Here is a 115,343-nt window from a genome sequence, read left to right as displayed (position 1 = left end):
CATTTGCAATAACCCGCTAAGTGTTGACATCCAATTAAGGTGTTCGTGCCGTAAAGTCCGTAAACTCTCTATATATTGACGAACTTGGGTCAACTGAGAGTTTAACGATTCAATATCATTTTGGCTACGAAAGCTAATAACCGCCCCCACAAGATGTTCTTCATCACGAATTGCCACACGGCTTGCAATCACATTTAGGCCATTAAACTCACAAATTACATCATGCTTGGTCGTTTCAATATCAGTAATAAAAAAATCAACTGGCGAAATATGCTCCGACACAAAAGAGCCCGTTAACTGGCCTAATGGCTTGCTTAGAGATAACATTTTCCGAGCATTAGAGTTAATATTAATTATTTGCCCTTGAATATTTACTGCGATAATACCTTCAAAAACAGCATCAAATATCCCTTTTTGCACTAAGACTAGTTGCGTTATTTCTTCAGGCTCCATACCCAGCATTTGTTTTTGAATTAAACGTGAAAATGCCCACGATAAGAAGAGCAATATAATCAGTATCCCTAAAAAGGTAGCACCTGTTTGTACGAACAATTCACTACGTGATGTGTCTATTTTGTTGGATAGGTAACCAATGGACACAACGCCAATCACTTTGCCTTGTTCATCAAAAATAGGCGTCTTTGCTCTAACCGCATTTCCCATCGAGCCTTCACCATTAATGAAATAGCTTTCCCCTTTCTCTAAGGCTCCTGGCTTGTTCCACTGCATTTGAAAACCAATTTTTTGGCTATTTGGATGATATAAGCGAATTGATTTTTCATCACCAATAACCACATAATCGTAGTTAGAATCTTGGTTTAGTTTGTCAGCAATAACCTTCAGCCTCGGAATATCTCTATTCTTTACTGATTGCACAACACCATCAATAGAAGCAATCAGCTTTGCTTGGCTCATCGCCAATGATTGAATGTTCGCAATCAATCGATTTTCAGCTGTATCCGTAAAATATTTACCCAACCCGAGAGTTAAAAAAACAGAAACTATCAATAACAGAAAAAATACTCGTACTGAAAATGAAACTGAATTTACTTTTTTCAATGAAGAGAGCGCATATTCTTTTTTCATGTTATATCTCGTTACTGGCTGAAAAGTAAAAATTTTGTTAACTCAATAATGATAGGATAACCGATAAATCAGATTCAAGCCAAAGGTATAATACACATATTAATAATTAAACACATTAAAACCAAGCAATAAAAAACTTATCAAGTAATTAAAAACTTTAAAACCATTAAACAAATACAATCTCATTTGAGAAACATGAAATAGGTCAAATATATTAAATACAGTACCTTTAATATAAATATCAAAGAGGGTAATTAAATAAGAAAATCTATTTATTATTATAAGAAAAGCAAAAGAGAATTTATTTAATTAACTTTAACATTAGCAACATTTTAAAAACATCTCTAAATGAGATGCAGGATACTATTATGTTCGAAAACATAACGTTTAACCAAGTAAAACGTCATGAGAACAGGAAACTTGCTGAAATAACTCAGTTTTTAAAGGAAAACGATTTAGAGCTTGATTCAAGCATTGACGTTTTCATTACTATTTCTCGCAATGAAAAATTAATTGCGTGTGGAGGATTAGCCAAAAATGTTATTAAGTGCGTTGCTATTAGTGATGAAGCTCGAGGTGAAGGCCTTGCATTAAAATTAGCAACAGAACTGGTTAATCTTGCTTACGAAAATAATACAACTCATTTATTTATTTATACCAAATTTCAAAATGAAAACCTATTTCAACAATGTGGTTTTCATACCATTGCCACTGTTCCTGATATTATGGTGTTGATGGAAAACAGTTGTTGTTATCTAAAGCGTTATATCGAAAGTTTAAAAGCACAACGTAAAGAAGGAAAAAAGATTGGTGCAATCGTCATGAATGCCAATCCCTTCACACTAGGCCACCGCTATTTAATAGAGCAAGCTGCGAGAGCCTGTGATTGGCTACACCTATTTGTTGTCAAAGAAGACACATCGCGTTTTCCTTATAAAGTAAGATTAAATTTAATCGAAGCAGGAACCAAAGGAATAGAAAACCTCACGATTCATAAAGGCTCCGAATATATTATTTCTCGGGCGACTTTTCCTTGCTACTTTATTAAAGACAAAACGGTTGCTAATAACTGTTATACCGAAATAGACATTAAGATATTTCGCCAATATATCGCCCCTGCTCTGGGGATAACCCATCGATTCGTAGGCTCGGAACCTTTTTGCCAAGTCACCAACCAATATAACCAAGACATGCGCTTTTGGTTAAAAACCGATGCTATGAATTTTCCACCTATAGAACTCGTTGAATTTCCGCGAACAATCATCAATGGAACGGCAGTTTCTGCCTCACAAGTGAGACGATTGCTCGCTAAAAAAGATCTTGCGGCAATTAAGCCGATTGTGCCTGAGGCAACCTATCAATATTTGCAAGAGATGGTTGCCAACCAAATCGAATCAGCTCAAAGCCACACCGAAAGTTCTGAATTAGCCATAGGTGAAATATGAAGATAAAGCACGCAGCAGTAGCTGGCACACTTGAATCAAGTGATGTCATGGTTCGCATAGAACCGCTAGAAGACACTCAAGAGGTCTCAATACAAATTACCAGTAGCGTTGAAAAACAGTTTGGAGATGCTATCGCAAAAATCGTACAAGACGTTATCCAACAACATGATATTCAAGGAGCACAAATCATTGTAGATGATAAAGGTGCTCTGGAATGTGTACTTAAAGCCCGTTTAGAAGCTTTACTGGCTCGCGCCTGTGATATCGACTACCTGCCTTGGGAGGATAAATAATGACTCCAGAACAAAAATTACGTACACGCAGAAGTATGCTATTTGTTCCCGGTTCCAATGCAGCGATGTTGAGCAATTCCTTTATTTATAAAGCCGACGCTTTGATGTTCGACCTTGAGGACTCAGTCACTTTACGCGAAAAAGATACCGCTCGTCGCTTAGTTTACCATGCATTGCAACATCCACTTTATCAAGATATTGAAACCATTGTACGGGTCAATGCATTAGATTCCGCTTTTGGTGTTGCTGACCTTGAAGCGGTTGTTCGCGGTGGTGCGAAAGTCGTCCGTCTTCCTAAAACAGATACTGCGCAAGATGTGATTGATATTGAAAGTGAAATCTTACGTATAGAAAAAAGTTGTGACCGTGAAGAAGGTAGTACAGGTTTGTTAGCGGCTATCGAATCACCAATGGGCATCACTCAAGCAGTGAATATTGCTCATTCATCACCAAGACTTATAGGCATCGCATTAGGTGCCGAGGACTATGTCCGCAATTTGCGCACCGAGCGGTCTCCAGACGGCGTAGAACTCCTCTATGCTCGGTGCGCCATTTTACAAGCCGCTCGCTCAGCAGGTATTCAAGCATTTGATACCGTTTATTCTGATGCGAATAATGAAGAAGGTTTCCTACGCGAAGCCGCTCACATTAAACAACTCGGCTTTGATGGCAAATCATTAATTAACCCAAGACAAATTGAGTTACTTCATAATTTATATGCACCAACTCAAAAAGAAGTCGACCATGCACAGCGTGTTGTTGAAGCCGCTGATGCTGCAGCCCTTGAAGGTAAAGGCGTAGTTTCATTGAACGGAAAAATGGTCGATGGCCCAGTTATTGACAGAGCTCGCCTCGTGTTATCACGAGCAGCATTATCAGGAATTAGGGAAGAGTGAGGCAATAAAAATGACAAATAATACTCAGCGCCAGGCTCGCGTATCAGCCTACTTACAACCCAATATTGACGATGTTCTACGTGAATTTAAAGATATCGGTAAAGTACAGCAGCAGGTGCAAAAACCGAGAAATCGCAAATTGTGTGATGATTTGCAAGTCGCTATTCGTCGTTCTGGCCTTAAAGACGGTATGACAATTTCTTTCCATCACGCCTTCCGTGGTGGAGATCTTACCGTCAACATGGTGATGCAAGTTATTGCAGAGATGGGCTTTCGCAACTTAACACTTGCATCCAGTTCATTAAGTGCTTGCCATTCACCACTTGTTGAACATATTCGTCATGGCGTTATTCGTAAGATTTATACCTCTGGTATCCGAGGCCCACTCGCTGAAGCCATTTCACGCGGCGAATTAGAAGAACCTGTACAAATTCATTCACATGGTGGAAGAGCTAATTTGATTCATAGCGGTGAACTCGTTATTGATGTGGCATTTATTGGCGTACCATCATGTGATGAATACGGTAATGCAAACGGATATACCGGAACGGCTTGCTGTGGTTCTTTAGGTTACGCCAAAATTGATGCAGAAACTGCAAAAAAAGTGGTGATGTTAACGGAAGAAATACTCGATTACCCCCACAACCCATCCAGTATTAAACAGGATGAAGTCGATTATATCGTCAAAGTTAAACGTGTGGGTGATGCGGATAAAATCGGGGCAGATGCGACTCGTATGACGTCAAACCCTCGTGAGCTTCTGATTGCTCGTACTGCTGCTGATGTTATCGAAAAGTCGGGCTACTTCAAAGAGGGTTTTTCACTACAAACCGGTACGGGTGGTGCTTCTCTTGCCGTTACTCGTTTCCTTGAAGATAAAATGAGACGCCATAATATTACTGCAGGATTTGCCTTAGGTGGCATCACATCAACCATTGTCGACTTGCATGAAAAAGGCTTAATTCGCAAATTATTAGACGTTCAAAGCTTCGATAAAGCAGCGGCTGAGTCGCTCGCTCGCAACCCAAATCACATTGAAATCAGTGCAAATCAATACGCTTGTTTTGATTCAAAAGGTGCATCTGTTGATATGCTTGATGTCGTTGTGTTGAGTGCGTTAGAAATCGATACACGCTTTAATGTCAATGTATTAACGGGTTCTGATGGTGTTATTCGTGGTGCATCTGGTGGCCATAGCGATACTGCCGTTGCCTCTAAACTGTCTATTATTGTTGCCCCTCTAGTGCGTGGACGCATTCCAACTTTAGTGGACGAGGTGCTCACTTGCGTAACGCCGGGATCAAGTGTGGATATTTTGGTCACTGACCATGGGATCACCGTTAACCCTGCTCGCCCTGAATTAAAACAGCAACTTGAAAACCAAGGCATCAAAACCGTTTCAATGAGCTGGTTAAGAGAGCGTGCACAATTACTCACTGGAACGCCTAACCCAATTGAATTTACAGATAAAGTCGTTGCTGTTGTGCGTTATCGTGATGGCTCAGTCATTGATGTTGTTCATCAAGTGAAGGAGTAAACTATGTTTTGCCCACTGCCTGATACTCAAGAGCAATTTGAAATTTCTTTACCTGAACTGTTGGATAGCCGAGATGCCCGTCTGGCTCGTCAACAAGCATGGATTGGTCTCCATCAGGTAACCTTGATTTCATTTACTGTCGTTTTTCCAGGAGCTGTCAAAGACAACTCTCTTGTTAGACATGTGTTTAATCAGGGCCTAAATGCGCTTAAACAAATTGCTTCATGCGGGCAGTGGGTGTTTTTATCACAACAATCGTGGGCGCTAAAAACTGGGCCGGAATGTTTGGTCGCTGTTGATGGCGATGCTATCGAGATTAAAAAAGCGTTAATTCACCTAGAAGAGTCGTCCCCCGTTGGTCGATTATGGGATTTTGATGTATTTGATGCGAATGGGCAGCAATATTCGCGCTCCCAGTTAAATTTACCACCAAGGCAATGCTTAGTTTGTGAAAATGAAGCGAAAATTTGTGCTCGTCAACGGACACATTCATTGGTAGAGATACTTAATCGTATTGAGGAGCTAGCGAATGCAACCTATTAAACAGCTCAGCCATATAAATGAGAAATTAACTCGCTATTACAGCCAATTAGCATGGCAAGCGATGTTAGCCGAAGTGAATTTGACACCTAAACCTGGGTTAGTTGATAAACACAATACCGGCGCTCATAAAGATATGGCACTCACTGACTTTCATTTAAGTGCCAATGCCATCGCGGTACATTTTCCTCGATTTTTACAGGCAGGTGCTCAATATAAAAATTGTCTTATCGATCAACTATTACCCCTCATTCGTCCTATCGGCATAGATTGCGAGAAGTCGATGTTCCGCGCGACTAAAGGGGTTAACACCCATAAAGGCAGTATTTTTTCCTTGGGTTTAGTTTTAACCGCAATAGGCCGTTTGATTGCACAACAACAATTTGTTTCACCTGAAAGTGTAAGCTTATTGGTTGCCAGTATGTGTAAGGGAATTACCAATGAACTTAAACAAAAAACCGAAAACCCTACCGCAGGCCGCCGCTTATATCAGGAACATGGGTTAACAGGCGCAAGAGGTGAAGCGGAAGGCGGTTATTCGTTAGTAATCAAACATTCACTTCCTTATTATTTGCAACAACTTGCTAAAGGTAAACTAGCCGATATCGCCCTACTCGATACCTTAATTCTACTCATGAGCCTGAATGATGATACAAATATTGTTAATCGTGGTGGCGTCAACGGATTAACATGGGTAAAGCAACGCGCAGAACAGCTATTAGTCACTGGTATTAATACCCATGATGACTTAGTTAAGGTTAAACAATTCGACAGTGAATGTATTCAACTAAACATGAGTCCAGGAGGAAGTGCGGATTTATTAATTTTGACTTGGTTTTTTGCCCGATTACCCAGCCAGTCTTTAATTAATATGAAGTAATTATTTTAATATCAATTAACACAGGAATAATTTAAAAAATAAAAACAAATTAACCAAATAAAAACCAATTAATTATTTAAATAAATTATATACCTTAGAATGAATGAGTAATGAAAATAAGATTCATTATATTCATTCAAGATACAGCCATATTAAAAACATTGTCATTTTAACAAATTCCTAATATTAAAGTTCATTCAATTTAATATTAAATAAATTTAATATTGATTTAATCAAGGAAATTGGCTTATGCAAAAAGAAAAAATATGGAAGCTATTAGTCTTAATAGCCATTCCAATTATTATTGCTTTAATACCAACACCTGCGGGGCTACCACATATTGCATGGTTGCTATTTGGTCTTTACCTTGCCGCTATTGTTGGATTGGTACTTAAACCCTATTCAGAGCCTGTTATTTTATTAGCCACTATTGCTGCCAGTGCGGTAATTATTGGGGTAACAGGGACTAAAGATGTCAAAGCAAGTGAAGTTTTAAGCGGATATGCATCCGGTACGACATGGCTTGTATTTGCTGCATTTACTCTGAGTGCTGCCTTTGTTATTACTGGTTTAGGTAAACGTCTTTCTTATATTTTGATTGGCAAGTTAGGCGGTACAACATTAGGGCTCGGTTATGTAACCGCAATCCTTGATTTAATTATCGCGCCTGCGACGCCATCTAATACCGCACGTGCTGGAGGGATTGTTTTCCCAATCATCAATAGTGTGGCCGTTGCTTTAGGGTCTGATCCAGAGAAAAGCCCACGAAAAGCGGGTCACTACCTCCTCGTCAACGTCTATATGGTGACCAAAACCACCAGCTATATGTTCTTAACCGCAATGGCACCGAATGCACTCGCCCTTGCCATGATGAGTGACATTATGGGCATCCATTTAAGTTGGGGCGGATGGGCGCTTGCAGCCTCTGTACCTGGTTTAATTATGCTGATTTTGACGCCATTAATGATCTACAAACTGTATCCACCTGAGTTGAAAAAGGTGAACAATAAAGAGATCGCAGCCAAAGGCCTTGAAGATTTAGGCCCAATGACTATGCGTGAAAAATTGCTAGGTATTGTCTTCATTATCGCGCTGTGCGGCTGGATTTTCTCTGATCTTATCGGGGTCAGCGCTTCTAGCGTCGCGATTGCGGTTATGGCATTAACTCTGATCCTCGGTGTTGTAACTTGGGATGACGTGCTGAAGAATAAAGGCGGCTGGAATACCCTGATTTGGTACGGTGGTATTATCAGTATGTCAGGCGTACTCACAAAAGCAGGTTTCTTCAAGTGGCTCGCAGATACCATGAGCCAATACCTTTCTTTCGGTGACCAAGCAATGCTAGCGTTCTTTGTCATCATGTTCATCAGTGTTGCCATTCGCTACTTATTCGCCTCTGGTGGTGCCTACGTTGCAGCCATGGTTCCGGTATTTGCCACTGTGGGTATGGTTGCTGGGGCTCCTCCGATGTTGCTCGCACTGGGATTATTGTTCTCAAATGCCTACGGCGGAAGCGTTACTCACTATGGCGGCGCGGCAGCACCTATCGTATTCGGTGCAGGTTATAACGATATCCGTTCCTGGTGGATCATCGGTGGGTTAGTTGCCTTCATTAGTTTATTCGTTCACATGACTATCGGTTTAGGTTGGTGGGAAATTTTAATCAGTACTGGATTAATTTAATTCTTAGTCAATAAATCGACACGACGGGCACCATCATGATTGTGCCCTATTTAACAACAAAATGATTAATTTCTCGCTGTTCCAGAGTTATTTGCAGTCTTGGCGCTATAACGTGAATTTTATTGGAGCAAGCTTAATTCTTTCTTAGGTTTACCTAATAATATTAGCCCAGCTTACCCTAAATAGTTCACGTTGTAGCAAGGCGGCAAAACAAAGACATCCCAAGGAGCATACATCAGTATGTGACTTGGGTGGCTGAGTGTAGCCAACACAGCTACAGCGCGAAATATGACGGGTAAACAGATGAAAAAAATCCCTTGCACACTAATGCGTGGCGGAACTTCAAAAGGCGTATTTCTATTAGCCGATGACCTTCCCACTGATATTCAACAACGTGATGAACTGATCCTCGCTATTATGGGTTCTGGCCATGCTTTGCAAATTGATGGCATTGGTGGAGGCAGCCCACAGACCAGTAAAGTCGCTATTATTAGCCCTTCCTTCCACCCTGATGCCGATATTGATTACCTATTTGCTCAGGTTTCTATTACTGAGCATCTTGTTGATACAGCACCGAATTGCGGCAATATTCTTTGTGCAGTGGGTTCTTTTGCTATTGAAAAAGGATTGGTGCCCATCACGGGTGAAACAACCACGGTTAGGATCCGCAATGTAAATACGAATACTTTCATCAACTCTAGGGTACAAACCCCTGATGGCCATGTAACTTATGATGGTAATACCGAAATTGCTAGCGTACCCGGCCATGCAGCGCCTGTTGCACTGACATTTTTAAATGCTTGTGGAACAAAAACGGGGAAATTGCTCCCTACAGGCCATGCGATTGATACTATTGAAGGTATTGATGTCAGCTGCATTGATATGGCGACGCCAGTGGTATTAATTGATGCCCCTCAGCTTAACAAAACAGGTTATGAAACCGCGGAACAACTTGAAGCAGATACCGAGTTTATGCAAAAGCTAGAGGCTATTCGTATAAAAGCGGGTGCAATGATGGGGCTTGGTGATGTAAGTAAAAAAGTCATTCCTAAACCCATATTGATTTCACCTGCCATTCACGGTGGAACAATTAATGTCCGCTATTTTATGCCACATAAATGCCATGGTGCGCTTGCCGTAACGGGTGCTATTGCCATTGCCACAAGCACTATGATCCCGGACAGTATTACTCAGCAATACATTCAGCCTGTTGATATGAGCAACATTTCCATTGAGCATTTAAGTGGTAAATTTGAGGTATCATTAAGCCAGCAAGGCAACTCACCGGAAGGGCTTCAAGCATCAATTGTTCGTACGGCAAGAAAACTGTTTGAAGGCAACGTATACGTTCCTTAAAACTAATAATAGCCTGCCTCTTATCTAGAGGCAGGTGATGAATTTTATTTTTCTGCAAGTAACGGTTCAAAATTGCCATCAATGTAATAGGAAACTTGATGAGCTTCATCTGGCGTCGGCAATTCCAACTTCCCGGCCATTTTTTCCATCACTTGCTCCGGTACCGCATATTGACGCTGTTGATTTTGTTGCCGCCACTGTTTAAATGGTACTTCCAAGTAAACTAAATGGATTTTTGCTTGATAGCGTTCAAATAAACTGATCATTGTTCCCCGTAATGAGGCACTCAGTGACGTCGCATTCCAAATAAAATGGGTTTTCGTGCGTAATAACTGTTTCGCTTGTTCTTTCGCTTGCTGAGCGACCCACCCTTGTGCATTTTTATCTGCTGGGTTGATTTTATGTTCTCGGCGAATATCATCTAAACAAACTACTGCCGTTTGTGGGTAAAACCGTTTGATGAAATGGTCTTTTCCCATCCCCGGTAAACCACATAACATAATCACTTCGCTTCCATCCTCTTCAAAAGGCTGGTAATCCGTGGTGCCTTTTTGATGATGAAAATACTGGAAGCGCCCAGCCGCTGACGCAAATAATTTAGGTTGGTTCCAGCAGCCCTGCTCACGGCAGAACAACTCAAATAGCTCGATTCTGACCAATAATTCTGCTTTATCTTCACACGTACGCCCTATCGCATCAGCTTTCGCTAACATGCACAATAAAGACATTTCAACCCGTAAAGATGCGGCAAATAACGTGCGTTCAGGATCTGGCTTTTCCATTAACCAAAGCGGTAAACCATGGAATCGAACTAAAGCCGCAATTTGTTCGCGAATAGCAAAAGGAGTTTCTATTTGTCGAAATAATATATTTCGTACAGATAACTCACCTTTTTTGGCATGTCCAGGTGAATGGATCCGCCCCTCTTCATCTTCTTTTGTCGTACTGCGTTTTTCGATGTCATGCAGCAAGGCTGCAGCCCAAACGATTTGTTGTTTAAGCTCAGGAAGCTGTTGATATTCAGACAAACCTTCTAAAGCAGCTAACACCATTTGGGTGTGAATAGCCACGTTACCTTCCGCATGGTGCAAGCGGTCTTGCGGCACATACTGCATATCACGCACAAAATCGAACTGTTTTTCAAGCTGTGTCCAATCACGACATTGGGTTAATTGCCAACTCATGGTTGTTCTCCTTGTAATTCAAAGGCCAGCTTGGCTCTCTGCCAATGCCGCTTCCAGTGGATATCCGTTTTAACATGGTTTTTACGCACATATTTGAAAACATGCGCCATAAAATCATCCACATGAAAGCCTTGGCTATCGCGGCTCACAATACCTTCCATGCTACAAGATTTACCCGTGTGAGTATCACGCGCAATAAATTGGCTATCTAATGATGCTGCAGTAATTAATGAACTTGCATATTCTTGCTTGCTCATGTGTTTACTGAGTGATAAATCTAATTGAGGGACGGTTGGAAAATCAAATAGAGCCGCATAGAATTGCACCTCTTCCCAACTGAGCCAATACTCCCCCTGCCTCACCGCAAATACATAGAAGTAATCTTCAATATATTGATATTCAATGGAATGTATTGCGTAAAGGTTCTCACCGAATAGTTCAATATCCCCTAAATCATCTTTAATCAGCTGCCAACGTTGGCGAATTTGCTGGCTCCATGCTGATTGGGTTGGCGCTCCATGAGAGCGTGCAAAAACCCCGTGACGGTTTAAACAATTATTTTCACCATCCAGTTTTTCTGTATGAACCAGTTTGTCTATATTTTGGATGTGCGACCACCAATCGCTATTGATGCGATCATCACTCGTCGTACCTGGGGAGAACGGATAGTGATACGTTCTACCATACTTTCTTGATTGCATATTCATCATGCTTTCTCTAAAGAAATAGAAATAACCACAAATCTTTTTGCTAGATTTGCGTCTTTAATTGTTGAGAAATCAAGTGTAGGTATTACATATCTATTCCGAGTGACGGCCTCATTTTTACTTGGCTAATGGTTAAAATTAGCGAAATTGCAGGAAAACAATTGAATTTTAGTCTATTTGTCAAGAAAAAGGCTATCAATTTATTCCTAATCTTATTATCAACACTGTCATTCAACCACTATATGACGTTCATCTAGGGAATATTTCACTACTACTTTATTCCGATACAAACAATTATCCTGCAGAGTGATAGGTTCCTGTCCTTTTGTTGTCACTTTTTGCCAAATTTCGTTATGGCGGTATATGACCCCATTTTCTCGAGTAAACTTATGGTTTCTCTCATAAATATGGTACTTGTGCTCACGAGGAGTGCAGCTCAATAACTCCCCTTCGAGTTGATGTTCTGCAATATTAAATACCAATTGAAAAGCACTTTGCGTCGGATTATAAAAAACCAAATCGATATAATTATAAAAAATTGCTGCTCCAGAACCAAAAGGCAATACCCGCCCTTCATCTGGAAATGGGTCAAAACTATGATTAGCACGCTCAATTACTTGCAATGGAGAATGTAAAACCATCCAATGAATTAAATTACTCAGTTGGCAAATTCCCCCGCCAATCCCTGAGCGTGCTTCACCGAATGATAATTCCATCCCTTCGAGAAAACCTCTGCGTGCTGTGGGTTTACCTACTAATCGACAAAAAGAAAAATATTCACCGGGATATATAGTAATGCCATTCATCGCTTCTGCAGCAATACGTAAGTTTGTCACTTTGTTATATTGTAAACGTAGGTCTGACTCACCTAATTTTCGGATCAGCTTCGACGTGTGCTTGTTGTAGCGATATTCAAGGCGTTCACTGGATTTTGATTTCGCATAATACTTGGCGGAAAATGCCCAATGCAATCGTCGAGCTAAACGTTTTTGAGTGACACGCAGCCAATAGAGAATAGGATGATAAGAAGAAAGCGGCCTACGCATAACAAACCTTATTGATATAATTAACCAATAAATCATGTCATAGGCATTCGCTTTTCGACATAGTAACTGTCTGATAAACCCAATAATTGATAAAAGAAAATAACCCTCTGGCTTGTAGAATAAAAAAGACTTGTCTTTCGAATAGACAATTTGCTCTAAGGATTTCATGTCACAGCTAGGCGGCAAAAAAGTAAATCCCTAGGAGCATACACAAGTATGTGACTAGGGTTTACTTTTGAAGCCAACAACGCTGTGGCGTTAAAGCCGACGAGCAAATTAATACAAGCCGAGTACCGCCCCAACCGCTAATAAAAAGAAACTAAACAACCAAATCCAACCGAACGAATAACGTAAGTGGCGCCCCATATCAATTCCAGCTAATCCCATTGCTAACCATGCTGCTGGAGAGAACGGGCTCACGAAGGTTCCTGCATTGTTACCTATCGCCATGGCATAAACAACGGAAGATGGGTCAACACCAACTGTGCCTGCAATTTGTTGAATTATTGGTAATAGTGCAAAATAGTAAGCATCGGTACTGGTAAAAATATCCATTGGCACACCTAAAATACCAACAAAAATATGAACTTTAGAAACCCATTCTGTTGGTAAAATAGCGGTTAAGTCTGTTGCGATTGACTCAAGCATGCCACCTTCAGATAAAATACCTAAAAATGCTCCCGCCGCTAAGATAATGGCAACCATTCCCAATGCTTGCGGAGCATGGGCTGCCAAAACTTTCATTTGGTCTCTAGGGTTAGGGAAGTTAACCATCAAGGCAATGGAAAGGGCAATCATAAAAACATAAGGTGCAGATAATAAACCAAATGCTAAACACACAACGGAAGCAACAATTAACCCACCATTAATGAGTGGTTTTTTAGGCTTATGAACCGTTTCCGCTATATCTGCAGTGTCGTCACTGACAGGTAACAAAGAATCCATTTCATATGGCGTTGTTCCTTTCAAACTTGCCGCGGCAATACGTCTTTTCTCACGTAATCCCATCAAGATAGCAAATACCACTGCTCCACCCATACCAATGAGTTGTACTGGGATCAAATGCTGCCATAAGGTAGAAGCATCAATTCCAGTAACAGCCGAAGCACGGCCTAATGGCCCGCCCCAAGGTACCATATTCATAACCCCCATGCTGGCACACATCAGCAGCAACATAAGGTATGGACTCATCCCCAATTGACGGTATAAAGGTAATAGTGCAGGAATGATAATTAAGAATGTCGCTGCGCCTGAACCATCTAAATGGACAACTCCTGCAATTAACGTTGTCATAATACAAACAACAATAATATTCCCACGCGTCATTTTAACCATTAAACGGATCAACGGATCAAAAATATGCAGGTCTTTCATTAAGCTAAAAAATAAAATCGCAAATAAAAACATAGCTGCGACTTTTGAAACTTTATTAATTCCGCTTTCAAAGAATACTGAAATTTCAGCAACAGAGTAACCAGCAAATAAAGCACCAATAAAGGGAATACAAGACATTGCGATAATTGGGCTAACTTTCCCCATCATCAATAATGTTACTATCGATATAATGATTAAAATACCAATAATTGTCAGCACATCAACTTCCTTCTTAGAATTATATTTTTCAGGTGAACACAAAATTCAGCTTGGCTCGCATTAGCTTAATAAGCATGTTTCTTATATAAACCATTTAATATAACCGCAAGGAATATTTTATAATTTTGCTTCACAAACAATGCATTAATTCTTATTTAAATTATCATTTAAAATAAAAAAATAGCTTTATTCTCTATTAGAACCATTAAAACCATAAGAGGACATTAACGCCACTCCACAATGGTGAATATTAATTTTATTTATAAGTTACAGAATTATAACAATCAAAAATTAATAACTATTATAATATTTTATTTTTTATCTTATTTTTTTATATTTTTTCCCTCTTTTTTCATCATGTTGCTAGGGAAATATACTTTTTATGCTTTTGGCCAAATATGCAAAAATTTACTTGATTTTCTATCACCGATCCGCTGTAAAAACAAAATTTAGCCCGTAATACCACACCATCTCACAAAAAAAATTTGGAGAACTAAGTATAATATTAAAGTAATTTAAGTTTGCTAATAAGGAATGTTCCAATGAGCCGCCTTTTTTCACCTGCATCAATAGGCCAAGTTTCGCTGAAAAATAGAATTATTGTTCCCCCGATGTGTCAATATTCTGCAGAAAATGGCATGCCAACGGCGTGGCATAACGCCCACTATATGAACCTTGCCTTGTCAGGGGCCTCCTTAGTGATTGTAGAAGCCAGTGCCGTTGTTCCTGAAGGACGTATTACCCACAAAGACTTAGGCTTATGGAATGACGAACAAATGGTAGCCATGCAGAAAATGCTCAGCGATATCAGACATTTTTCAGATGCGCGTTTAGGGGTACAAATCGCCCACGCAGGTAGAAAAGCATCAACCGAGTTACCTTGGTTAGGGGGTAAAAGTATCCATCCTACACAACCAAATGGTTGGCAAACCGTTGCACCATCAGCAATCGCTTTTGGTGAGAATGCAATCCCACATGCATTATCTATTGATGAAATTCTACAGGTCAAACAGCAATTTATTGACGCTGCAATTCGTGCAGAAAAAGCCGGTTTTGACGTTATTGAGATCCATGCTGCTCACGGATATTTACTGCATGAATTCTTATCACCGGCATCAAACTTACGACAAGATGAATATGGAGGGTGCTTTAAAGGGCGTACCCGCTTACTTACTAATATTTTTCATGAGATGAGAGAAATAATTAACCCTAATGTTGCAATTGGCGTGCGGATCTCCGCAACAGATTGGCTTGAATCGGGTTGGAATGTACCAGAATCAATTGAGCTAACAGAATTATTAGAGGATTTGGGTTGTGATTATGTCCACGTTTCGTCAGGTGGCTTATCAACTGAGCAACAGATACCATTAAGTCCAAATTATCAAGTCCCTTTAGCCCAAGCTATTCATGAAAACACCATGATGCCTGTTATTGCGGTAGGCCTTATTACCGAACCTTTACAAGCAGAAGCCATTGTTGCAACCCATCAAGCTGATTTTGTCGCTATTGGTAGGGGGATTTTATTTGAGCCACGATGGCCTTGGCGAGCAGCGAGTGAATTGAATGAACAAATAGACGTTGCGCCACAATACCGGCGCTGTGCCCCACATCAATTTAAGCACTTATTTAAGTAAGGTAATAAACTCGCAGCTATTGCTAATTGATAATAGCTGCGAGTAATAAATAATTAACGCGCGTTAGTCGAACACTGTTGCACAAATTCAATCATCGTTTTTTGGAATTCAGGTTCTGCAGTACCTGATTTTTCTAGCTCCGCATCCATACGTTTAAACTCGGCCAAACCATATTTTTCAATTGTTTTGTCGTAGGCGCAACCACAAATTGCAGTCACTGCTTTTGCCGTTTCACCTTGAGGATTACCAGATGCAACCACACAAGTATTTACAAAATTTTCTTTGTATTCAGCAATTTCTGATTTTTCATCAGAACATGCAGACAGCACAGCCATCGCTCCCGCCATACCTAATATTAATGCTAATTTTTTCATTTTATGCCCATTTCCTATTTAGCTTTAACTAAGATGATAATAATAAACCCCTATTATTCCTAGTTCACGCTATTTTGGATATCTCGTTTATGTTTTCAATACCATTAATCTTAATTCACCAAATAAGACGTTCTTATTAAGATTAATATCCCTATCACTGACTATTCATATTAATCATAGCTGTTTTCTTATAAAAAATCTGTATTGCCCCATCTTTTATTATCTGTATTTTACTTAGGTAATGAATTAGAACAACGCCATCGATAATAGAATAATGATGATAAAATTAGCACACAGCCAACAATTTGGATAAAAGGCATTCTTTCGCTATACCAAATAGCCGCTACAAATACGGTCATAACAGGTTCAAGGATCATAATAATTGCGGCATTTCCTGCGGTGGTATTTTTTTGGCCGATAAGCTGTAATACAAACCGTAAACTCGTTGCTATCACCACACTAGCAATAAACCACATCATAGTGGGTATCGTGATGCTACTTGGCCACTCTTCTAAAAAAAGTGACAAAATTAGTCCTGTAATTCCAGTACAGGCAAGTTGAATGGTCGTTAACGGTAAAAGAGGAATTGTTCGAGTATATAAACTGGTATAACAAAAATAGATAGCCTGAACAATTGCGGCGCCAAGAAACCAAAGTTGGCTTGCTTTAAACTCAAGCTGAGCCTTGAATAGTGTTAAACATGCCAGCCCTAATACAGCGACAGGAAGTGCCTCCCAGAAATAACGTACAGGTTTATTTTTTAAAATCACCCATGCGACTAAGGGAACAAACAACATCGCCAGGCTCATGATAAAAGCCCCTTCGCCAATTGAGTCTGTTATCGCAACTGCGTGGATCCAAAGCACCATATTTAATGACATCCAACCGCCTGTCATTAATATTTTGGGTAATTGCTTCACCGCTATTCTATTTTTTTTCCCCCGACAAAAAGGGGCTAAAATGATGGCCGCGAATAAAAAACGGCTACCTAGGAAGGCAAATATTGGCATTCCCTGCACTGCTTCTCGGGAAAATACCCATCCCCAAGCTGCAATTATCGTGGTAAGCACCAAGAAAAATTCTGCCTTTCTTTGCGAATACATGTGTTCCTCTGGATAAATTAAAAAGACTCTCTGCTACATCATACTGGCTTTTTCATCTAAACCAATCACATTTATGGCCTTTATCTCCAACCGCTCCAAATAATAATGTTTCGTAAAAAATGATAAATATGACCTTAAATTAAGAGCCATTTCCTCTTAATAACGATAAGTTTACTTCCAAGCCGCCTTTTTTCTTATTAAATAGATTAAGTCTCATTTCAAATACGATAAATGAGGAAGTTTGCATACAAGCTCATCAATTTTTCTTTTTACATGACCTGAGATAATCAAGGTAGGCAAACAAGTACCAGTCTTACTGATTGAAGTTGCATCTTCAACTTAATGGAAGGTCATAGCATGGTTATTCAAAAAACATTACCGGTAGATAACGATACAATCAAAAAAATTAAGATTGCGATCAATAAGAGAAAATATGCGCATGCGGATGAGATAAGTTTGTTATGGCAACACGCATTAAAATCGTCGTCAGTCTTCAGTTGGGGAAAAGTGATGCTGATTTCGATAATTAGTGGTTTGGTTGTGACAATAGCCACTTATTTATAGCATGGGGTTTTAAAAGAAGAAATCGAGCTGTTAGCCCGATTTCTATTAAATATCTTCAATCTCTAATTTAGCTAATTACCAGTAACCTAAGAACTTCCACCAAACGCTACCAATAAAGAACCAGATGGCTAAGTTAACGACACTCATAACAAAACCGGTTTTCCACCACTCGCCTAATGTGGCATAGCCAGAACCAAAAATAATGGGTGCAGTACCTGTTCCATAATGAGTTAATGACATCATTAATGATGATGAGAAAGCAAGCGTTAAAGCTAACAACATTGGCGGTGCACCAAGAGATAAGCCCGCGGCTAAAAATGCAGCATACATTGCGGTAATATGTGCAGTTGTACTAGCAAAGAAATAGTGGGAATAAACATAGATAAGAACAAGGATCAACATCCCCCATACCCAGCTAATTCCCATACTCGCAATGGCACCTTCGACTGAAACTGACATCCATTTAATTAGGCCTAATTTTCCTAAGAAAGATGCCATCATCACCAAAGCGGAGAACCAAACTACCGTATCCCAAGCCCCTTTATTTTTTAAGACATCATCCCAATTGATGACACCTGTTGCTAATAAAATACTTAAGCCAATAAATGCTGCTGTTGTTGCATTCACACTGTATGCAGGTCCAAAAATCATTGCAGGTACACCTGCCCACATCAGTAATAACAACCCAAAAACAGCTAATGTTAATTTTTCAGGTAATGAAACTGGCCCTAATTGCTGTAAACGTTCTTTGGCAAAATTAGGCGCATCCGGCGTAGAGGTGATTTCAGGCTTGTACATCAAATAAATGACCAGAGGCATTAAAATCAAGGAGATAATGGCAGGCACAAATGCTGCAATAGCCCACATTCCCCAAGTTAGCTCCCCTTTTTGCCCTAATTCACTTACAATCAGGCTGACTATCAGTGGGTTGGGGGCTGTTGCCGTAATAAACATTGCAGACGTAATCGGGTTAATATTGTAATTGACCAAAGCCAAGTAACGACCGATTTTCCCAGCAGTACCATCATCTGCCTTAGACCCGAAACTATCAGCGATAGAACGCATAATTGGGTGAATAATTCCCCCACCTCGTGCAGTATTACTTGGTGTCACAGGAGCCAATATTGTTTCTGCTATTGCCAATGAATAAGCAATACCCAATGTTTTTTTACCAAATAAAGAAATGACATAATAACCTATCCTTGCCCCTAAACCTGTTTTGTTCAAGCTCATGGAAACCATGATAGAAATACCAATTAACCAAATTAAGTCATTAGAAAAACCACTTAATGCATCCGCAATTGCCCCTTTAGTTGATTCAGGATTAGTCACCCCGGTAACTGCAACTAATGAGATAGCGACAATAGAAACACCACCTATTGGTAAAGCCTTACCAATAATCGCAGCGATTGTGCCTACAAATAATGCTAAAAGATGCCACGCATTTGGATTAACACCTTCAGGAACAGGAATTAAAAACCAAATAATTAATGTTATTGCAACTGCGATTAACGTTGGAACAGGTTTTAAAGGTGTCAGCTTATTCATAGGGTTCATCCATACACGTTTAAAGATGGAAATACAGAGTAATTTCAGTTATATATTCTAATTTTATCTTTAGATTAACAATATATAGCTCAAAAACCTTGATATTTATCAGTACGTAGATTCTTTTATAAAAAAATGTAATTTATTTTGTAACTAAACGTAATATATTATTTCAGTGATTAACCTTTCATATTTTTCGCACAAAAAGGTAAGCCTACACTTATATTAATAAGGGTAAAAATAAAACTGGGCTTATTATTTGTTCTATTACTAGGCTAGCAACACATACACTCACATTTATCACATAATCTAATTTGTTTCTTAATATACTAAAATTTCAATTATTTTTATAGTTTACCCTCAATTTATGCTTGCTGAATCGAATTAATAAAATAAAACCAAGAAATATTCTAAATTATATTGAATATATAAAAAATTATAACAATGGTAATTTTTGCTTAAAAAACGAGCAACCCACTATTGAAGCAATACCTTCTACTTAATTATCATTAGTTATTATCTAATCTGATCATGCTAAAAAACACTTATAGTGATTATGCTTTTTCCCAATACAATTTTTATTCCTAATCTATAAATATGAGCAATAAAACACATCCAAATATGACTAAGAAGGAAATGAAATGTCTACTGAACAAATTTACTCCACAAATGCTCAACGCCCATGTATTGTGTTATGCACGACTAATAGCCATGAAAGTGCAATTAAAATTACCCAACATTTACTAGCCAATCGTTTAGCTGCATGTGTTTCTTTACTCCCTGAAATAACATCTGTTTATCTATGGCATGGTAATATCACGCAAGATAAGGAGATCTTACTCTTGATCAAAACAACCCAAGGGAATCAACTCAATTTGTTTAATGCAATAAAAGAAGTACACCCATATAAAACTCCAGAACTCATTCGCTTAGACCCAAGCCAAATTGAAGATAATTATCTACAATGGCTGATTAGCTCCGTTAAATAATAGGTATTAATCTGAATTTAATAACTATAACGTTATAAATTGTGAGCTAGAATCATTTTGTATAAATAAATTCAACTGGTCGGCTATGGTTTACCGTAAATTAATGCTATATAAATAAGCTCGCTTTATATTTATTTTCCCTCCTTAATATTTGGAGGTTTTTTTTGTCTAAAAATTAGCTAACACATATTCTGTCTAGCTAAAAAAGCGACTGATATAAATATCAATCGCTTTGTACGTGAAATCTTCGTGGAAAAACTAGCCCCTTAAGGGCTGATTTCTCACTGGCCTACCACCTGCGACATAATAATCTGCATCGCTTGTGGGCAACGGAGACCGATTTCGAATTTTATCGGCGATTTTCTCCGCGATCATGATAGTCGTTGCATTTAAATTCCCCGTAATAATCAACGGCATAATTGATGCGTCGATAACTCGTAAATTTTCAATACCATGAACTCGCCCTGCACCATCCACTACCGCCATATCATCGTGCCCCATTTTACAAGTTCCACAGGGGTGAAAAGCGGTTTCTGCTCTCTCGCGGACAAATGTATCTAGCTCTTCATCAGTACTAATCTGTTTACCGGGGCTGATTTCTTCTCCACGATATGGGTCAAGTGCTGGCTGAGCCATAATTTCACGGGTAATACGAATAGCAGCACGAAACTCTTCCCAATCCTGCTCCGATGACATGTAATTAAATAAAATACTCGGATGCTGCCTTGGGTCTAAAGATTTCAAACGAACTCGCCCTCGGCTCGGCGAACGCATTGAACCTACATGGGCTTGAAAACCATGCTGATTAACGGCATTACTACCGTTATAGTTAATCGCCACAGGCAAAAAGTGAAATTGAATATTTGGCCAAGCAAATTTTTCACTGGTGCGGATAAACCCGCCGGCTTCAAATTGGTTGCTTGCGCCAATTCCTGTCCCTTTAAATAGCCATTCAGCGCCTATTTTGGGTTGATTTATCCATTTTAAGGCTGGATATAGTGAAACTGGTTGTTTGCATTCATATTGCAAATACATTTCAAGGTGATCTTGCAAGTTTTGCCCCACACCAGGTAAAACGTGCACAGCTGGAATATTGAACTCAGCCAAAACATCCTCAGGCCCAACTCCAGAACGCTGTAAAATTTGTGGAGATGCGATCGCGCCTGCACATAAAAGAACCTCTTTGCGCGCCTTCACTACCGTAGGCGTAGTGCTATTACCTTGATAATATTTAACACCAACCGCTTTTTTCCCTTCAAACTCAATGGTATCCGTAGTGGCATGCGTAAGAATAGTTAAATTGTGGCGTTTTTTCGCTTGGTCCAAATACCCTCTTGCTGTACTTGCTCGTCGCCCTTGAGGAGTGACTGTGCGATCCATCGGGCCAAAACCCTCTTGTTGGATCCCATTTAAATCATCTGTTTGTGGATACCCTGCTTGTACACCGGCTTCCACCATCGCATGAAATAGCACATTATTGCCATTCTTCGGTGTTGTCACACTGACAGGGCCATCTCCACCATGGTAATCATTAGGGCCAATATCACGCGTTTCTGCTTTTCTAAAATAAGGTAAGCAATCGAGATAACGCCAGTCTTCTAAGCCAGGTGCTTCAGCCCAGCCGTCAAAGTCTAGGGCATTCCCTCGGATATAACACATCCCATTAATTAATGATGAGCCCCCGAGCCCCTTCCCTCTACCACACTCCATTCGTCGGTTATTCATATGCGGTTCAGGATCAGTTTCATAAGCCCAATTATAACGTCGCCCCTGTAACGGGTAGGCTAATGCCGCTGGCATTTGTGTGCGAAAGTCGAACCGGTAGTCCGGTCCTCCTGCTTCAAGGAGCAGCACAGTAACATCTGGATCTTCTGTCAGGCGGGTAGCAAGAACGTTACCGGCTGAACCAGCACCGATAATAATATAGTCATAGACCATTGTTATCTCCTCTGTTTCAGTCAAATTAAAATGATGTGATTAAAAAACGGATGCAAATTCCCCCAATTCCACTTGAATGGATTTCACTTGTGTATAATTTTGCAATGTCATTACGCCATTTTCACGGCCAACACCGGAATGCTTATATCCCCCTACTGGCATTTGAGCGGGTGATTCACCCCATGTATTGATCCAGCAAATCCCAGCTTCTAATTGATGGATAACACGATGCGCACGCGTTAGATCCTGTGTCACAACCCCTGCAGCAAGCCCATATACACTGTTGTTTGCACGGGCAATCACTTCATCTTCCGATTGATAACTTAAAATACTCATGACAGGACCAAAAATTTCTTCCTGCGTGATTTGCATTTCATCATTGCAATCAGTAAATACCGTTGGTGCAACATACGCTCCCTGAGCGAAATCGCCATCCATCAAGCGTTCACCTCCGCACAATAATTTCGCACCTTGCTGTTTGCCTAACGCAATATAACGCAACACATTTTCCATATGAGCAAAACTGACTAATGGCCCAAAGTTAGTATTATCGTCAATGGGGGAACCTATTTTAATGCGCGCCACACGTTCAGTGATCTTGTCTTCAAACTGTGATTTGAGCGATCCTGGCACAAAAACCCGTGTTCCATTGGTACACACTTGGCCGGAACTATAAAAATTCGCCATCATGGCGATATCTGCAGCTTTATCTAAATCTGCATCATCAAAAATAATTAGAGGTGATTTACCGCCTAGTTCCATCGTCACCTCTTTTAAAGAAGAGGCTGACGCATTCGCCATCACTTTTTTACCCGTTGCGATCCCCCCAGTGAATGAAACTTTGGCAATATCAGGGTGCTCCGTTAACCATTGCCCCACTTCACCGCCTTGGCCTGTCACCACGTTAAACACCCCGGCTGGCACACCCGCTTCAGTATAAATTTCAGCTAACTTTAATGCGGTTAACGACGTGACTTCACTGGGTTTGAACACCATGGCATTACCCGCAGCCAGAGCAGGTGCTGATTTCCATAGCGCAATTTGGATAGGGTAATTCCATGCGCCAATCCCTGCCACAACACCCAGCGGTTCACGGCGGGTATAAGCAAATGCGCTGTCACGCAGAGGGATCTGCTGCCCTTCCAGCATAGGGATTAAACCTGCATAGTATTCAAGGACATCTGCCCCTGTGACGATATCCACATAACGAGTTTCAGAAAGCGGTTTGCCCGTATCAAGAGTTTCGAGATAAGCCAATTCGTCGTTACGTTCCCGTAAAATATCCACCGCACGGCGTAAAATACGTGAGCGTTCCATCGCGGTCATTGCCGCCCAAACTTTCTGGCCTTGTTTGGCGCTTTCTACCGCCCATTGGATATCTTCAAGGGTCGCAGATTGCAGATTTGCGGTAGTTTCGCCATTTGCAGGGTTGATTGCAGGAAATTGCCCGCATTCAGGTTGTGAACTGTCGACATAACCACCATGAATATAAAGCTTATGTATCGGTGGATGTTGCATATTATCTCCTCTGAATTGGTTATTAGGTTTCTAAAACCTCAGCACGTTGTAGTTGCATATCGATATATTCGTTAGTGATTTTGAGTGCATCCTTAACAGGGAATTGTTCATTACTCAAAGCACTACGTAGCCATAGGCCATCAATTAAAGCCGCCAGCCCCTTCGCTGCCATCCGCGCATCCGCCTTGTTTAACACCCGCCCAAACTCATAGCTTAAGTTTGAATACAAGCGTCGGTCATTAACCTGCTGTAAACGGTTTAAATTCGGTTGATGCATACTACTAGCCCAAAAGGCTAGCCACGTTTTCATCGCGGCCTCACTGGTTTGCGTTGGGTCGAAGTTGCCCTCAACAATTGCCTGAATTCGTAGTTTTGGCTCCGCTCCGGTTAACATCCGTAAACGTATTGCAACCGCAAACCCTAGTTGGTATTGAATATGGCGCATAGTGGCTTCAAGCAAGCCATTTTTATCACGGAAATAATGGCTAATGATCCCTGTAGAAACCCTGGCTTTACGGGCAATTAACACAAAACTAGCTTCCTGCATTCCAACTTCATTAATCACAGCCAATGTGGCTTGAATTAACTGTTGTTTACGTATCGACTGCATTCCTATCTTCGGCATGGTATTTGAACCTAAAAAATACATTGATCCCTTGTATTAAACGTTTTTTTGATTGAATGTTCAATCAATATTAACTATTGTTTACAACAATTCATTCACAATTAACATAAGAGAGAAGATAACAAAAACCAAATCTTGGCTAATAAATCAATCAATTAGCTTAGAAAGTAATTTTAACCTGTTAAATAAATAAAAATGTGGAATGTCCAATGACAACTCAAAATAGTCCAAAGAATAAGCAGAAGGATAAACTGAATTCTGTGGTTTTTTTTACTTCCGCCGGTCTTATTCTGGCGTTTTCTTTTTTCACCATCTTGATGACCGAAACAGCAAATCAGTGGATCGTTGCCGCCCTTGGCTGGGTATCTAAAACCTTTGGTTGGTATTACCTGCTAGCAGCAACGCTTTATATTGTTTTTGTCATTTTCGTTGCTACCTCACGCTTTGGTAATATCAAACTCGGCCCTGAACAATCTAAACCTGAATTTAGCGTGCTCAGTTGGTCTGCGATGCTATTCGCCGCAGGAATTGGTATCGATTTAATGTTTTTCTCCGTCGCTGAGCCGGTCACCCAATATATGCTGCCGCCAACGGGCGAAGGCGAAACCTTAGAAGCAGCTCGTCAGGCGATGGTGTGGACACTGTTCCACTATGGCCTAACGGGCTGGTCTATGTATGCCTTAATGGGAATTGCACTGGGTTATTTCAGTTATCGTTATAACTTGCCGCTGACCATTCGCTCCGCACTTTATCCAATATTTGGTAAACGAATTGACGGCCCAATTGGCCATACTGTGGATATTGCTGCGGTATTAGGGACGATTTTTGGTATCGCAACAACGTTGGGGATTGGGGTTGTTCAGCTGAATTATGGCCTCAAAGTATTATTCGACTTACCTCAAGGGCTCCCCGTGCAAAGTGGGTTGATCCTGCTATCGGTGATTATGGCCGTGATCTCCGCCACATCAGGGGTAAATAAAGGCATTCGGGTGTTATCCGAGCTCAATGTGCTGTTAGCATTTGGTTTGATTTTATTTATCTTATTTGTCGGCGATACTGAGTTCTTACTCAATGCCTTAGTGCTGAATGTGGGGGACTATATCAACCGCTTTATGGGTATGACCCTCAATAGCTTTGCCTTTGACCGCCCAACGGATTGGATGAATAGCTGGACGCTGTTTTTCTGGGCATGGTGGGTAGCATGGTCACCATTTGTTGGGTTATTCCTTGCTCGTATTTCTCGCGGCCGGACTATTCGACAATTTGTGATTGGCACATTAATTATTCCATTTGTTTTCACACTATTATGGCTATCTATTTTTGGTAATAGTGCATTGTATGAAATCATTCACGGCAATAGTGAACTTGCAAAAACCGTCCTCGACGCCCCCGAAAAAGGCTTCTATTCACTACTTGAACTTTACCCCGGCTTTGGCCTAACCGCTTCTGTTGCAACCATTACTGGGCTGTTGTTCTATGTCACCTCTGCTGACTCCGGTTCATTAGTATTAGGCAATTTCACCTCAAAACTCAGTGATATTAACAATGATGCCCCTAATTGGTTGCGAATTTTCTGGTCTGTCGCAATTGGCTTACTTACCTTAGGGATGTTAATGACGGATGGCGTCGCTGCGTTACAAAATACGACGGTGATCATGGGCTTGCCCTTTAGTTTTGTTATCTTCTTTATTATGGCTGGGCTATATAAGTCATTAAAAGTTGAGGACTTTAGACGCGTTAGTTCGCTAAATACCAATGCCCCTGCACCACTATATGGCAACGGAACACTGAATTGGAAACAGCGTTTGGGACGAGTGATGAATTTCCCGGGAACGACTTATACCCAGCGTATGCTTGATTTGGTCTGCATTCCTGCCATGCAAGAAGTGGCGAAAGAGCTCAGTTTAAGGGGAGCAAAAGTGGAATTTAACACCTTACCACCCATTGCTGATGAGCGATTAGACCATTTAGAATTAACAGTCGACCTAGGTGAAGAACAAAGCTTTATTTACCAAGTGTGGCCACAGCGCTATTCAGTTCCCGGTTTTACCTATCGCGCACGTTCAGGGAAATCCCATTATTACCGCTTAGAAACCTTCTTATGGGAAGGCTCACAAGGGAATGATTTAATGGATTACACCAAAGAACAAGTGATTAGCGATATTCTAGACCAATATGAAAAACATATGAATTTCATTCATTTAAGCCGTGAAGCCCCCGGTGCAACCTTAACATTCCCTGAATCTGTCTAGTTTGAACTCTAAGGGGGCGATGCTCCCTTAGAGTCAACAGATGAACAACGCATCAATATGGGCGGCCCGCTTGCTCTAGCATTTTTTTCATTTGCTGGCGGTCATTCATCCAAGCCATTGAATTAGGGCACCCTGCTCCCGTCGGGTTAACATCACACACATTAAAATGTTTTGAAAACGCATTTTCATCTGCATTTCGCTGTTCTAACAAAGCTTGATAACTTTGTTCTTCTTGTGGAAGTTTCTTTTTGGGATCAAAGACAAACTTTTGTTGTGTCTGTAATTTTTTAATTCCTTGGTAGTCTTGACTAAACTCGCGATCAGCGGGTGACTTTTCTTTAAATGTAAAGTCGCTGGCAAAGCCATAAGAAGTGAAACAAAGAAAAATAACAACAATAACCTTTTTAAACATATCTATTTCCTGCTGTGTTCATAAGTAAATATTATATGTCAGCAGCAACACATGGTGTTGGATAATAATAAGTGAAATTTATAACACCTTAATATTCAAATAAATAATTTACATGGGTTATTAAATCAATTGATTGATACATCATTAAAACTGGCTTAATCCTGTTATATCACCCCTATAATGGATATTGGTGATAGCCCATTTTCTCTGAAATATTACGACCCGCTGTTTTCAGTAATTGGACGTAGTCACCAATACGCTGCTCATCAAAACGAATCGTTGGGAACGAAATCGATAACCCTGCAACCACATGGCCTAACCGGTCATACACTGGCACAGCAATACAGCGCAGGCCTAGCTCTTGCTCTTCTCTGTCTTGCGCATAATGGCATTCACGAACTGTGGCTAATTCCACCAGCAGGTCTTCTAACGTTAAAATCGTTGTTGCCGTTTTTTGGCTAAAAGTTTCGTTTTTCAATGCTAAACGAATGGATCCTTCATCTTGCCAAGCGAGTAAAATCTTACCGATTGCTGTGCAATACAATGGGTTACGACGCCCAACCCGTGAATACATGCGTAAATTATAACTCGAGTCGATTTTATGGATATAAATAATGGCATCTTCATCTAAAGCGCCCAAATGCACCGCTTCATGGGTTAATTGGCCAATACGACGCATTTCTGTATCTGCAATTTCAATTAAATCCACATACTCAAGGGATTTCGCTCCCAACTCGAATAATTTCAATGTTAGGGAATATTTATCCGCTTCACCTTCTTGATCCACATAGCCTAGCTGTTTCATCGTTTGCAGAAAACGAAATGTCGTGGCTTTTGACATCAATAAACGCTGTGAAAGCTCAGATACACCAATCTCTTTTTGCTCACCAAGGGCGCTAAGAATGCTAAATACCTTAACCACTGCTGAAACAGCATCCGTTTGAGTCGTTTTATCCATTACTTTTCCATCATCCTATAACTATAAATTGATATCGACATTACACCCCAGCGGATAGCATAAGTGGCTATCATGATAAAAACAAGAACGGTGATTTAATATTTTTAAAACAGCGTTTCATTTTCATTGAAGTTCTATTTGAAATGGGTTTTAATAGCATCATTAAGTCAGCAATAGTTTATTAAGTCGTAATCGCGCAGGTGGTGAAAATGAATACACATCCGCAAGTTGCCGTTATTGGTGAATGCATGGTTGAGTTGCAAAAATCGGGTGAACTTTATAAACAAACGTTTGGTGGGGATACACTCAATACCGCACTATACCTGTCTCGTTTAACAAAAGACCATGGCGTGACAACCCGTTACATCACTGGTTTAGGTAAAGACCCATTCAGCCAGCAAATGCTAAGCAGTTGGCAACAAGAAGGCATCAATACTGAAGAAGTCTTTATTTCGGACAAACATTTGCCTGGGATGTATTTAATCGAAACCTCCGCTGATGGCGAACGTCGCTTTTTCTATTGGCGAGATAATGCCGCGGCAAAATTTTGGCTTGATGCCGTCTGTCTTGATAGCAATAGCAAAGCCCACACACAGCAAGTACTTAATTCACAACAATTTATCTACTTAAGTGGCATTAGCTTAGCCATTTTACCTGACGCCTCACGTCAGTTGTTATTTGAAATGTTACAACATGCTAAACAACACGGCGCTAAAATTGTCTTCGATAATAACTATCGCCCTGCGCTTTGGCCTTCAAAACAAGCCGCTCAACAAGCTTATCAGCAAATTCTCACTTTAACCGACATCGCTTTTTTGACCTTTGATGACGAACAGTTGCTTTATGGTGACATTCATGAAAATGATGCAATTGCACGTACCCAACAATATGGCGTGAACGAAATAGTGATCAAGCGCGGTGCTGAGGCTTGCTTCGTCGTTATTGATAACGAACGTATTGAAGTCCCTGCGAATAAAATAAGCCATGTTGTTGATACCACTGCCGCAGGGGATTCCTTTAGTGCCGGCTACCTTGCTTGCCGTATTTTAGGTGGCAACCCATGCGAAGCGGCAAAAACAGGTCATTTACTGGCTGGAAGCGTCATCCAACACCGGGGAGCGATTATTCCATCCGAGGCCATGCCAACCACTGCTTTAGTAAAATGTTAAGAGGCTTTAACCATGAATCAATTACTTGAAAGAATTAAGAAACTCAATGTTGTTCCTGTTATCACCATTAATAATGCAGAGCATGGTGCGCCATTAGCAAAAGCTTTAGTGGAAAATGGACTGCCATGTGCAGAGGTCACCTTCCGCACCCCTGCAGCGGTACAAGCGATTAAAAATATGCGCGCGGCCTACCCTGAATTACTGATTGCCGCAGGTACGGTATTAACCACAGCGCAAGTTGACCAAGCCATTGAAGCGGGTGTGGATTTTATCGTCAGCCCGGGCTTTAACCCGAAAATTGTGGCTTATTGCCAACAAAAGAACGTGATTATCATTCCTGGGGTTAATAGTCCAAGCTTAGTAGAGCAAGCCCTTGAATTTAACCTCACCACATTGAAATTCTTCCCAGCCGAAGCCTCTGGCGGAGTTGCCATGCTCAAAGCTCTCAGCGCGGTTTACCCGGTTAAATTTATGCCAACTGGCGGTATCGGTGTGAAAAACATTAAAGAATACACCGCATTACCTTCTGTATTAGTGTGCGGCGGTTCATGGATGGTACCGAATGACCTTATCGACAGTGAAAACTGGCAAGAGCTCGGCAAACTCATTGCCGAAGCAGCGGCTATTTAATTAATAATAAAAATCTCGTTGTTGTTATTGCGCCCTTACTGGATGGTAAGGGCTTTTTGCTAATGGTTTAGATAGAATACATTCGAGTAAAATATTCGCTGATTTTATCATTATCTAACAATCTATCTTTGGTAAAATCTAAAGTATCAGAAACGACAATGTATTGCCTTAGAGGGATAGGTATATCTGATATTGTCGCATAAATCGTTGGCACTAAATGGCGAAAATAATCTCCCATTTTTGTTTCACCCTCATAGCCCACAGGAAAGTCTTCCCCTTGGTTATAGCCTTCAATGCCTTCAAATACAAATATTCCCTTTTGTGTTGCAAGATAAGCATCTGTCAGTTTATTACCTTCATCTAAACGATTTTTATAACTGGTAAAAACAGTTTCTTGGGAATAATGCTTGTATTTCCAATAGGAAAATAGATCAACTGAAAAATCACCATTTTTCTGTATGCTATTTTCATATTTAGCCGATTCACAATATATAAACTCGCTTAAATCAACATATAACTCACTAATATTAGGTATGTTGATATACACTTTGGGTAACCATCCCCAGCAATTATTCAGCATAAATGCTAAATAACCGTTTTTATCCATTGCAACCCATGAATAAATATTCCCCCATTCAGGTCGCCAATCAGTAGTTAACATCAAAGCCTCTTATATCGTTCACAATACAATTAAATTTTTATAGGTATTGAATGAATTGGCCCTATACTTTAATTCAATGCATAAGGCCAAAATGAAACAGACTCTATATAGAAAGCTCAATAGTCATTAAATTATCAGAAACCTAACCAATAAAACGTTTTAACTGTAAACGCAACATCTCATTTTCGCGTTGGAGCATTTCATTTTGGTCCAATAGGCTCATCGCCATTGCGATGCCCGGCCAGTCAATTTCTAATTCATGGTAAAGACGCACGGCTCTTCTCACAATGACTACCGCTTGGTCATCAAACAACCACTCATTAGTCGTTTCAATGGGTTGAATTATCCCAAGGCCGACGATTTCCTGTAATTCATCTTCAGCAATACCAGTATGAACGCAAAAATCAATAACGGTTAATGATGTGAACTGTTCCATTATTTGCCTCCCCAATTTTTACGTGGGTCAAAACTCTGCTGAGTCTCCGCCAATTTCCGCCACAGTGCATCCGCTTCTGCATTACTGCTATTTGGCATCACGATTTTTATAATCGCGTACAGATCCCCTGCTGTACCTTTATGTTTCAGCCCTTTACCTTTAAGGCGTAATTTTTGGCCAGCTTGGCTATTAGCAGGAACGGTGATCACAATCGGGTCTTTTAATGTTGGGATGGTGACTTTTGTCCCTAGAGCGGCTTCCCAAGGGGCTAATGGCACAACCACTTCAAGATCATGGCCCTTAATATCGAATAATGGATGCGGTGCAATGCGGATAGTTATCCATAGGTCGCCATTTTCACCGCCATTCTCCCCCGCAGTGCCTTGCCCTTTTAAGCGAATACGTTGCCCGTCAATCACCCCTGCAGGGATAGTCACGTTAAGTGTTTTAGGGACTTCGTTTTCGATAAAACCAAAAGCGTTATAAACAGGTAAGTTATAGCTAATGGTACGTTTATGGGGTTCTTGGGTTTCTTCAAGGAAAACAGCCAGTTCAACCTCTAAATCCTGCCCGCGATGGCTGCGTGCCTGCCTTGTGCCACCCCGTGCACGTTGGGAAAACATCGATGAAAAAATGTCATCAAAGCCGCCTTCATCAAACCCTTGCTGGGAATAGGTGCGGCTTTGTTGGCCTTGGTTAGCTTGGTTAAAATAGGGGTCATTCCTGTGTTCCCACATTTCATCGTATTCTGCACGTTTTTCTTTGTCACCAAGTACCGCCCAAGCCTCCGCAATTTCTTTAAAGCGTGCTTCGGCATCGGGTTCTTTACTCACGTCAGGGTGATATTTTCGCGCTAAACGGCGATACGCGGTCTTAATGGTTTTTAAATCATCGGTGCGCTTAACACCCATGATGCTGTAATAATCCTTTAGTTCCATCGTCATATCTCGTTCACTTATCTGTTGAATAGAATTCTTATGGTATTTACCCTGTTGGGCTAAACATCACGACTACCTTGAATTTAACTTAGGACATTTACGCACTAATTGGAATAGCTAGGCCATGATAAAATTCCACAAAAAACAGGAAATTTACGCTATTTCAGGCTAAACCTATAAGAGGGTAGTTTGATTAATAGGGGAACTCTATGGATGCGCTTGCCAATCGCCTGAACTATAAAGTCAACTTTGCCATCTCTATTGAGGATTTTGTTCGATTGATTCGCCAATCACCATTTAAAGAAATGGTGACAACCGATAACCCCACTCAATTAGATGCAATGCTAAATAACGCGGATTTATTGGTTAGTGCATGGGATGAGGAACAGGTGGTCGGTTTTGTCCGCACAGTAACGGATTTTAGTTCTTGTTGTTATATCTGCGAACTGGCCGTTGATACTCAGTATCAAAAACACGGCATCGACCGCCAATTAATGCGCCTCGTCGCTGAAGAACTCCCCGCCGACTGCCAGATTTTATTTTTCTCCACCGACAGCAACCTCACCGAATATTTAAAACTGGGCTTCACCCAATCCCCGAGAGCATGGCACACCACGGCAGAGAATTTTTTGGTTAGATCGGCAAAACTGGATGAATAATAGAAAGTAAAATTACTAAAAACGTAGAAAATGATAGAGTGATAAGCAACTCATCTCGTTAGTAAAAGACTGACATAGACACATAAAAACAAATTTAATTTAAATGAGTATTAAAATATCTCAATACTGATGCTCTAAATAATTCGTGCTACAGCTAGGCGGCTAGCTAGTTTAGCCCTAGGAGCATACATCAGTATGTGACTAGGGTGAACTAGTGAAGCCAACAACGCTGTGGTGCGAAGTATGACGAGCATCACTTCAATTTGCCGCGGAGGCGTTTTACAGCCTGACTATGAAGCTGACTCACCCTCGACTCCCCAACCTCCAGCACCGCCCCAATCTCCTTCAGATTCAGCTCTTCTTGGTAATACAGCGTCAGCACCATTTTTTCGCGTTCTGGTAACTGATTGATTGCCGCCGCAATTTGGTCACGCAAGCTGGAATCTAACAACAGACTCAACGGGTTACCGCCATCGTCCTCATCCATTTGCGGCTCACAGCTTTCCCCATGAATTTCATGCCACTCATCATAAGAAAACAGTTGGCTATTATTGGTGTCCAGTAATGCTTGGCGATACTCCGCAAGGTCAATATCCAGCGCTTTGGCGATTTCCGGCTCAGTCGCACTTCGCCCTAACGATTGTTCCAACGCACCAATGGCTTTGGTCATTTCACGCGCTTGGCGGCGCACACTGCGCGGCACCCAGTCACGGCTACGCAGTTCATCTAGCATCGAACCCCGAATTCTTTGCACCGCATAAGTGGCAAATGACGCCCCTTGGGTGACATCGAAACGTTCCAATGCATGCAGTAAACCGATGCCCCCCGCTTGAATTAAGTCGTCGATATCAACACTGGCGGGTAGTCTGACTTGCAGTTTCAGGGCTTCATGGCGTATTAGAGGGTAATAACGCTCCCATAGGCTATTTTTATTAATCACACCTTCGGCAGTATACAAATCACTCACAACCTGAATCACCCTTCAAGCTCTATAAAAGGTATTCATTATCTGTGTTGGTTTTGAATTCAATCCGTAGAGTAAGGCACTAAATATAGCTTTATTTGCCTTATCCTAAATAGGTAAAATTTGAATAACCACAACGTTAATGATTGTTTTAACACAATTTTTAGGGAGTTTTACTGGTAATAGAAGTGGGAGTGGTTGCTTTGTTGAGAAGCAATTTTTGATTTGAAAGGGATTATCTTTAGGAGTTAATTTGGTTTGGCTTGGTTTTCGACCTAAAAAATGCTAAAGCAAGGTCTAAATAATTCGAGTTGTAGGAAGGCGGCAATCAAGGTTATCCCGATGAGCATACTAAAGTATGTGATTCGGGTGACCTTGTGAAGCCAACGCATCTACAACTTGAAGTATGACGACCGTTCGATAAAGAAAAGGCCAGCATCGCTGGCCTTCAATATAATCAACCAATTACGAATTAACGTAACAGGCTCAGAACACCTTGTGGAACTTGGTTAGCTTGTGCTAACACAGCTGTACCTGCTTGTTGCAGGATTTGACCACGGCTCATGTTAGAAACTTCTGTTGCGAAGTCAGCGTCTTGAATACGGCTACGTGCTGCGCTCAGGTTGTTAACAGAGTTGTTCAGGTTGTTGATAGTAGACTGCATACGGTTTTGGATAGCACCTAAAGAAGAACGGAATGAGTCAACTTGTTTCAGAGCTGAATCTAACGCTGCTAAAGGTTCTTCGGCGATGGTCATTTCAACTGCTTTTGCTTTAGCTGGATCAACTTTATCAGCACCAGCAGCTCCGGCTTTCAGCTTGCCAGTGGTGGTATCAAAATCGCCTTTTTCAATTGCATAGAACTTTCCTTCTTTCTTAACCAGATACTTGTCAGCCTCGACTTTACCATCTTTATCTAGCTGCTGATAAACCTCTGCACCTTTGCCTAGATCATCAAAATCAGCATTAACTGCTGGGGCAGGAGTACCAGTTGTTACTGCGGCTTTAACTTCAATGGTAGAAACTTTATCACCTACCATACCTTTCTTAGATAAATCTAATTCATCTAATTTCAGCGTGCTGCTATCAATTTGTTTCAATTCAATGCCGATAGTTTCATTATCATTAGCACCAACTTGAATTTTCATCGTTGTGTCTTTGCTCAGAACTTTAACACCGTTAAACTGAGTTTGTTCAGAAATACGGTTAATTTCATCCATACGTAATTTAACTTCGTCTTGGATTGATTGAGTATCAGATTCTGAGTTTGAACCCGTTCTTGCTTGAACAGTCAGCTCACGAATACGTTGTAAGTTATCGTTGATTTCGTTAACCGCACCTTCCGCAGTTTGTGCGATAGAAATACCGTCGTTGGCATTACGCGCTGCTTGCGTTAAACCTTTAACGTTTGCAGTGAAACGGTTAGCAATTGCTTGGCCAGCCGCATCGTCTTTAGCGCTGTTAATACGTGAACCGGAAGATAAACGCTCAATTGCAGTACCCAGTACGCCTTGTGAACGGTTTAAGTTGTTCTGAGTGGTCAGAGACAGAATGTTAGTGTTGATAACTTGTGCCATGATGTGATCCTTATTATTCAAATTAATGTGTTAAGCCGCAATGCTTAACTTGATGAATTTCGTCAGCAACTAGGTTATCGGCTACAAAAAAGTCCCCTTTAGGCTTTTTGATGAAAATTTTTATCTGTCAGGTTGGAAATGGCTTTACAGCCCGCTTTTAATGCCATTATTTTTAACACTTTCATTTTTAACACATCCATTTATTTTTATTAATTTTCTTATTATTTAATTTCAATAGGGATAATTACCTACTTTTCTCTTATCAGCTCTCGCCATCACTCTTTTTCAGAATAGTCTAAAATTTTGCTCCGTTTTGCCGATAAGACTCTAAATAAATTTTATTTCAGAGTTTATGTCACAGACATAGAATAGGAGAAAACATGGCAGGAATATCCACACTCGGTATCGGGTCAAACTTAGATTTAAACGTGCAAATGGACCAATTAGAAGCGATGGAGCGCCGTCGTTTAGAGCCGTTAACCACGCAAAAAGCCAGCTACGACGCGCAAATTAGCGCCTTTGGCAAAATGCAGTCGTCCTTAGAAAAACTGAAAAAGGCCGCTGAAGACTTAAAAAAATATGGTGATATCAGTACCACTAAAGTCAATGGTGAATATAAAGCCTTTGATGTGAAAACTGACGGCAAAGCGGTCGCGGGGGTGCATGATGTATTGGTCACTCAGTTAGCAAAAGCGCAAACTATCGCTACCAAAGGGACGCCAAACAATAGCAACAAAGAATTGCTGGGCAATGGTGCACCTGAGCGAACCATTACCATCACGCAACCGTCACAAAAAGAAGATAAAGATAAAATCGTTATCAAGCTGGATAACGAGCACACCTCATTGATTGAAATTGCCGACGCCATCAATAAAACCGATAAAGGCGTTTCTGCATCGGTCATTAAAGACAAAGACAATATTTACCACCTTGTCATCACTTCTAAAAAAGAAGGTAGTGAAAACCGTATTAGCATCAATGTGGAAGGCGATGACAAACTGGCTGCTATTCTTAATGTTGAGTCTGAAATTGATGCGGATGGTAAGGTCACCTTAAAAAATGCCGACACCAGTGGTATGGTGCAAAAAGTGGCCCCACAAACCGCCTTACTGGAAATCGATGGTTTCAAATTAGAGTCACAAACCAATGAAGCCAAAGACCTGTTTCCCGGTTTAACCTTAACGCTGAAAAAAGAAAGCGAAGACGGTAAAGCTGACCACCTAATCGTTTCTGAAGATATCGAACCCGCCAAAGGTAAAATTAAAGCGTGGGTGGATGCCTATAACGAATTCCAAACATTAGCCAAAGAACTCACCAAATACACGCCAACGGAAAAAGGCACCGCGCCAGATAAAACCAATGGTCCACTGATTGGTGATTCCACTTTACGCATGATCCAGAGCACCCTGCGTACCCAAGTTCGGGCTCCTCAAGCAAGTGGGGACATCGACACTCTGAGCAAAATGGGGATTAAGCAAAAACTGGATGGCACCTTAGAAATTGATAATAAAGTGCTGGATAAAGTGCTCAAAGAAAACCCATCGAGCGTCAAAGTATTTTTTGCTGGTGACGGTAAAGAAACCGGTTTTGGTACTGAAAACTTTAACTACTTGAAAGACACCTTGGACAGCAAAGAAGGCACGCTGCACAACGCCACCGATGGTATCCAAAAGAAAAAGAAAAGCTTAGACAAACGTATTGAGCAGACCAATAAACAAATCGAAAACACCATGGACATGTACCGTCGTCAATTCCAAAACCTCGATAAAATGATGACGTCACTGAACAGCACCAGTAATTCATTAGGCCGATTATTAGGCTAATACTTTTAGGTTAAAAACATGTATCAACGACACGCACAGCAAGCCTATCAGCAGGTCGATTTGGAGAGTGAAATCACCAACGCGACCCCATACCAACTGATCCAAATCCTGTTTAAAGGGGCGCTAAGTGCCCTAAAACGCGGGGAAATTTTTATGCAACAGGGTAAGGTGGCGGAAAAAGGTAAAGAAATCTCAAAAGCTATCGACATCATTGACACAGGGTTAAAGCAGTCGTTAAATTATGAAGCTGGCGGCGAACTTGCAGAAAATTTGGCAAGTTTGTATGAGTACATGACAATGCAGTTACTTCGCGCCAACCTCGAAAACAACGTGGCTTATGTCCAAGAAGTTTACCAGTTACTCTCCGATATCGCCTCTGCGTGGCAACAAATCGGTGCAAATGTGGATGAAAGATAATCAGGTGGACAATAAAAATCCTATCGATTTACAAGAAATATACCGTAATGTCTTAGTATTAAGTGAAAATTTAGTTGCCTTAGCGCAATCCGGGGAATGGGAGACGTTGGTCTCCCGAGAGACAGAATATGTCCTTGCGGTGGAAAACCTCACCGAGTTAACGCAAGCGTTCGAACAACAGCAGCCCATCACTGAAGAGTTTATTCAGTTACTGCATAAAATTATCGAAAATGAACGTGTTACTAAAGAATATTTACAACAGCATTTAAACTTTTTAAGCAAAGAAATTAAGCAATTAGACCAAAAACGGGTACTCAATAATAGCTATGGCCAATTTGATGAGCCAGACACCCCGTTAGTCGTTCGCCCCATGGAATGAATTTAAGTGTCAGGCCAACAAACCTGACACCCTCTTCCCTTTCGGATCACAGCCTACTGTTGCTGTTTTAAACGTTGCTGCTTTTTCAGTTTTTTCAACAGCATATTGCGTTTTAACGGAGACAAATGGTCAAGAAACACTTTACCGTGTAGGTGGTCGATTTCATGTTGCATGACAATCGCTAAGAACTCGTCGCTATCCACTTCAAACGCTTTACCGTGCCTATCGAACGCTTTCACTTTAACGCGCAGGAAACGCTCTACATCCGCGTAGATCTCCGGCACTGACAAGCACCCTTCTTGGTAACTGGTTTCCCCTTCACTTTCGACAATCTCAGGGTTAACAAATACCATCGGCTCATCACGGTTTTCTGAAATATCAATCACCATAATGGATTTAGTTTCAGCAATTTGCGTAGCAGCGAGGCCAATGCCGTTATCGGTGCTGTACATGGTATCTAACAAATCGTCGATTAAGGTTTGTACTGCAGCGAAATCTGTCACTGGGCTGCATTTAATGCGCAGTCGTTCATCTGGAATTTCAATAATTTCTCTTACTGCCATAATTTAAACCCTATAAATTCGATTGCTTTTATTCAAATATCAATAATTCAAAATACTTTAAACTACAGTGACGACATGCAATAACCACGGTTTTAAAGCCGTTAACTGCCGTCACAGCCCTGCCTGTGAAGTATGGCGAACAGACAAAATATTATCGTCTTTCTATTTCATCAACAACATGCAAAAAGTGGCATTATTAACCAGATAGATAATTTTATTTTAAACATCAATAAATTAGCACTAACCTACTTAACCTATCTGCTTAAGCAACACAAGACACATAAAATTTTACAGAAAAATAACACGTTATTTGAAAAAAAACATCTAAAATAGAAAAAATGCTGCTCCTTTGTTGGCTTCCTGCCATTTTTAGCTTCACCCTCTGATGGCATTTCTTTGCTTATACTATTTTAACGTTTTACTATTTTTGCATTTTACAGTTTCCTCATCAGAATATATTTAGGCCACATTGAAGTTATTTTTAATTGAATTAATACATAAAAAATAATAAGCATTGTATTTTATAATTCATTCAAATAAGCAACCCTATATTCCATATATAAAATAGATAGCACTGTATTTATTCCAGTCAAACACGAATATTCCGAACAAATATAATTTAAAAAATCGATTTTACCCGCCAGAGAAATGACTCTATTATAAATAAGTTGAGAAAAACAAATCCCCTCTTCACTCTTCTTTAGATAATAATTTAAATAATACGGAAATTAACACATGGAAAAGAAAGCATTAGCTCGTCACTTAGTGGCTATATTACTCAGCGGTTTGTCTTATAATGCAGCAGCCAACACTTCATTTTCAAAGCCCGCACCAACATTAAGTGATATCAACGCATATGGCATCAAGAACAACGTTAAAAGCATTATTGGTATTAATGAAAGAATCAATAATATTGATAACCAAATAAATCAGATGGATTCAAGTTTTAATAATAGCATTAATAGATTAAAGAAAAATAATAACAATAGGCTTAAATCAGAAACTACGAATATACGAAACGAGTTAGCAAAGTTACGAGATACCGTAGATAATTCTATACTTGATTATTACAATGTAAACGCTGAAAAAATACAAAGTAACACTGATTTAATTAATGACCAAGTTACCTCAATAAACAAAGATAGAGAAAAAAAACACCATGCATTTGACTCAAAATTAAAAGAAGTCGAATTATATGTGCAAGGTGCATTAATTGGTGTAAATGCAGCCGACCAAGTCACTGAACAATTAAATACTAACATTCAGGATCTCGATAAAAAAGTCGTTGGAAATACCTCGTCAATCAAGACCCTAAAAAGTGATGCCGCAAAAACGCAAAAAGCGAACGAACTTAAATTCACAAAGTTAGAAAATAAATTTGACCATGGGGTCAGCCAGCTTGATAGCAAAATAGATAAGCGTGCCCAAGAAGCAAATGCGGGTATTGCATCCGTTGCTGCAATGAGCAATATCCCTTACGCAACAAATACCCGCTTTAGTGCCGGGGTTGGCGTGGGGAACTACAAAAATGGCTCAGCGATCGCTGCCGGGGCTCAATATCAACTAAAAGAAAATATCAACTTACGCAGTTCTGTTTCTTGGAACAATTCAGATGCTGCCGTTATCGGAGCGGGTGTCGCCTTCGGTTGGTAACTCTCTAACGCCTATTTTCATATAACCTTATAAATTATTTATATAACCTTAACCAATAGTACCAATGATATATTGGTACTATTTTTAATTGCCTTAATCGGCCAATATCTAAATTAACAATCTCTGAGTTGAAATTAACCTTGGTGATAAGTCACAATCGCGATTGGTGTTGAGTTAATAGTAACCCAAAGGTTAGACATGCCGATACGCGTGTTCGACGACTCACTCACTTTATTACAGCTGGTTTCAGACTGGCATTGAGTGAGAACTTCACTGGCAATTTGCGAGTTAAAGCCCTGTTTTGTCAAATAGCCCATTTCGTTTTCTAGCTTTTGTTGAAAGTTAGCGAAATCGGGTTTGGGTGAAGCATAATCCTCGACCCCAACAAGTGTGGTTGCAACTTGAATGAGTACACCGCCATCAAAAGTGAGTTGGTTTTCATAGCTCCAATCATTAAACGGCTTTTGTTGCCCAAAAGTGCAAACAGTTTTACTGCCATTTACTTGGCAATCCCCCACCTTAATAAAGCTGATGCTATCCATACTTTGACCCCAGTTTAAGCCAAATGGTGCGGTCGATGTATCATCACACCCAATCAACAACAGCGCGGCAGCCCCAGCTATCATCCATTTCATACTCTCACCTCACTCGCCAATTTACTTTATGCTACAGGGGGAAGGGGTTAAATTAAAGTAAAAAAACCGTCAACCAGTAACTCACTCACAAATTGATTTTCAAATTTCAAGTGATTTGTTTAACACGAGATTCACATATAATTAATCATTATCAATAAGATAAAGTTAAAACATATAATTCAGCGTATACTCATTGCCAGATTTCAGCTGGCTCTATACAATGCTCTGCTTTATACAGTCCCAGAGTCACGACAGTTACAGATAACCATCATATTATTAATCAGTTACCCCTCTAGCAATACCTAAAACCCCTAGAAGGCTCTCGAATAATAATATAGCTGAATCGTTACAACTTCACTTTATGATGAATTGATTTTGTAGCAGCTCGGTTTTTGTCACTGATGAACAGGCTACAGATAATCATTTATTAACAGCATTATTAATAAATAACCATAACGTAAAGTATATATTGTGAAATTACTATTTTGTCTTTCTTTAACAACCGCCATTCTCTCTGGAGTATGGGCTTGGGTTGCAGATAGCTTAGGGTTAATCGGCTGGGCAGGCTTTTTAGGCTGTACGGCTTATTTCGCTTACCCTAAAAATGGGCTTAAAGGCCTAGGTGTGACCACATTAACTGTTTGTAGCGGCGTATTTTGGGGTTTAGTGATCCTGCATAGCGGTGACTACCTGCAACAATTACCTCACTTTGTAGGGTACTTTGTTACCGGTATAGTTGCCTTTTTGATGTGTATACAAGCGAAAAAACAGTGGCTTTCTTATATACCCGGTACGTTTGTCGGTACCTGTACTATTTTTGCCACTGAAGGTGCTTGGTTGGTGACTATTCAATCATTACTCATCGGTGTGTTATTTGGTTTTGCAATGAAGAAGAGTGGACTTTGGCTATCTGAAAAGTTCTCATCGGATAAAGGCTAAAAAAAACCGCCAATGTGGCGGTTTAAATAAATCAATGAAACCAAGGGAATTTCAAACGAATTCGATATTACATTAAATTTCCCCAGCGGCAAGATATAACATTTTGATTTAACTAATAATTAATCAGACAGCACTTTAAGTATTCTTACTTACACTTACAAATATAATAACGACAATATTGTTAATAAAATGATAATATCCTAAGATTAAACTCTATTTTATATTAACCAAGCTTATGTAACTGGTTAAATATCGACCCCTCCTATATTCATTAATTTAATTACATTATGTAATTCGGATTTTTCTGCATTCCGCTTTTATCAAAGATATCTAAAACCCTACCCTTTAAAATTCAGTGTAATTCACTTTTAATGATCAATAACCCAGCCTGTTAATCTGAAAATACAGGCAAAATAGAATGATAGGCTAATGGAATTTGCATTATCAAACCATAAAATTATGGGGGCTTAAAAATGTATTCTTATTTTTCTGTTATACTTAAACAAGAAATATCTTATGACCTGCAATTGAATCTAACGAAAGGAAGAAGATATGATTAAAAAAATTTGTTTTTTAGCATGTTCATTAGCTGTCGTATTCTCTTTAAGCGCATGCAATACCACCAAAGGTGTTGGTGAGGATATCGAAGCAGGTGGCGAAGCCATACAAAGAGCAGCCAAATGATGATTACCGCCATCCTTAAATATTAGCTACCTCGACTAAAACTGGTATATATACCAACCGGTGACTGTTTCACCGCTTGGTATATAAATTGAAGTACCAATAAATTCCTAAACCCGACTCTATTAAAACGTAGGACATTTTAATATTGGCTAACAGGATCACAACTTAATTATGTCTCTCTTTTACAATGGAAACCATCCAGCTAGGAGAGCATAATGAACCCGAAAAATAAAATTAATGTGTTAGACCACATTTCACCTGAAATGCAGTCTGTAATGCAATTTTATGCAGAAAACCCATCCCCTTCCCCTATTGACACCAGCTATTACGGAATGCGACAAGCGTATATAGAAGATAGAAAATATTGGAATGCAGAAGCACCAATGATGCACAATATTTACGATATTCAAGTACCAACTCAATATGGCAATATTTTGACTCGACTATTTCAGCCGATTAAATCCCCATCAGCCACCTTATTTTATCTCCATGGCGGTGGGTTTATTTTAGGTAATTTACAGACTCACGAACGTATTATGCGCTTACTGGCACTATATTCGGGCTGTACAGTTATTGGAGTTGATTATTCATTATCCCCTGAAGCTCGCTACCCCCAAGCCATTGAAGAAATATCCACCGTTTATCGGTATTATCAACAAAATGCCGCACAGCATAATATCAATATGCAACAAACTGGCTTTGCAGGTGATTCAGCTGGCGCAATGTTATCTCTTGCATCTGTCCTTTGGTTACGAGATAACACTATAGAAAATGCTAATATTAAATCCGTTTTATTGTGGTATGGGCTTTATGGCTTGCAGGATTCAATCAGCCGACAGCTATATGGTGGGGAATGGGATGGGTTACAAAAAGAAGACTTAGAAAATTATGATAATGCCTATCTCGGGGGAAATGGTGATAGAAGTGCCCCTTATTACTGCTTATTCAATAATGACTTAACCTACGGCATCCCACCTTGCTTTATTGCTAGTGCGGAATTTGACCCGCTATTAGATGATAGCTTGGCTTTATTCCGAACACTCGACACTAACAATATGCCTTGTGAATATAAAATGTACCCAGGTACTTTGCATGCCTTCTTACATTACTCACGCATGATGCAAATTTCAGATGAAGCAATTCGTGATGGCGCAAATTATTTTATCAAACAACTTTTATGATATTCATACAGTATTTATTGAAAATAGCACAGAGTTAAAACGAAAAAACCTCGCACTTGGCGAGGTTTTGAATTCTTAGCTTTTAGTTTATCGTTATTTTACGATAACGTTAGCTGCTGCTGGGCCTTTCGCACCATTTTCAATGGTGAATGTAACTTGTTGGCCTTCTGCTAAAGTTTTGAAGCTTTCGCTTTGAATTGCAGAGAAATGAACAAATACATCTTTGCTGCCATCTGCAGGTGTAATGAAGCCAAAACCTTTATCATCGTTAAACCATTTTACTGAACCAGTCATTGTATTAGACATAGAATTTCCTTTAATTTTTTAAAATTGCCATAAGGCATGTTGCGGTTTGTTTCTTGTGGTACTTATGGGAATTAATTAGAAGGAATTCGCAATGAAGTGGTATCTGAGATAACGCTTAATGGTGAACATCTTAAAACTGACTAACATAAATAGGCCTGTACTTCCAAACCAGTGAGCATATTAAGCCACACTTATAACCAAATGGCAAATATTATTTTTGCAATCTATTTGCCACACCAATACTTCACACATTAATTGTAGATAATATAGATATCATTTAACCCAATAATATTATAAATATTAAGCAGTTAGTTATCTCACTATAATATGCGTTGTCATGCTTAGTACCTATCAAAAACACCGTAATCCGGTCTTTCACCTCTCATTACAGCTCGCTGTTGTTCATGAACCGCTTCTCTATCGGCTTTTATTTGTTCCGATGAACGGGTGTCTTTATGTGGTTTAGGCCATGTTGATTTATTAGGTTCAAAGGAAGGCGTGAATGTACAGCCTGTAATTAAAAAAAGACAAAATAGTGCGGTAATTAATTTCATAATGATTGCTTGTGTTTTTCTCGCATAAAATACTAAGTATATGTACTTATTTATCATACCAATACTTTTCAGTGTTCTAAATTATTATTTTGATATTTCGTTGATAAAATGAGTTTTGATGACCCACAACAATATATAAAGTAGGATTTAAGGTAACAAAAAAGCCGCATCACGCAGCTTGCAAATTTTGTAATCCATTATAGTTATAATTGACTGTTTTTCTCAGTTGGATCAAACGGAAACCCGCCAGCAAATACAAATGATAACCCAACAATCACGAATGAAACCATAACAAAACACTTATCAATAATTTGTTTCATACTGTTCTTCCTATGCTTTAGTACCTAATTACAATATGCGAACTGATTATTATTGGCAATAAAAATGCCCCACCACTTCCCCAAAAGAGTAATAGCAAGGCAACCAATTTATCATATTCAAACTGATAGCTAAATCACACAGGCATAGACATAATCTCTTGATACGCTGCCACCAGCTTATTACGTACCTGAATTCCCATTTGCAAACTTAAACTCGCTTTTTGCATATCAACCATCACGTCATTCAAGGAAATATCTTGCTTTCCTAAAGTGAAGTTTTCAACTTGCTTCGCTGAATCATTACGCGTTTTATTAATTTGATTTACCGAAGCAACCAGATGGTCAGCAAATCCAACTGGCTCAATTGCTGGTTTAATTGGGTTAGTGGCTTGGGTTGCCACGACATTTAATTGTGAAATAACCCCTTCAATCGCTTGAACTGTCATTCGATTCTCTTCTTATTAATTACTGTGAATTTTTCACTAACCTATATTGGCCAGCTTACCCTATCACACCCTTTTTAACTTGAAGCCGATAAATAACACCAATTTTATAGGCTGATTCCGTCATTAGAACCCTCAAAAACAAGAAATAATAGCAAAGTGAAAAAGTGACGTTACGAAGAGGGAAATAACATTGTTTCACCAAAAGTATTTTCATCCGTCTAGTAGTCTGCCAAGCAGGGAATATTTATGAGTGCCGCATCTAAAGACACGGGGGAGGCCAAAAAGGGTTTTGCCTCTATAGTTGAAAGGATTAAAGCTGATCCTAAAATACCGTTAATGATTGCGGCAGCTGCGGCTGTTTCAATTATTGTCGCCCTTCTCCTCTGGTTACGCAGCCCTGACTACCGTGTACTTCTTAGCAATTTAAGTGCTAAAGATGGTGGCGATATTGTTGGCCAGCTAACTCAGATGAATGTGCCTTATCAAATTGCTGATAATGGTAGCGCTATTTTAGTTCCTGCAGATAAAGTGCATGAATTACGTTTAAAACTCGCTCAATCAGGTTTACCCAAAGGCGGCAATACCGGTTTTGAATTATTAGATAAAGAACAATTTGGTATCAGCCAATTTAGTGAGCAAATCAACTACCAACGCGCATTAGAGGGTGAACTCTCTCGAACTATTGAATCACTAAGCCCAGTACAAAGTGCTCGGGTGCATTTAGCCATTCCTAAACCAACATTATTTGTACGAGAGCAAAAGCTACCAACCGCTTCAGTGACGGTTGGCTTATTACCGGGAAGAATGCTTGATGAGGGACAAATCAGCGCCATTGTCCATATGGTATCGAGTAGCGTAACAGGCCTAACCGCCAGTAATGTCATTATTGTTGACCAAGCGGGTCGCTTACTCACCAATAACGATAATAGCCAGCAATCGGCAAACAGCGCACAAATTAAAATGACCAAAGAGATGGAATCCCATCTTAAACAGCGCATCGAAGATATTCTATCCCCTCTCGTAGGGCGCGCTAATATCCACGCACAAGTCACCGCACAAATGGATTTCTCAAAAGTTGAACAAACTTCAGAGGAATATAAACCCAACCAAACACCAGATAGCGCCGCTATTCGTTCCCGCCAAAACAGCCAAAGTATGCAAAATAACAATGGCGGAACAGGTGGAGTGCCTGGTGCGCTTTCTAATCAACCCGTTAGTGCGCCAAATGCACCAATTGAAACCAATAAAGACAATAAAGATGGCGCTCAAACGGCAAATAACCGTAATAGCGTTTCGAACTCACAAAGCGATGAAACGACGAATTACGAGGTAGATCGCAAAATTAGTCATACCCAACGGCAAATTGGCGTCGTCGATAGGCTCTCGGTCGCAGTTATTGTCAATTATCATTCACAAGACAGTGAAAATGGCCCAGAAATGAAACCATTACCGCCAGAGATGCTGCAACAAATTGAAGCATTAACACGCGAAGCAATGGGTTTTTCCACTGCACGAGGTGATTCTCTCAATATTACGAATTCATTGTTTACCAATGAGACACCTATTGAAGAAGTGCCTTCGTTACTTGAAAGCCCACAATTTATTGCCCAGCTTCTGGATTACGGAAAAATACTGCTTATTGCCATTATTGCTTGGTTTATGTGGCGTTTTGGTATCAAACCACAATGGGTTAAATACCGTAAGACACAGCAAGCCCAAGCCGAAGCTGAGGTTTTTGTTGCCACGCAACTGAAAACTCCGCTCGTGGTTGATGAAGCGATTGATGAAGAAATGGATGAGCAAACACGCCGTCGCCTGACTCGTCAACGTGTTAGTGCTGAAATCCAAAGCCAACGCATACGTGAAATGGCAGAAAAAGACCCACAAATCGTGGCAATGGTTATCCGTCAGTGGTTAGGAAAATCCCAATGAGTTTAAGTGGAACAGAAAAAAGTGCCGTGATGTTAATGACGCTCGGTGAAGATCAGGCTGCAGAAGTCTTTAAGCACCTGAATCCTAAAGAAGTTCAACAATTGAGTATGGCAGTGTCAAACATGCGCCAAATTTCAAATAACGAACTGGCAGAAGTATTAACGGAATTTGAAGAGTCAGCGATCCAATTCGCGGCTCTCAATATCAACACGAATGACTATCTGCGCTCTGTATTGGTGAAAGCACTTGGCGAAGAACGCGCTGCAAGCTTACTTGAGGATATCTTTGAAAAACAAGAAACAACCTCGGGGATCGAAAGCCTCAACTATATGGAACCCCAAACCGTTGCCGATATTATCCGTGATGAACATCCGCAAATTATCGCGACTATTTTGGTTCACTTAAAACGCAATCTTGCAGCGGATGTCCTCGAATTATTCGAAGAGCGCCAACGCAACGATATTATGTTACGTATCGCCACCTTCGGTGGTGTCCAACCTGCTGCATTAGCGGAATTAACCGAGGTATTGAACAACTTACTGGATGGCCAAAACCTCAAACGCAGCAAAATGGGTGGCGTGAGAACTGCGGCAGAAATCATCAACTTGATGAAAAGCCAGCAAGAAGAAAGCGTTATCGATGCAATGCGTGATTACGATGGTGAACTGGCTCAACGCATTATTGACGAAATGTTCCTATTCGAAAACCTTATCGAGGTGGACAACCGCAGCATTCAACGTATTTTGCAGGATGTTTCGACAGACTCACTGGTTATTGCCCTCAAAGGCAGCAACCAAGCTCTGCGCGACCACTTCCTCAACAATATGGCCGCTCGTGCTGCAGAAATCGTGCGCGACGATTTGGAATCGCGCTCTCCTGTACGTATGTCTCAAGTGGAAAACGAACAAAAAGCCATTTTGCTTATCGTTCGCCGTTTAGTCGAAAAAGGCGAAATCGCTATAGGTGGTGGAGACGATGTCTATGTCTAAGTCAACAATTCCAAATGACCAATGGCAACCTTGGCAACTGCGTGAGCTTAATCAATGGGACCTCAACTCAGGTATCCCCACACTAAGCGATGTCCCTGAGCCTGATGCGCCAAAAGTCCCGTGCCTTGAGCCAAAAGAAGTGTTAGAGCAAATTAACTTGCTCGATAACATAAAAGAAGATGCTCAGCGCACTGGTTTCCAACAAGGGCATGAAAAAGGCCAGCAAGAAGGTTACCAAGCGGGCTTTGAGCAAGGCTTGCGAGCTGGAGAAGAACAAGGGCGTGAGCAAGCGCTCGCTATGCAACAACCCGTGATTGAAACATGGCAAAAATTGCTGTCTGAATTTAATTATTCACTCGATACCTTTGATACGGTGGTGACCACAAAGCTACTACAGATAGCTTTAACCGCAGCGAAGCAAGTGTTAGGACAATCTACCGTTTGTGATGGCACTGCTTTGCTGGAAGAAATCAGCCACTTACTGCAGCAAAAGCCAATTTTTGCAGGGCAGCCTGAACTGCACGTCAACCCAAATCATTTTGAATTGATTGAACAGCATCTCGGTTCCCTGCTCAACTTAAATGGTTGGCGCTTAGTGGCAGATCCTAAATTGCATCTCGGTGGTTGCCGTGTCGTCGCAGAAGACGGTGAAATTGATATGACAGTAGCGACACGCTGGCAAGAGTTGTGCCGTTTATATGCACCGGAGAGCTTTTCATGACTGCACGATTGGGACGCTGGATTGCCTCGTTGGACGATTTAGAGTCGCGGATGAAAGGGATCCCGATGGTGCGTCGTTATGGCCGTCTCACAAAAATCACCGGCTTAGTGATGGAAGCCGAAGGCATTAAAATGCCTTTAGGGGCAACTTGTTTTATTGAGCGCTCAATTAATGGCGGCTCAGACGAAGTAGTCTGTGAAGTCGTCGGTTTTAACGGCCCAAGAATGCTACTTATGCCATTAGCTGACCTCGAAGGGATCGCTCCTGGTGCGCGTGTTTATGCACAATCAACCGGAGATGACGGGCAAACCAGCCGCTTACTCCCCATTGGTAATGAATTATTAGGCAGAGTGCTTGATGCCCAAGGCAACCCATTAGACGGAAAAGGCCCATTAGAGGTAAAAACACGCGCCCCCTTAATTACCCCACCAATTAACCCATTGGAGCGAACACCTATTAGCAGTGTATTGGATGTCGGTGTTCGGGCAATAAATGCGTTATTAACAGTTGGCCGAGGCCAACGTATGGGCCTATTCGCTGGCTCTGGTGTAGGTAAAAGTGTATTACTCGGCATGATGGCACGCTTTACTCAAGCCGATATTATCGTGGTTGGGTTGATCGGTGAACGAGGTCGTGAAGTTAAAGATTTCATTGAAAATATTCTAGGGGCTGATGGCTTAAAACGTGCTGTTGTCGTTGCTGCACCCGCCGATGTGTCCCCTCTCTTGCGCATGCAAGGCGCCTCTTATGCCACTCGTATCGCAGAATATTTTCGCGATAAAGGCTTAAGTGTGTTGCTGATTATGGACTCACTTACCCGGTACAGTATGGCACAACGTGAAATTGCTTTAGCCGTCGGTGAACCGCCAGCAACCAAAGGCTATCCACCTTCTGTTTTCGCCAAATTACCTGCTTTAGTTGAGCGTGCGGGGAATGGGAAAAATGGTGGGTCAATTACGGCCTTCTATACCGTTTTAACTGAGGGAGATGACCAACAAGACCCGATCGCCGACTCGGCTCGTGCGATTTTGGATGGTCATATTGTCCTTTCACGGTCACTGGCTGAGTCAGGGCACTACCCTGCGATTGATATCGAGGCATCCATTAGCCGAGCAATGACGGAGCTCATTCCTAAAGAGCATTACCGAAAAATTCAACGTTTCAAACAGTTAACCTCCAGTTACCAACGTAACCGAGACTTAATTAACGTGGGTGCGTACGCCATGGGCAGTGACCCCATGTTAGATACGGCAATTCAGTATTATCCGCGAATGTCGACTTTTTTACAGCAGGATATTGATGAGCGATGTGACTATCAAACCGCATGTGATCAGCTCACTCAAGTAGTTCCCAACGAATAACGAGGGGATAAATGGCCAAAAATAATGCCTTAACAACATTACTCACCTTAGCCGTCGAAGCCTCAGAAGAAGCGGCTAAGGTGTTAGCTCAAGTGCGCCAAACCCATACACAAATGGCGCAGCAACTGAATATGTTGGAAAACTACCAATCCGAGTATCGTCAAAAACTCAACCAAACCTTGCATACGGGTATGGAATCGGATAAGTGGCAGAATTATCAGCAATTTTTGGTCACATTGGAACTGACCATCGAACAACAGCAACAGCAACTAAATTTATGGGAACAACGCGTTAGCGAAGCTAACCGTCATTGGCAAGAAAAACAACAGCGTGTCAATGCGTTCGACACATTAATTCAACGTGCTGAACATACTGAATACCAACGTCAAAACCGCTTAGAACAAAAGCAAATGGACGAGTTTGCTCAGCGAGCGACTTTACGGAGACCTCAATAAATGGACATCAATGCCCTGAATGTGCCAGCCGCATCATCGACTAAAAATGGCAATATACAACAAAATGAATCGCGCACTGATGAAAATCAAGCCCCTGCACTCCCCTTTCAAGCCATGCTTGATAACCAGCAACCGATTGAAAAACAAAATGCCGCCAATCAACCAGTCAATGAAGAAGCGCTTAACAAAGACATTGTTGACAACAAACTGGCAATAGCGAGTAAAGAAACTGTTGAACAAACCCAAGTTGGGCAAAAAAATGCTGAAAACACAATTGAACAACTGAACTTTAGCCGTAACTTGCGTGCCGATAGCGTGCAAACTGCACTTAATACAGAGTTATTGACAGGCAAAGATACCAACAAACAAGCATGGCTAAATAACTTGAAACAGTCATTAACTGGCCAAGTGCAAACGGTGGCGAGTACGGCAATCAAAACTGAATCCCATCCAGTTCTAGGCGCATTTACTCAAAAAATGCAGCATCTAACGGATAATACAAATGGCATCATTAATGAAGATGATGGCAAACACCTTGAAAGCTCACAGCAACAAATCGCAGGCGAAGAAGACAGCCCTGAACTTGGGGTATTTATTAAGAATGAAAAAGAAGAACGCCGTGATCAGTCTCTTTTTCCCCTTGATAACCAACGCGATATACGTGGCAAAAATTTAACTGCTGATTTTATGCCATTGAATAAAAAAGTGAGTGATAAAGACCCAGTATTAAACCTACAAAATGTTTCCAGCGAGGCCCTAAACCAAACCACGAAAAGCGCATTTACACTACAAACTGAAACTGGCGCTTTTACTACCACATCCTCACAGCACACAACAACTATGCCAGTTAGTATGATGCCAACGGCAACGACCGCACAGGCCGCTGCAATGAATGCGCCCACGGCAACACCAACTATGCATTTAGCTAGCCAATTAGGCAGCGAAGCGTGGCAGCAGCAATTAAGCCAACATATGTTATTTTTCTCTCGCCAAGGGGTATCTCAGGCACAGATTCGTTTGCACCCAGAAGAGTTAGGCTCGCTCAATGTGCATTTACGTATCGAAGATAACCAAGCCGTGATGCACTTTGTCTCCCCGCATAGTCATGTGCGAGCCGCAATGGAGTCCATGATGCCTGTGCTACGTAGCGCACTACAAGAAAGTGGCATTCACCTAGCTCAAGGCTCTGTCGGTCAAGATAATTTGAACCATCAGTCAGATAACCCGCAACAAAGTACCCACCAACACGATGGACAAATTCAAGCAACACATCCATCCATGGGAGCTGTTGGTATTAGCGAAGCGAATACAACTGTTTCACCAATAACAACAGCATCACGACAAGGTGGCATTAACACTTTTGCGTAAAAAATAAACAAATTGCGGTAATTTCCTAGCTAAAGCGCCGAGTTACCGCCTTTTTGTTTCGTTTTTCACTCCTTTAACTCTTGGCAACCAAGCCATAATGCTAGAGATCATAACGTAAAAACCCATCTGGGTTTAGCACCCAAGAAACAGGAATTCAGCTAAATGTCGTCGAGCAAAAAATCAAACAGTTCCAACAAAGGGTTGATTATTCTATTTGCCCTTCTTGCCCTTGCTGGTGCAGGGTTTGGGGGTTATACCTGGTGGACGACACAACAAGGCGCACAAACGGATAGTGAAGAAGAAAAGCGCCCGAATATGCCACAGCCTATTTTTATGGAATTAGAGCCATTTACCGTCAATTTAACCGGTGCTGCTGATACGCCTGATCGCGTGCTCTATATCCATGTGACTTTACGACTCGCGAATGAAAAATCGCGTAAACAGCTTCATGAATACCTCCCTGAAGTACGTAGCCGTTTGTTACTGCTGCTTTCAGAGCAAAAAGCAAAAAATATCGAGACACATGAAGGTAAGTTGCAGTTAATGAAAGATATTAAGCAAACCCTCACCCCTACCCTGATCCCGGGGGATACCGATCAGGATATTTCTGATGTGTTATTCACTACTTTTATTCTGCGGTAATATTCATGAGCGATAATATTTTATCTCAGGCCGAAATTGATGCGCTGCTTAATGACGATGCACCATCAAGCAGTACGCCTGTACCAGAGACGCAAGGGAAAGATAATGTTCGCCCTTACGACCCGAATACTCAACGTCGAGTTATTCGAGAACGAATGCAGTCTCTCGAAATCATCAATGAACGTTTTGCTCGCCAATTCCGTATGGGTTTGTTCAATATGTTACGTCGCAGCCCAGATATTACGGTGGGTGGGATTAAAATCGAACCTTATCACGAATTTGCACGTAATTTACCTGTCCCAACTAACTTAAACTTAATTCATATGCCGCCATTACGGGGCACAGCATTGTTTACCTTTGAGCCTGCGTTAGTTTATATCGCTGTCGACAATCTGTTTGGTGGAGATGGCCGTTTTCCTGTACGACAAGAAGGTAAAGAGTTTACCAATACTGAGCAACGTATTATCAATCGCATGCTCAAGCTCGCTTTAGGGGCATATCGCGATGCTTGGAAACCCATTGCTGATATTGAAGTGGAATATGTGCGCTCTGAAATCCAAGTCAAATTCACCAATATCACGACGTCCCCAAATGACATCGTAGTCACCACACCGTTTTTAGTGGAGATAGGCAATACCGTTGGTGAATTCAGTATTTGTATTCCGATCGCTATGATTGAGCCATTGCGTGAGCGCTTAATTAACCCACCAATGGAACAAGGTCACCAAGAAAACGAAACTTGGGTAACCAACCTTGTTACCCAAGTAAAACGCTCCGAACTTGAATTGGTCGCCAACTTTGTTGACATTCCAATGCGAATTTCTCGCTTACTGCAGCTGCAAAAAGGGGATGTGCTCCCAATTGAGAAGCCTGACCGCCTCATCGTTAATGTTGATGGTGTTCCCGTATTAACCAGTCAATACGGTACTCAAAATGGCCAGTATGCATTGCGTGTAGAACATTTGATTAACCCTGTATTAAACACTCTAGATGAGGAAAGTACCAATGAGTGAGGCGAAGAACTCTCCTGATGCATCAACCAATCACGACAGTGAAGACCTATGGGCTGAAGCGCTGGAACAGCAAAAAAAAGCGGAATCCGCCTCAGCTGGTGCACAGGCTTTTGATAACTTTGATGGACAAAACCCATTAAACCAATTGTCCGACATCGATATGATCATGGACATCCCAGTGCGCCTGTCAGTAGAGCTGGGCCGCACTAAAATGACCATAAAAAAATTACTGAGCTTATCCCAAGGTTCTGTGGTGTCTCTGGATGGCTTAGCGGGTGAACCATTGGATATTTTAATCAATGGCTATTTGATCGCACAGGGTGAAGTGGTCGTGGTTTCAGACAATTATGGTATTCGTATTACTGACATCATTACGCCTTCCGAACGTATGCGCCGTTTAAGTCGTTAAATAACAACATGAGTCGATAATAATGGCAATATCCAATCAAGCTGAGCAGGCACCGACATCTGTGCCTTTTTTATCAACAACCGTTTCCTCCAGTGAACCTAATGCACCGGCTATTGACCACAATGATAGCTTGACGCAAATATCGGGCGCTTTAGGGGGGATCATTTTATTGATATTAGCAGGGGCTTGGTTGGTGAAAAAATTAGGATTTGCCCCAAAAAAAATGGGCAAAGAGCAAATCGTAAAAGTCAAAAGTCGCTGCTCACTGGGTAATAAAGAACGCGTTGTGGTTGTCGAGGTGAACAATGAGTGTTTGGTATTAGGTGTCACCTCACAAAATATCAGCCTCTTACACCAATATCCGTCAGAGCCTGAAAACACAACGGCATTGCCAGTTGAACCACTCACATTTCAGTCTTTATTAAAGAAAAAACAAGAGGCTGCAAAATTTGCGGCTTCAGTTACATCTATACATAAGTAATCGGAAACGCTCATGTTATCTTTTAAATCTCTATTTACGATTACTGCCCTCTTGTTTTTATTGCCAAATTCCGCCTCTGCGGCACTGCCTGCCATTATTAGCCACTCAATGGCAGATGGCGGTCAAACTTGGTCTTTACCCGTTCAAACGCTATTATTTTTAACCTTACTAGGCTTTATTCCCGCCTTATTGTTAATGATGACCAGTTTTACCCGCATCATTATTGTTTTAGGTTTATTGCGTAACGCACTCGGAACGCCCTCCGCTCCTCCGAATCAAGTCTTACTAGGCTTGGCACTATTTTTGACCTTTTTTGTGATGTCACCCGTTGCCGACCAAGTTTACCGCGAAGCCTACCAGCCGTTTAGCGAAGACAAAATTAGCCTCGAAACGGCTTTAGAGAAAGGAACCGCCCCATTAAGAACCTTCATGTTAGGACAAACGCGCGAATCTGACTTAGCCCTGTTTGCAAGGATAGCGAAAGTGGGTGAAATTCAAGAAGCGAAAGATGTTCCGTTACGTATTTTAGTACCCGCTTTTATTACCAGCGAACTCAAAACCGCATTCCAAATTGGCTTTACCATTTTTATTCCATTTTTAATCATCGACTTAGTGGTGGCTAGTGTCTTGATGGCATTAGGGATGATGATGGTTCCCCCCGCAACAGTTTCATTGCCATTCAAATTAATGCTGTTTGTATTAGTCGATGGCTGGCAATTATTGCTTGGCTCATTATCGCAAAGCTTTTTTAATTAGGATTATTTTACTCGGAGTAGTCATGACACCTGAATCAGTGATGGCGATGGGAACAGAGGCGATGAAAATCGCACTGATGCTAGCGGCTCCCTTGTTATTAGCCGCTTTAGCCGCGGGTTTAATTATCAGCTTACTGCAAGCCGCCACACAAGTGAATGAAATGACATTGTCTTTTATTCCTAAAATTTTGTCGGTCATTTCCGTGATCATTATTGCAGGTCCCTGGATGCTGAATTTGCTCATTGACTATATGCGGTCTTTGCTTAGCAGCTTACCCTTTATTATTGGTTAACAATGCTAACCATTACCAGTGAAACACTCACACTGTGGCTAAGCCAAGGTTTCTACCCTTTCATACGCCTTTTGGCGCTGCTTGGTACAGCGCCCTTTTTTAATGAAAAACAGGCAATTACCAAAGTTCGCGTCGCATTAGCTTTTTTTGTCGTCTTGATTGTTTCCCCCCAACTTCCGGTCGTCAATATCCCATTGTTTTCTGCTATGGGGCTATGGGTTATCGTGCAACAAATGGTGATTGGTGTTGCGATGGGGCTCACAATGCAAATGGCATTTGCTGCCGTACGTCATGCAGGGGAAGTGATTGGTTTACAAATGGGGTTATCGTTCGCCACCTTTTTTGACCCAACAGGTGGACCCAATATGCCGATTTTAGGTCGCATATTTAACGTCATCACCCTTTTATTGTTTCTCGCTTTCGATGGGCACTTGTGGCTTATTTATATCGTGGTCAATTCATTTGAACTGCTCCCAATTCAAACCGCACCATTAAATCGCGATGGTTTTTGGGTATTTGCTCAATTTGCTAACACTATATTTATTAATGGGTTAATGTTAGCTTTGCCGTTTATCACCTTATTTTTAATTCTAAACCTTGCTCTGGGTATCCTAAACCGCATGACCCCGCAGTTGTCGGTGTTTGTCGTGGGGTTCCCCCTCACCTTAACTATCGGTATCAGTATGTTAGGAGTGATTATCTCTATCCTCCCCCGCTACACCGAGCGGCTTATCCACCAAGCTTTCGAGCAGTTATCGTTGATGTTTAATTTGTTTGTTTGAGTATCGATACTTAATCAATTAATTAGTAAAACCATTTGGTCATTCTGATTCTTAAAGTAAATATATAAAAACTTATTTCGAATTCAAAACTCATTGACTTTTCCTTTTATTAAATCGACATATAAAACCCAATACTTGTTTCAGGCATTATCATAAAAAGCCGCCTGCGTGGCGGTAATCATACCCATTACTTGTTTCGTTTCTAAGCTGTCAATTGACAGTTATCTATCTACTTAATTAATACGGTACGGAGAGAAATCTAAGATGAATTGTTTTTAACGTAAAGATTAAAAGTTAATATGGGATGACTAATTAAAAGTAAATAAAGTTTATCTTAAAATAGCGTAGACAATAATAAATAATGGGTATTTTCTTATAATTTCTAAGCTGCCTGTGTGGCGGTGAACATTTCGCAAGAAGATGCTGCTGCTTGGATTATTTTCTAAGCCGCCTGTGTGGCGGTGAACGTACTCAGAGACGATACCTGCGGTATTGACAATTTCTAAGCCGCCTGTATGGCGGTGAACTCATCTAGAAGTCCTTATGATTTGGTGTGTTATTTCTAAGCCGCCTGTATGGCGGTGAACAATCCGTACTCGCACCACGCTGATTCGCGCTTTTTCTAAGCCGCCTGTATGGCGGTGAACGATATAAAGTCAATGATTCACTGTTACTGTTCTTTCTAAGCCGCCTGTATGGCGGTGAACGCGTTGCTGAACATTGAAGCTGTCAATATGGTTTTCTAAGCCGCCTGTGTGGCGGTGAACTCTTTGTTTCCATAGCCAAGCGTTGATTAACTTTTCTAAGCCGCCTGTGTGGCGGTGAACAATGCACTTTAAAACAAAAAACAAGTAATAACAATCAGTTAAGGGTATTTATCGAAAAATACCCTTTTATTTACTGATAATTATAACTTACTGATTTATTAACCAATTTTAAAAGAGCAAAAAACAAAGGTCAAAAATGTGGAACCGTTGCTAAACAAACTGAGTCATTAGTTGCTTGACTAAGACCATAGCAACTAAACACCCCAACTTGCTTTTGTGTAACGTCTATCCTTTTAATAAACAAAGGAAAAGACCGGATTTCAGCTTGCTTATCTCTGGCATGTAAGCTTTCAACCCAAATAAATGGCAAGCGATTAGCCGCCTTTGGCTTACTCGCAGACAACGTCTTTAAGCACTGTTCTAATGGTTGTCCTGATTTTTCAGACCATAATCGCGCTTTTTGCTGCATATCGGCTTCAATTCGACTCTGACCTTTTACATGCTTTCGAATATAGCTTACTTGGACATGCTGTTCAGGTACGGTTTGAATCGATTTAATATGCACGTAATCCATTAACCGTGCTAACCACTTTTGCACATTTAACAGCTCAAGTTCAGCTGGTGTTTTCGCATGTAAACGGATTTTTTTGCCTAAGCGAAAGCCTACGCTGCCATATTCAGGGAAGGCAACTGCAATCGTGCTATGCCCCTGAGACGTCTTATTATCCGCCAGCGCAATATGAATTTGCTGATAAACTTTTTGCCAGAGGAAATCCAGTGGAACTGTTGAGTCAGGCAATAAAGTGACTTCCTGATAATAATTCATAGCCCACCTTATTTGTCGCTTTCACCAAACACGCCACCGCGTACTAAAACCGCCATTACATAGTGTTCATCTTCAATGCGTGGTAGTTTTTCACCCCGCGCCCATTTATCAAAATGGGTATAAAAATCCTGCTTATCTTTTGGTGTCCGATAAGCCGTTCCAAGGTTAGTCACAGCACCGTAAGGTTCGATCGCGATAGCCCCTGCGCCGCTTTCACTACCATACGCGGGATACCATGTATCAATAGAACGCAAAGCATTACCAATTTTTTGTGAATGCATCGCTGCATGTCCATTTACATGATATAAGATTTTGCTTTTATCCCCTTTGCCTTTATCCATCACCAATTCTTCGCTCGGGTACACTTCTTGTGCTTTACCCAATTGAGAATAAGTAGTGATTTCCAAGAGTAAAGCGCCTTGGGGATGTGTTAAAGCCGCCGCAATTTTTTCAGCTAACTGAGTGATTTTTTCATCTTTCGCATCAAATTGATGAATACTGTATTGTGTCGCATCAAACACCCATTCCATTGATTGGCCTTTATTAAGGACTTTAACTACTACCTCGATTTGTTCAGCCCCCACACGGTTGCGCCATAAAAAGCGCCCATTGGCAATATTTTGGGCATAACGGCGGCCTAGTTCTTGGAAGCCTTGTTTTTCAATGTAATCTTTAGCCGCTTGCGCATAACTTTGTTTGAACAATGCGTTATTACAAGCCGATGGCGTTTCAACGCCTCCAAGCACTTTTAAGGTGAACTGATGAACCAAAGTGTCTTGCTCAGTCCCTAATGCACAGGCATCCACTGTTTGTAAATTGGCTTTCTCCACTTCTGAATTTAATTTTAAAGGGTCACTTTTCACCGCGCCTTTTAAGCGGTTTGAAATCGTCCCTCGTACAGATTTTTCCTGTAACGACAATGGTGAAAATTGCGATTTATTATCCCAACATGTACCGTAAAAATAGCCATCTGATGGAACCAATTTTTTTTCAAATGCTAAAACCGATGCAACATCATTATTCTTCGCCATTATTACTCTCCACTCGAAATAAAGTTAGCTGCCACTTGTTGGCATAAATACAGGTTTTGGGACTCAACAAACTTAAATCCCCATAAAATGTCATGAATGTTATTCACCCGATTTGCTAATACAAACTCCCCTAACGTGACAACGCTTTCGGCAAACCGATGCGGCACTTCTGAGTCTCGCTGGTTTTTTGCTTGCCCTAACGGGGAGATACCTTGATATCCAGTTGCTATTGGAACAATCCAACCTGCCGTTTTACGCTGAGTTCGCCATTCAAATGACATCTTGTTCCCATTTTCTTTTCCAGTATCAACACAATAGTTTTCCACGACCACATGATCCAACAGAGCATCTATGGCATCTTGCCCATTATTCATTGCGCCAATCATTAAGTCGCGACGCTCAATCAATGCATAGCCAGGCATGACGCTATTGAGTAACTTTTGTCTATATTTCCCATTCGCATCTTCCGATGGCAAAATATGCACCGATGGCTTCCCTAATGACAAAATATCGCCCCCAGCGAGTTTCATGGTCATCACTAAATCATGGATAACATCTAGTAGCGGTGAATATTCAGGAAGACCTTCAATCACCTTATTGTTTTTAATGCCATATTTAATCAACAAAGAAACGTCTAAGTGGCAACGGGCTTCTTCGATAAATGCAGAGCGCGAGCCATCACTATTTAATGGGTTGCCTGTTCCCACAATGGAACTAACATAATCATTGGCCCCACGATAAGTTTGTAAGTCGCAGTCATGGCTAATGATGGCGATGGAATCGAGAATAATATTTAGCGAGCCATCGTCACCCAGTTTGCGCTCTAGGGCATGCATAAAACCTAACCAAGCCGTCATGGCTGGAAAACCAATGGTATAAGGGCTAGATAACGCATTTGCATTGTGAATTTTTAAATGCGGCAGTTTAAGTATATAAGTGGAACTCATCGTAATAGCTCCTTATTAATGGCAATAACGTCCGCGATAGCCGCAAGTTCATCATCCCCTAAACTTATCGCTTTTTTCCCCAGTACTTTTTTGTAATGCCGCATAAATTGCTGGGCAATAAGGAGGATCACCCCCTCTAACCATTCATCTGAGTTATTGCGCCGCTGTTGGTCTGGAAACAACCAAGTTTGTTGTACTTTAGCGAGTTCGGCTGGTAATTGAATGCCATATTGTTCAAATTCGCGCCGTACTTCCCACATGGTTAACATAACGTAATCGAGATATTCTTGAATTCGTCTATCTCGATATTCAATAAAACGGCTGCCACGCAGCTCTTTGGGTAGTGAAATCAAGCCATGAAATGCCTCTAAGCTTTCTTTTACTTGCCAAGGACTTAACGTATTTGAAAAGAAATCATGGGTAGGTAGACGTAGCTTTCGTTGCGCTATTTTAGGCGGAAGTGAGGGTAACAAATGCGCTTTACCTGCATTTTGATTATTGAGCACGGAAATATTTTGTGGCTTAGTTCCCCCGTAACCAATGGTTGTAAGACCATAAATTTCTTGATAGCCAATGTCGCTAAATTCCCCTTTACGTTTTAAGTCTCGCAGTGCTTTAGTCTGTTCAGAAAATCGAATAGCATCAATGCGTTTACGCAGTTCGAAAACTAAGCCTGATGGGGTTAATGGTGATAATAAGTGATATTCGCTACCCTCTAGCCAAACAGGAAAATAAACTTGTTTGATTTTTGAACTCGTCGCTACCGTATCATCTGACACAACCATAGCCAGAAAACCGTCCCGCAGGACTTGATAGTTTTCATCGCCTTGTTTAAGCAGGTCTTTTGCTAATGACGTTTCATCCTCAATATGCGCCAATAATGTTTTGTTATCTTGCAACTCAAGGGTAAGGAATTTATACACGTCAAGCGCTGCTGCATTACCTAACGCGTCCGTCTCAACAACAACATTCCCTGTTCGCAAAAAACCGTCATTTGCCTGAGCAGAACTGGCCAGTATTGCAGTGACATAACCATTTTTGTTCTTTCGAGAACTTGGGTGGCTAAAGGTGCAAGGGTGAGTGGATAACGATATTTGCCCTGCCCGCTTTGCCGCATTCGGCAACCACTGTGACAATGAAAAAGCCGCATCACATTCCTGCTGCAATTGCAGAAGTTCATTATCACTCATCGACGCCTTTACATTTTTTTTAAGCCATCCCTCTTTGCGCTCCGCAAAAAAGACCTCTATTGCTGGATCTAACATAGTAAATGGTCCTTGTGACTGAATTTTTTACTCGGAAACATTAAGTGTGCTGAGTCCCATTTGGTCGTTATAATAAAAATGAACTCCACTTTTTTCGCGTGGTGAGAAACTGATTTCGCCATAACGTCGAGAAAGTTGTTCCGCTGACTGGTATTCATTTTCACGACTTTCTAAGGATTGCTGATAATCACGTACTAGCCATAATCTCTGTTTTAGTGACTCGGCCAGTGGCTGAAAACCTATCCCATATTTACCATCAACTTTTACCCAACCACTGTCTTTATCATATTCACAAAAATACGGGTTATTTTTTGCCGATAAAATCAACGATAAACACATTGTTGGTTCACTTTTTCTAAATGAAAAAAACTGCTGAGAAAGAGCTGTTAGCCCCCAAACCCCACAGGTATATCCCCAAAGCGTGTTAGGTGTATTTAACGGAGTTTCTATTGATTGAGAAAGCAGGCGTGAATGCGTTGTTGTTTTGGGTTTAAGATCGGTAATATCGCCCATCAATCGCTCGATTGATGCATGCTCTAAACAAGCCAAACTGTTTTTTTGCTGGCTTTTCCAATTCGGGATTTGTTGAATTCGAGGAATTGCATCGACAGAATTTTGCAATTGCGGCTCATCCACCAGCTCACACAGGTCATGGGTGGATAGCCGTAGGTTTAGATTGCCATTTTCATAGCCCGGTTTATAAAAAACATCTTGCGGTTTTTCTTCAATAAAGCCTTTCCAGTTATATTGCAACAAGGCAATATTGGGACTGCTAATTTCCCCCTCTCGGTGCCGACGCACTCGCCCAGCCATTTGGATAATAGAGCGATAAGAAGATGGTTCAATTACAGCCCAATCAAAGTCGTGGTCGCGGCCGACTTCCTCAACAGGCGTTGCTACTAAAATAAAAATAAGCTGTTTCGCGTTACCTTGCTGATGAACATGGTCGATATGTTGACGAATGACGGGGTTTTGGAAAGCCTCCGGGGGCTCCCCTATTTTTTCTTTGCGCTTCAATACCGCATCAAGGTGTTTTTCTTGTTCATGACGTAGCAGCAGCACTTGCTGACTATGGTAAGCCATCGTGCGAATTTCTACTCCTTCCGGCCATTCGCTCGCTAATAAATAATGGGTTAATGCAACGCAAACGGGGATATTGGCAACACGTACAACACCAAAGGAGACTTGCAGTTGGGTTTGCTTTTCAGTGCAGAAATGCATTTGGTGCAGGCCTAAGATCCCCTGCTGAATATGAGAAAAATATTGCGTTTGTCGATCAGGGCCTTGTTCTTTTTGCATCGGCACAATAAACGCTCTGCGACGCGCTGCCTGTGATTGCAGCACTTTAATGCGTTTTTCAATAAAAGTATGGTGGTATTGACGGTAATGATTAAGAGTAATGTCATCATCTACAGCCGTGATGGTTGCAATTTGGCATGAACGCAAACATTTATCTTTCTTCCCGTCATATTGCCCCTCATCCACCCATACGCACCCCACTTGCAGTGATTTTTGTTGGCTAAGTGCATGTATTCGCCAACCTAATTGGTAAGCCTTAAAATAGAAAAGTGCTAATGTTGGGGGAATAGTAGCAGATGAAATCATCACCTTACGACCCAAGGCCCCAGCTAGATAGACTAAACGCCCAATCGCTTTCGAGTCATCCCCCGTAAAATCATCAATCTCATCAATCACTAAGTCAGATGACATTAACCGCAGGTAAGGGAGGATATAACGCCCACCTCGAGTGGTTTCTGTGGCACCCATTATATGGTCTATGGTGCAGGCTAAGATCGGCGCGTACAGCAACGCTCTGTCTTTTGACCTTGTTAATACCGTAGAGAGCTCTTCTTCCGGTAAACTGCCTTGCCAGTTTAGTTCTAACCTTTCATCATCAAAAAGGCTTTCTTGGGACTCAGAGCCTGACTCCACTGACAGAGGCTGTTCTTCAATGTTATTTTGTTGTTCTTGATGGAGTTCTAATACCGCTTTTGAACCAATCAGCACAGCAAGGTTATCATCTTCGACGCCTAATCGGTCTCGATATTCATCCCCTGTTTGTAGGGTCAGTGTTCGCAGCCCTAACGCTAAAATAAACCGTAAACTTTGTTTATCTTCCGCAAGCGCCTGCATAATTTTGGCATTAGCGATTGTCTTACCACAGCCGGTACTCGCCATGTTAATGACAAAATACCCTTGCGTTTTATCTTGTTGTTCTTCTCGATATTGGTCAATGGCGTTAACTGCATCTTCCTGCCAGCTAAATTTCCCTGTGGCATGTTTATCGTGTTTAAGTTCGTTGATGTCACTTGCGACAGGTGGCTCTGTTGCGAAGAATGGTAAGTATTCCGTGACGTTAGCCGCAATATTAGCCACATTCACTAAGTGTTCATCGAGTCGTTGCTTATATTCAGTGTGCCCATGCAAACGTTGGGTATTGGCATATAATGGAATATCTGACTGCCATGCTGAGTCCGCCTCTTTTGATGAATAATTATGATCCCCTAACATCAAACATAAGCGCGCCTGTTCCGCAACCAACCGCCAGCAGCCATTATCTAACGCTTCGTTTAACAGAGGAAGTTGATGCTTAAGGTGTTCTGCCGCCTGACTGAGTGCTTGTTGCCATACTTTTGACTCGCTCAATAAGCCATATGGGAATTCAAAACATTGATGAATACGCTGTGAATATTCAGCCTCATCATAATAATTTTGATAACCCCAATGTTTATCCAACGTTTCTAATAGTTTCGCTAGCGAGTCACTGCTTTTATCTGCATAGGATAAGCGCTCTTTATCATTCCCTAAGAATGGTAATCTGTGATGAGAAACAATCAACCACACCAATAACGAGGCCGCATCAGGTAATTGGCTGAATGGTGTTTCACAATGATTATTTTCCTTTACCCACGTTTGTAATTGCAGCTCATGCCATGAGGAATTAACTAGTGCATCAAGCCAGCTTTCGTCTTGTTGCGGATCACCTTGGCTTTTTACCAATGCACTGAATAATAATGAAGAAACCCATTCATGACGTAGCGGATCCCCTTTAAAATGGTTTTTACTGTGCGGGTTTAATTTGTCTTGAAATAACTGAGAGGCTTTTCCCCAGTCATGAAGCAAGGCAGCTAAACGCGTTAATGCATTGATTAACGACAGATATTTCCAATTATTTTCACGTTCACTAGCCAATAAGGATTTTTCTGTTCGATTAACCGGAACATACCCCTGCGAGTTAAATTTATTTTTGTTTCCAACCACCCAAAGTAACTGGCTGCGCGAACGGGAGCGGATCCAATGGCAGCTTACCGCCGTATTACGGCTGGCACTACGACGCAACAATTTTTGAACCATTTGCAAACCCTCTTGCGTGATCAAGGTTTGCCATGTGTTATCACCAAGTCGGTTAGCAAATGCATCTAACACTCGCCGAGTTCGTTTTAATGCATGCTTTTCACATTGAGAAACAAAGGTAACCATCATAGGGACGTCACCTGTTGTGGATTTTTTGTTGCTAGTAAAGCCAGTGACTTGACGGTATCGAACATAAAATCAAGGGATTGATGGTCAACAAAGGATTGCAAAATTTGCTGGCGAAACTCTTGCTCACTCGCCCCTTCTTTACCGCAAATAAATGCCCACGGCAAAACAATGGCATCTTTAATTAAATCAGCAATATCAAAGACTAAAGCCCCATGACGAGTTTTACCGTGCATTACCGCAAAGCCATGAGGAATACCTAATACCCAAAGGCAACTCGCCGCCAATCCATAAGCCAAATAATTACCATGATTTAAAAAGTCATTAGCCTTGTCGGTGGCTTGGTGCTGACGCGTAAAATTCTTTTGCCCCGTATTATTCGCTGCATACTTATATAAGGTTTTAGTCAGTTGGGCTTCGGTGAGTAATAATTCTTGTGTATCTTGGGCTGCGTCAGTGCGTTGGTGAAAGATGTTTAATGCGGATTGGATAGTGCTGTCGTTATAGGTAAAACCTTCATTTTGTAGCTCACGTGAGCTTTGCCATACTTGTTGTAAGTACTTGATGCGTGACCGCTGTAATATCTTAGCCACCGCTAAACGTTTTTCATCATCAAACCAAAAGGATAGCCAGCCTTGTAGATATTCCGTTGGCCGATACTCCCCTTGTGGCGTTAGCCATTCAACTTCGGTGGACATATACAGTAGCGTTCCCCCACCACCACAGAAGCCAACGAGTACCCCTGCTTGGGATAGCATTCGCATCGCCGCCTGAGTGACGGAGGTTCCTGTTCCCAGTAATAAAACTGTGGTATTCGCAATCGGGATATTGAAATAGAGGTTTTCGTTTTTGGCTTCGGTAAAATAGAGCACTCGGCCGTCTTTTTGCATCACTCGGCAATGTTCCAAGTAATACATATTGGCACGTTTTGAATGCAAAATAGTTTTTAAGTCACTCGGCGAGAAATCATCCATAAACGCTAAATTTCGTCCTTAAATAATAAGATTTTTGAATCAATTAATCCTATTAGAATAAGCTTTAACTTACGAAACAAGTCTTAACCCATGACTAAAGTCCAATTTGCGAAGAGTTTCACAAAATGGTGAGTAAAAAATACCTCTTTGATAACTTTTTTATGCGGTTTATGGCAGTGACCTCGACAACTACACACATCTATTCAGGGAAGACAGAAAATTCAGGCTCAAGGGCGGCTTTCGCTGTAACCAACGCTTATATCATATTGATGCTGTGGTATAGGGTTAGTCAATGTCGAGTAAGAATAATTAATATATATTTTGATGCTGATGTACTACGACAGTATGGGAATGTGGTCTTAAATCATTTATCAGTAATATTTAAGTTGAATAACTTACAATCATAATTATTATAATAGCTATGCTCTTACTTATAAAATTTAAGTGTGAAAATTAGAAGATGAATATATTAAGAAAGATAAATAGATATAGAAATGAAAAAACAAAAAAAATCAAGTTTAAACTGAACCTATGGTTTATGAAGCTTTTTTATAAAAAACAAAACATTGATGTAAATGATTGCAATAACGTATGCATTTTCATGCACGCAAAGGCTATAGGAGATGCTATTATTACATCAGGTCTAATTGAAAAAATTAGGTCTAGTGGTAAAAAAGTATACGTTATTGCTCCAGAAGGATTAAGTTTTTTATTTTCTGATATTATCGGGAATGATGGTTTTTATTCTTTTGATAAAAAGAAAATACCTGAACTAGTGAGTGAATTAAAAAAAGTTAATATTGATCTAGTTATTGATATTTTTGATTTTGACCATTCTATACGCCATAGGTTAAAAACCTTATTTCTATTAAACCCTGCAAAATCAATTGGTTTCGATCAGCCTAAAGCAAGTATATACGATATAAATCTACACAGTGACGGTGGGTCTCATTTGACTGACCGAATGAGAAAGGTTCTAGACTATTTAAAGCTAGATACTAAAAATTATCAATACAAATTATCTTTTGATAGTGTCAAATTTTCGTCTGCTCATGACTATGCAAATTCAATAAAAGAAAATAAAAAACTAATCATACTTAATCCTTATGCATCACAAAGTGAACGTTCTTTTTCAATGCAACAAATAAATGAAATAATCGAGTATCTAAACTCTCTAAACGATTATAAAACAGTTGTTTTTAATTTAGGTCATAATATTAACTGTGAATCATTAGAAAATGTGGTGTTAAATCCATATAGTGATGCAGGAAACTCTTTCGCACTAGTTGAAAATGCTGATGTGGTTGTTTCTGTAGATACCGCGATTGTTCACTTAGCAAGTGCTTTTAATATAAAACAATATTGTGTCTATAATAATAAACGTAATGTTTTAAATCAGAATTGTAATATTATTTTTGGTGCTAATAGCCCGAATGCAATTCAACTAACGACTAGTGATAATCTTGGTCTTGCGATAGGTGATCCTATGAGTAAATTTGATGTTAATCGCTTAATTAATGCTATGCGTAAAGATTTAAATTAATACTGCTAATTAACCCCATAAAATAGAGCCGTTGTAACAATCGGCTTATTATCATATCAAGTTTTTTTACTGACACAAGATCATTACCCCCCATTTTTCTTAATGTTCTCCAAGTCTTACGTACATGTACTCTGCAATATCAAGAAATAAGTAGACCCGTTCTACATCCCTATCAGTATTCTAACTTGTGCGTTTTTATGTTTATAGGCCCCGTCCAGTGTTATTTTTTACAATATTCAATTTTTAGAAGTACTTTCTTTAAAAATAGATCTTTCAATCTATAATATTGATAATTTCTTATTTTTTTCCGAAGTCGACTTCTGTATTTTTCTCTCGATTCTATTAATGGTAGGCGCTCTTGCTCAATTAAAGAAATACTTTTAGTTTCATCATCATAAGGTATGACTGACGGTATAAAACAATATATATTAGCACAGTTGAAATATCTAAAATACCACCACATATCAGCTTCGTACTTAATTGGGGTTTGGAATGATATGAGTCTTTTAGCTGCTTTTTTGTTGATAATGTATGCATGAGAGCGAATAGCTTGATAAACTTTGAAAATATTGTTATCTAGTTTTTGATTTTTTATGTAGCTATCAACGCATGATAATAAATAAATGTTTGGCTTAGTTAATTTATCTATTTTTTTTATTTTAGATACTACATATTCGATGTTATGAGGTAGTGTGGCATCATCTTCTAGTACTAATGCCTGCTCAATGTTTTCATCTGCCATTTTTTTATAAATTGACAAATGGCTTAAAACACATCCAATTTCACCTTTTGAAAGCATACAATTTGGATAGTCATAAGTAATCTCTTTAAGCTCAGTGTCTGATAGATCTTTCCCGTTTATCGCATTGATAAATTCATATTTCAATTTAGTTTTATCGAGCTGAATTTGTATTTTCATTCGACGTTCAGAACTTTCTTTCAGATTGATAATAAAAACAATCATTTGTATACCTACATATGTGAGGTTTAAACTGCTATACTTAATTAATTATAGCCTAGAAAATATGGTGCTTACACGCTAATGGCTATGACTAAATCGATACTGGCTACGACTTTCAAGTTGCATGCCTAACTCTTTCACTTTTCTATCAGTACTTAAAAAATCATAGGCTACTACTTAACCATTGTGAAACATTAGGGAATTCATACTATCAAATAGTAAAGTCATCTAACAGCAAAAAGCTACCGTTATGGTGGCTTATCATCTATTTCAAAATACATATTGATGTTCAAGTGAAATTAGATATCTAGTTTAGCTTTGTTACAAAAAGAAAACCCTAAGGAAAATTTAAAAGCGAAGTGCCCCCCAATAGTTGGACAACCAATTACTACCGCGCTTTTTATGCCAAAATACAGTCAATACAATGAACAATACCAATAGAATTTTTTAAATCTGAGACTCGAGCAGCATTATGGACTACAACGCAAAAGCTGATTCAAATCTGTTTGGGGGGTATAAAAAATCAAATAAGATATCAGCCAAAATTAACCTTCATTAATTTTGAGTTCGCTTCTAGAGATGGTATCTACATCTGACTTTCTAAGCTGCCTGTATGGCAGTGAACGATTTAGAGCGAACGAAACCACCGCCAGTCAATTTCTAAGCTGCCTGTATGGCAGTGAACGGTAAGACTGAAAGAATTACTTGATAAATGGTTTTCTAAGCTGCCTGTGTGGCAGTGAACCCGAAAATGTCTTTTTTCATGCGAATTTGGCTTTCTAAGCTGCCTGTGTGGCAGTGAACTTTTGTGGCGCTGTATTGACCAATTAACGCGGTTTCTAAGCTGCCTGTGTGGCAGTGAACGAATGCGAGAGCCGTGCCATGCAGATAATGCATTTCTAAGCTGCCTGTGTGGCAGTGAACTATAACTTTTGTAGATTAAAACAAATAAAAACAACGTGCTAACTTTAAAAAATGAAAAATAGCTTTATTTTCAGTACTGGTTGTAACTTATTGTTTAGTGAATGAATTTTTAAAGAGCAAAAATCAAAGGTCAAATTAGGGTAAAACAAACGCAAATTTATGCAATATGAAAAACACAAATAGTGAACTCAAACTTTGAAGTAGTGACTAAAAAAACCAAACAAAAAAACCGCGCTTGGATCGCTCCAAAGCGCGGTGAGTAAAAATAATATTAAATAATTAACGGCTACCGAAAAGTGACATGCTATTTAAGTCTTTAAAAATACTTTGTGAAGCTTCAAACATCGCTTTTTCTTTATAATAATCTGTGGTGGTGCCAGTCCAGTTAGTTTCTAACAACTCACTTTTACGGGCTGCGTTTTGAATTGAGCGCGTGTCAGCTAAAAAATTCAATTTATCAATTTCTTGTAATTGTAAGCCTTGCTTAGCTTCAATATTGGAAATTTGATCTAATGCGGATTTAATGGCACGGTTCGCTTCACCTAACTCAGATTGCGCTTGGTCTAAATCTGCTTGAGGTGCGCCTTGCAGTGGTTTTTTCAGTGACTCAATACCCGTATTCAGCGCTTTGAAAATATTGACAACCCCATTACTGTCCGTATCAAACACTTGCGCACCGGTGAAATAAGTTGTCATCTCACGGTCACTCGCCACATTCTGCATAATCGCTTTGTCGCCACCGTGATACAACACATCACCGTTAGCATCGATTTCAAATGGTGGTTTATCTGATTTAAAACCCGCGAAAATATATCGGCCATTGCCATCAGTCGAATTACCCAACGCCACTAACTGCTCTTTCAGCCCCGTGAGTTGCTCTGCCAAGGTATTACGGTCTTTATCGCTTAAACTACCTTGGTTTGATGCCTGAATAATCGTGGTATCGATTTGTGTCGTCACATCTGTCATCTGAGTCAAAATGCTCATCTGCAACGTCATTCCTGTTTTAGCAAATCCACGACTGGCAACATACTGTTGATTACGGTTTTCTGACTGGTTAATCCGTACCGCTTGCGAAGACGCTTGCGGGTCATCAGAAGGCTTGCTTACACGTTTACCAGACGCTAATTGGCTTCCTGCATCCATCCAACGCGCTTGAGCGCTGTTCATGTCTTGCAAGCGTTGGTGATAAATCATATTGGTACTTAAACGCATCGCTAAATCCTTATTCTATCGCTAATATTTAGAATGCACGCATCAATGCGTTAAATAAATCATCCACCGTTTTTAGCACTTGCGCATTGGCATTGAAAAACTGTTGGATTTTCTGCATCTGAATACTTTCTTCATTCATATTCACGCCAGAAATAGCTTGCTCTTGTTCATAGAAGCTTTCTGTCATTTTGTTCTGTGTTTCAGAATCAATTTGCGCTTGCTTGGTTTTGCTGCCCACATCATTAACTAACGTTGCATAGAAATCAGAAAACGTGGAGCTACCATCAATGAGTTTTTCGTCTTGTAGTTTAACCAGTTGCTTAATGTTTTCATTATCACCTGGGCCGCTGTCTTTACTTCCAGCAGCTGCGAAATCGGATGCATTGCTAACCAAGACCTGCATACCGTTGATCACACCACTCACTGGCTTCACCAGAAATGAGTCGCCTTTTGACATACCCGTGCTATTGCTGATTTTGATTTCTAAACCATCAAATTTCAGTGTACCCGCAGTATTGGAATCTACAGGAACTTTAATGCCTTCGGGTAAACGTGTGACATTCCATTCATTGCCGTCAAAACGCATTTCGTAGTTATTGCCTGTAACTTTAGACACATCGCTATAACTGAGATCAAAATCTGCTTTGCCACTATTATGGGTGTTACTAACAATGCTGCCTTTACCCATTTCAAAGAAGTCTTTACCAGTGTTACCGTTGGCATCATAACCTTTGCTATGAACTTCATTGAATTTAGTCGCGAAAACCAATGCTAACTTATTGAGTTTTTGATAAGCAGGGTCCATGACTTCTTGACGAGAACGCAAGATACCACTGAGCTCCCCACCACGGAATGATTCATCAGGGATTTCACGCGCTTGGCCATTCGCCCCCACAAAACCTATACTAAAACGGCTATCATCTTTAGAAGACGGAACCGCTTCCAGGCGATTCGCTTTCTCACCAGTGACTAACGGCAAGCCATTGGCAAACGTCACGTTATAGTTTCCGTTTTGCTCAATAACCTTCACACCAACCAATGAGTTAACTTCATTGACTAAACGGTCACGCACATCTAATAAATCGTTTGGCTCTGAGCCACTTACTGAACGGATCCGCGAAATTTGCTGGTTTAAACCGGCAATTTTTTCAGCGTAGATATTGATATCTTTGACTTTATTTTCTATCTGATGATTCGTATCGCGTTCCATTTCCTGCAGACGACGATCTGCTTCTTTAAACTGGCTCAATAATGCATTTGAGTTGCCTAAAAAAACGTCAATCAACGTCTTGTCACTGGCATCACTGCTGGCCGCGTCTAACGCAGTAAAAAAGCTGCCAATATTACTCGAGATATCTTCGATATCATTAGTAAGCAAATCATCAACTTTATTACAGTTCTTAACGTACGCCTCATAGTCGCCGCTACGCGCGCGAGATTGGCTGTACTGCGCATTGACAAATTCATCAAACTCACGGCGAACATGGCTGAAATAAGTGCCGTTACCAAAATAGCCATTAGGTGTCATCGTACCGGGATTCTCCCCGAAAACAGCACTTTGGCGATGATAGTAACCCACACCTGCGTTGGCTAAGTTGTTGGAAATCACACTTAACCCGCCTTGTGCAGCGTTCACACCACTGAGCGCATTATTCATTACATTGTTCAGCATAAGCTTTTCCTGTTCTGGATGCTTATCGCCGCCATTGGCTGACACAATAAAAGCGATAGCAACACAAAGTATTTAGAGCATATTTGGTTATCGGAAATTCAGCGTAATTATTTAGCCCAAACTCGCAATAATTCCGTATTTTTAGAAAATATCGTTTAAGTCTATGGTATATGCCTGAACCACCCTTGAAGTCGAGAGGCTACTTGTCGGTTGATGGCCGCGTATTTGATTAATCAAAGTGATAAGCTTGTCCGAGTAACCGGGGTCTGTGGCATATCCAGCTTGATGTAAACGGCGTGCGGCAATCTCTGGTGTCGGTGCTTTTTTGACATCTTTATAACGCGGGTTTTCGGTCAATAGGTTGATATAATCGGCAATCGCCTCTTCATAAGAGCCATAAACGCGGAAATCATCACGCATTTTGATGGTTTTGCCGTTAATCACTTCTGTTGTCATAATATTCGTGACAGGCCCTTCCCAGTTTTTTCCCGCTTTTATCCCAAATAGGTTATGGCTGGTTTTTCCATCTGATTTCAGAATTTCGCGCTGCCCCCAACCACTTTCTAATGCCGCTTGTGCCAATACCAGAAAATGTGAAATACCACTGTTTTGGCTTGCCGCTTTTGCGGGTTCAATTAAGCGGCTAATAAAATTACTGCTATTAAGTGATAAGGCTTTGATTTTTTGGAATGGCGCCGATAGAGCATCGCCCATTGGTGCAAAGTGGCGCATCATTTGTTCCATATTAAATGGCGGTAATGATTGCGCTGTTTTCTCATCTAAAGGCAGAAGGCCGCTGGATGCTGGCTCACTCGAGGAGTGCTGGTCTCGCGTAAGCTGCTGGTACATCATTTCCCCAAAACCTAAGCCTTTTTGCGACAGATCTTGGGCGATTTGCTGGTCATACATACTGGTAAGCATGCGCGTTTGGTCGCTGGAAAATAAACCATCTTGCGGAAGTGCGTCACGCATACTTTTTAGCATCAATTGAACGAATGTTGCCTCAAGTTGCTGCGTGACGTGGCGCAGCCCTTGCTCCGAATTTTTATTCAGTTCACCTTTTAACTGCCCCAGTGACTGTAAATCAAATGCGGCACCTTGCAATAGCTGCATGTCACTCATTAGATGATCTCCAGTTTCGCACGTAAACAGCCTGCACTTTCCATCGCTTGCAGTATCGACATCAAGTCGTTTGGCGTTGCACCGAGTGTATTCAGCGCTTGAATGACTTGGTTTAATTGCACACTGGCGTTGACTTTTTGCAATGCTCCGCCCCTATCTTGTACTCCGACACTGGTGTTTCGTGTCACCACGGTTTGCCCACCCGCAAATGGGGTGTCCGGCTGGCTCACTTGAGTTTGCCTTTCTACCGTGACCGCTAAACTACCGTGTGCAACAGCACAGCTATCTAGTGTGACACTGCGGTTAATCACCACAGAGCCGGTGCGTGAATTGAGGATCACTTTCGCTTCAGCCACTGGCGCACGCACATTCAGTTCTTGCACTCGTGCTAAAAAGCGCACTTGGTCGCGATTATTGGCAGGAACCAGTAATTGCACTGTCCGAGAATCTAACGCAGACGCGGTTCCCATACCGCCCATTCGGTTAATTGCATCCGCAATATCTTGTGCCAATGTGAAGCTATCTTCGTTTAATTGCAGGTTAATCGCACCACTTTGCCCGAAACTGCTCGGCAACTCACGTTCGATAGTTGCTCCACCGGTAATACGACCGCCATTGAGTTGATTGACCTTAATACTACTGCCGCCGCCACTGGCACCCGCACCACCCACTAAGATGTTACCCTGAGCCATCGCATAAATTTGCCCATCAACCCCTTTTAAGGGAGTCATCAACAACGTACCGCCACGTAAGCTTTTCGCGTTACCCATTGAGGAAACGACAATATCCACGGATTGCCCTGTACGTGCAAAAGGAGGTAATTTGGCGGTGACCATGACCGCAGCTACATTTTTCAATTGCATATTGGTACCCGGTGGCACCGTGATGCCCATTTGCGACAGCATGTTATTCAAGCTTTGGGTCGTAAACGGCGTTTGCATGGTTTGGTCACCTGTCCCATCAAGACCCACAACTAAACCATAGCCAATCAACGCGTTATCTCGCACGCCTTGAACGGTAGTTAAATCTTTAATACGCTCACTGTGTGCTGAAAAAGCGAAGCAAAAAAATAGTGATAGCAAAATTAATACGTTGTTTTTCATTAAATTATCTCGGCTGTTTTCTCGCTAATGTTTAATTAATAAGGCGAAACATTTAAGAAAAAGCGTTGTAGCCATCCCATGTTTTGCGATTCGTTAATATAGCCGTCACCCACATATTCAATGCGTGCATCAGCGACTTGTGTCGAGCTCACATGATTGTCTGAGCCGATAGTGCGCGGGTTAACCACTCCTGAGAAACGAATCGACTCCGTTCCCTGGTTTATCGCAATACGTTTCTCACCAACCACATGTAAGTTACCGTTCGCCAATAATTGGTCTACAGTGACAGTGATGGTGCCTTTAAAAGTGTTGTTGGCATTGGCACCGCCTTTGCCGCTAAAGTCACTGTTACCTTTAATATCTAATTCTGTGTTTTTACCGCCAATCCACCCTTGCATAAAACCCGGTAAGATCGCAGCTAAGAAACCTGTTTTCCCACTACGATTGGCATTCGCTGAGGAGTTTTTGCTCGCACTCACGTTTTCTTGCAAGTTAATGGTCAAAATATCGCCAACATTACGAGGGCGCCTGTCTTCAAACAATGGTTGATAACCATAGTAAGCGGGTTGAGCGCTTTGAAATATCGAGCCATTCGGTGCAGGTGCTGTCGGTGCTGTTGGGATTGCCGTGGTTTGGGTGTCCACTAATGGACGCGATTTGATTTGTGCACAACCGCTGGTAACTAAGACCAAAATGGCAAGTAACCCTGCCTGTTTAGGTGTTATGAAACGTGTTAGCAACGCTGCTTTTTGCTGTTGAGAAATCGTGCCGCTTTCAATCATCATGTTACTCTTTTGCTGCTGTGTACGTTTTATCATCACGAAGAGGTCCCTCTCATTAATAACTCATCACTATCGCAATGAGTTGTTTCTACGTATTTTCACCCATTACAATTGCGTTAATCGCTGTAACATTTGGTCAGAAGCGGATACCGCCTTACTGTTGATTTCATAAGCACGTTGAGTTTGGATCATGTTGACCAACTCTTCTGCCACATTGACGTTAGAGGTTTCTAACATGTGTTGATAAAGTAAACCTGCGCCATTGGTACCCGGTGCACTTTCATTTGGTGCGCCCGAACTGGCGGTTTCCATATACAGATTTTCCCCCATACTTTCCAAACCGGCGTCATTAATAAAGGTGGTTAATGTAATTTGGCCAATTTGCTGTGGTTGGTTATCGCCATAGACGGTGATGGTCACGGTACCATCTCGCGCAATCGTCAAACTGTTAGCGTTATCGGGGATCATAATCGCTGGGACAATTTGGTAGCCACTGGATGTCACTAATTGGCCATCTTGATTACGTTGTAATGCCCCATCTCGCGTATAGGCATCTGTACCATCTGGCATTTGCACATGGATAAAACCTTGGCCTTTAATCGCGATATCTGTCGTTGTTCCAGTTTTATTTAATGCACCTTGGGCGTGAATACGCATAGTGGCAACAGGGCGTGACCCCGTTCCCATTTGCAAACCCGATGGTAACGACGTTTGTTCAGAGCTCATAGCACCCGGCTGGCGAATGTTTTGGTACATTAAATCTTCAAAAACAGCGCGTTGGCGCTTGAAGCCATTGGTACTAACGTTGGCTAAGTTATTCGAAATAACATCAAGGTTAGTTTGTTGGGCATCAAGCCCTGTTTTAGCAATCCATAATGAGCGGATCATAATAATTCCTTACTGTATTTAGCTAACAGCGAGCAGTTGGTTCGCCCGTTGTGCATTTTCATCAGCACTGCGGACAACTTTCATTTGCATTTCAAAGTGCCTTGCATTAGCAATCATCGAAACCATAGCTTCTGCCGCATTGACATTACTGCCTTCAATCACCCCCGCAGTGACAATTCCGCGTTCACTTTGTGGCAAAACATTGCCATTTGCCGCTTGCCCTTGTGGTGATAAATGAAACAAGCCGTCTTCGCCACGGATCAAGTCTTGCGGCTGCGCTTCAACCACTTTCAAGCGCCCGATTTGCCCTAACATCGTTGGCGGGTCAGTGGCTAAAAGCGCGGTAACTGTCCCGTCTGCACCAATGGTTAATTCTGCATTTGGCGGAACGTTAATTGGCCCACCATCACCTTGTAAGCGACGTTCGCCAATGACAAGTTCACCTTCACTAGACACTTGAATATTACCGTTACGGGTATAAGCTTCTGTGCCATCTGCTAACTCAACAGCCAAAAAGTGCTTATCATTCAACGCAACATCAGTTTGTTTACCCGTATAATTGAGCGGCCCTTGGCTCATATCAGCACCGGGAGTAGAAGCCACCACCAGTGTTCTGGTTGGCTCGCTGTCACCATTTATCGGTACGGCACGCATTGCGGACAATTGCGCTTTAAAGCCTGCGGTTGACACATTGGCAATGTTATTTGAAACAATCGCTTGGTTTTCCAGCGCATGACGCGCTCCTCCCATCGCGGTATAAATGACGTGATCCATGGCCACCCTCTTGTTTTATCGTAAGTTAACCAGCGTCTGTAACATCTGATCTTGTGTCTTGATGGTTTGCGCGTTTGATTGGTAATTACGCTGCATCACAATCATGCTAATTAACTCTTGGCTCATATCCACGTTAGAAGACTCCAACGCACCGCTGGTTAATTTACCAAACTGGCCGACACCCGGAACGCCGTCCATCGGGTTACCTGACGCATTAGAAGAGGCCCAAACGTTACCACCTTGGGAGACCAGACCATTTGGGTTTGCGAAAGCGGATAATGCCACTTGACCAACCACACGTTTTTGTTGGTTAGAATAGTTAGCGGTAATCAAACCGTTATCTTCGATTTTAAAGGTGGTGTATTCACCAGCAGGATAGCCATTAACATCAATCGCACTAACGGAAGACTCGCTGACTTTTTGTTGGCGAGTCTTACTTAAATCAACGTTTAATATTCCATTATCAGCGCCATTTAACCCGTTATACGCGAAAGCAAATGTGGCTTTATCTGCGTCTTTTAACTTACCATTACCATCAAACTCTAGTTCACCCAGTTTTTTAGCTTCAGTTTCGTTAGCGTCTTTCGCATAAGCGGTCCATTTGTTATCTGACTCTTTAACAAAGTACACTGAAATTTCATGGGTATTACCCTGACTATCGAAAGCGGTCATTGTGGTGCTAAAGTTATACGTTGCTGAATCATCAGGCTTTGTGATGTCAAATTTCTTATCTTTAACTTTATCTTCAGAATTAAGGTTTATCGTCAGTTTCGCTAACTCAGATTTTTTCGCATCCATCATATCCGTTGGGATATTCAAGCCTTCAGGTACACCACCACTTTGGATGGTAACATTGCCTTTTTCATCAACACTCGCGGGGTAACCTGTGACTACCATCCCTTGGTTATTGACTAAATTACCGCTTTTATCGCGTAAGAATTGACCATCACGGCTGTAGTAAGTATCACCGTTTTGGTCTTGTACGCGGAAAAAACCATTACCTGAGATGGCAACGTCTGTCGCTCTATCCGTGCGCGTGATTGGGCCATCTTTAAAATTTTGGGTCACTGCGGCCACATTGACACCTAAGCCAACACCTGAGCCTGCAAACATATCGGCAAATGAGGTCGTCGCGCCTTTAAAACCATTTGTTGCGGAGTTGGCAATATTATTACCAATTGAATCAAGCCCCGCTGAGGCTGCATTTAAGCCACTGACTGCTTGTGAAAAAGACATATTTTCTCCATGAGTATTGGGGGTAAATTAAGAAGATGGATAAACTTTGAAAATGCTGCTCAGCGGGACACTTTGCCCAATGCCAACATCAAGTAATGGTGCGTCAGAGCCTGGGGTCACACCGTTAACACGGGTATACCCCAGTTTGGTCACTTCGATTTCAGCCCCTGAACTGACGGCTTTCACATCAAAGTAATATTTTCCTGTTGTATCCGTGACCAAGTTGCCGTTGTTATCACGACCATCCCACGCCATATCATAGATATCGGGTTTAACTTCCGTATCATAGGTAATGGTTCGCACAACCATTCGGTTTTTATCGCGAATAGTAATTTCAACGTTGTCCGCCAATTTCGGTAAAAAGAACCCAAACGGCGAGGAAATATATTCAGATTGCGGCTCTTCACCGCCCTCTTCACCTGCAATAGCACCTTTGTTACTAAGCCCAAACATTGAAGGGCTATTTGGGCTGATGCCCTCGTCAGGAAGCGGGTTTGATGGCTTAGTCACATTGCTGTCTTCGCCTGTGTTCTCTTTCTTGAGTGGTGCTAAAATGATTTCATTGCGCGGAATAAGCACACCTTTTCCGACAAGCTGAGTGGCTTGTAATGACTGACCTGAACCAATTTGTTGGGAAATGCCACTCACGCTATCGCTGAGTTTATTCATGCTTTCAAGCGTGGCAATTTGTGCCAATTGACTGGTTAGATCCGTATTTTCCATTGGTTTTGTTGGGTCTTGGTTTTGCATCTGCGTGACAATCATTTTTAAAAAAGTGTCGCGCATATCGTCACTTTGACTTTTCTTTGGCACATTGCTCGCAGCCGGCTCAGGGCCAGCTATCGAATTGTCCAAAGAGTCGTACATTGTGGCTGCAATTCCCATGAAAACGCTCCCTTACTGGCCTATTGTGAGTGTCTTTTGCAGCAAGGTTTTTGCTGTATTCATCACTTCTAAGTTGGCTTGATAGCTACGGGAGGCTGAAATGGTATTGATCATTTCACCAACCATGTCGACATTCGGCATTTGCACATAGCCTTTTTCATTCGCTGACGGGTGACCGGGCTTATATTCCATACGGGGTGGCGTAGGGTCTTCTATCAGCTCACTCACACGCACGCCTCCCACTTCGTGGCGCCCTTGTGGTGCCATTTGAAAAACGACTTGTTTTGCACGATATGGTTGACCATCAGGCCCTGCAATACTTTCTGCGTTTGCCATATTGCTCGCACTGACATTCAAGCGTTGAGATTGCGCGGTCAATGCAGATGCAGAGATATCAAAAATACTCAGTAAAGCCATGAAGATTACCCTTGCTGTAAGACAGCCAGCATACTTTTGACGCGGCTATTGATGAATGTAAGGTCGGCCTGATATTTCAGGGTGTTATCTGCGAATTGGCTGCGTTCAATATCCATATCTACCGTATTACCATCCATTGAGGTTTGGTAAGGAACACGATATTTCAGGTCAATATTTGGCGCTTTGCCCCCTCGCCCTTCGATATGTCCTTTCGACGTAACAGCGAGCGTCACGCCTTTTCCCCCTACCACACCTTTATCCATGGCTTGTTGAAGTTGACGATTAAAGTCAATATCACGTGCTTGGTAGCCGGGGGTGTCGGCATTAGCAATGTTTGAAGCTAATACGGTCTGCCTTGCTTCGCGTATTGACAAAGCCTGTTGCTGGAAAGCAAACGTGGCGTTTAATTTATCAATCATAGTGGGCCTCAATGGAAATAACGCGATCCTTGAATTTGAGCGTTCGTGAGTAAAAATTAAAATTCGACCCGCATATCTTAGCGGCCTACTAAAAAATCTAATGGCGAGATAAAGGCAAAATAATTGACCTATTTGGCTCATTCATTATTACGGAGCTGCGTAAACTGCAATCGTGAAAAAGTTTGTTTGTTGGGGGGAATACAACGGGATGTATTACGCTAAAAAAATGCCATTATATATGGTAATCAGTTTGTTAGGGCTTACTCCAGCGCTTTCTGAAGCGTCGTTACCCCAAGATATCAACCATTATTTTCGCCAAATTCATGGCAAGAAAACGCACATTTCAATAGAAATTAAAACCCCAATTGAGCGTTGGCCAACTTGTGAGCACCCTCAAATCAACCCACCTATTGGTGGACGCAATATGGGTAATGTTTCCCTCCCAGTACAATGTGGCAAGAAAAAACAGTTTATTCAGCTAACGGTGAATGTTACAGGCCAGTATTACGTAGCCACACGTAATATAACCAGAGGGGAATCTATACAGTTTGTTGATATCGGAACTAAAAAGGGCTTATTACATAAGCTACCAGCAGGCGCAAGCACCGATAAAATCGCACTTCGCGGAGCGATCGCCCTGCGCAATATTCCAGCCGGACAAACATTCACAAAATCAATGACAAGACAACCATGGGCAATAAAAGCGGGGCAAACGGTATTTGTGTTCGCCAATGGTGATAATTTTTCAGTGAAATACGAAGGCAGAGCGATTAACAACGCCACTGCCGGCCAAAATACCCGAGTGCGCTTGTTAAATGGGCAAGTTGTGAATGGGGAAGCGCTCGAAAATGGCAGTGTTCAAGTGGCATTAAAATAAAAACAACCCCACTTGTACTCTAAATAATTCAAGTGGCAGCTAGGCAACAAGTGAAGAGAGACCGATGAGCATACATGAGTATGTGATCCGGCGAGCTGAGCGCAGTCAACAACACTGCAGATTGAAGTATCACGAGTATATACTCTAAATAATTCGAGTTGCAGCTAGGCGACAAGTGAAGATAGACCGATGAGCATACACAAGTATGTGATTCGGCTATCTGAGCGCAGTTAACAACGCTGAAATTTGGAGTATCACGAGTATTTACTCTAAATAATTCAAGTGGCAGCTAGGCGACAAGTGAAGATAGACCGATGAGCATACACAAGTATGTGATTCGGCTATCTGAGCGCAGTTAACAACGCTGCAACTTGAAGTATGACGAGTAATGCAATATTTTGTAACACTATACACACTAAAGATTCATCAATATAAGCCGATAACTCACATATGAAAAAAATCGGAAATAGGAAAACACATTATGGCTATTGAGCAAACATCTGCAATTTCTGCGTTGACTCAGGTGACAAACCGCGACCCACAAGATGCGACAGCCCCGATGCGGGACAAAAAAGTGTCCACTAATGAAGTCGTTAAAGAAAGTTCTTTTGCTCCTAGTGAGCTACAAAAAAAATTATTACAACCACAAGCAAGTGATATTAATAGTGCTAAAGTTGAACAAATTAAACAAGCAATCAAAGATGGCACCCTAACTATGGATGCTGAAAAAATTGCTGATGGCATTTTGCGTGATGCTCATGAATGCATGTTATCAATGAAATAAATAACCACTATGACTGACGAATTACTGATATTACTTGAGCAACAACTCGCCCATTTGCAATCATTACAAATAGTGATGAAAAATGAAGAGCTATTACTAGGTTATCACCGTGTGCCGCCTTCGCCTTTTCAGGAAACCACTGAACAAAAACGGTTTTTAGTTGCTGCGATCGGCCATGGTGAAACAAACCGCCTAGCGTTAGAAGCACAATCTGAGATCAGTGCACCTTATGAAGGCAATGATGCACTAGCAGGTGTATGGGAAGCCATTAAAAGCTTAACAACTGAGCTAAAAGAGCTGAATTACCGTAATCACCAAATGCTACAATTGCATATTGAGCTCAACGCTCAACGCCTCAATTTTGTGAAAAAACATAATAACCAATCCACTTATGGTGCGGATGGTTTAGAGTCAAAAAGCCCTGCATTAGGTAAGAAAATTTCGATTTAAGGTGGATATTGCCTTTGTAAACTTAAAAACCGCCCTTTTATTTACTAGATAATAAACACCTTTTCATCAATCAATGTGAGTAGCCTTAATGCTGCACCATTTGGTTTAATCTCCCCTCTTTCCCATTTGGAAACACTTTCCTTAGTCATATTTAATATCAAAGCGAGAGAAGACTGAGAAATATTATTTTGCTCACGAATACGTTTAATATCCGCTCCTGTCATAGGCTTAGGATTAGTGAATTTTTTCTTGAGCTCTTGTGCTTTTATCCGCGCTTCGATACGGCGAGCCGCAGTATCATCAGCAGCACCAATTGCTTCCATTTCTTGAGCAAACTGTAGCAACTCATTGAGTTTATTAGTCACAATTAACCTCCATCAACAGACTTGCTTTTAACATCATATTTATTTTGGCATCATCCGCCTGTAGTAGAACTTTCGCAATATCCTTATAAGATTCAAGGAGGTCATCCTCTATTTCCTTGGTATTTTTCGACCTTAAGTGAGACTTCAACCAAGCATCTGCGAAAAATAAATGACGACCTTGCTTGAAAAAAATAACGGTTCTGATACCGCCGCTTTTTCCTTTACCTTGCAGAGGTAAACGTTTTTTTATCACCCCGCCGCCTAAGTCCGCTTCATATTGCCCTGCAAATATATCCATTGCAGCATTGATCAATTCAAAGTCACTTAAGTGTATCTTTTTTACACTATTTCTGAACATTTTCGTCTTGTAAATTGCCATCCATAGCCACCATAATTTTTACTATAGTAAAAATTACCATGATCAAGAAAAAAGTATATCCTAATTAAGCAAACCCATGGAATAAAAAAAGAGGCAAATCACCACATCATATTGGCGATTTGCCTCTTTTTAGTACTGCACCTAAATGTCAAATAATACCGATAAAATTAACTACCACTAATCATCGACGTCATTCTTATCTTACGGTGGTCCGTCATTTCTAAATTCGACATAACCACCAGCTGCGGCAGGCTGCGACGCAAGAAACGCGATAAAATCAAACGCAAACCATGGTTGACTAATAATACCGTTGGTGCCCCCATCGCCTCTTGGTGTGCCACGGCTTGCTCCGCTTGAGTTTGAATAAACTGTGCCAAATTCGGCTCTAACCCACCGCCGTTCTTCGCGGCTTGCAGTAAGATCTGCTCAAGGCTAGCCTCTAAACCAATTACTTGAATTTCTTCTGCATGACCAAACCACTGCTGTGTGATTGCTCGGCCTAATGCAATGCGCACTTGAGATGTTAAATAATCGGTATCTTTATTTTCCCCGTTTTCCCCTGCCATTTCAGCCAAGGTTTCAATGATGGTGCGCATATCGCGGATCACCACATCTTCCATTAATAAATTTTGCAGTACACGGTGCAAAATCGTTAATGAAATCGTATCTGGGATCAAGTCATCAGCCAGTTTTGGCATCTCTTTTTTCACACGGTCATACAGCATCTGTGCTTCTTGGCGGCCAAATAAGGTGCTGGAGTTTTGCAGTAAAATTTGATTAAAGTGAGTTGCTACCGCAGTACTCGCTGATACCACCGTATACCCTTGAATTTGTGCTTGTTCACGTAAATCATCATCAATCCAGATTGCGGGTAAACCAAACGCAGGCTCTTTAGTGATATCCCCCTGTAGCGTCCCCGCGGCATTGCCTGGGTCAATAGCCAGACTGCGCCCTGGCTGTGCTTCACCACGTCCAACTTCCGCACCCTTAATCAGAATTCGGTATTCACATGGGGAAAGCGCTAAGTTATCGCAGATATGCACCACTGGTGGTAAGTACCCCACTTCTTGAGCAAATTTCTTACGTAAACCACGCAATCGCCCTAATAACTCGCCTTGCTGTTCATTATCGACTAATGGGATCAACCGATAACCCACTTCCATCGCCAATAAATCTTCTAATTGCACGTCATCCCACGTGGCTTCAACCACTTTATTGGCTTCTTGGAAATGCTGCGATTGGCTATTATCTCCCATGGCATTTTCCGGTTGCTGCGATTTACGCACTAAATACCAACCAAGGGCAGCCAATGCTGCGGTAAACAGTAAAAAGACAAAGTTAGGCATGCCCGGGATCAAACCGATTAAACCGAGAACACCCGCACTCAACCACATCACGCGAGGGTTATTGAATAGCTGGGTGACCATCTGTTCACCCACATCTTCATCGGTTGCGACACGAGTGACAATAACCCCTGCCGCTGTTGATATAATCAAAGCAGGTATTTGCGCCACAAGCCCATCACCGATAGTCAGCAAGGTATATGTACTCGTCGCATTCCCCAAAGACATATTGTGTTGAGCAACACCAACAATCAGCCCACCCACTACGTTGATCACCATAATCATGATCCCCGCAATAGCATCCCCACGGACAAACTTACTCGCACCGTCCATTGAGCCATAAAAATCAGCTTCTTGTGTAACCTCTGTGCGACGCTTTTTGGCTTCATCATCACTGATGATACCCGCGTTGAGGTCCGCATCAATCGCCATTTGCTTGCCTGGCATTCCATCAAGAACAAAACGTGCACCCACTTCAGCAATACGTCCGGCTCCTTTTGTGATAACCATAAAGTTAATCAATACGAGGATAATAAACACCACTATACCAATTGCAAAATTCCCCCCCACCAAGAAATGGCCGAATGCTTCGACGACTCGCCCGGCAGCATCTGGTCCTGTATGGCCTTCCATTAGGATGATCCGGGTAGAAGCGATATTCAAAGAGAGTCGCAGTAAAGTTGCAAACAGTAATATGGTTGGAAAAGCGGCAAAATCCAACGTACGCTTGGTAAACATCGCCACTAATAACACCATAATGGAAAGCGCAATATTAAAGGTAAACAGTAAATCCAATAAAAATGCCGGTAATGGCAATACCATCATCGACAAAATCAATAAGATAAGAACCGGCCCGGCCAGTATTTGCCACTGCGTTCCCTGTAAATTTTTCGGCAATTTTAATAATGAAGCCAAATTAGCCATCGCGATTGTTATCTCCAGCAAAGTCCAGCGTCGGTGGCACTGGTAAATTTTTCGGTTTTTTTGGCCTGAGCCCACCTTCACGGCGCCAACGACGCAGTTGGTAAACCCATGCTAAAACTTCTGCAACCGCTGCATATAATGCAACAGGAATGCTTTGCCCTATCTCCGCGTGGCGATATAGCGCACGAGCAAGCGGCGGTGCTTCTAACTGTAATATTCGGTGCTCTTCACCAATTTCTTTGATGCGCTGAGCCAATACGCCTGCCCCTTTCGCTAATACTTTTGGTGCCCCCATTTTTTTGTCATCATATTTTAGGGCAACCGCATAGTGTGTCGGGTTAGTGACAATAACATCCGCACTTGGGACATCCGCCATCATTCGGTTACGCGCAATCGCACGCTGCTGTTGACGGATTTTAGCTTTAATTTGAGGGTCACCCTCTTGCTGCTTGAATTCATCTTTGATTTCTTGGCGACTCATGCGCAATTTTTTCAAATGGGAGCGAAACTGATAAAAAACATCAAAAGCCACCATAGGAATAAGCAAAAACACAATTAAATACCCTGCAAAAATGACTTTCTGCAATGCATTACTTAGCGCCGTAACGGGTGATTCCATGACTAAATGCAGTAATGAGGGCCAACTTTGCCAAAGAAAAATAAATGCCCCTAACCCCACAAATAACGATTTCAAAATCGCTTTAAATAACTCCGATAACGCATTCATAGAAAAAATACGTTTTAGCCCTTTGATTGGATTTAACTTTTTCAAATCAAATTTAATCAACTTGCTATTGAAAACGAGTCCCCCCACTAACGATGACGCAGAAATACCCACTAACGCTAACCCGCCGATGACGGGTAATAAAGCAAATAACGCCTCACTCACAACGCGCCCTAAGTAACTGAGCATCAAACCTGTATTTTGCAAGTAATGGCTATCAAATATAAAACCCTGCCGAGCAATTTGCCGTAGTTGTGTCGCCAGATGCCCACCACTTAGCCATAGCAAGCTCACGCCTGCTAACATCATCATTAGCGAGCTAAGTTCTTTTGAACGAACGATTTGCCCATCATCTTTGGCTTTTTGCTTCTTATGGGGTGTGGGTTCTTCTGTTTTTTCTACATCACTCTCGTCGGACACCGCGGTTCCAAAATTTAATGAAAATACGAGTTATCGCTATAGCATGACAGAGTGTAAAAAAATCAATGGTGGAAAATAGACGCAGTTCAAGGGGGTTATTTGCCTATTGAGCAATAAGGCGGCAATTTTGCGAAGGGCTTCGCAAACATGAGCGCCCACTGAAGATAATCCTATATTTCGTATTAATAAAGAATAAAATCCCTATATGAGCAATAAGCACGCTAAATTACATGTGTATGAACACGTGTAATTAAGGAAATCCCATGAATACCACGGCTCAAAGAATGAAAAAAACCGTCAGTGTCACGGTGGCGCCTGAACTCTACGAACAAGCTAGGCAGGCAAAACTTAACCTATCTGCAATACTAACGTGTGCCTTGCAGGCTGAATTAAAACGCCTAGAAGCGCAGAAATGGAAAAATGAAAATAGAGAAGGTTTTAACGAGTTAAATAGGCTCAATGAAGAACATGGATTACTCTCAGATAAATACAAGGATTTTTAATGCAATATTGCCTCTATCAAAATCGAGAAGATACGGTTAAATACCCGTACTTACTGGATATTCAAAGTAATATTATTGATATATTGAATACTCGCTTAGTCATCCCGTTATTCGATAGTAGGCTTGTTAAAAAACCATTACCTGTACGCTTAAATCCACAATTATCTATCAACGGGCAGGTTTTTATTTTAATGACCCATCAAATGGCTTGTGTTCCTTATTCATTATTAGGGAAAGAAATCGTTGATTTGACTCACCAACGAGACACGATTAAACACGCAGTTGACCTGCTTATTAATGGCTTTTAACGACAAAAGGTTATTATGGATACTTGCCACCTTGTTGCCCCAAATATCACTTTAGAAGATGCCCCAAAAGAAGCCTCACGTATGCTTAATTGGCTAAAACAGCAAGGTATTATCGACCCTGATTTTCAAGGTATCGAGTATGGTGAAGTGATTTATCGTCCTACCCCCGCTCACAAAGAACCCATTTTGTACGTAATTAATGATGAAATCGTGCCGACTCAGTTACCTGAAGATACCTTGAAAAACTATTTATCTATCGTTACCGAACGCACTGTATTCCATGCAGGGGGAAATGGTCTCGGTATTTACTGCCCACAGTGTGCAAATGAACAAAGCGAACAGAGTCACGCATGGGGTGATGCGGTATCCGACTGGTATGAAGGAAAACCAGAAAATCTCGCTTGTTTCTGTTGCGATTTTCATGCCCCTCTATCAAAGTGGCGGTTTTATCCACAATGGGCATTCGGCAATCTAGGTTTCAGTTTTCATAATTGGGATATACGCGATGATTTTGTTGACCAATTTGAGCAAGTTCTTGGCAGCCAAATTATCACGGTTTATCAACATGATTAGCAATTAAATTACCCACATCAATACTAATTGGCATACCTATTATTATTTAGATGAGAAATCTAATGTAATCCGCATTCCCACCGCTTCTGCGTACTTTAGTAATGTGCCTAATTTCGGGTCGAACTGCGCTTTTTCCAAGCGCGACACGTTTTGCTTTTGTGTTTGCATTTTCTCCGCAATTTGCATCTGGGTTAAGTTATTGGCTAAACGCGCTTTTTTTAGTTGATTGATTAACGCTTGCCTCACGTGTAACTCAGAATAACATTCGTCGCTATCCTCTTCATTTTCTTGAACTGTTTCAGCTTGTTCTTTCATTACCAAAGTCGAAATTAAATCGTTATTTATCATTGCAATTTCCTCCTTGTCGCTCAAGTACAAGAAAACTACCCTAACCCTATGTAATTAGAGTAGTTTAATTAAAAACCATGTTGGCAATTAGAAGCCTAGTTCATCGAGTAAATCATCAACCTGAGACTGTGATGCCATCACATTAACGCCTTCTTTATTGATCTGCGGGCCATTAAGCAGACCTTCATTTTGCGTTTTCGCACGCATTTCAGGTGGCGTGTTTTCCATTAACAGTGCGAGCAGTTGTTTCTCTGCTTCTTCAACTACTTCCATCATTTTTTTGATGACTTGCCCTGTTAAATCTTGGAAATCTTGCGCCATCATGATCTCCAACAGCTCTGCTTTAGTCGTTTCGCTGTCTTGGATCACTTGTCCTAAAAAGGCTTCTGTTGACTCACGCAATTGCGCAGGAACCGTATCTCCAGCGGTTTCTTGCCATTGTTGCTGCAGCTCCTGCGCATTCTTATTCATGTCCACTTGCAGTGGTTTGATGACATCAATGCCATTTAAGGTTTTCTCTGCCGCTTGCGCTGTCATTTGTGCGATATAACGCAGCCTGTCTTTACCGTCTGGAATACTGGCCACCGCCTGTTGAACGCTTTTTTCTAGGCCCAATTCGCGCATACTCTCACGCAGGGTTCTCATTAGCGTACCAATGCGCGTAATGACTTGTTTTAAATCATCATTACCATTGCGAATACCTTCCATACCCACTTGTTCAGTCATGAAAATCTCCTTTGGCGCGCACTGTTATTGCAGACCCATTTTTTCAAATACTTTATTCAGTTTTTCTTCTAAGATAGCGGCAGTGAACGGCTTAACGACATAACCACTCGCACCCGCTTGCGCTGCAGCAATAATATTTTCTTTTTTCGCTTCGGCTGTCACCATTAATACGGGGATATGCTTCAAAGCATCATCACCACGAATGGTTTTAAGCAACTCAAGGCCATCCATGTTTGGCATATTCCAGTCAGCCACGACAAAATCAATGCTACCTGTACGGATTTTCTCTAATGCATCAACACCGTCTTCCGCTTCTTCTATTTTGTTAAATCCGAGCTCTTTTAATAAGTTACGGACGATACGTCGCATTGTAGAAAAATCATCGACAACCAAAAAACTAAGATCTTTAGCGGCCATAACCACTCCTTCAAAATACAATTGTGAGTTCCTGCCTCGGTTTAAACCGTGACAGAAGAAAGTCTTGCTAAAACACTTGGGGCAATCTTGAGGATATCTTGCACTTCATCCGCAGCCCCCATTTCAATCGCCGCACGAGGCATACCAAACACAACACAACTACTTTCGTTTTGTGCGTAAGTAATTGCCCCCTGCTTATGTAAATTTAATAGCCCTTTTGCTCCATCCATCCCCATTCCTGTCAATAAGATCCCAATACATTTTCGCCCAACACATTGAGCAACCGAATCGAACAGCACATCAACAGAAGGACGGTGGCGGTTAACAGGTTCGCTTTGTTGTAAAATGACTTGAAATCCCTTGCCTTTATCAGCAATCAACATATGCGAATCGCCCGGTGCAATATAGGCATGGCCTTTTTGTAATAACTCGTTGTGTTCGGCTTCTTTTACGGTCAAAACACAGAGCTTATTCAAGCGATCAGCAAAAGAACGTGTAAAACCCGCAGGCATATGCTGAGTAATCACTACCGGAGGACATTCATGAGGTAACATTTCCAGAAATTGACGTATCGCCTCCGTGCCTCCAGTCGATGCGCCAACCGCAATCACACGGCTATTGCAAACATAAGGAGAGAGCGCTTTGGCTTGAGACGCTGGTTCACTGATCTTTTTTTCTGGACGAGCAAAGCGGCTCCGTTGCGTAATTTTAGACATTGCTGCCGCACGGATTTTTTCACCAATAATATCGCGATAACTCATCATCGTTTCACGAATACCAATTTGGGGTTTTGTGACAAAATCCACGGCACCTAATTCCAACGCTTTTAACGTCACCTCTGAACCTTTCGACGTTAATGTTGAAACCATTACCACAGGCATTGGATGCAAACGCATTAATTTTTCTAAGAAATCAATACCATCCATTCGTGGCATTTCCACATCTAACGTGATCACGTCCGGTTCATGCTGTTTAATTAAGTCACGTGCGACATAAGGGTCTGGTGCAGTATCGACCACAACCATGTCTTCATGACTATTAATAATTTCACGCATTAATTGGCGCATCAGTGCTGAGTCATCCACACATAGCACTTTAATTTTTTTCATTACCCCCTCCTCGCAGCTTGTAAGCTGTAGACGGTTTGCCCTTTAATAACGAAACTTTGCGATAGCTGTGATAAATTTTCGGAATGCCCAATAAATAGCAAGCCATCTGGCTTAAGCAATGTGGCAAAGCGCTCTAACATTTTGATTTGCATTTCTTTATCAAAATAAATCATGACATTACGACAAAAAATCGCATCAAATCGGTGCTGCATTTGCCAATCATGATCACTCAAATTTAAATAACGAAATTCAATCATTTGGCGTAATGCAGGCTTGACTCTCGCATAGCCATCAAACTCGCCAACGCCTTTCATAAAATAACGTTGTCTCTGTAATGCCGTTAAAGACTTCAGCTCTTCTATGCGATACACACCTTGTTTCGCTTTTTCTAGCACTTCCGTGTCAATGTCACTGGCAATCACTTTGGCATTGATGGCGTTTGGCCCAAGAACATCGCTCAGTGTCATTGCTATCGAATACGGCTCTTCTCCTGTTGAAGATGCGGCACACCAAATATTAATGGCGCTATTTTTACGAGTGCGAACAAAGTCTGCTAACGTCACAAAATGATGTGGCTCACGAAAAAATGCCGTTAAATTTGTCGTCAAAGCATTCACAAAAGCTTGCCATTCTGCATGGTGAGGCTCACGCTCTAACATTCGTAAATAATCTGAAAAATTGTCGATATTACAATCACGTAACCGCTTTAATAGCCGGTTATAGACCATATTTTTTTTATTCATGGTGAGGACAATGCCTGATTTTTTATGAATAAATCGACAAACCCGACCAAACTCATCATCAGTCAGTGGTTCTACCTGTGGTACAAAAAGCATCGTACTTGTCGTCCTATTCAATAAAAACCCAGAGGCAGCCAGTTATTTGGCTGCCTTTTAGGATGGATAACCTAAGGAAAAATAACCTGTTACGGTTATCCACCGAAAATTCAGAAACGAATTTTCACAATACTTAACGCCGATTACGATTTAAATGGCTTTCGGGTAATTCAAAGAATGCGACGGTATCGACTAAGTTGTTTGCTTGGTCTTCTAGTGCCGCTGTCGCACTGGTCGATTGTTCAACTAATGCCGCATTCTGTTGTGTCACTAAATCCATTTGGCTTACTGCTGTGGCGACTTGCTCAATGCCACGGCTTTGCTCATTGGAAGCAGACGCAATATTACCCATTAATTCAGTAACTTGGTTAACAGCTGCAACCAATTCACTCATGGTTGCACCCGCCTCATTAACCAGTTGAGAGCCTTGGCTCACTCTGCCAACAGACTCATCAATCAATGTTTTAATTTCTTTTGCTGCTTCCGCGCTACGCTGAGCCAATGCCCTGACCTCACCGGCAACCACAGAAAAACCACGCCCTTGTTCACCCGCTCGAGCGGCTTCAACGGCGGCATTCAATGCTAAGATATTGGTTTGGAAAGCGATGCCATCAATCACACTAATAATGGCGCTAATTTTTTGTGAGCTATTGGAAATCGAGGTCATAGTGTCAATCACATCTTCAGTGATCTCTCCACCTTTCGTTGCGGTTTTTGATGCACTCACCGCCAGTTCACTCGCTTGGCGTGCGTTATCCGCATTCTGCTTAACAGTTGCTGTCAACTCTTCCATACTCGCCGCAGTTTCTTCTAGTGATGCCGCTTGCTGTTCAGTACGTGATGATAAGTTATTATTTCCTAAAGCAATCTCACGGATCCCTGTATACATTTGATCAGTGTTCGAGCGCAATGCTGTCACTGAAGTCACTAAAGACTCCTGCATGTCTTTTAACTTACCAAATACTTCACCAATTTCATCACCGGTTGTGACTTCAATTTTTTGATTTAGTTTGCCATCCGCCACTAATGCAAAGTGATCTCCCATACTTTTTAGCGGGTTAATGACTTTACGTTTCATCCAGTAGTGAGCAAATGCGATAACAGCGATGATGATGACGATCACTGAGGCGAATGAACTCCACGCAAACGTGTTATACATTCTTGCTGCTGCAAGAGATTCATCGTTTTCCGCATTCAGTAATTCAAGGTACTCCTCGACAACTTGCTCTAACTGATCCTGGTTTTCTTGGGCAGGAAGTTCAATATAGGCGGCAATGTCGTTGTTATCTAAATGTGTTTTTAATGCTTTGAGTGTCAATACAAATGCTTTATACCGGCTCTCAAGTGCTGCGAGATTTTCTTTTTCACTCAAAAGAGGTTGGTTTTTAAACCTGATGTAGTCTTTCTCAGCTTCTTCGAGTAATTTATCAAAAGTCACTCTCGTTTCTTCAATCAATGGTTCGTTACCACCCACTTTATGCAGCAAAGCAATTTGCGTCAGGCTATTGCGTGCTTGCATCAGGTGTTTACTGGTTTCTTCAAGCATCGCCCGCTTATCAGACCCCAAATCAATACGCTCTAAAGATTTTAATTCACTTACAACAATCCCAACAGAAACCCCGCTAGACACAATCTGCATCCCACAAAATAAAATGAGAAGTAGATACAAACTCACCGAAATTCGGATATTTTTACCAAACATAGAAATCCCCACTTGTGCCAGCTAAGAGAACTGAACCTCTGAAACATTGCCTTGTTTTCTAATGCACAGAAACGCTGCAAAACCGAGGCTTTGCAGCGAAAAACTGAGCTTAACCCTTAGAAAGTTTCCCAATTGTCATCATCTTTATGTTCTTTCGATGACAGTTTTGTCAGATCCGGTGTTTTAACGATATTTGAAACCGTTCTTGCTGCCGGCTGAATATTGCGTATTTCACTTTGTTTTAATGGTGGTAAACGGAAGATAGAGATCAGTTGCGACAGTTTCGCCACTTGTTCTTCCAAGACATTAGCTGCCACCGCAGATTGTTCAACCAACGACGCATTTTGCTGTGTAACTTTGTCCATTTCTGCAACAGCGATACTGACTTGTGCAATCCCTTTGCTTTGCTCATCGGATGCGGTCGCAATGTGCGTCATAATGTCAGTCACCCGTGTGACAGACTCGACAATCTTGGTCATCGTTTCACCTGCATCTTCTGCTTGGCGAGCACCTGTCCCTGTTCTTGACACTGAATCTTCAATTAACGTTTTAATCTCTTTAGCGGCATCAGCACTACGCTGTGCTAAGTTACGCACCTCATCAGCGACGACGGCAAAACCACGTCCGTGCTCACCGGCCCGTGCCGCTTCGACAGCCGCATTGAGCGCTAAGATATTAGTTTGGAAAGCGATGCTATCGATAACTGCGGTGATATCAGAGATTTTCTGTGAGCTATCCGCAATATTTAGCATGGTACTGACGACATTCGATACCACTTTGCCGCCTTCTTTCGCTATCACTGAAGCTTGGTTTGCAAATTCACTGGCTTGGTGAGCATATTCGGTATTTTGTTTTACGGTTGCAGTCAACTCACTCATACTGGCGGAGGTTTCTTCTAAGCAAGCGACTTGTTGCTCAGTTCGTGCCGACAAGTCATTGTTACCTGCAGCAATTTCAGTTGTACCTTGGTAAATAGTTTCGCTACCATCTAGCACACCACGAACGGTATTAATCAGTTCCTGCTGCATATGTTGAACGCCATTGGCCAACTCACCAATTTCATTATTGGCAATCGTGGTCACGTTAGGTGTTAAATCGCCTGACGCAAAGACTTTAATACGTTCAATTAAGATATTGAGTGGCTCAATAATACCTTTACGAACATAGCGATAACTGAAGAAACCAATTAAGGCGAGTAAGATAGATAACGTCACCAACATATATAACGATTGGCGATAGTTATTATCTGCATTGACGACTTCGGCCTGGAAATCAGCAGAAATGTCCGCAAAATACGCATTAAATTGCTCTTCAAATTTCACTTGGTGCCCTGAGGTTCTGTGTGCATAAAAACCTTCAAGATCGCCTTTTTCCGCAAATTCACCTAACTTGATTAATGCGTCTCGATAGGTTTCATAGGTGCTAAACAGTTTTTCAAATTTGGCTTTATCATAATCTGAACTTTGCATCAGCTTGTTATAGCGGACATAAGCATCATCAGCAGCTTTAAAGTTACGTTTAGCGGCTTTAATCAAGTCTTCTGTCGTTGCATCGTCTTGAATTTTACGACCTTCAAGTAAATAGGCATTGATAGAGCGGTTTAAGTTTGCCCGAGCTTGTAACAAATTGACCCAGCTTTCTGTTAATACTTGTCTTTGGCGTTGTAATGAATTCAAATAACTGATGCTATCGCTGTTATCGCCCAGTTTGGTAAACATCAACCCACTGGACACCAGTTGCAGCAAAATAAAGATAAAAATGACGGACAAAAGTCCCGATACGATTTTAATTCGACTGTACATGACGTTTTACTAACATAATTTTGTTGTATTTTGGATATCGGTAATCCAACCAAAAACTTTAGTTAATGACTTATTATTATTTGAACAATTATTGGGGCTGAGAGTTACTCAGCCATGCTGTCAATCAGCGCCATTTCATCGCTAGTTAATAATTTTTCGATATCGACTAAAATCAACATACGGTCATTTAATGTTCCGAGCCCTGTCAAATATTGAGTCGATAATGTCACGGCAAAATCAGGCGGTGGCGCAATTTGTTCTTCATTCAAAACCAGCACATCTGAGACGCCATCGACCACAATACCGACGACACGATCTTTTAAATTCACGACAATAACGACCGTGTTATCGTTATACACCACGTTTTCATGGGAGAACTTCACCCGTAAATCAATAATCGGAATGATGACTCCACGTAAGTTAGTCACTCCTTTGATAAAATCAGGGGTATTCGCGATACGAGTTACTTGTTCGTAGCCACGAATTTCCTGCACTTTTAAGATCTCAATGCCATATTCTTCTTCACCCAAGGTGAAAATAAGGTAGCCTTCGCCGTTTTTTTCTTCTTCGTGTTTATTTAAATCATCATCTAACATAGACATGGTGTATGGCCTCTATTTAGTGCACGACAGGTTGAGAAACCTGCTGTTTCTTTTTAATCAAAATGCTGTTATTCATTTTTTGTAGCTCAGCCACATCTAAAATCAATGCAACAGAACCATCGCCCATAATCGTTGCTGCAGAAATACCAGGGATCTTGCGATAATTACTTTCAATATTTTTTACGACGACTTGTTGCTGCCCAACTAATTTATCGACTAACAACGCAAAACGGTGGCCTGCATTTTGAATAATCAGCACAATACTGTTATCTAGATTTCGCTCGGCTTCTTCGATGGAAAATACTTGGTGTAATTCAACAAGTGGTAAATATTCACCGCGCACAAGCAACATTTTTTCCTCGCCAGCTAAGCGATAAATATCCTCTTGGCGAGGTTGCAAGGTGCTGATAATGGCACTCAATGGGACGATGAAAACATCCTCCGCAACTTTCACAGACATACCATCCAAAATGGCTAGAGTGAGCGGTAATAAGATGCGGATAATAGTCCCTTTGCCTTCGGTAAAACCGATTTGAATACGGCCGCCCATGTCTTGGATATTTCGTTTAACCACATCCATTCCAACGCCACGTCCCGAAACATCCGTTACGACTTCTGCCGTTGAAAAACCCGGAGCCATAATCAGCATCGCAACTTCATCATTGCTCATACCATCATGCACACTCATGCCTTGTGATTTCGCTTTCGCCAAAATACGTTCACGGTTTAGCCCAGCACCGTCATCACGAACTTCAATGCAAATATTGCCACTTTGGTGTGCTGCCGCTAAGGTCAATGTGCCAGCTTCTGGCTTACCATTTGCCACACGAACTTCAGGCTTTTCAATCCCATGGTCGAGGCTATTACGAACAAGGTGATTCAGGGGGTCGACGATGCGCTCAATCAAACTCTTATCCAGCTCAGTTGAGCTTCCTTCGACTTTCAGTTCGATTTTTTTACCTAATTTGGAAGCTATATCGCGTACCATCCGCGGGAAACGGCTAAACACGTAGTCCATTGGCATCATGCGAATTGACATAACGGATTCTTGCAAAGCGCGGGAATTACGCTCTAACTGTACGATTGAGCTTAACAAATCACTGTATTCGTTCTGATCGACATGTTGACTATGTTGGGTCAACATGGATTGAATAATCACCAATTCCCCCACTAAGTTGATCAACTGGTCAACTTTCTCTACGGCCACACGAATGCTGCTCGAATCCCCTTTCGGTTTAGCGACTGCCGTTTTTTTAGCTGGGGTAGCTGACACGGGTACGGTAGGTTTTACCGAGGTTTGTGGCGTATCTTGCGATTCTGCGACGTCACTTACCTCTGTTTCAATTTCACTTGCTTCAACTTTATCGTCATTTAATAACGTTTCTTCTTTCGAAAAAGCGCGGCAATCTGCAAAGGAAATGGCTTCATGGTTAATTTGCGATTCATCCACCACAAAACATAGTACTCCACTAATATCATCAATATCCGTATTAGTGCCCACCCATGCTTGCAAACTATTTGCTGTTTTTTCAGTGTGATATAAATGCCCAAATAAACTGAGTTCATCCGCCAGTAAATCAACTTCATTTTCTTTGAGCTGATTTAACGAGATCATAAAGTAGTGTGAATATTCACCTTGCTCCGTGGAAGTTTCTTTAACAACCGTATTCTCAACTTTAGGCTCAGGTAGCGCAGCATCTATCTCAGCGACCTCTTCTGCTCTATTTTCAACCCGGCTAAGCACCTCACAAATGCGTTTGAAAGTGTCTTCATCTGGCAAAGAATCATTTTTATAGGCATCTAACTGTGATGCCATGACATCCTTAGCATCGAGAAAGACATCAATTATGTCAGGTGTGAGCGTTAACTCATCATGACGCGCCTTGTCTAAAAGATTTTCCAATGTATGAGTCGTATTCTGCAACTGAGTGAAACCAAAGGTTGCAGCCCCTCCTTTGATTGAATGGGCACTGCGGAAGATGGCATTTAGTTGCTCGCTATCCGGGTCAAAAGGATCAAGATCAAGTAAATGTTGTTCCATATCCCTGAGCAACTCATCAGCTTCATCGAAAAATGTTTGATAAAACTCGGTAATATCCATGGTTTTTATCCAATTTCGCTTAAGTTTCACTTAACGCTGACTGCCGAGCAACCCGGCAGACAACTAAACAAGTTATGTAATAAATTCAAATAACAGCAATTCATCACGGTATTTTCACCGCAGCGACAACACCCACGGCCGTTTCTGGCATGGGCTTTTGCGGTTTATTGAGCACATCATTAATCGGCTTCGCGCCATCGTATTCACGGAGAATTTGTTTAGTTTCTTCATCATTCAACACAATGATGCTTATCCGACGGTTGATCGGGGCAAAGCCATCTTCTTTATCTAAATGAATGGCTGAAGCCATCCCCACCACGCGTAAGACTTTGTTTTCATCCATTCCACCGCGGATCAACTCGCGGCGCGAAGCATTTGCACGATCTGATGATAATTCCCAGTTGCTATAATTAGCCCCGTTGGCATAAGCCAGATCATCGGTATGCCCAGAGACACTAATTCGGTTTGGTACATCATTAAGAAGTGGCGCTATTGCACGCAAAATGTCGCGCATATAGGGTTCAACCGCTGCCGAACCCACTTTAAACATCGGTCGATTTTCACTATCAACAATTTGAATACGTAGCCCATCATTAATCATGTCAATCAGTAAATGGGGCTTTAATTCGTTCAAACGCGGGTCTTTTAAAATAGCCTGCTCAAGAGACTCTTTTAATTTCTCAAAACGATAATTTGCATTACCATCAATAATATTATTCGGTTCAGGCATCACATCCCCATCACGAAAAATAGGGTCTTTCCCCCCACCAGGGATCGGATTTGTGGCATCGCCACTTTTACTTCCTGGGTTGATAGCTGTACTTAAGGGGGTGCGAAAATATTCAGCAATTTGTGTTAACTCTTGAGGACTTGAAATTGAGATCAGCCACATCACTAAAAAAAACGCCATCATCGCTGTCATAAAATCGGCATAAGCGATTTTCCATGAACCACCATGCCCGTTTTGCTGATGCGAACTGCGCTTTTTAACTCGAATAACATGAGGTGTATTGGCTGCCATCCGTTAGTTACTCCTCTGTTGTTTCTTGTGAGCGAGCACCTACTTTCACTTCTCGAACTTTATCCTCGAGTTCAACAAATGAAGGCCTATCTGCGCTGAATAACACCTTGCGGCCAAATTCAACCGCTATTTGAGGAGCGTAGCCTTGCAATGCTGAGAGGAAAGTCACTTTAATGCATTCCATCATTTTCAGTTGTTCACTACTACGCAACCTAATCAGTGCAGCTAAAGGTAAAATAAAGCCATAAGCCACTAAAATACCTAGAAATGTCCCGACCATTGCATGGGCAATTAAAGCCCCCAACTCACCCGCAGGGCGATCCGCTGAGCCCAAGGCATTAACAACCCCCAGAACAGCCGCAACGATCCCAAAAGCTGGCATAGAGTCACCGACCATATTTAAACCTGAAGCTGGCACTTCATTTTCTTGACGAAAGGTTTCTAACTCTTCATCCATTAAAGCTTCAATTTCATGGCTTTGTAAGTTACTACTCACCATCAGACGTAAGTAATCCACGATAAACATCATGGTGGACTCATCTTTTAAAATACGGGGATATTGGGAAAAAATTTCACTTTCACTTGGATTATCAATGTCTTTTTCAAGTGCTAGCAGCCCTTGTTGGCGTGATTTATTCAGTAATTGAAATAACAACGCCATTAAGTCCATTGACATTGTTTTATTGTAGGAGGAACGACGGAAGAGTTTTGGTAATACTTTGCACAAGGCGACGATGGATTTGCCACTGTTACCAACAACAAAGGCACCTAAACCTGCACCTAAAATAATGACAAATTCAGCGGGTTGATAAAGCGCACCTAAATGGCCACCGACCATTAAGTATCCGCCAATAACCGCAACTGTAACAATGATATACCCGATGAGTATTAACACAATATTCCCTTTCACTCCGTTGGTTAACAGATGGCAGTCAAAGGGAATATTAGGAGTGACAGGCAAAACCTTTGCCTGTTAACCAAATCAATCCAATTACATTACCGCTTTAGTAATGCCATCCTGTCGATATACCGTAATATCGGCTAGATGCTCGGAAAGTTTACGTTTTTTTATTGCCCGTGATGGCGGTTGGCATAAACTGCAAGTGAAGCTATTTTCAGGAATATGTGCGTAGGTAATAAAAGAACCATGGCAACAACTACATTGTGAACTTTGTAACATACCACTTTCCACAAAACGGACTAGGGTCCAAGCACGTGTTAAAGCCAACAAAGGCTCTTCACCGGGTTCTGGTATACACTGTTCAAGATATAATCTATATGCTCGTAATATGGCATCAACACCGCGACATTGGCCACTTTTAAGTAAAAATTGATAAGCATTATAGAACATGGATGAATGAATATTCTGTTCCCACGTCATAAACCAATCTGTGGAGAAAGGCAACATCCCTTTTGGTGGAGGGCAACCTCTCAGCTCTTTATATAAACGAACTAAACGGCCACGACTGATTTGAGTTTCACTTTCTAACATTTGAAGGCGAGCGCCTAAAGAGATCAATTCCATGGCTAGTCGAATATCATTCGCTTCTTGGACAATACTTTTTTCAGCTGAGGTACTCATCTTTTTCTCGCTATTTCGGTGTCGCCCTCATTATGCGTTTGCAATAATCGGGTCGAAAGTAAAATACCTGTATGAATTTGTTGTAATTCATCAACTCTTGAATCACGGGTTAGCTTTTCAATTGTGTCACTATTATCAAATCTAAACTGGCAGATTAGCTGGTTTGTCTCTGCTAATTTGACTAATTGAGGAAGTGTAAGGTCTGCTAAAGTAGTTGCCATTGCATCAGAGATACCTAGACGAAACATCGCAGAGGCTTTCTCTTGAGAGATGAGTTTTTGGGCTAATAGCAAATATGAGAGGTTAATATCGTATATATGCTTCAGAAAATCTGTCGTCGAGCTCATTTTTTTTCCTTTCCGAATATTATCAACATCTGTGCGATCTGTGTGCAAAAAGAACAAATATGAATTTGAAAGTATTGTGTAATCAAATTATTAAATTTAAAAAGTAATTAAATTGGGTAAATGTAATTCCATTATTTTCCCATGTCATCCATTCAAAAATACCCAATTTGGAGTATAGATACACTAATTTCCAAACCTAAATTAAATATATTTCCTGAATACCTACAACAATAAGGAGTGACCAAAAAATTAGCGATTTCCATAAGAATCAGAAATTACTGATGTCATTATTAGTCGCCAATTATTATGCACCACTAAATTAACTATTCAAGGTACTTATGTTTCTTTTTGTACCAATGAGATGATTACCCATCAATTCATTAAATAATCTTCATTATTTCTTTATCTTCTATCACCTTATCCTAAATATCAACAACATTTTCAGTCACCCTAAGCAAAATGACAGGATTTTAATCAAAGCAACAACTCTTTAGATGCGATAACTAAGCAAAAAAAACCAAGCACAACATCAAAAACAAAATATTGATCCAAATCAATTTTTAGCATTAAGAAACTGAGTTGCACATAAGTGCATTAAGCCGTTATCGGCATTATTGGAATAAAACTTAATCATTAATTTTCAATAAGTTTAATCTATACTCCAACCATCGTTCAAAATTATTCAATCGTAGTTATCATAAAAACACTCATTATATTGTCATACATATTAAGTGTTCGCTTCTATTTTCATTAGATTCATTAAACAATGATTTTAATACCACCATATGACAATATTAATAAAATTTATAAAATTCACATCATTGACCAGTAATAAAAATCTATTTAGCTTAAATGCATCTGTTAGATCATTTTACTTATTTGGTAATTTAAGTAATTATCTTGTTATTAGTTCATTAAAGTAATTTTTTTGATTAATTAATATTTACTTTTTTATCTAAAATAACTGAAGTCTCATTTTTTTTAATAAAAAGATCAACCTACGCCAACCTGCCACTTTTGAGTCGAGAGCAAAAAATGAAGGTTTCAATTGAGAACATTCCGCTTTCCATATGTTTTTTATATCTCTTTTAAAATATTTGATCGGCACTTAAAATAGAAAGAACTAAAGATATTATTACTTGCCTTCATGCCTATCGTTTTTAGCTATTTTCACGTAACACCTCAAATTTAATTAACGTTAGTTATAGTAACCATTGATTACTATATACTTTTATTTTAACAAAATACCCTAAACAGCAATCAAACTTAAGTAAAATCGCTTAATCGAATAATGAAAAATTAAAAATTAAATTACTTTTAGTTAAAATAATTCAGTGAGGAACCTGCTTATAAAAGAAGCTAATTTATTACAATTTTTATGGTCAAAAAATTTTTTCAATTTGCGATAGCCCTCACACTTGTTTTCTTTATTTCTCAATAATTTCCGAATAAAACGATTCTCACATTGGTATATTTATGTTAAGAAGATCACATTAATCATTTCCAATGACGACCAGTGAATAAAATACAGGGCCAATAGACATAGAAATAAAGGAAGAAATGACTAGTTAAGTGAAGTGATAAACTTGTTTTCCTCATACGCCAATGCAACACTTAACACACTGGAATATAATTTGAAGGAAAAACATGTTCACTTATCAAGCAGCAGTTGAATTTATTGAGGAAGAAAATATTTATGAAATCAATTTTAGCGATTTTCCTGACCTACAGGGTGTTAGCTATTGTAAAGAAGACGTTGAGTTAGAAGCCCAAGAAATTCTGCTAGCCACTTTTGCGGAACATATTGAGCTCAGGAAACCAATTCCACTCGCAACGCAAACAAAAAGTGATGCAACCTTTACTGTTTATTTACCTATAATCTGCTGCTTAAAAATTGCTTTGCATAACGCTATTCTCAACTCTGCAATACAACGTGTCGATCTCGCTCGCAGGTTGAACATCAACGCACAACAAATAGAACGCTTACTAGATATTCATTACGCATCCAAAATTGACCTTTTAGAACAAGCCTTATATCTATTAGGCGTCGAAGCTTCAATCACTGTGACGCAAAAATTGCTTGATAACAGCTAAGCTAGCCATAATTCAAAGCCAATATAATGAAAATCTCATGGAAAAAACTAGGATCCCTTTACTTATTTCTTACGTATACTAATAAGTGCTAATGTAATAGCAGAGACTTGAGTTAAATTTAGCTCCTAATATCTCAAACTCTGCAGTTACAATAATCCCTGTTTATTCAGTGCATTACAGAATAATAGTACCCTATTTCAAACCGCCTCTTTTTAACTGCTCAAAACTCAATCAAATTTTACGTTCCCAACCAAAATCAACTCTCCTTTCAAATAGCCTCTCAGTTTTTTAGTTCCGCGCTCTAATAGCCTGTGATTTTATCCTGCCATTGAGTGCTAAAAAATTAAGCGATACTTTATATTCCGTTCCTAAACTAGCTAATTTTTCACAATAATAGTGAGGTAGTAACGCAAAAAGACTAATCAATATTTGACAGGTATTTACCCATTCTATAATCCTTAAAATAATTCATTTCAAATTAAAACCTCAATGAGGTACAATTAATTAGTTTTTAGATAGGGTATATGTATGAAGAAAGAAAATAGCTTAATCTCAAATATAAAAAATAGCGAGCAACCATACTGGCCTACACTAAAATTAATGTTAAGCTCATTAATTGTTTTTAATTTTTATTTAAATTTAGTTGATAAAAACAAATATTCATTGCTTATTAATGCTTTTGACTTAACATTAATACCTATGTTTGTATTTATAGTCGCATTTATAACAAAAAATACAACATGGAAAGAGTTACAATCTCACCTTCTTCCTGCTTTTATAATTTACTTTACGTTTCAAACAATCGATATGCTCCCACTCTATTTTACCGGTGAGTTAACGTTAAAAACATATCTATTTTCTCCTCAGTACGGAGTTTGGTTTTTTTTAGCAACACCTATATGGCAAGCTATCTTTTTATTACTACCAAAAAGCGTTAAATCAAACAAATTCAAGCTATCTACAATCTTAGCTATATCACTATTAATTTCATTAATAACAAAAACTTACCTTATGCCAATCTCAGGGTTTTTCTCGGTTATTTTATACTTTCCTTTTTTTGTAATAGCTTACTTCATTAACAATGAAAATATATCTTCGCTAAGAAAAACTCCTATTATTTCTATTTTCTGCATAACAACCTTAACTATTTTATTCCTTAATTATCGAGAGACTTTCTTTGAATCAGTATTCAACACAATTAGTCCATATTTATTCCTCGTCTCATTTCCTGTCTATATTTTAAATTTTGCAATAAGCCTAATATTAGGTTTGAGCATTATTTACTTTGCTTTATCAACCCATAAATATGCAAAAGTATCAAACAATGCCTTAGGTGTTTATTTGATTCATCCTATTATTTGCTTTGTTATATTACAAACTTTAAATTATTTAGGCATAGAACTTAGCTTGCCCCTAATAATAACAGCGACTCTAGTCACAATTAGTTTAGCACTTTTATTAGCGTCAAACTCAATTATTCATTGGTTTATTGAGCCAGTATTTCGCTCTAATAAATTGAAATAATAAATTCATGAAGGATGTAATAGCACCCTCTTAAATGTCAAATATATTATTGGCATAGATAATGTGAACAGAACCTTTACAAAACTTGTAACCCATTTAATATTCATTTGATAGTATCCCATTGAATTCATCACAATGGAGTGTTTTATGCGCAAATATATTGCACCTTTAGCGGTAATCTCAATCACACTATCTACGTTCGCTATGGCCAGCTCTATACAAACCTCATCAGAATCTGTACAGGTAAAAGATGGTGTTATTAGTGCCCCTGAAGTCACCATTAAGTTAAACGGAACACAATCAGACAAAGGGTCACAGGAAAAGATTATCGTAGAAGCTGATTCTATCGAAATTGTCGATGGGGAACTGCGAGCAAAGGGCGCTAAATTATATGAACAGAATAAGGAAATAGAATAAGTAACTTATTGCCTGGGCAACGACAGCTCAGGCAATAAAAAACCCACCAGAGTATTTTTTTATTCCAACTTCGTATTCTTCTTTATACTCATTCCTTGTTGCAACACATAGCCACTTATCTGTGGATTTGCCATTTTCACTTCTATGTGCCCTTATTTGTTCTAGAATTTTCCCTTGCCTCTATCAGCTATGCAAGAAAGGGGCGATTAGAAAAGTATTGAAATGGTTCTGCGATATGCATACTTAGCACCAGATCACTTAAGCAATTGCAAGTAAATCCTAAAAAATTGTTCGACCTAATGAGCCATAGCAAATGGATTTACCGCCGTATCGGTTCGGTTTGGATTGGCTATCAAGATAAAATCCAGCAAGACTTACTTGAGCATAAAGTTTCTGTAGTAAAAAATCGCACTGGTGAAGATAAGCAAGTGTCACAAGTTCGTGTTACTGCCAAAGGTTTATCTAAATTAGCAAAACTGTTAAGCGTGGAGGTAATGGCATGAACGCATTAACCGTTCAAAATTTACCGCCTGTTCAACATAACGGGTTTCGTGTAATCACCACCGAACTCTTAGCTAACGTTTATGAAACTGAAATTAATAATATTCAGCAAAATTTTAAACGTAATAAAAAACGCTTTATCGAAGGCAAACATTACTTCAAGGTTGTCAGTGACGCACTCAATAATTTGCGACTGACAGTGAGTCAGTTACAAATATCAGCCAAGGTTAGAAGCCTTATCCTCTGGACAGAATGCGAAGCTTAACCCTACCTAAGAGTATGAAGTTACGCGCAGACTGGCAGAAATGAATGGTGTTATTTACGCCAACCTCATGAGTCCGCAAGGAACTAAATCAGGCAAGCTATTAGCCTAACCACCCAGCCCAAGGACGGGCTAGATTTGGTTATCATTTTGGACTTCTACCGTTTGCATCAATCAACTTCCAGACCCCGCTATTGTATTGAAATGTCATTGTGAATTGATTATTTACCATCTCAGACCAGTAATCCAATATGACGGTATTTCCTTCAATATAAATAACATTTAAATTGTGAGGAAAGTCAGATTCTTTGTTTCTGTGATAAAAATACCTTTGAACTTGATTATCAAAATCTGGAATAGCTTTGCTAATTTCTACTATAAAACCTTTTAAGCTTTCAAAGTTGTCTACTTGCTCTGGCTCTAGCCCAATAACAATGTCGTGCTTTTGGGATACAGTAACCTCATCGTAATTGAGAATTACATCACCCAACGTTGTAATAAAATCTTCAGCTTGATACCTATTTATTCTTTTCATCTCACCATCCTATCAATTAGTTCCAGTAATGCTAACTTAGCGGGAGTGCGAATTGAAGCAAAGCACACTTTCAGATTATGCGTTTAAGTGATATTTTATTTTCTCTAATTTAATAAGGGTGACTGTATGGGCGTAGAATTTCATATAACTCGTTCTGAATGCTGGTTTGATAGTGAAAGTAACCCGATCAGTAGCGATGAGTGGCTACTTATCTAACTCATGGCAAGCCAAAGAACTTGATGAGACTGGCGACTCAGCGGCAGAACAAATGGGGTTGATAGCTGACGCAGCTTACTTGATGGCAATTCAATGTTAAAGGCTAGGGGCGATTGGATAGGAGGCTCAAATCATGCCATTCATATAGCCAATCTTAACCACCAAATCAAACACTACAAACGGGTCACTCAATGTTTGCATATACCCCATTCCATTGAACGTAGTGAAATTAATAATAAAAGCAGCGTAAGGTGACATTTTTATACCTGAAGAAAAGTAAAATTATCAATCAATAGTAATTTACAAGAATTTTTTCTCAATCAGACAAAAGCTAAATACCCCACCACAACACATTTCAAATCGCTATTAATAGTGAGGAATACGCATATTTAAGGAATAGAAAATGACGATTCAAGAATCAGATGAAGCATGGAGCGCTTTTTTTGAGACTGAAAAAAGCGAAAGAAGGTTATTGTGAGAGAGGGAGTTATTTACGGGCTAAGTAATGAAGACTATCACAATGATGAGGCTATAAGCTCAACGTCAGTCAAAGCTATTAGCGTTAGCCCTGCCAATCTGTATTTTAACCCATTTAAAGGAAGTAAATCGGCGCAGATTGGAACGGCAATTCATGCAGCATTACTCGAGCCAGAGGTATTTGAAACTGATTTCATACTTGAGCCAGAAATAAAAACTCGCGCATCCAAGGAGTATAAGGAGCTAGCGAAAACCTACAACGCTGACAATATTCTAATAAATGGCGAAGTAGAAACAATCACACCGATGATTGAGTCTGCAAGGATGAATACCGACTTTATGGATTACATGGCGGCAAAGGAAAAATCAGAAGTATCCATGTTTGCCACCTGTCCGATTACTGGATTATCACTAATAATGAATGCCAAAACGTGATAGCTAAGATGAAAAACAGGGGGTCACAAAAAGGCTTTCCCTCACAGTCATCAAAGTATTCACACTTGGCATTTATTCGCTCACTACTGAGAATAGCTGCTAATGAGTTAAGTGGCTGACTCGAGAACAAGCTACGGCGTTAATTTATAATGCCGCCGATTACCTAAAGCCAGTTATTACCTTTGCATTAGCTACTGGTCTACGAAGGGGGAATATACTTAGCCTTGAGTGGAGTCAGGTTGATTTAGTGAGAAAAGTAGCTTGGATTAACCCTGAGCAATCCAAGAACTATCGTGCGATAGGCGTTTCGCTCAATGACACTGCTTGTCAGATTATTCGGGATCAGATAGGCAGACATACTAAATATGTTTTTGTCAGAGAGCGTAAGCAAAATGGTGTTAGTGATTTAGTGCCAATGACTGTGAACGCAAATAAGGCCTTTAATTCTGCTATGAAAAAAGCTGGTATTGAAGGGTTTCATTTTCATGATTTGCGTCATACATGGGCGAGCTGGTTAATTCAAGCAGGCGTGCCGTTATCAGCATTGCAAGAAATGGGCGGATGGGAAAGCATAGAAATGGTAAAACGATATGCTCACTTATCACCCATTCACTTGCAAGAACACGCCAAAAACATCGATGACATTTTAAATCTGAATGGCACGAATATGGCACGCAAGATAATTTAATAATTCACAATCACACCTAACTCATTGAAAACCTTGGTGGGTTGTGTGGGGTTCGAACCCACGACCGAGTGATTAAGAGTCACCTACTCTGCCAACTGAGCTAACAACCCGATACAAATTATTTAACGCCTAACAATTGCTACAGTCAATATGATTCTGCTATTTTTATTACCTAAGTTAATTTTAAGTTGCGAATGTAAAATTTAAGAAAACTAATGCTTGAATAAACATCACTTCGTTCCTAACAAGATAACTTTTCCTTACTCTAATTGAGATTTGTGTCACAATATTTCACGCAAACATAACCACAAAATTAAAAAAAAGACTGTGGCTAATTATCACAAACCACTACGGACATCTTTAGTATGGAAGAAAATGCGAATTCACTATCAACACAACCCAATACTGATCGTAATCAGTTAAAACGTAGCCTTAGTAACCGCCATATACAACTTATTGCAATTGGTGGTGCAATTGGTACTGGCTTATTTATGGGTTCTGGCAAAACCATTTCACTCGCAGGCCCATCGATTATCTTTGTATATATGATAATTGGCTTTGTACTATTTTTCGTGATGCGCGCAATGGGTGAACTACTACTTTCTAATCTGAACTACAAATCATTTAGTGATTTTTCTGCTGACCTTATCGGCCCATGGGCAGGCTTTTTTGTCGGTTGGACATACTGGTTCTGCTGGGTTATCACCGGTATTGCCGATATCATTGCGATTACAGCCTATGTGAGCTTTTGGGCTCCTGATTTTCCTGAATGGGTAACCTCGTTTATCTGTGTGGTCACCTTATTAACGCTCAACCTAGTTTCTGTCAGGCTATTCGGTGAGCTTGAATTCTGGTTCGCCATGATAAAAATTGTGGCCATTGTGGCTCTCATTGCTGTAGGCGGCACATTAATCGCCATGAATTTCCAATCCCCTACTGGCCATACTGCATCTTTAAGTAACATTTGGAGCGATGGTGGAATGTTCCCGATGGGGATCAGCGGCTTCTTTGCTGGCTTCCAAATTGCTATTTTTGCATTTGTTGGAATTGAATTAGTAGGTACGGCGGCTGCGGAGACACGTGATCCTGAGAAATCTTTGCCAAAAGCTATCAACGCAATCCCTATCAGGATCATTGCATTTTATGTCTTATCTTTAATTGTCATTATGGCTGTCACTCCTTGGCGAACCATATTGGCCGATAAAAGCCCATTTGTAGAAATGTTTGTCCTGATAAGCCTACCGGCAGCGGCAAGTATTGTTAACTTTGTGGTTCTAACTTCTGCGGCATCTTCAGCAAATAGTGGTGTGTTTTCCACCAGCAGAATGCTGTTTGGGCTTTCAAAAGAAGGTGATGCACCAAAACAATTTAGCCAATTATCTAAAAAAGCAGTGCCTGCTACCGGGCTAATTTTTACTTGTATCTGCCTCAGTTTTGGTATTGTTCTGATCTATTTTATTCCTGATATCATGCATGCATTCACGCTAGTCACAACCGTGTCTGCTATTCTCTTTATGTTTATTTGGAGCATGATTTTATATAGCTACTTAAATTTCCGTAAAAAACGCCCTGAAATGCACAAAGCATCTCATTACAAAATGCCTGCTGGAATTGTGATGTCATGGTTAAGCCTCGCCTTTTTCGCCTTTATGGTCGTGTTATTAGCATTTCAGCACGACACAAGACAAGCCTTAATTGCCACACCAGTTTGGTTTATTCTATTATTTATTGGTTACCAATTCGCCAAGCGTAGAAAAAACCATTAATGATAAAGCGTAAAAAGGCCGAGTAACAATACTGTTAGTCGGCCTTTTGATTTTATAAGCTCGCTCGATTAGCTTGCTTTATATTCTGCCTCAGCCTCGTCAAAACGAGCTTGAGCTGCTGCACTTGGCGCTTTAGTCATTAAACTCACAACAACAATAGCGATTGTTGCTAATAAGAAACCAGGAATGATTTCGTACAAATCAAACCATTTGTATTTCATCCAAACTAGCACTGTCACAGCGCCAACTAGCATTCCTGCAAGTGCCCCCGTACGGGTCATTCGTTTCCACATTACAGAAATTAAAACAACAGGACCAAATGCCGCACCGAAACCCGCCCACGCATTACTCACTAAAGCCAAAACTTTATTATTTGGGTCACGAGCAATATAAATAGCAATTGCAGCGACCAACAACACCATAAAACGCCCTACCCACACTAACTCTTTTTGACTCGCACTCTTACGGATAAAAGGCTTATATAAATCTTCCGTTAACGCGCTTGCACAAACTAATAATTGGCAACTTAACGTACTCATTACCGCTGCTAATATGGCTGATAATAAAATACCAGCGACCCATGGGTTAAACAAAATCCCCGTTAACTCCATAAATATGCGCTCATTATTTTGCATGACCGACCCCGCTAAAGCCGGGTTATTTTCAAAATAAGCGATACCAAAGAAACCAACCGCAATTGTTCCACCTAGGCATAACACCATCCATGTCATACTAATACGTCGAGCAGAACGAATAGTACGCGCAGAGTCTGCTGCCATAAAACGCGCTAAAATGTGAGGTTGCCCAAAATAGCCTAATCCCCAACCTAGTAATGACAGAATTGCGATAATATTCATGTCTTTAAACATATCAAGATATTCAGGGTTTTTAGCTTTAATGACTTCAATAGAGGTATCTATTCCCCCTAAAGAAAGGATCACAACAATAGGTGTTAGAATCAATGCGAAGATCATTAATGAAGCTTGAACTGTATCAGTCCAACTCACCGCTAAAAAACCACCTAAGAAAGTGTAAGCAATGGTCGCGAGTGCCCCTAACCACATCGCTTTCTCATAACTCATATTAAATGTGCTTTCAAATAATAAACCACCTGCGACCACACCTGATGCACAATAAATCGTAAAGAAAACTAAAATAACAACAGCAGAAATAATACGTAAAATCTTACTATTATCTTCAAAACGGCTCGTAAAATAATCAGGTAATGTTAGTGCATTATTATTTTTTTCTGTTTGGACACGTAAACGCCCTGCAACAAATAACCAGTTAAGATATGCACCGAGACTCAAGCCGATAGCAATCCAACTTTCAGAAATCCCAGCTAAGAAAATCGCACCCGGTAACCCCATAAGCAACCAACCGCTCATATCTGAGGCTCCAGCGGACAATGCAGTTACGACACTGCCTAAACTTCGTCCACCCAGAATATAATCGTCAAAGTTTTTAGTTGAGCGATAGGCTATATAGCCAATTAGTAACATGCCAGTAATATATACGACGAACATAATGATCATCGGAGTGCTTACAGTCATCCTGTTTTCTCCATTGAGTAGCTTTAAAATTATTAGTTATCTTTATAAGTTGCCGTTGATAACTTGTAACTTCATGGTGTTGCACTTTATTGCACATATTTAATTTATCTGCACTAACACCAAATAGGTTGTGATTGTTTGTGTTGCACTAACTTAATATCTTAACTGCCCCATCCTAGACAGACTCATATTAAATTAACAAGAAATTAACTATTTTTTATTGCATAAATAGAATCCATATCACAAATGTTAAAATTTAAACTAAAATTCACAATCAGATGTTTAACTGTCCCGCCAAGAAAAATAAAACGTAACCACATGTAAAATATAACAATTAAATAAACACTAATTTAATTAAAATTATTAAAACTTAAAAAACTCGATATGTTTCACATTTCCTTCAGAAACCACACTTAACAATGTTGCACAAAGTTGCAACATTAAGATAATGTGGTGTAACTTTTTTGATTAAAATGACTCGTGACCTAGAGGAATTAAGATGAGTAGCACTACAACTATGGGTGTGAGACTTGATGAAGCAACTCGTGAACGCATTAAAAATGCCGCTCAGCGTCTTGACCGCACATCACATTGGCTTATCAAACAAGCTATTTATAATTACCTAGAACAACTCGATAATGGCCAAGCCTTTCCAGAGCTATCACCCGGTATCGATGTAAAAGAAAATCAAACTTCTGATGAAGACACCACTGTTGAATCTAACTATCAACCATTCTTAGATTTCGCAGAGCACATTTTACCACAATCTGTAAAACGCTCTGCAATTACTTCTGCTTACCGAATTCCTGAAACACAAGCTGTGCCAATGTTATTGCAACAAGCACAACTCCCGACAGAACAAGCTGAAGCCGCTCATAAATTAGCGTATTCAATCGCTGAAAAACTGCGTAATCAAAAAAATGGCATCGGCCGTTCAGGCTTAGTTCAAGGTCTACTTCAAGAATTTTCACTTTCATCTCAAGAAGGTGTCGCATTAATGTGTCTCGCAGAGGCCTTATTGCGCATTCCTGATAAAGCAACGCGAGATGCGCTTATCCGTGACAAAATTAGCAATGGGAATTGGCAATCACACCTTGGCCAAAGTAGCTCAATGTTTGTCAATGCCGCAACTTGGGGATTGCTGTTTACGGGTAAGCTAGTTTCTACACATAATGAAGCAAAACTATCAACCTCACTTAATCGCATCATCAGTAAAAGTGGTGAGCCACTAGTGCGCAAAGGCGTTGATATGGCAATGCGCCTTATGGGAGAGCAATTCGTCACTGGCGAAACTATCTCCCAAGCACTCGCTAACGCACGCAAACTCGAAGATAAAGGCTTCCGATATTCTTACGATATGCTAGGGGAAGCCGCATTAACGGAAAAAGATGCGCAAGATTACATGGTGTCTTACCAGCAGGCTATCCATGCTATTGGTAAAGCATCAAATGGCCGCGGTATCTACGAAGGCCCGGGTATTTCAATTAAGCTATCGGCACTGCATCCACGTTATAGCCGTGCACAATACTCTCGCGTGATGGAAGAGCTTTATCCACGCCTGTTATCCCTCGTATTACAAGCACATCAATACGATGTGGGGATTAATATTGACGCCGAAGAAGCTGACCGCTTAGAAATCTCTTTAGATTTGCTAGAAAAACTCTGCTTTGAACCACAACTTGCGGGTTGGAATGGGATAGGCTTTGTTATCCAGGCTTACCAAAAACGCTGCCCATTTGTGATTGATTCAATTATAAATTTGGCTGAACGCAGCCAACGTCGTTTAATGATCCGCTTAGTAAAAGGTGCTTATTGGGACAGTGAAATCAAGCGCGCTCAAATGGATGGACTAGAAGGTTACCCAGTTTATACGCGTAAAGTGTATACTGACGTTTCTTATATTGCCTGTGCGCGAAAACTCCTATCGGTTCCCAATTTAATTTACCCACAATTTGCAACGCACAACGCACACACCCTCTCAGCTATCTACCAAATTGCAGGTAAAAATTATTACCCTGGCCAGTACGAATTCCAATGTCTACATGGAATGGGCGAGCCACTTTATGAGCAAGTTGTTGGTAAAGTCGCTGATGGCAAACTAAACCGCCCTTGCCGTATTTATGCACCTGTTGGTACACACGAAACTTTATTAGCCTATTTAGTGCGTCGATTATTAGAAAATGGCGCAAATACTTCATTTGTAAACCGTATCGCTGATGCCACTATTCCTCTCGATGAATTAGTTGCCGACCCAGTCAAAGATGTTTTAGAACTGTCAAAAACTGAAGGGCAAATTGGCTTACCGCATCCAAAAATTCCATTACCACGTGATCTGTACGGCCTAGAACGTGTGAATTCAATGGGGCTTGACCTATCAAACGAACATCGACTGGCTTCGTTATCAAGTGCCCTACTGAGTGCGGCTATGCAGCAAAAAATCGCAGAACCACTGTTAGGGGGGGATTTCCAAGCTTCGCAAGCGTTACCTGAAGCAACACCGATTACTAACCCGGCTTGTCATAAAGATATTGTCGGCCACGTTCGCGAAACAACAGAACAAGAAGCTGAACATGCATTAAATACAGCTAACGATGCAGGTACTATCTGGTTTGCAACCCCGCCTTCTGAACGAGCTGCTATCTTATTACGTGCGGCTGATCTCATGGAACAACAGCTACAGCCGCTGTTAGATATTTTAGTGCGTGAGGCAGGTAAAACCTACAACAATGCGATTGCAGAGGTTAGGGAAGCGGTAGATTTTCTTAATTACTATGCAACCCAAGTCAAAAATGATTTTGATAACAATACGCACCGTCCTTTAGGGCCTGTGGTCTGTATTAGCCCATGGAACTTCCCATTAGCAATATTTTCAGGACAAATTGCTGCCGCTCTCGCAGCAGGTAACACCGTACTCGCGAAACCGGCTGAACAAACACCATTAATCGGTGCTATCGCGGTATCTATTTTGCATCAAGCGGGTATTCCTCGCGATGTACTGCAATTTTTACCGGGTAAAGGTGAAACCATTGGTGCCCAACTCGTTGGCGACACTCATGTTCGAGGGGTCATGTTTACTGGGTCAACAGAAGTCGCAGGGTTACTTCAACGTAATATTGCAGGACGCCTAGATGCACAAGGCCGCCCTACCCCTCTGATTGCAGAAACTGGCGGGTTAAATGCAATGATAGTTGATTCTTCTGCACTCACAGAACAAGTTGTCACTGATGTTGTCGCATCTGCATTTGATAGTGCGGGTCAGCGTTGTTCGGCACTGCGCATTCTATGTATCCAAGAAGATGTCGCAGATAGAACCATTCGTATGTTAAAAGGCGCAATGGAAGAGTGCCGCATGGGGAATCCAGAGCATTTATCAACCGATATTGGCCCTGTGATTGACCGTGAAGCAAAAGAGAATATCGATCAACATATTCAGAAAATGCGCAGTAAAGGGAAATCTGTTTTCCAAGCTGCATTTGAAAACCATGATGATCAGCAAGAACAAATGGAAGGAACCTATGTTAAGCCGACATTAATAGAACTTGATGATGTAAGTGAACTGAAAAAAGAGATCTTTGGCCCTGTTCTTCACGTTGTGCGTTTTAAACGAGATGAGCTAGAAGCACTCGTTGAACAAATTAACGCTGCAGGTTATGGGCTGACATTGGGTGTCCACACTCGTATCGATGAAACTATCAACCAAGTCGTTTCAAAAGCTAAAGTTGGCAATCTGTACGTAAACCGAAATATGGTTGGTGCCGTTGTTGGCGTGCAACCTTTTGGTGGTGAAGGTTTATCCGGGACTGGTCCTAAAGCAGGTGGTCCATTATATCTTTACCGTTTATTAAGCGAACGCCCAGATAATGCTGTTTCAAATACTTTAGAGCGACAAGATAGCCATTTACCTATGGATGCAAGTGCCAGAACTATTTTACTTGAGCCATTTGAAGCACTTACACAATGGTCTGAAAAACAAAACTCGGCTATTTCGCCTTCCGTAATTGAGCTATTTACACGCCATAGCCAAACAGGAACCACCCGTGTATTACCGGGCCCAACGGGAGAAAGAAATACCTATACCTTGCGCCCTCGTGGTTTGATTTTATGCCTTAGTGATAATGAACAAGATTGTTTAACCCAGCTAACTGCTGTACTTTCTGCGGGTTGTCAGGTGTTATGGCCAGATAGTGAGCTCCATCAGAAGCTGTTCAAATCACTGCCTGAAAAAGTGAGAAAAACCATATCGCTAACTAAAAACTGGATAGAAACTAAAGAGCCAATCGAAGGCGTTATTTATCATGGTGATAGCGATCAGCTAAAAGAGGTTTGCGCGGTAGTTGCACAACGTAAAGGGCCAATTATTTCAGTACAAGGCTTCGAACGCGGTGAAATTAATCTTCTGACTGAACGCTTACTTCATGAACGTTCACTGAGTGTCAATACCGCTGCAGCAGGCGGTAATGCTAGCTTAATGACAATAGGATAATAAACAAAAAGCCTGACCTCGTTATCTACGATGGTCAGGCCATACATCACAGTATCTTTGTTTAAAAATACATTTATCTCATAACAACAACAGTCATCGTTCCTATCAGATAAATGCTATCCCAGATACCTGCACGCTAAAAACATAAAAGGTGCCCATGAGGACACCATTGCTTAAAAACAACAATGAAAATAGCGATGCTTATTTTCAATATGTCATTCTAATTATTGCGTTTTTCTGATTCCCAGAATAAATACTGTTCATATTTACGTAATGCAATATTGTAATTACTAAATGCGGAATCTGTCATTTTCTCACTTAACTCATCTTGAACTTTACTTGCAGTAAATTCTTTCATAGAAAAATTAGAGGACGATAACAGTTCGTCTAAACGGCGTAAGCGAACAACATATTCACGAACAGTACTATGGCTCATCTCAGTCTGTAAGAATAAATACTGTTTAAATGACATAATATCAAAATAATCAGTATTGCTATTGCAATAAATTTCACTACAAAAACGACAAAGTGCAGTAAATTTATCTTGCAGCTCCCCCCAGGCACCTTCATCGACCAATTCAGTCATATCAGCGATAGCTTCTTTATTTAAGATGTCATCGTTG

Annotated in this window: 112 protein-coding genes, 1 tRNA gene, 2 pseudogenes and 2 CRISPR repeat arrays (2 of these 117 only partly in view); of the genes and pseudogenes, 52 read left to right on the top strand and 63 right to left on the bottom strand. The window is 40.8% G+C overall.

Translation table 11 applies throughout. From position 1 onward, the window contains the following. A protein-coding gene (gene dpiB, locus PR800_RS02185; protein WP_272530116.1) for a sensor histidine kinase DpiB crosses the window boundary here: on the bottom strand, positions 1 to 1,086 show its 5' portion. Its footprint begins 543 nt before the window's first position; only the first 1,086 of its 1,629 coding nucleotides appear in the window; it begins with the start codon at positions 1,084 to 1,086; its stop codon lies off the left edge, out of view. Positions 1,087 to 1,454: 368 nt separating this feature from the next. Between dpiB and citC the strand changes: the two genes are divergently transcribed. The 8 genes from citC (at position 1,455) to PR800_RS02145 (ending at position 9,716) form a co-directional block, all read left to right on the top strand. Continuing rightward, positions 1,455 to 2,531 (top strand): [citrate (pro-3S)-lyase] ligase, encoded by a 1,077-nt coding sequence (gene citC, locus PR800_RS02180; protein ID WP_272530115.1) that lies wholly within the window; start codon positions 1,455 to 1,457, stop codon positions 2,529 to 2,531. Beyond that, positions 2,528 to 2,824 (top strand): citrate lyase acyl carrier protein, encoded by a 297-nt coding sequence (citD, locus tag PR800_RS02175; protein WP_102139287.1) that lies wholly within the window; start codon positions 2,528 to 2,530, stop codon positions 2,822 to 2,824. The genes citC and citD overlap by 4 nt, the downstream gene beginning before the upstream one ends. Continuing rightward, on the top strand, positions 2,824 to 3,720 hold the full coding sequence (gene citE / locus PR800_RS02170; protein WP_272530114.1) for a citrate (pro-3S)-lyase subunit beta: 897 nt from the start codon (positions 2,824 to 2,826) through the stop codon (positions 3,718 to 3,720). The genes citD and citE overlap by 1 nt, the downstream gene beginning before the upstream one ends. Positions 3,721 to 3,730: 10 nt before the next feature. Beyond that, the gene (gene citF, locus PR800_RS02165) at positions 3,731 to 5,257 is read left to right on the top strand and encodes a citrate lyase subunit alpha (protein WP_102139289.1); all 1,527 of its coding nucleotides are present in this window, start codon (positions 3,731 to 3,733) and stop codon (positions 5,255 to 5,257) included. 3 nt (positions 5,258 to 5,260) lie between these two features. Then, entirely contained in the window at positions 5,261 to 5,800 is a 540-nt protein-coding gene (citX, locus tag PR800_RS02160) for a citrate lyase holo-[acyl-carrier protein] synthase (RefSeq protein ID WP_102139290.1), read from the top strand. Further along, a complete protein-coding gene (gene citG, locus PR800_RS02155) occupies positions 5,787 to 6,677 on the top strand; it encodes a triphosphoribosyl-dephospho-CoA synthase CitG (protein WP_166266965.1) in 891 nt (296 codons plus the stop codon). The genes citX and citG overlap by 14 nt, the downstream gene beginning before the upstream one ends. A gap of 249 nt (positions 6,678 to 6,926) precedes the next feature. Beyond that, entirely contained in the window at positions 6,927 to 8,360 is a 1,434-nt protein-coding gene (locus PR800_RS02150) for an anion permease (RefSeq protein ID WP_102139292.1), read from the top strand. A 303-nt stretch (positions 8,361 to 8,663) separates the two neighbouring features. Continuing rightward, positions 8,664 to 9,716 carry a 4-oxalomesaconate tautomerase gene (locus tag PR800_RS02145; protein WP_272530112.1) on the top strand — a complete coding sequence of 351 codons (1,053 nt, stop codon included), beginning with the start codon at positions 8,664 to 8,666 and terminating at the stop codon, positions 9,714 to 9,716. 44 nt (positions 9,717 to 9,760) lie between these two features. Here the strand turns inward: PR800_RS02145 and PR800_RS02140 are convergent, their stop codons facing one another. The 4 genes from PR800_RS02140 to PR800_RS02125 form a co-directional block, all read right to left on the bottom strand. Beyond that, the gene (locus PR800_RS02140; RefSeq protein ID WP_206276543.1) at positions 9,761 to 10,900 is read right to left on the bottom strand and encodes an AAA family ATPase; all 1,140 of its coding nucleotides are present in this window, start codon (positions 10,898 to 10,900) and stop codon (positions 9,761 to 9,763) included. After that, entirely contained in the window at positions 10,897 to 11,607 is a 711-nt protein-coding gene (locus PR800_RS02135) for an RNA ligase family protein (protein ID WP_210843432.1), read from the bottom strand. The genes PR800_RS02140 and PR800_RS02135 overlap by 4 nt, the downstream gene beginning before the upstream one ends. A 227-nt stretch (positions 11,608 to 11,834) precedes the next feature. Next, entirely contained in the window at positions 11,835 to 12,653 is an 819-nt protein-coding gene (locus PR800_RS02130) for a VanW family protein (RefSeq protein ID WP_210848482.1), read from the bottom strand. 276 nt (positions 12,654 to 12,929) lie between these two features. Beyond that, the gene (locus PR800_RS02125) at positions 12,930 to 14,246 is read right to left on the bottom strand and encodes a CitMHS family transporter (RefSeq protein ID WP_231068218.1); all 1,317 of its coding nucleotides are present in this window, start codon (positions 14,244 to 14,246) and stop codon (positions 12,930 to 12,932) included. A gap of 542 nt (positions 14,247 to 14,788) precedes the next feature. On the opposite strand from PR800_RS02125, the gene PR800_RS02120 reads away from it, so the two are divergent. Beyond that, complete coding sequence (locus PR800_RS02120) at positions 14,789 to 15,880, top strand: NADH:flavin oxidoreductase/NADH oxidase (RefSeq protein WP_210843924.1); 1,092 nt, start codon at positions 14,789 to 14,791, stop codon at positions 15,878 to 15,880. Between the two features lie 53 nt (positions 15,881 to 15,933). On the opposite strand, the gene PR800_RS02115 is transcribed toward PR800_RS02120, so the two are convergent. Beyond that, positions 15,934 to 16,254: a hypothetical protein gene (locus PR800_RS02115; RefSeq protein ID WP_166266955.1), complete on the bottom strand. Its 321-nt coding sequence runs from the start codon at positions 16,252 to 16,254 to the stop codon at positions 15,934 to 15,936. Positions 16,255 to 16,484: 230 nt separating this feature from the next. Further along, entirely contained in the window at positions 16,485 to 17,357 is an 873-nt protein-coding gene (locus PR800_RS02110) for a DMT family transporter (protein WP_206276541.1), read from the bottom strand. A 357-nt stretch (positions 17,358 to 17,714) separates the two neighbouring features. On the opposite strand from PR800_RS02110, the gene PR800_RS02105 reads away from it, so the two are divergent. After that, entirely contained in the window at positions 17,715 to 17,921 is a 207-nt protein-coding gene (locus PR800_RS02105) for a 3-oxoacyl-ACP synthase (protein WP_246501207.1), read from the top strand. 75 nt (positions 17,922 to 17,996) lie between these two features. Here PR800_RS02105 and PR800_RS02100 read toward each other — a convergent pair whose 3' ends face one another. Then, a complete protein-coding gene (locus PR800_RS02100) occupies positions 17,997 to 19,469 on the bottom strand; it encodes an anion permease (RefSeq protein WP_102139301.1) in 1,473 nt (490 codons plus the stop codon). 641 nt (positions 19,470 to 20,110) lie between these two features. On the opposite strand from PR800_RS02100, the gene cutA reads away from it, so the two are divergent. After that, positions 20,111 to 20,458: a divalent-cation tolerance protein CutA gene (cutA, locus tag PR800_RS02095; RefSeq protein ID WP_102139302.1), complete on the top strand. Its 348-nt coding sequence runs from the start codon at positions 20,111 to 20,113 to the stop codon at positions 20,456 to 20,458. Between the two features lie 258 nt (positions 20,459 to 20,716). Here the strand turns inward: cutA and betA are convergent, their stop codons facing one another. The 3 genes from betA to betI are packed head-to-tail and all read right to left on the bottom strand — an operon-like array spanning position 20,717 to position 24,539. Then, entirely contained in the window at positions 20,717 to 22,396 is a 1,680-nt protein-coding gene (betA, locus tag PR800_RS02090) for a choline dehydrogenase (RefSeq protein ID WP_102139303.1), read from the bottom strand. Positions 22,397 to 22,435: 39 nt separating this feature from the next. Next, positions 22,436 to 23,914, bottom strand: coding sequence for a betaine-aldehyde dehydrogenase (gene betB / locus PR800_RS02085; protein ID WP_272530106.1), 1,479 nt, complete (start codon positions 23,912 to 23,914; stop codon positions 22,436 to 22,438). A gap of 22 nt (positions 23,915 to 23,936) precedes the next feature. After that, complete coding sequence (gene betI / locus PR800_RS02080) at positions 23,937 to 24,539, bottom strand: transcriptional regulator BetI (RefSeq protein WP_210843920.1); 603 nt, start codon at positions 24,537 to 24,539, stop codon at positions 23,937 to 23,939. 209 nt (positions 24,540 to 24,748) lie between these two features. Between betI and PR800_RS02075 the strand changes: the two genes are divergently transcribed. Continuing rightward, positions 24,749 to 26,791, top strand: a complete 2,043-nt coding sequence (locus PR800_RS02075; protein ID WP_004255510.1) for a choline transporter — start codon at positions 24,749 to 24,751, stop codon at positions 26,789 to 26,791. Between the two features lie 52 nt (positions 26,792 to 26,843). On the opposite strand, the gene PR800_RS02070 is transcribed toward PR800_RS02075, so the two are convergent. Next, a complete protein-coding gene (locus PR800_RS02070) occupies positions 26,844 to 27,203 on the bottom strand; it encodes a hypothetical protein (RefSeq protein WP_102139306.1) in 360 nt (119 codons plus the stop codon). Between the two features lie 175 nt (positions 27,204 to 27,378). Then, positions 27,379 to 28,161 (bottom strand): DNA-binding transcriptional regulator KdgR, encoded by a 783-nt coding sequence (gene kdgR / locus PR800_RS02065; protein WP_102139307.1) that lies wholly within the window; start codon positions 28,159 to 28,161, stop codon positions 27,379 to 27,381. A 209-nt stretch (positions 28,162 to 28,370) separates the two neighbouring features. Between kdgR and PR800_RS02060 the strand changes: the two genes are divergently transcribed. Further along, positions 28,371 to 29,330, top strand: coding sequence for a sugar kinase (locus tag PR800_RS02060; RefSeq protein ID WP_272530104.1), 960 nt, complete (start codon positions 28,371 to 28,373; stop codon positions 29,328 to 29,330). Positions 29,331 to 29,342: 12 nt separating this feature from the next. Continuing rightward, positions 29,343 to 29,960, top strand: a complete 618-nt coding sequence (locus tag PR800_RS02055; protein ID WP_272530103.1) for a bifunctional 4-hydroxy-2-oxoglutarate aldolase/2-dehydro-3-deoxy-phosphogluconate aldolase — start codon at positions 29,343 to 29,345, stop codon at positions 29,958 to 29,960. Between the two features lie 67 nt (positions 29,961 to 30,027). On the opposite strand, the gene PR800_RS02050 is transcribed toward PR800_RS02055, so the two are convergent. From PR800_RS02050 to cbpA, 3 genes are all read right to left on the bottom strand, one after another. Further along, entirely contained in the window at positions 30,028 to 30,621 is a 594-nt protein-coding gene (locus PR800_RS02050; protein WP_102139310.1) for a hypothetical protein, read from the bottom strand. A 142-nt stretch (positions 30,622 to 30,763) separates the two neighbouring features. Then, the gene (locus PR800_RS02045) at positions 30,764 to 31,057 is read right to left on the bottom strand and encodes a chaperone modulator CbpM (RefSeq protein WP_102139311.1); all 294 of its coding nucleotides are present in this window, start codon (positions 31,055 to 31,057) and stop codon (positions 30,764 to 30,766) included. Continuing rightward, positions 31,057 to 31,995, bottom strand: a complete 939-nt coding sequence (gene cbpA, locus PR800_RS02040; RefSeq protein ID WP_195698774.1) for a curved DNA-binding protein — start codon at positions 31,993 to 31,995, stop codon at positions 31,057 to 31,059. The genes PR800_RS02045 and cbpA overlap by 1 nt, the downstream gene beginning before the upstream one ends. A 209-nt stretch (positions 31,996 to 32,204) precedes the next feature. Between cbpA and PR800_RS02035 the strand changes: the two genes are divergently transcribed. Continuing rightward, the gene (locus PR800_RS02035; protein WP_272530100.1) at positions 32,205 to 32,654 is read left to right on the top strand and encodes a GNAT family N-acetyltransferase; all 450 of its coding nucleotides are present in this window, start codon (positions 32,205 to 32,207) and stop codon (positions 32,652 to 32,654) included. 253 nt (positions 32,655 to 32,907) lie between these two features. Here PR800_RS02035 and PR800_RS02030 read toward each other — a convergent pair whose 3' ends face one another. Both PR800_RS02030 and PR800_RS02025 read right to left on the bottom strand, forming a co-directional pair. Next, positions 32,908 to 33,621, bottom strand: a complete 714-nt coding sequence (locus PR800_RS02030) for an RNA polymerase sigma factor FliA (protein ID WP_102139329.1) — start codon at positions 33,619 to 33,621, stop codon at positions 32,908 to 32,910. A 469-nt stretch (positions 33,622 to 34,090) separates the two neighbouring features. Further along, complete coding sequence (locus tag PR800_RS02025) at positions 34,091 to 35,194, bottom strand: FliC/FljB family flagellin (RefSeq protein WP_210848469.1); 1,104 nt, start codon at positions 35,192 to 35,194, stop codon at positions 34,091 to 34,093. Between the two features lie 380 nt (positions 35,195 to 35,574). Between PR800_RS02025 and fliD the strand changes: the two genes are divergently transcribed. Genes fliD through fliT form a run of 3 tightly spaced genes read left to right on the top strand, consistent with a single transcriptional unit; the run spans position 35,575 to position 37,813 of the window. Next, complete coding sequence (gene fliD, locus PR800_RS02020; RefSeq protein WP_272530098.1) at positions 35,575 to 37,017, top strand: flagellar filament capping protein FliD; 1,443 nt, start codon at positions 35,575 to 35,577, stop codon at positions 37,015 to 37,017. Between the two features lie 18 nt (positions 37,018 to 37,035). Then, entirely contained in the window at positions 37,036 to 37,434 is a 399-nt protein-coding gene (fliS, locus tag PR800_RS02015; protein ID WP_004909969.1) for a flagellar export chaperone FliS, read from the top strand. After that, positions 37,424 to 37,813 carry a flagellar protein FliT gene (gene fliT, locus PR800_RS02010; protein WP_102139318.1) on the top strand — a complete coding sequence of 130 codons (390 nt, stop codon included), beginning with the start codon at positions 37,424 to 37,426 and terminating at the stop codon, positions 37,811 to 37,813. Before fliS ends, fliT begins: the two co-directional genes overlap by 11 nt. A 53-nt stretch (positions 37,814 to 37,866) precedes the next feature. Here the strand turns inward: fliT and def are convergent, their stop codons facing one another. Next, on the bottom strand, positions 37,867 to 38,376 hold the full coding sequence (def, locus tag PR800_RS02005) for a peptide deformylase (RefSeq protein ID WP_102139319.1): 510 nt from the start codon (positions 38,374 to 38,376) through the stop codon (positions 37,867 to 37,869). Between the two features lie 735 nt (positions 38,377 to 39,111). Here def and PR800_RS02000 point away from each other — a divergent pair. Next, entirely contained in the window at positions 39,112 to 40,029 is a 918-nt protein-coding gene (locus PR800_RS02000) for a YadA C-terminal domain-containing protein (protein WP_244974726.1), read from the top strand. 134 nt (positions 40,030 to 40,163) lie between these two features. On the opposite strand, the gene PR800_RS01995 is transcribed toward PR800_RS02000, so the two are convergent. Next, positions 40,164 to 40,664 (bottom strand): hypothetical protein, encoded by a 501-nt coding sequence (locus PR800_RS01995; protein ID WP_272530096.1) that lies wholly within the window; start codon positions 40,662 to 40,664, stop codon positions 40,164 to 40,166. Positions 40,665 to 41,135: 471 nt separating this feature from the next. On the opposite strand from PR800_RS01995, the gene PR800_RS01990 reads away from it, so the two are divergent. The 3 genes from PR800_RS01990 (at position 41,136) to aes (ending at position 43,468) form a co-directional block, all read left to right on the top strand. Next, entirely contained in the window at positions 41,136 to 41,603 is a 468-nt protein-coding gene (locus PR800_RS01990; protein ID WP_210843902.1) for a DUF1097 domain-containing protein, read from the top strand. Positions 41,604 to 42,155: 552 nt separating this feature from the next. Continuing rightward, entirely contained in the window at positions 42,156 to 42,287 is a 132-nt protein-coding gene (locus tag PR800_RS01985; RefSeq protein ID WP_004255580.1) for an entericidin A/B family lipoprotein, read from the top strand. A gap of 215 nt (positions 42,288 to 42,502) precedes the next feature. After that, on the top strand, positions 42,503 to 43,468 hold the full coding sequence (gene aes, locus PR800_RS01980; RefSeq protein ID WP_210843900.1) for an acetyl esterase: 966 nt from the start codon (positions 42,503 to 42,505) through the stop codon (positions 43,466 to 43,468). 93 nt (positions 43,469 to 43,561) lie between these two features. On the opposite strand, the gene cspE is transcribed toward aes, so the two are convergent. The 3 genes from cspE to fliE form a co-directional block, all read right to left on the bottom strand. Further along, on the bottom strand, positions 43,562 to 43,774 hold the full coding sequence (gene cspE / locus PR800_RS01975; protein WP_102139626.1) for a transcription antiterminator/RNA stability regulator CspE: 213 nt from the start codon (positions 43,772 to 43,774) through the stop codon (positions 43,562 to 43,564). A 341-nt stretch (positions 43,775 to 44,115) separates the two neighbouring features. After that, a complete protein-coding gene (locus tag PR800_RS01970; protein ID WP_102139631.1) occupies positions 44,116 to 44,328 on the bottom strand; it encodes an AAA family ATPase in 213 nt (70 codons plus the stop codon). Positions 44,329 to 44,782: 454 nt separating this feature from the next. Continuing rightward, on the bottom strand, positions 44,783 to 45,094 hold the full coding sequence (gene fliE / locus PR800_RS01965) for a flagellar hook-basal body complex protein FliE (protein WP_102139625.1): 312 nt from the start codon (positions 45,092 to 45,094) through the stop codon (positions 44,783 to 44,785). 246 nt (positions 45,095 to 45,340) lie between these two features. Here fliE and fliF point away from each other — a divergent pair, with 246 nt between their 5' ends. The 13 genes from fliF (at position 45,341) to fliR (ending at position 56,295) form a co-directional block, all read left to right on the top strand. Then, positions 45,341 to 47,026: a flagellar basal-body MS-ring/collar protein FliF gene (fliF, locus tag PR800_RS01960; protein ID WP_102139624.1), complete on the top strand. Its 1,686-nt coding sequence runs from the start codon at positions 45,341 to 45,343 to the stop codon at positions 47,024 to 47,026. Continuing rightward, on the top strand, positions 47,023 to 48,015 hold the full coding sequence (gene fliG / locus PR800_RS01955) for a flagellar motor switch protein FliG (protein ID WP_004255600.1): 993 nt from the start codon (positions 47,023 to 47,025) through the stop codon (positions 48,013 to 48,015). Before fliF ends, fliG begins: the two co-directional genes overlap by 4 nt. Further along, positions 48,008 to 48,736, top strand: coding sequence for a flagellar assembly protein FliH (gene fliH, locus PR800_RS01950; RefSeq protein ID WP_210843789.1), 729 nt, complete (start codon positions 48,008 to 48,010; stop codon positions 48,734 to 48,736). The genes fliG and fliH overlap by 8 nt, the downstream gene beginning before the upstream one ends. Next, positions 48,733 to 50,097: a flagellar protein export ATPase FliI gene (gene fliI, locus PR800_RS01945; protein ID WP_102139622.1), complete on the top strand. Its 1,365-nt coding sequence runs from the start codon at positions 48,733 to 48,735 to the stop codon at positions 50,095 to 50,097. The genes fliH and fliI overlap by 4 nt, the downstream gene beginning before the upstream one ends. Before the next feature lie 11 nt (positions 50,098 to 50,108). Beyond that, positions 50,109 to 50,552 (top strand): flagellar export protein FliJ, encoded by a 444-nt coding sequence (gene fliJ, locus PR800_RS01940; protein ID WP_102139621.1) that lies wholly within the window; start codon positions 50,109 to 50,111, stop codon positions 50,550 to 50,552. Beyond that, positions 50,553 to 51,920 carry a flagellar hook-length control protein FliK gene (locus PR800_RS01935; RefSeq protein ID WP_181489856.1) on the top strand — a complete coding sequence of 456 codons (1,368 nt, stop codon included), beginning with the start codon at positions 50,553 to 50,555 and terminating at the stop codon, positions 51,918 to 51,920. Between the two features lie 162 nt (positions 51,921 to 52,082). Next, positions 52,083 to 52,562 (top strand): flagellar basal body-associated protein FliL, encoded by a 480-nt coding sequence (fliL, locus tag PR800_RS01930; protein WP_102139619.1) that lies wholly within the window; start codon positions 52,083 to 52,085, stop codon positions 52,560 to 52,562. A gap of 5 nt (positions 52,563 to 52,567) precedes the next feature. Continuing rightward, positions 52,568 to 53,575: a flagellar motor switch protein FliM gene (gene fliM / locus PR800_RS01925; protein WP_195698506.1), complete on the top strand. Its 1,008-nt coding sequence runs from the start codon at positions 52,568 to 52,570 to the stop codon at positions 53,573 to 53,575. Beyond that, positions 53,568 to 53,984, top strand: a complete 417-nt coding sequence (gene fliN / locus PR800_RS01920) for a flagellar motor switch protein FliN (protein ID WP_004255621.1) — start codon at positions 53,568 to 53,570, stop codon at positions 53,982 to 53,984. Before fliM ends, fliN begins: the two co-directional genes overlap by 8 nt. A gap of 22 nt (positions 53,985 to 54,006) precedes the next feature. Beyond that, positions 54,007 to 54,465: a flagellar biosynthetic protein FliO gene (gene fliO / locus PR800_RS01915; protein WP_102139617.1), complete on the top strand. Its 459-nt coding sequence runs from the start codon at positions 54,007 to 54,009 to the stop codon at positions 54,463 to 54,465. A 12-nt stretch (positions 54,466 to 54,477) separates the two neighbouring features. Beyond that, the gene (gene fliP / locus PR800_RS01910; RefSeq protein WP_102139616.1) at positions 54,478 to 55,221 is read left to right on the top strand and encodes a flagellar type III secretion system pore protein FliP; all 744 of its coding nucleotides are present in this window, start codon (positions 54,478 to 54,480) and stop codon (positions 55,219 to 55,221) included. Between the two features lie 22 nt (positions 55,222 to 55,243). Further along, on the top strand, positions 55,244 to 55,513 hold the full coding sequence (gene fliQ / locus PR800_RS01905) for a flagellar biosynthesis protein FliQ (RefSeq protein WP_102139615.1): 270 nt from the start codon (positions 55,244 to 55,246) through the stop codon (positions 55,511 to 55,513). A 2-nt stretch (positions 55,514 to 55,515) separates the two neighbouring features. Beyond that, positions 55,516 to 56,295 carry a flagellar biosynthetic protein FliR gene (gene fliR / locus PR800_RS01900; RefSeq protein ID WP_102139614.1) on the top strand — a complete coding sequence of 260 codons (780 nt, stop codon included), beginning with the start codon at positions 55,516 to 55,518 and terminating at the stop codon, positions 56,293 to 56,295. A gap of 379 nt (positions 56,296 to 56,674) precedes the next feature. Then, a CRISPR array of direct repeats spans positions 56,675 to 57,122; the repeat unit is 28 nt; unit sequence TTTCTAAGCCGCCTGTATGGCGGTGAAC. 130 nt (positions 57,123 to 57,252) lie between these two features. Here fliR and cas6f read toward each other — a convergent pair. The 6 genes from cas6f to cas1f are packed head-to-tail and all read right to left on the bottom strand — an operon-like array spanning position 57,253 to position 65,585. Beyond that, a complete protein-coding gene (gene cas6f, locus PR800_RS01895; RefSeq protein ID WP_272530091.1) occupies positions 57,253 to 57,888 on the bottom strand; it encodes a type I-F CRISPR-associated endoribonuclease Cas6/Csy4 in 636 nt (211 codons plus the stop codon). An 8-nt stretch (positions 57,889 to 57,896) separates the two neighbouring features. Further along, on the bottom strand, positions 57,897 to 58,919 hold the full coding sequence (csy3, locus tag PR800_RS01890) for a type I-F CRISPR-associated protein Csy3 (RefSeq protein ID WP_210843784.1): 1,023 nt from the start codon (positions 58,917 to 58,919) through the stop codon (positions 57,897 to 57,899). A 2-nt stretch (positions 58,920 to 58,921) separates the two neighbouring features. Then, on the bottom strand, positions 58,922 to 59,866 hold the full coding sequence (csy2, locus tag PR800_RS01885) for a type I-F CRISPR-associated protein Csy2 (protein ID WP_210843782.1): 945 nt from the start codon (positions 59,864 to 59,866) through the stop codon (positions 58,922 to 58,924). Next, complete coding sequence (gene csy1, locus PR800_RS01880) at positions 59,863 to 61,131, bottom strand: type I-F CRISPR-associated protein Csy1 (protein WP_102139609.1); 1,269 nt, start codon at positions 61,129 to 61,131, stop codon at positions 59,863 to 59,865. The genes csy2 and csy1 overlap by 4 nt, the downstream gene beginning before the upstream one ends. Before the next feature lie 27 nt (positions 61,132 to 61,158). After that, complete coding sequence (gene cas3f / locus PR800_RS01875) at positions 61,159 to 64,614, bottom strand: type I-F CRISPR-associated helicase Cas3f (protein WP_272530090.1); 3,456 nt, start codon at positions 64,612 to 64,614, stop codon at positions 61,159 to 61,161. Further along, entirely contained in the window at positions 64,611 to 65,585 is a 975-nt protein-coding gene (gene cas1f, locus PR800_RS01870; protein ID WP_272530088.1) for a type I-F CRISPR-associated endonuclease Cas1f, read from the bottom strand. The genes cas3f and cas1f overlap by 4 nt, the downstream gene beginning before the upstream one ends. 460 nt (positions 65,586 to 66,045) lie before the next feature. Between cas1f and PR800_RS01865 the strand changes: the two genes are divergently transcribed. Further along, positions 66,046 to 67,128, top strand: coding sequence for a glycosyltransferase family 9 protein (locus PR800_RS01865; RefSeq protein ID WP_272530087.1), 1,083 nt, complete (start codon positions 66,046 to 66,048; stop codon positions 67,126 to 67,128). Positions 67,129 to 67,348: 220 nt separating this feature from the next. Here PR800_RS01865 and PR800_RS01860 read toward each other — a convergent pair whose 3' ends face one another. From PR800_RS01860 to flgB, 12 genes are all read right to left on the bottom strand, one after another. Next, positions 67,349 to 68,092, bottom strand: a complete 744-nt coding sequence (locus PR800_RS01860) for a glycosyltransferase family 25 protein (RefSeq protein ID WP_102139605.1) — start codon at positions 68,090 to 68,092, stop codon at positions 67,349 to 67,351. Between the two features lie 594 nt (positions 68,093 to 68,686). Then, positions 68,687 to 69,013: direct repeats of the CRISPR family, unit length 28 nt; unit sequence TTTCTAAGCTGCCTGTGTGGCAGTGAAC. 279 nt (positions 69,014 to 69,292) lie between these two features. Further along, positions 69,293 to 70,228 carry a flagellar hook-associated protein FlgL gene (flgL, locus tag PR800_RS01855; protein ID WP_102139603.1) on the bottom strand — a complete coding sequence of 312 codons (936 nt, stop codon included), beginning with the start codon at positions 70,226 to 70,228 and terminating at the stop codon, positions 69,293 to 69,295. Between the two features lie 28 nt (positions 70,229 to 70,256). Next, entirely contained in the window at positions 70,257 to 71,900 is a 1,644-nt protein-coding gene (gene flgK / locus PR800_RS01850; RefSeq protein ID WP_272530085.1) for a flagellar hook-associated protein FlgK, read from the bottom strand. Positions 71,901 to 72,041: 141 nt separating this feature from the next. Next, positions 72,042 to 73,022: a flagellar assembly peptidoglycan hydrolase FlgJ gene (flgJ, locus tag PR800_RS01845; protein ID WP_195698504.1), complete on the bottom strand. Its 981-nt coding sequence runs from the start codon at positions 73,020 to 73,022 to the stop codon at positions 72,042 to 72,044. Beyond that, positions 73,022 to 74,125 carry a flagellar basal body P-ring protein FlgI gene (locus PR800_RS01840; RefSeq protein WP_102139600.1) on the bottom strand — a complete coding sequence of 368 codons (1,104 nt, stop codon included), beginning with the start codon at positions 74,123 to 74,125 and terminating at the stop codon, positions 73,022 to 73,024. The genes flgJ and PR800_RS01840 overlap by 1 nt, the downstream gene beginning before the upstream one ends. Before the next feature lie 35 nt (positions 74,126 to 74,160). Then, a complete protein-coding gene (locus tag PR800_RS01835) occupies positions 74,161 to 74,943 on the bottom strand; it encodes a flagellar basal body L-ring protein FlgH (RefSeq protein WP_375373117.1) in 783 nt (260 codons plus the stop codon). 69 nt (positions 74,944 to 75,012) lie between these two features. Next, the gene (gene flgG / locus PR800_RS01830; RefSeq protein ID WP_272530083.1) at positions 75,013 to 75,795 is read right to left on the bottom strand and encodes a flagellar basal-body rod protein FlgG; all 783 of its coding nucleotides are present in this window, start codon (positions 75,793 to 75,795) and stop codon (positions 75,013 to 75,015) included. Positions 75,796 to 75,813: 18 nt separating this feature from the next. Further along, positions 75,814 to 76,569, bottom strand: coding sequence for a flagellar basal body rod protein FlgF (locus tag PR800_RS01825; RefSeq protein ID WP_231068195.1), 756 nt, complete (start codon positions 76,567 to 76,569; stop codon positions 75,814 to 75,816). A 15-nt stretch (positions 76,570 to 76,584) separates the two neighbouring features. Beyond that, a complete protein-coding gene (gene flgE / locus PR800_RS01820) occupies positions 76,585 to 77,805 on the bottom strand; it encodes a flagellar hook protein FlgE (protein ID WP_096864713.1) in 1,221 nt (406 codons plus the stop codon). Positions 77,806 to 77,832: 27 nt separating this feature from the next. Continuing rightward, on the bottom strand, positions 77,833 to 78,690 hold the full coding sequence (locus tag PR800_RS01815) for a flagellar hook assembly protein FlgD (protein ID WP_102139596.1): 858 nt from the start codon (positions 78,688 to 78,690) through the stop codon (positions 77,833 to 77,835). 12 nt (positions 78,691 to 78,702) lie between these two features. Beyond that, the gene (gene flgC / locus PR800_RS01810) at positions 78,703 to 79,107 is read right to left on the bottom strand and encodes a flagellar basal body rod protein FlgC (RefSeq protein WP_004909868.1); all 405 of its coding nucleotides are present in this window, start codon (positions 79,105 to 79,107) and stop codon (positions 78,703 to 78,705) included. Between the two features lie 5 nt (positions 79,108 to 79,112). Next, positions 79,113 to 79,526 (bottom strand): flagellar basal body rod protein FlgB, encoded by a 414-nt coding sequence (gene flgB / locus PR800_RS01805; RefSeq protein ID WP_004255669.1) that lies wholly within the window; start codon positions 79,524 to 79,526, stop codon positions 79,113 to 79,115. A gap of 238 nt (positions 79,527 to 79,764) precedes the next feature. Between flgB and flgA the strand changes: the two genes are divergently transcribed. The 3 genes from flgA to PR800_RS01790 all read left to right on the top strand — a co-directional run bounded on the left by flgA (position 79,765) and on the right by PR800_RS01790 (position 81,637). After that, positions 79,765 to 80,403, top strand: coding sequence for a flagellar basal body P-ring formation chaperone FlgA (flgA, locus tag PR800_RS01800; RefSeq protein ID WP_181490167.1), 639 nt, complete (start codon positions 79,765 to 79,767; stop codon positions 80,401 to 80,403). Positions 80,404 to 80,884: 481 nt separating this feature from the next. Further along, positions 80,885 to 81,187 carry a flagellar biosynthesis anti-sigma factor FlgM gene (flgM, locus tag PR800_RS01795; protein WP_272530081.1) on the top strand — a complete coding sequence of 101 codons (303 nt, stop codon included), beginning with the start codon at positions 80,885 to 80,887 and terminating at the stop codon, positions 81,185 to 81,187. A 9-nt stretch (positions 81,188 to 81,196) separates the two neighbouring features. Continuing rightward, the gene (locus PR800_RS01790; protein ID WP_102139593.1) at positions 81,197 to 81,637 is read left to right on the top strand and encodes a flagella synthesis protein FlgN; all 441 of its coding nucleotides are present in this window, start codon (positions 81,197 to 81,199) and stop codon (positions 81,635 to 81,637) included. 44 nt (positions 81,638 to 81,681) lie between these two features. Here the strand turns inward: PR800_RS01790 and PR800_RS01785 are convergent, their stop codons facing one another. From PR800_RS01785 to flhB, 4 genes are all read right to left on the bottom strand, one after another. Beyond that, positions 81,682 to 82,002: a helix-turn-helix domain-containing protein gene (locus PR800_RS01785; protein WP_210848454.1), complete on the bottom strand. Its 321-nt coding sequence runs from the start codon at positions 82,000 to 82,002 to the stop codon at positions 81,682 to 81,684. Next, on the bottom strand, positions 81,995 to 82,381 hold the full coding sequence (locus tag PR800_RS01780) for a type II toxin-antitoxin system RelE/ParE family toxin (RefSeq protein WP_210848453.1): 387 nt from the start codon (positions 82,379 to 82,381) through the stop codon (positions 81,995 to 81,997). The genes PR800_RS01785 and PR800_RS01780 overlap by 8 nt, the downstream gene beginning before the upstream one ends. Positions 82,382 to 82,548: 167 nt before the next feature. Then, positions 82,549 to 84,648, bottom strand: coding sequence for a flagellar biosynthesis protein FlhA (gene flhA / locus PR800_RS01775; protein WP_206276964.1), 2,100 nt, complete (start codon positions 84,646 to 84,648; stop codon positions 82,549 to 82,551). After that, complete coding sequence (gene flhB, locus PR800_RS01770) at positions 84,641 to 85,792, bottom strand: flagellar biosynthesis protein FlhB (protein ID WP_102139590.1); 1,152 nt, start codon at positions 85,790 to 85,792, stop codon at positions 84,641 to 84,643. The genes flhA and flhB overlap by 8 nt, the downstream gene beginning before the upstream one ends. Before the next feature lie 263 nt (positions 85,793 to 86,055). Here flhB and PR800_RS01765 point away from each other — a divergent pair, with 263 nt between their 5' ends. Genes PR800_RS01765 through PR800_RS01755 form a run of 3 tightly spaced genes read left to right on the top strand, consistent with a single transcriptional unit; the run spans position 86,056 to position 87,176 of the window. Beyond that, a complete protein-coding gene (locus PR800_RS01765) occupies positions 86,056 to 86,295 on the top strand; it encodes a type II toxin-antitoxin system CcdA family antitoxin (RefSeq protein ID WP_239978867.1) in 240 nt (79 codons plus the stop codon). After that, complete coding sequence (locus PR800_RS01760) at positions 86,295 to 86,603, top strand: CcdB family protein (protein WP_272530078.1); 309 nt, start codon at positions 86,295 to 86,297, stop codon at positions 86,601 to 86,603. Before PR800_RS01765 ends, PR800_RS01760 begins: the two co-directional genes overlap by 1 nt. A 15-nt stretch (positions 86,604 to 86,618) precedes the next feature. Continuing rightward, entirely contained in the window at positions 86,619 to 87,176 is a 558-nt protein-coding gene (locus PR800_RS01755; protein ID WP_272530076.1) for a hypothetical protein, read from the top strand. A gap of 42 nt (positions 87,177 to 87,218) precedes the next feature. On the opposite strand, the gene PR800_RS01750 is transcribed toward PR800_RS01755, so the two are convergent. The 13 genes from PR800_RS01750 to flhD all read right to left on the bottom strand — a co-directional run bounded on the left by PR800_RS01750 (position 87,219) and on the right by flhD (position 99,769). Then, positions 87,219 to 87,524 (bottom strand): helix-turn-helix transcriptional regulator, encoded by a 306-nt coding sequence (locus PR800_RS01750; RefSeq protein WP_229597565.1) that lies wholly within the window; start codon positions 87,522 to 87,524, stop codon positions 87,219 to 87,221. Positions 87,525 to 87,611: 87 nt separating this feature from the next. Beyond that, positions 87,612 to 88,250, bottom strand: coding sequence for a protein phosphatase CheZ (locus tag PR800_RS01745; RefSeq protein ID WP_195698496.1), 639 nt, complete (start codon positions 88,248 to 88,250; stop codon positions 87,612 to 87,614). A gap of 24 nt (positions 88,251 to 88,274) precedes the next feature. Continuing rightward, complete coding sequence (gene cheY, locus PR800_RS01740; protein WP_004255705.1) at positions 88,275 to 88,667, bottom strand: chemotaxis response regulator CheY; 393 nt, start codon at positions 88,665 to 88,667, stop codon at positions 88,275 to 88,277. Positions 88,668 to 88,708: 41 nt separating this feature from the next. After that, a complete protein-coding gene (locus PR800_RS01735; protein ID WP_210843760.1) occupies positions 88,709 to 89,776 on the bottom strand; it encodes a protein-glutamate methylesterase/protein-glutamine glutaminase in 1,068 nt (355 codons plus the stop codon). After that, positions 89,776 to 90,612 (bottom strand): CheR family methyltransferase, encoded by an 837-nt coding sequence (locus tag PR800_RS01730; protein WP_102139584.1) that lies wholly within the window; start codon positions 90,610 to 90,612, stop codon positions 89,776 to 89,778. The genes PR800_RS01735 and PR800_RS01730 overlap by 1 nt, the downstream gene beginning before the upstream one ends. 133 nt (positions 90,613 to 90,745) lie before the next feature. Then, complete coding sequence (locus PR800_RS01725) at positions 90,746 to 92,314, bottom strand: methyl-accepting chemotaxis protein (RefSeq protein ID WP_102139583.1); 1,569 nt, start codon at positions 92,312 to 92,314, stop codon at positions 90,746 to 90,748. 116 nt (positions 92,315 to 92,430) lie between these two features. Beyond that, positions 92,431 to 94,116, bottom strand: a complete 1,686-nt coding sequence (locus PR800_RS01720) for a methyl-accepting chemotaxis protein (protein WP_102139582.1) — start codon at positions 94,114 to 94,116, stop codon at positions 92,431 to 92,433. A 104-nt stretch (positions 94,117 to 94,220) separates the two neighbouring features. Next, positions 94,221 to 94,718, bottom strand: a complete 498-nt coding sequence (cheW, locus tag PR800_RS01715; protein WP_004909833.1) for a chemotaxis protein CheW — start codon at positions 94,716 to 94,718, stop codon at positions 94,221 to 94,223. Positions 94,719 to 94,734: 16 nt separating this feature from the next. Continuing rightward, entirely contained in the window at positions 94,735 to 96,819 is a 2,085-nt protein-coding gene (gene cheA, locus PR800_RS01710) for a chemotaxis protein CheA (RefSeq protein ID WP_195698492.1), read from the bottom strand. 103 nt (positions 96,820 to 96,922) lie between these two features. Next, positions 96,923 to 97,840, bottom strand: a complete 918-nt coding sequence (gene motB, locus PR800_RS01705; RefSeq protein WP_102139580.1) for a flagellar motor protein MotB — start codon at positions 97,838 to 97,840, stop codon at positions 96,923 to 96,925. Positions 97,841 to 97,847: 7 nt separating this feature from the next. Beyond that, positions 97,848 to 98,735, bottom strand: coding sequence for a flagellar motor stator protein MotA (gene motA / locus PR800_RS01700; RefSeq protein ID WP_004909829.1), 888 nt, complete (start codon positions 98,733 to 98,735; stop codon positions 97,848 to 97,850). Positions 98,736 to 98,831: 96 nt separating this feature from the next. Continuing rightward, positions 98,832 to 99,422 (bottom strand): flagellar transcriptional regulator FlhC, encoded by a 591-nt coding sequence (gene flhC, locus PR800_RS01695; protein WP_102139579.1) that lies wholly within the window; start codon positions 99,420 to 99,422, stop codon positions 98,832 to 98,834. Then, on the bottom strand, positions 99,419 to 99,769 hold the full coding sequence (gene flhD, locus PR800_RS01690; RefSeq protein ID WP_004909823.1) for a flagellar transcriptional regulator FlhD: 351 nt from the start codon (positions 99,767 to 99,769) through the stop codon (positions 99,419 to 99,421). The genes flhC and flhD overlap by 4 nt, the downstream gene beginning before the upstream one ends. A gap of 1,647 nt (positions 99,770 to 101,416) precedes the next feature. Between flhD and PR800_RS01685 the strand changes: the two genes are divergently transcribed. The 5 genes and pseudogenes from PR800_RS01685 to PR800_RS01665 form a co-directional block, all read left to right on the top strand. Continuing rightward, entirely contained in the window at positions 101,417 to 101,863 is a 447-nt protein-coding gene (locus PR800_RS01685; RefSeq protein ID WP_102139578.1) for a hypothetical protein, read from the top strand. Positions 101,864 to 102,391: 528 nt separating this feature from the next. After that, complete coding sequence (locus PR800_RS01680) at positions 102,392 to 103,387, top strand: acetyltransferase (RefSeq protein ID WP_195698490.1); 996 nt, start codon at positions 102,392 to 102,394, stop codon at positions 103,385 to 103,387. Positions 103,388 to 103,534: 147 nt separating this feature from the next. Further along, positions 103,535 to 103,804: a hypothetical protein gene (locus PR800_RS01675; RefSeq protein WP_102139576.1), complete on the top strand. Its 270-nt coding sequence runs from the start codon at positions 103,535 to 103,537 to the stop codon at positions 103,802 to 103,804. Positions 103,805 to 104,037: 233 nt separating this feature from the next. Beyond that, the gene (locus PR800_RS01670; protein ID WP_331001551.1) at positions 104,038 to 104,307 is read left to right on the top strand and encodes a phage antirepressor KilAC domain-containing protein; all 270 of its coding nucleotides are present in this window, start codon (positions 104,038 to 104,040) and stop codon (positions 104,305 to 104,307) included. Further along, positions 104,304 to 104,558 (top strand): annotated as a pseudogene (locus PR800_RS01665) (ORF6N domain-containing protein); the annotation flags it as partial. The gene PR800_RS01670 and the pseudogene PR800_RS01665, both read left to right, overlap by 4 nt. 154 nt (positions 104,559 to 104,712) lie before the next feature. Here the strand turns inward: PR800_RS01665 and PR800_RS01660 are convergent. Next, entirely contained in the window at positions 104,713 to 105,102 is a 390-nt protein-coding gene (locus PR800_RS01660) for a hypothetical protein (RefSeq protein ID WP_102139573.1), read from the bottom strand. Between the two features lie 172 nt (positions 105,103 to 105,274). Here PR800_RS01660 and PR800_RS01655 point away from each other — a divergent pair, with 172 nt between their 5' ends. After that, positions 105,275 to 105,418: a hypothetical protein gene (locus PR800_RS01655; RefSeq protein WP_166266863.1), complete on the top strand. Its 144-nt coding sequence runs from the start codon at positions 105,275 to 105,277 to the stop codon at positions 105,416 to 105,418. 26 nt (positions 105,419 to 105,444) lie between these two features. Here the strand turns inward: PR800_RS01655 and PR800_RS01650 are convergent, their stop codons facing one another. Further along, positions 105,445 to 105,576, bottom strand: a complete 132-nt coding sequence (locus PR800_RS01650) for a hypothetical protein (RefSeq protein WP_256372931.1) — start codon at positions 105,574 to 105,576, stop codon at positions 105,445 to 105,447. A gap of 216 nt (positions 105,577 to 105,792) precedes the next feature. Here PR800_RS01650 and PR800_RS01645 point away from each other — a divergent pair, with 216 nt between their 5' ends. Then, positions 105,793 to 106,230 (top strand): PD-(D/E)XK nuclease-like domain-containing protein, encoded by a 438-nt coding sequence (locus PR800_RS01645; protein ID WP_102139572.1) that lies wholly within the window; start codon positions 105,793 to 105,795, stop codon positions 106,228 to 106,230. Continuing rightward, positions 106,203 to 106,918: pseudogene (locus PR800_RS01640) on the top strand (site-specific integrase); the annotation flags it as partial. The gene PR800_RS01645 and the pseudogene PR800_RS01640, both read left to right, overlap by 28 nt. Positions 106,919 to 106,952: 34 nt before the next feature. Here the strand turns inward: PR800_RS01640 and PR800_RS01635 are convergent. After that, a tRNA-Lys gene (locus tag PR800_RS01635) sits at positions 106,953 to 107,028 on the bottom strand. A gap of 255 nt (positions 107,029 to 107,283) precedes the next feature. Between PR800_RS01635 and cycA the strand changes: the two genes are divergently transcribed. Next, the gene (cycA, locus tag PR800_RS01630; RefSeq protein WP_102139570.1) at positions 107,284 to 108,684 is read left to right on the top strand and encodes a D-serine/D-alanine/glycine transporter; all 1,401 of its coding nucleotides are present in this window, start codon (positions 107,284 to 107,286) and stop codon (positions 108,682 to 108,684) included. Between the two features lie 68 nt (positions 108,685 to 108,752). On the opposite strand, the gene putP is transcribed toward cycA, so the two are convergent. Next, positions 108,753 to 110,237: a sodium/proline symporter PutP gene (putP, locus tag PR800_RS01625; protein WP_102139569.1), complete on the bottom strand. Its 1,485-nt coding sequence runs from the start codon at positions 110,235 to 110,237 to the stop codon at positions 108,753 to 108,755. 499 nt (positions 110,238 to 110,736) lie between these two features. On the opposite strand from putP, the gene putA reads away from it, so the two are divergent. Next, on the top strand, positions 110,737 to 114,720 hold the full coding sequence (putA, locus tag PR800_RS01620; protein ID WP_272530069.1) for a trifunctional transcriptional regulator/proline dehydrogenase/L-glutamate gamma-semialdehyde dehydrogenase: 3,984 nt from the start codon (positions 110,737 to 110,739) through the stop codon (positions 114,718 to 114,720). Between the two features lie 220 nt (positions 114,721 to 114,940). Here putA and fliZ read toward each other — a convergent pair whose 3' ends face one another. After that, a protein-coding gene (gene fliZ / locus PR800_RS01615; protein WP_102139567.1) for a flagella biosynthesis regulatory protein FliZ crosses the window boundary here: on the bottom strand, positions 114,941 to 115,343 show its 3' portion. 116 nt of this gene lie beyond the right edge of the window; the window shows 403 of its 519 coding nt (coding positions 117-519); the start codon falls outside the window, past its right edge; it ends in the stop codon at positions 114,941 to 114,943.

The sequence above is a fragment of the Providencia sp. PROV205 genome (genome assembly GCF_028479505.1).
In the GTDB taxonomy this organism is placed as follows: Bacteria; Pseudomonadota; Gammaproteobacteria; order Enterobacterales; family Enterobacteriaceae; genus Providencia; species Providencia huaxiensis.
This window is presented reverse-complemented; position numbering and strand designations above follow the sequence as displayed.

Bases quoted from the DNA above. Each gene is read 5' to 3' on its own strand.
- PR800_RS02060 (WP_272530104.1), top strand. From the start codon at position 28,371: ATGAATACACATCCGCAAGTTGCCGTTATTGGTGAATGCATGGTTGAG.
- PR800_RS02025 (WP_210848469.1), bottom strand. From the start codon at position 35,194: ATGGCACAAGTTATCAACACTAACATTCTGTCTCTGACCACTCAGAAC.
- PR800_RS02140 (WP_206276543.1), bottom strand. From the start codon at position 10,900: ATGAGTTGGCAATTAACCCAATGTCGTGATTGGACACAGCTTGAAAAA.
- fliQ (WP_102139615.1), top strand. From the start codon at position 55,244: ATGACACCTGAATCAGTGATGGCGATGGGAACAGAGGCGATGAAAATC.
- cas6f (WP_272530091.1), bottom strand. From the start codon at position 57,888: ATGAATTATTATCAGGAAGTCACTTTATTGCCTGACTCAACAGTTCCA.
- PR800_RS01985 (WP_004255580.1), top strand. From the start codon at position 42,156: ATGATTAAAAAAATTTGTTTTTTAGCATGTTCATTAGCTGTCGTATTC.
- PR800_RS02110 (WP_206276541.1), bottom strand. From the start codon at position 17,357: ATGTATTCGCAAAGAAAGGCAGAATTTTTCTTGGTGCTTACCACGATA.
- PR800_RS01675 (WP_102139576.1), top strand. From the start codon at position 103,535: ATGCGCAAATATATTGCACCTTTAGCGGTAATCTCAATCACACTATCT.
- PR800_RS02000 (WP_244974726.1), top strand. From the start codon at position 39,112: ATGGAAAAGAAAGCATTAGCTCGTCACTTAGTGGCTATATTACTCAGC.
- flgJ (WP_195698504.1), bottom strand. From the start codon at position 73,022: ATGAGTGACATGCAGCTATTGCAAGGTGCCGCATTTGATTTACAGTCA.
- PR800_RS01735 (WP_210843760.1), bottom strand. From the start codon at position 89,776: ATGAAAAAAATTAAAGTGCTATGTGTGGATGACTCAGCACTGATGCGC.
- fliT (WP_102139318.1), top strand. From the start codon at position 37,424: ATGAAAGATAATCAGGTGGACAATAAAAATCCTATCGATTTACAAGAA.
- citC (WP_272530115.1), top strand. From the start codon at position 1,455: ATGTTCGAAAACATAACGTTTAACCAAGTAAAACGTCATGAGAACAGG.
- PR800_RS02045 (WP_102139311.1), bottom strand. From the start codon at position 31,057: ATGGAACAGTTCACATCATTAACCGTTATTGATTTTTGCGTTCATACT.
- csy2 (WP_210843782.1), bottom strand. From the start codon at position 59,866: ATGAGTTCCACTTATATACTTAAACTGCCGCATTTAAAAATTCACAAT.
- citF (WP_102139289.1), top strand. From the start codon at position 3,731: ATGACAAATAATACTCAGCGCCAGGCTCGCGTATCAGCCTACTTACAA.
- PR800_RS02050 (WP_102139310.1), bottom strand. From the start codon at position 30,621: ATGTTAACTACTGATTGGCGACCTGAATGGGGGAATATTTATTCATGG.
- PR800_RS01815 (WP_102139596.1), bottom strand. From the start codon at position 78,690: ATGGGAATTGCAGCCACAATGTACGACTCTTTGGACAATTCGATAGCT.
- PR800_RS01765 (WP_239978867.1), top strand. From the start codon at position 86,056: ATGAATACCACGGCTCAAAGAATGAAAAAAACCGTCAGTGTCACGGTG.
- flgE (WP_096864713.1), bottom strand. From the start codon at position 77,805: ATGTCTTTTTCACAAGCAGTCAGTGGCTTAAATGCAGCCTCAGCGGGG.
- kdgR (WP_102139307.1), bottom strand. From the start codon at position 28,161: ATGGATAAAACGACTCAAACGGATGCTGTTTCAGCAGTGGTTAAGGTA.
- PR800_RS01970 (WP_102139631.1), bottom strand. From the start codon at position 44,328: ATGAAATTAATTACCGCACTATTTTGTCTTTTTTTAATTACAGGCTGT.
- PR800_RS02120 (WP_210843924.1), top strand. From the start codon at position 14,789: ATGAGCCGCCTTTTTTCACCTGCATCAATAGGCCAAGTTTCGCTGAAA.
- putP (WP_102139569.1), bottom strand. From the start codon at position 110,237: ATGACTGTAAGCACTCCGATGATCATTATGTTCGTCGTATATATTACT.
- csy3 (WP_210843784.1), bottom strand. From the start codon at position 58,919: ATGGCGAAGAATAATGATGTTGCATCGGTTTTAGCATTTGAAAAAAAA.
- PR800_RS02135 (WP_210843432.1), bottom strand. From the start codon at position 11,607: ATGAATATGCAATCAAGAAAGTATGGTAGAACGTATCACTATCCGTTC.
- betI (WP_210843920.1), bottom strand. From the start codon at position 24,539: ATGCCGAAGATAGGAATGCAGTCGATACGTAAACAACAGTTAATTCAA.
- cspE (WP_102139626.1), bottom strand. From the start codon at position 43,774: ATGTCTAATACAATGACTGGTTCAGTAAAATGGTTTAACGATGATAAA.
- cheW (WP_004909833.1), bottom strand. From the start codon at position 94,718: ATGTCTATGTTAGATGATGATTTAAATAAACACGAAGAAGAAAAAAAC.
- PR800_RS01650 (WP_256372931.1), bottom strand. From the start codon at position 105,576: ATGTCACCTTACGCTGCTTTTATTATTAATTTCACTACGTTCAATGGA.
- cheY (WP_004255705.1), bottom strand. From the start codon at position 88,667: ATGGCCGCTAAAGATCTTAGTTTTTTGGTTGTCGATGATTTTTCTACA.
- flhA (WP_206276964.1), bottom strand. From the start codon at position 84,648: ATGGCTAATTTGGCTTCATTATTAAAATTGCCGAAAAATTTACAGGGA.
- fliM (WP_195698506.1), top strand. From the start codon at position 52,568: ATGAGCGATAATATTTTATCTCAGGCCGAAATTGATGCGCTGCTTAAT.
- motB (WP_102139580.1), bottom strand. From the start codon at position 97,840: ATGGCAGCCAATACACCTCATGTTATTCGAGTTAAAAAGCGCAGTTCG.
- fliD (WP_272530098.1), top strand. From the start codon at position 35,575: ATGGCAGGAATATCCACACTCGGTATCGGGTCAAACTTAGATTTAAAC.
- PR800_RS01935 (WP_181489856.1), top strand. From the start codon at position 50,553: ATGGACATCAATGCCCTGAATGTGCCAGCCGCATCATCGACTAAAAAT.
- fliE (WP_102139625.1), bottom strand. From the start codon at position 45,094: ATGACAGTTCAAGCGATTGAAGGGGTTATTTCACAATTAAATGTCGTG.
- PR800_RS01840 (WP_102139600.1), bottom strand. From the start codon at position 74,125: ATGAAAAACAACGTATTAATTTTGCTATCACTATTTTTTTGCTTCGCT.
- csy1 (WP_102139609.1), bottom strand. From the start codon at position 61,131: ATGTTAGATCCAGCAATAGAGGTCTTTTTTGCGGAGCGCAAAGAGGGA.
- PR800_RS01860 (WP_102139605.1), bottom strand. From the start codon at position 68,092: ATGATTGTTTTTATTATCAATCTGAAAGAAAGTTCTGAACGTCGAATG.
- flgG (WP_272530083.1), bottom strand. From the start codon at position 75,795: ATGATCCGCTCATTATGGATTGCTAAAACAGGGCTTGATGCCCAACAA.
- betB (WP_272530106.1), bottom strand. From the start codon at position 23,914: ATGCAACATCCACCGATACATAAGCTTTATATTCATGGTGGTTATGTC.
- fliI (WP_102139622.1), top strand. From the start codon at position 48,733: ATGACTGCACGATTGGGACGCTGGATTGCCTCGTTGGACGATTTAGAG.
- PR800_RS01685 (WP_102139578.1), top strand. From the start codon at position 101,417: ATGTTCACTTATCAAGCAGCAGTTGAATTTATTGAGGAAGAAAATATT.
- fliL (WP_102139619.1), top strand. From the start codon at position 52,083: ATGTCGTCGAGCAAAAAATCAAACAGTTCCAACAAAGGGTTGATTATT.
- PR800_RS02075 (WP_004255510.1), top strand. From the start codon at position 24,749: ATGACAACTCAAAATAGTCCAAAGAATAAGCAGAAGGATAAACTGAAT.
- PR800_RS02115 (WP_166266955.1), bottom strand. From the start codon at position 16,254: ATGAAAAAATTAGCATTAATATTAGGTATGGCGGGAGCGATGGCTGTG.
- PR800_RS01745 (WP_195698496.1), bottom strand. From the start codon at position 88,250: ATGACTGAACAAGTGGGTATGGAAGGTATTCGCAATGGTAATGATGAT.
- cheA (WP_195698492.1), bottom strand. From the start codon at position 96,819: ATGGATATTACCGAGTTTTATCAAACATTTTTCGATGAAGCTGATGAG.
- fliH (WP_210843789.1), top strand. From the start codon at position 48,008: ATGTCTAAGTCAACAATTCCAAATGACCAATGGCAACCTTGGCAACTG.
- PR800_RS01790 (WP_102139593.1), top strand. From the start codon at position 81,197: ATGACTGACGAATTACTGATATTACTTGAGCAACAACTCGCCCATTTG.
- fliR (WP_102139614.1), top strand. From the start codon at position 55,516: ATGCTAACCATTACCAGTGAAACACTCACACTGTGGCTAAGCCAAGGT.
- flgK (WP_272530085.1), bottom strand. From the start codon at position 71,900: ATGCTGAACAATGTAATGAATAATGCGCTCAGTGGTGTGAACGCTGCA.
- flgB (WP_004255669.1), bottom strand. From the start codon at position 79,526: ATGATTGATAAATTAAACGCCACGTTTGCTTTCCAGCAACAGGCTTTG.
- fliJ (WP_102139621.1), top strand. From the start codon at position 50,109: ATGGCCAAAAATAATGCCTTAACAACATTACTCACCTTAGCCGTCGAA.
- PR800_RS02150 (WP_102139292.1), top strand. From the start codon at position 6,927: ATGCAAAAAGAAAAAATATGGAAGCTATTAGTCTTAATAGCCATTCCA.
- PR800_RS01995 (WP_272530096.1), bottom strand. From the start codon at position 40,664: ATGAAATGGATGATAGCTGGGGCTGCCGCGCTGTTGTTGATTGGGTGT.
- fliG (WP_004255600.1), top strand. From the start codon at position 47,023: ATGAGTTTAAGTGGAACAGAAAAAAGTGCCGTGATGTTAATGACGCTC.
- cycA (WP_102139570.1), top strand. From the start codon at position 107,284: ATGGAAGAAAATGCGAATTCACTATCAACACAACCCAATACTGATCGT.
- PR800_RS01835 (WP_375373117.1), bottom strand. From the start codon at position 74,943: ATGATAAAACGTACACAGCAGCAAAAGAGTAACATGATGATTGAAAGC.
- PR800_RS02055 (WP_272530103.1), top strand. From the start codon at position 29,343: ATGAATCAATTACTTGAAAGAATTAAGAAACTCAATGTTGTTCCTGTT.
- flhC (WP_102139579.1), bottom strand. From the start codon at position 99,422: ATGAGTACCTCAGCTGAAAAAAGTATTGTCCAAGAAGCGAATGATATT.
- citX (WP_102139290.1), top strand. From the start codon at position 5,261: ATGTTTTGCCCACTGCCTGATACTCAAGAGCAATTTGAAATTTCTTTA.
- PR800_RS01755 (WP_272530076.1), top strand. From the start codon at position 86,619: ATGGATACTTGCCACCTTGTTGCCCCAAATATCACTTTAGAAGATGCC.
- def (WP_102139319.1), bottom strand. From the start codon at position 38,376: ATGGCAGTAAGAGAAATTATTGAAATTCCAGATGAACGACTGCGCATT.
- PR800_RS01660 (WP_102139573.1), bottom strand. From the start codon at position 105,102: ATGAAAAGAATAAATAGGTATCAAGCTGAAGATTTTATTACAACGTTG.
- PR800_RS01720 (WP_102139582.1), bottom strand. From the start codon at position 94,116: ATGTACAGTCGAATTAAAATCGTATCGGGACTTTTGTCCGTCATTTTT.
- cas3f (WP_272530090.1), bottom strand. From the start codon at position 64,614: ATGATGGTTACCTTTGTTTCTCAATGTGAAAAGCATGCATTAAAACGA.
- PR800_RS02100 (WP_102139301.1), bottom strand. From the start codon at position 19,469: ATGAATAAGCTGACACCTTTAAAACCTGTTCCAACGTTAATCGCAGTT.
- putA (WP_272530069.1), top strand. From the start codon at position 110,737: ATGAGTAGCACTACAACTATGGGTGTGAGACTTGATGAAGCAACTCGT.
- fliS (WP_004909969.1), top strand. From the start codon at position 37,036: ATGTATCAACGACACGCACAGCAAGCCTATCAGCAGGTCGATTTGGAG.
- citD (WP_102139287.1), top strand. From the start codon at position 2,528: ATGAAGATAAAGCACGCAGCAGTAGCTGGCACACTTGAATCAAGTGAT.
- cutA (WP_102139302.1), top strand. From the start codon at position 20,111: ATGTCTACTGAACAAATTTACTCCACAAATGCTCAACGCCCATGTATT.
- PR800_RS01825 (WP_231068195.1), bottom strand. From the start codon at position 76,569: ATGGATCACGTCATTTATACCGCGATGGGAGGAGCGCGTCATGCGCTG.
- PR800_RS02035 (WP_272530100.1), top strand. From the start codon at position 32,205: ATGGATGCGCTTGCCAATCGCCTGAACTATAAAGTCAACTTTGCCATC.
- flhD (WP_004909823.1), bottom strand. From the start codon at position 99,769: ATGAGCTCGACGACAGATTTTCTGAAGCATATATACGATATTAACCTC.
- betA (WP_102139303.1), bottom strand. From the start codon at position 22,396: ATGGTCTATGACTATATTATTATCGGTGCTGGTTCAGCCGGTAACGTT.
- PR800_RS01680 (WP_195698490.1), top strand. From the start codon at position 102,392: ATGAAGAAAGAAAATAGCTTAATCTCAAATATAAAAAATAGCGAGCAA.
- fliF (WP_102139624.1), top strand. From the start codon at position 45,341: ATGAGTGCCGCATCTAAAGACACGGGGGAGGCCAAAAAGGGTTTTGCC.
- PR800_RS01865 (WP_272530087.1), top strand. From the start codon at position 66,046: ATGAATATATTAAGAAAGATAAATAGATATAGAAATGAAAAAACAAAA.
- cas1f (WP_272530088.1), bottom strand. From the start codon at position 65,585: ATGGATGATTTCTCGCCGAGTGACTTAAAAACTATTTTGCATTCAAAA.
- PR800_RS02145 (WP_272530112.1), top strand. From the start codon at position 8,664: ATGAAAAAAATCCCTTGCACACTAATGCGTGGCGGAACTTCAAAAGGC.
- flgM (WP_272530081.1), top strand. From the start codon at position 80,885: ATGGCTATTGAGCAAACATCTGCAATTTCTGCGTTGACTCAGGTGACA.
- PR800_RS02130 (WP_210848482.1), bottom strand. From the start codon at position 12,653: ATGCGTAGGCCGCTTTCTTCTTATCATCCTATTCTCTATTGGCTGCGT.
- flgC (WP_004909868.1), bottom strand. From the start codon at position 79,107: ATGGCTTTACTGAGTATTTTTGATATCTCTGCATCTGCATTGACCGCG.
- PR800_RS01780 (WP_210848453.1), bottom strand. From the start codon at position 82,381: ATGGCAATTTACAAGACGAAAATGTTCAGAAATAGTGTAAAAAAGATA.
- fliO (WP_102139617.1), top strand. From the start codon at position 54,007: ATGGCAATATCCAATCAAGCTGAGCAGGCACCGACATCTGTGCCTTTT.
- fliN (WP_004255621.1), top strand. From the start codon at position 53,568: ATGAGTGAGGCGAAGAACTCTCCTGATGCATCAACCAATCACGACAGT.
- PR800_RS01750 (WP_229597565.1), bottom strand. From the start codon at position 87,524: ATGATAAATAACGATTTAATTTCGACTTTGGTAATGAAAGAACAAGCT.
- PR800_RS01725 (WP_102139583.1), bottom strand. From the start codon at position 92,314: ATGTTTGGTAAAAATATCCGAATTTCGGTGAGTTTGTATCTACTTCTC.
- aes (WP_210843900.1), top strand. From the start codon at position 42,503: ATGAACCCGAAAAATAAAATTAATGTGTTAGACCACATTTCACCTGAA.
- cbpA (WP_195698774.1), bottom strand. From the start codon at position 31,995: ATGGAACTAAAGGATTATTACAGCATCATGGGTGTTAAGCGCACCGAT.
- flgL (WP_102139603.1), bottom strand. From the start codon at position 70,228: ATGCGTTTAAGTACCAATATGATTTATCACCAACGCTTGCAAGACATG.
- fliP (WP_102139616.1), top strand. From the start codon at position 54,478: ATGTTATCTTTTAAATCTCTATTTACGATTACTGCCCTCTTGTTTTTA.
- PR800_RS01760 (WP_272530078.1), top strand. From the start codon at position 86,295: ATGCAATATTGCCTCTATCAAAATCGAGAAGATACGGTTAAATACCCG.
- PR800_RS02105 (WP_246501207.1), top strand. From the start codon at position 17,715: ATGGTTATTCAAAAAACATTACCGGTAGATAACGATACAATCAAAAAA.
- citE (WP_272530114.1), top strand. From the start codon at position 2,824: ATGACTCCAGAACAAAAATTACGTACACGCAGAAGTATGCTATTTGTT.
- flgA (WP_181490167.1), top strand. From the start codon at position 79,765: ATGGTAATCAGTTTGTTAGGGCTTACTCCAGCGCTTTCTGAAGCGTCG.
- PR800_RS02070 (WP_102139306.1), bottom strand. From the start codon at position 27,203: ATGTTTAAAAAGGTTATTGTTGTTATTTTTCTTTGTTTCACTTCTTAT.
- PR800_RS01730 (WP_102139584.1), bottom strand. From the start codon at position 90,612: ATGCTTTTTGTACCACAGGTAGAACCACTGACTGATGATGAGTTTGGT.
- citG (WP_166266965.1), top strand. From the start codon at position 5,787: ATGCAACCTATTAAACAGCTCAGCCATATAAATGAGAAATTAACTCGC.